The organism is Escherichia sp. Marseille-Q3837 (assembly GCF_916618735.1).
GTDB lineage: Bacteria > Pseudomonadota > Gammaproteobacteria > Enterobacterales > Enterobacteriaceae > Escherichia > Escherichia ruysiae.
The window spans coordinates 2,703,515-2,816,063 of sequence record NZ_CAKAKC010000001.1 but is presented as its reverse complement, the minus strand read 5'-3'; the positions used below and the strand labels follow the sequence as shown (position 1 = coordinate 2,816,063).

Annotated in this window: 135 protein-coding genes, 5 tRNA genes, 1 pseudogene, 1 riboswitch and 1 other annotated feature (2 of these 143 cut by a window edge); of the genes and pseudogenes, 56 read left to right on the top strand and 85 right to left on the bottom strand. The window is 47.1% G+C overall.

Going from position 1 to position 112,549, the window contains the following annotated elements; all coding sequences use genetic code 11:
• Positions 1-730, top strand: the 3' portion of a protein-coding gene (gene amn, locus LG381_RS13370; protein WP_001060211.1) for an AMP nucleosidase. The gene continues 725 nt to the left of window position 1, outside the view; 730 of the gene's 1,455 nt are visible here — the last part of the coding sequence; its start codon lies beyond the left edge, outside the window; it ends in the stop codon at positions 728-730.
• A gap of 91 nt (positions 731-821) precedes the next feature.
• On the opposite strand, the gene LG381_RS13365 is transcribed toward amn, so the two are convergent.
• Positions 822-897 (bottom strand) — tRNA-Asn (locus LG381_RS13365).
• Between the two features lie 100 nt (positions 898-997).
• Positions 998-2,485 (bottom strand): toxic metabolite efflux MATE transporter YeeO, encoded by a 1,488-nt coding sequence (gene yeeO / locus LG381_RS13360; protein ID WP_300980030.1) that lies wholly within the window; start codon positions 2,483-2,485, stop codon positions 998-1,000.
• A gap of 160 nt (positions 2,486-2,645) precedes the next feature.
• On the opposite strand from yeeO, the gene LG381_RS13355 reads away from it, so the two are divergent.
• Positions 2,646-2,721, top strand: a tRNA-Asn gene (locus LG381_RS13355).
• 36 nt (positions 2,722-2,757) lie between these two features.
• Here the strand turns inward: LG381_RS13355 and cbl are convergent.
• Both cbl and nac read right to left on the bottom strand, forming a co-directional pair.
• Positions 2,758-3,708 (bottom strand): HTH-type transcriptional regulator Cbl, encoded by a 951-nt coding sequence (gene cbl / locus LG381_RS13350; protein WP_225762529.1) that lies wholly within the window; start codon positions 3,706-3,708, stop codon positions 2,758-2,760.
• A 100-nt stretch (positions 3,709-3,808) separates the two neighbouring features.
• The gene (gene nac, locus LG381_RS13345) at positions 3,809-4,726 is read right to left on the bottom strand and encodes a nitrogen assimilation transcriptional regulator NAC (RefSeq protein WP_024165186.1); all 918 of its coding nucleotides are present in this window, start codon (positions 4,724-4,726) and stop codon (positions 3,809-3,811) included.
• Positions 4,727-5,052: 326 nt separating this feature from the next.
• On the opposite strand from nac, the gene LG381_RS13340 reads away from it, so the two are divergent.
• Positions 5,053-5,128, top strand: a tRNA-Asn gene (locus LG381_RS13340).
• A 55-nt stretch (positions 5,129-5,183) separates the two neighbouring features.
• Here the strand turns inward: LG381_RS13340 and ldtA are convergent.
• The 7 genes from ldtA to pduF all read right to left on the bottom strand — a co-directional run bounded on the left by ldtA (position 5,184) and on the right by pduF (position 11,523).
• Entirely contained in the window at positions 5,184-6,119 is a 936-nt protein-coding gene (gene ldtA, locus LG381_RS13335) for a L,D-transpeptidase (protein WP_000986313.1), read from the bottom strand.
• Positions 6,120-6,180: 61 nt separating this feature from the next.
• Positions 6,181-7,260, bottom strand: a complete 1,080-nt coding sequence (gene cobT / locus LG381_RS13330; protein WP_001193769.1) for a nicotinate-nucleotide--dimethylbenzimidazole phosphoribosyltransferase — start codon at positions 7,258-7,260, stop codon at positions 6,181-6,183.
• 11 nt (positions 7,261-7,271) lie between these two features.
• Positions 7,272-8,015: an adenosylcobinamide-GDP ribazoletransferase gene (gene cobS / locus LG381_RS13325; protein ID WP_225762528.1), complete on the bottom strand. Its 744-nt coding sequence runs from the start codon at positions 8,013-8,015 to the stop codon at positions 7,272-7,274.
• Positions 8,012-8,557, bottom strand: a complete 546-nt coding sequence (gene cobU / locus LG381_RS13320; RefSeq protein ID WP_000973181.1) for a bifunctional adenosylcobinamide kinase/adenosylcobinamide-phosphate guanylyltransferase — start codon at positions 8,555-8,557, stop codon at positions 8,012-8,014. Before cobU ends, cobS begins: the two co-directional genes overlap by 4 nt.
• A gap of 123 nt (positions 8,558-8,680) precedes the next feature.
• A complete protein-coding gene (locus tag LG381_RS13315; RefSeq protein WP_032225592.1) occupies positions 8,681-9,115 on the bottom strand; it encodes a hypothetical protein in 435 nt (144 codons plus the stop codon).
• Between the two features lie 217 nt (positions 9,116-9,332).
• Positions 9,333-9,508: riboswitch (cobalamin riboswitch) on the bottom strand.
• An 88-nt stretch (positions 9,509-9,596) separates the two neighbouring features.
• Positions 9,597-10,511: a regulatory protein PocR gene (gene pocR, locus LG381_RS13310; protein ID WP_000622042.1), complete on the bottom strand. Its 915-nt coding sequence runs from the start codon at positions 10,509-10,511 to the stop codon at positions 9,597-9,599.
• Between the two features lie 202 nt (positions 10,512-10,713).
• The gene (gene pduF / locus LG381_RS13305; RefSeq protein WP_225762527.1) at positions 10,714-11,523 is read right to left on the bottom strand and encodes a propanediol diffusion facilitator PduF; all 810 of its coding nucleotides are present in this window, start codon (positions 11,521-11,523) and stop codon (positions 10,714-10,716) included.
• Between the two features lie 510 nt (positions 11,524-12,033).
• Here pduF and pduA point away from each other — a divergent pair.
• Genes pduA through LG381_RS13210 form a run of 19 tightly spaced genes read left to right on the top strand, consistent with a single transcriptional unit; the run spans position 12,034 to position 26,553 of the window.
• The gene (gene pduA, locus LG381_RS13300; RefSeq protein ID WP_113441948.1) at positions 12,034-12,318 is read left to right on the top strand and encodes a propanediol utilization microcompartment protein PduA; all 285 of its coding nucleotides are present in this window, start codon (positions 12,034-12,036) and stop codon (positions 12,316-12,318) included.
• Positions 12,315-13,127 (top strand): propanediol utilization microcompartment protein PduB, encoded by an 813-nt coding sequence (gene pduB, locus LG381_RS13295; RefSeq protein WP_000098932.1) that lies wholly within the window; start codon positions 12,315-12,317, stop codon positions 13,125-13,127. The genes pduA and pduB overlap by 4 nt, the downstream gene beginning before the upstream one ends.
• A gap of 18 nt (positions 13,128-13,145) precedes the next feature.
• Entirely contained in the window at positions 13,146-14,810 is a 1,665-nt protein-coding gene (pduC, locus tag LG381_RS13290) for a propanediol dehydratase large subunit PduC (protein WP_001256909.1), read from the top strand.
• A gap of 9 nt (positions 14,811-14,819) precedes the next feature.
• Positions 14,820-15,476 carry a propanediol/glycerol family dehydratase medium subunit gene (locus LG381_RS13285; RefSeq protein ID WP_225762526.1) on the top strand — a complete coding sequence of 219 codons (657 nt, stop codon included), beginning with the start codon at positions 14,820-14,822 and terminating at the stop codon, positions 15,474-15,476.
• Between the two features lie 14 nt (positions 15,477-15,490).
• A complete protein-coding gene (gene pduE / locus LG381_RS13280; protein WP_001090588.1) occupies positions 15,491-16,009 on the top strand; it encodes a propanediol dehydratase small subunit PduE in 519 nt (172 codons plus the stop codon).
• A 9-nt stretch (positions 16,010-16,018) separates the two neighbouring features.
• The gene (locus tag LG381_RS13275; RefSeq protein WP_225762525.1) at positions 16,019-17,851 is read left to right on the top strand and encodes a diol dehydratase reactivase subunit alpha; all 1,833 of its coding nucleotides are present in this window, start codon (positions 16,019-16,021) and stop codon (positions 17,849-17,851) included.
• Positions 17,841-18,191: a glycerol dehydratase reactivase beta/small subunit family protein gene (locus LG381_RS13270; RefSeq protein WP_105290014.1), complete on the top strand. Its 351-nt coding sequence runs from the start codon at positions 17,841-17,843 to the stop codon at positions 18,189-18,191. The genes LG381_RS13275 and LG381_RS13270 overlap by 11 nt, the downstream gene beginning before the upstream one ends.
• A 19-nt stretch (positions 18,192-18,210) precedes the next feature.
• Positions 18,211-18,486, top strand: a complete 276-nt coding sequence (gene pduJ / locus LG381_RS13265) for a propanediol utilization microcompartment protein PduJ (protein WP_001057752.1) — start codon at positions 18,211-18,213, stop codon at positions 18,484-18,486.
• A gap of 23 nt (positions 18,487-18,509) precedes the next feature.
• Positions 18,510-18,932: a BMC domain-containing protein gene (locus tag LG381_RS13260; RefSeq protein WP_000814172.1), complete on the top strand. Its 423-nt coding sequence runs from the start codon at positions 18,510-18,512 to the stop codon at positions 18,930-18,932.
• A gap of 2 nt (positions 18,933-18,934) precedes the next feature.
• Positions 18,935-19,567, top strand: a complete 633-nt coding sequence (locus LG381_RS13255) for a phosphate propanoyltransferase (RefSeq protein ID WP_000361049.1) — start codon at positions 18,935-18,937, stop codon at positions 19,565-19,567.
• On the top strand, positions 19,564-20,055 hold the full coding sequence (gene pduM, locus LG381_RS13250; RefSeq protein ID WP_001017044.1) for a microcompartment protein PduM: 492 nt from the start codon (positions 19,564-19,566) through the stop codon (positions 20,053-20,055). The genes LG381_RS13255 and pduM overlap by 4 nt, the downstream gene beginning before the upstream one ends.
• 3 nt (positions 20,056-20,058) lie before the next feature.
• Entirely contained in the window at positions 20,059-20,334 is a 276-nt protein-coding gene (pduN, locus tag LG381_RS13245) for a propanediol utilization microcompartment protein PduN (RefSeq protein ID WP_000549827.1), read from the top strand.
• An 11-nt stretch (positions 20,335-20,345) separates the two neighbouring features.
• The gene (gene pduO, locus LG381_RS13240) at positions 20,346-21,353 is read left to right on the top strand and encodes a two-domain cob(I)yrinic acid a,c-diamide adenosyltransferase PduO (RefSeq protein WP_001029520.1); all 1,008 of its coding nucleotides are present in this window, start codon (positions 20,346-20,348) and stop codon (positions 21,351-21,353) included.
• Positions 21,350-22,735, top strand: coding sequence for a CoA-acylating propionaldehyde dehydrogenase PduP (gene pduP / locus LG381_RS13235; protein WP_225762524.1), 1,386 nt, complete (start codon positions 21,350-21,352; stop codon positions 22,733-22,735). The genes pduO and pduP overlap by 4 nt, the downstream gene beginning before the upstream one ends.
• A 10-nt stretch (positions 22,736-22,745) precedes the next feature.
• Positions 22,746-23,858 carry a 1-propanol dehydrogenase PduQ gene (locus tag LG381_RS13230; protein WP_001091430.1) on the top strand — a complete coding sequence of 371 codons (1,113 nt, stop codon included), beginning with the start codon at positions 22,746-22,748 and terminating at the stop codon, positions 23,856-23,858.
• Complete coding sequence (locus LG381_RS13225; RefSeq protein WP_225762523.1) at positions 23,855-25,198, top strand: 4Fe-4S dicluster domain-containing protein; 1,344 nt, start codon at positions 23,855-23,857, stop codon at positions 25,196-25,198. The genes LG381_RS13230 and LG381_RS13225 overlap by 4 nt, the downstream gene beginning before the upstream one ends.
• A 2-nt stretch (positions 25,199-25,200) precedes the next feature.
• Complete coding sequence (gene pduT / locus LG381_RS13220; protein WP_000030732.1) at positions 25,201-25,755, top strand: propanediol utilization microcompartment protein PduT; 555 nt, start codon at positions 25,201-25,203, stop codon at positions 25,753-25,755.
• The gene (gene pduU, locus LG381_RS13215) at positions 25,755-26,105 is read left to right on the top strand and encodes a propanediol utilization microcompartment protein PduU (RefSeq protein WP_032225599.1); all 351 of its coding nucleotides are present in this window, start codon (positions 25,755-25,757) and stop codon (positions 26,103-26,105) included. Before pduT ends, pduU begins: the two co-directional genes overlap by 1 nt.
• Before the next feature lie 4 nt (positions 26,106-26,109).
• Positions 26,110-26,553, top strand: coding sequence for a EutP/PduV family microcompartment system protein (locus tag LG381_RS13210; RefSeq protein WP_225762522.1), 444 nt, complete (start codon positions 26,110-26,112; stop codon positions 26,551-26,553).
• A 101-nt stretch (positions 26,554-26,654) separates the two neighbouring features.
• On the opposite strand, the gene LG381_RS13205 is transcribed toward LG381_RS13210, so the two are convergent.
• The 6 genes from LG381_RS13205 to LG381_RS13180 all read right to left on the bottom strand — a co-directional run bounded on the left by LG381_RS13205 (position 26,655) and on the right by LG381_RS13180 (position 33,516).
• Positions 26,655-26,984 (bottom strand): DUF496 family protein, encoded by a 330-nt coding sequence (locus LG381_RS13205; RefSeq protein WP_000450409.1) that lies wholly within the window; start codon positions 26,982-26,984, stop codon positions 26,655-26,657.
• A 172-nt stretch (positions 26,985-27,156) separates the two neighbouring features.
• Positions 27,157-28,215, bottom strand: coding sequence for an FUSC family protein (locus LG381_RS13200; RefSeq protein WP_001200875.1), 1,059 nt, complete (start codon positions 28,213-28,215; stop codon positions 27,157-27,159).
• 207 nt (positions 28,216-28,422) lie between these two features.
• Positions 28,423-28,896: a DNA gyrase inhibitor SbmC gene (gene sbmC / locus LG381_RS13195; RefSeq protein ID WP_001105402.1), complete on the bottom strand. Its 474-nt coding sequence runs from the start codon at positions 28,894-28,896 to the stop codon at positions 28,423-28,425.
• A gap of 119 nt (positions 28,897-29,015) precedes the next feature.
• The gene (dacD, locus tag LG381_RS13190; RefSeq protein WP_010347049.1) at positions 29,016-30,182 is read right to left on the bottom strand and encodes a serine-type D-Ala-D-Ala carboxypeptidase DacD; all 1,167 of its coding nucleotides are present in this window, start codon (positions 30,180-30,182) and stop codon (positions 29,016-29,018) included.
• A gap of 828 nt (positions 30,183-31,010) precedes the next feature.
• Complete coding sequence (locus LG381_RS13185) at positions 31,011-31,610, bottom strand: hypothetical protein (RefSeq protein WP_225762521.1); 600 nt, start codon at positions 31,608-31,610, stop codon at positions 31,011-31,013.
• Positions 31,611-31,710: 100 nt separating this feature from the next.
• Positions 31,711-33,516 (bottom strand): phage tailspike protein, encoded by a 1,806-nt coding sequence (locus LG381_RS13180; protein WP_021572783.1) that lies wholly within the window; start codon positions 33,514-33,516, stop codon positions 31,711-31,713.
• A 145-nt stretch (positions 33,517-33,661) separates the two neighbouring features.
• Between LG381_RS13180 and LG381_RS13175 the strand changes: the two genes are divergently transcribed.
• Positions 33,662-33,913, top strand: coding sequence for an Arc family DNA-binding protein (locus LG381_RS13175; protein ID WP_059332727.1), 252 nt, complete (start codon positions 33,662-33,664; stop codon positions 33,911-33,913).
• A gap of 99 nt (positions 33,914-34,012) precedes the next feature.
• Positions 34,013-34,192 carry a hypothetical protein gene (locus LG381_RS13170; RefSeq protein ID WP_001085430.1) on the top strand — a complete coding sequence of 60 codons (180 nt, stop codon included), beginning with the start codon at positions 34,013-34,015 and terminating at the stop codon, positions 34,190-34,192.
• A gap of 13 nt (positions 34,193-34,205) precedes the next feature.
• On the opposite strand, the gene LG381_RS13165 is transcribed toward LG381_RS13170, so the two are convergent.
• Positions 34,206-34,571 (bottom strand): hypothetical protein, encoded by a 366-nt coding sequence (locus LG381_RS13165; protein ID WP_000757526.1) that lies wholly within the window; start codon positions 34,569-34,571, stop codon positions 34,206-34,208.
• A 30-nt stretch (positions 34,572-34,601) separates the two neighbouring features.
• On the opposite strand from LG381_RS13165, the gene LG381_RS13160 reads away from it, so the two are divergent.
• Entirely contained in the window at positions 34,602-34,931 is a 330-nt protein-coding gene (locus tag LG381_RS13160) for a hypothetical protein (protein ID WP_001555387.1), read from the top strand.
• On the opposite strand, the gene LG381_RS13155 is transcribed toward LG381_RS13160, so the two are convergent.
• From LG381_RS13155 to LG381_RS12985, 35 genes are all read right to left on the bottom strand, one after another.
• Positions 34,932-37,100, bottom strand: a complete 2,169-nt coding sequence (locus LG381_RS13155; RefSeq protein ID WP_225762520.1) for a DNA transfer protein — start codon at positions 37,098-37,100, stop codon at positions 34,932-34,934.
• Positions 37,100-38,449 (bottom strand): DNA transfer protein, encoded by a 1,350-nt coding sequence (locus LG381_RS13150; protein ID WP_033803101.1) that lies wholly within the window; start codon positions 38,447-38,449, stop codon positions 37,100-37,102. The genes LG381_RS13155 and LG381_RS13150 overlap by 1 nt, the downstream gene beginning before the upstream one ends.
• A gap of 10 nt (positions 38,450-38,459) precedes the next feature.
• A complete protein-coding gene (locus tag LG381_RS13145) occupies positions 38,460-39,152 on the bottom strand; it encodes a DNA transfer protein (protein WP_137544060.1) in 693 nt (230 codons plus the stop codon).
• Between the two features lie 2 nt (positions 39,153-39,154).
• Positions 39,155-39,610, bottom strand: coding sequence for a DUF2824 family protein (locus LG381_RS13140; protein ID WP_021560239.1), 456 nt, complete (start codon positions 39,608-39,610; stop codon positions 39,155-39,157).
• Complete coding sequence (locus LG381_RS13135) at positions 39,610-40,563, bottom strand: tail needle knob protein (RefSeq protein ID WP_225762519.1); 954 nt, start codon at positions 40,561-40,563, stop codon at positions 39,610-39,612. The genes LG381_RS13140 and LG381_RS13135 overlap by 1 nt, the downstream gene beginning before the upstream one ends.
• A complete protein-coding gene (locus tag LG381_RS13130) occupies positions 40,563-41,981 on the bottom strand; it encodes a packaged DNA stabilization protein gp10 (RefSeq protein WP_001122388.1) in 1,419 nt (472 codons plus the stop codon). The genes LG381_RS13135 and LG381_RS13130 overlap by 1 nt, the downstream gene beginning before the upstream one ends.
• Positions 41,982-42,482 carry a packaged DNA stabilization gp4 family protein gene (locus LG381_RS13125; RefSeq protein ID WP_225762518.1) on the bottom strand — a complete coding sequence of 167 codons (501 nt, stop codon included), beginning with the start codon at positions 42,480-42,482 and terminating at the stop codon, positions 41,982-41,984.
• The gene (locus LG381_RS13120) at positions 42,460-42,690 is read right to left on the bottom strand and encodes a hypothetical protein (protein WP_021560243.1); all 231 of its coding nucleotides are present in this window, start codon (positions 42,688-42,690) and stop codon (positions 42,460-42,462) included. Before LG381_RS13120 ends, LG381_RS13125 begins: the two co-directional genes overlap by 23 nt.
• Positions 42,691-42,733: 43 nt before the next feature.
• On the bottom strand, positions 42,734-44,029 hold the full coding sequence (locus tag LG381_RS13115; protein WP_225762517.1) for a P22 phage major capsid protein family protein: 1,296 nt from the start codon (positions 44,027-44,029) through the stop codon (positions 42,734-42,736).
• Entirely contained in the window at positions 44,029-44,940 is a 912-nt protein-coding gene (locus tag LG381_RS13110; RefSeq protein ID WP_021560245.1) for a scaffolding protein, read from the bottom strand. Before LG381_RS13110 ends, LG381_RS13115 begins: the two co-directional genes overlap by 1 nt.
• A 13-nt stretch (positions 44,941-44,953) precedes the next feature.
• The gene (locus LG381_RS13105; protein WP_021560246.1) at positions 44,954-47,119 is read right to left on the bottom strand and encodes a portal protein; all 2,166 of its coding nucleotides are present in this window, start codon (positions 47,117-47,119) and stop codon (positions 44,954-44,956) included.
• A complete protein-coding gene (locus LG381_RS13100; protein ID WP_021560247.1) occupies positions 47,120-48,619 on the bottom strand; it encodes a terminase family protein in 1,500 nt (499 codons plus the stop codon).
• Positions 48,597-49,085 (bottom strand): DNA-packaging protein, encoded by a 489-nt coding sequence (locus tag LG381_RS13095; protein WP_000729922.1) that lies wholly within the window; start codon positions 49,083-49,085, stop codon positions 48,597-48,599. The genes LG381_RS13100 and LG381_RS13095 overlap by 23 nt, the downstream gene beginning before the upstream one ends.
• Before the next feature lie 23 nt (positions 49,086-49,108).
• Entirely contained in the window at positions 49,109-49,288 is a 180-nt protein-coding gene (locus LG381_RS13090) for a hypothetical protein (RefSeq protein WP_015966864.1), read from the bottom strand.
• 1 nt (position 49,289) lies between these two features.
• The gene (locus tag LG381_RS13085; RefSeq protein ID WP_016242494.1) at positions 49,290-49,532 is read right to left on the bottom strand and encodes a DUF2560 family protein; all 243 of its coding nucleotides are present in this window, start codon (positions 49,530-49,532) and stop codon (positions 49,290-49,292) included.
• 227 nt (positions 49,533-49,759) lie between these two features.
• Entirely contained in the window at positions 49,760-50,302 is a 543-nt protein-coding gene (locus LG381_RS13080) for a Rha family transcriptional regulator (protein WP_001531189.1), read from the bottom strand.
• A 202-nt stretch (positions 50,303-50,504) separates the two neighbouring features.
• Complete coding sequence (locus tag LG381_RS13075; protein ID WP_192521137.1) at positions 50,505-50,942, bottom strand: lysis protein; 438 nt, start codon at positions 50,940-50,942, stop codon at positions 50,505-50,507.
• Positions 50,939-51,436, bottom strand: a complete 498-nt coding sequence (gene rrrD, locus LG381_RS13070; RefSeq protein ID WP_021572769.1) for a lysozyme RrrD — start codon at positions 51,434-51,436, stop codon at positions 50,939-50,941. The genes LG381_RS13075 and rrrD overlap by 4 nt, the downstream gene beginning before the upstream one ends.
• Positions 51,436-51,651 carry a class II holin family protein gene (locus tag LG381_RS13065; protein WP_000839574.1) on the bottom strand — a complete coding sequence of 72 codons (216 nt, stop codon included), beginning with the start codon at positions 51,649-51,651 and terminating at the stop codon, positions 51,436-51,438. Before LG381_RS13065 ends, rrrD begins: the two co-directional genes overlap by 1 nt.
• A gap of 118 nt (positions 51,652-51,769) precedes the next feature.
• Positions 51,770-51,845 (bottom strand) — tRNA-Thr (locus LG381_RS13060).
• A 5-nt stretch (positions 51,846-51,850) separates the two neighbouring features.
• Positions 51,851-51,925 (bottom strand) — tRNA-Asn (locus LG381_RS13055).
• A 91-nt stretch (positions 51,926-52,016) separates the two neighbouring features.
• Entirely contained in the window at positions 52,017-52,505 is a 489-nt protein-coding gene (locus LG381_RS13050; RefSeq protein ID WP_000512806.1) for an antiterminator Q family protein, read from the bottom strand.
• The gene (locus LG381_RS13045) at positions 52,496-53,167 is read right to left on the bottom strand and encodes a serine/threonine protein phosphatase (protein WP_096216536.1); all 672 of its coding nucleotides are present in this window, start codon (positions 53,165-53,167) and stop codon (positions 52,496-52,498) included. The genes LG381_RS13050 and LG381_RS13045 overlap by 10 nt, the downstream gene beginning before the upstream one ends.
• Positions 53,164-53,775 (bottom strand): recombination protein NinG, encoded by a 612-nt coding sequence (locus LG381_RS13040; RefSeq protein ID WP_021552626.1) that lies wholly within the window; start codon positions 53,773-53,775, stop codon positions 53,164-53,166. Before LG381_RS13040 ends, LG381_RS13045 begins: the two co-directional genes overlap by 4 nt.
• Positions 53,768-53,938, bottom strand: coding sequence for a protein NinF (locus LG381_RS13035; protein WP_000567007.1), 171 nt, complete (start codon positions 53,936-53,938; stop codon positions 53,768-53,770). Before LG381_RS13035 ends, LG381_RS13040 begins: the two co-directional genes overlap by 8 nt.
• The gene (locus LG381_RS13030; RefSeq protein ID WP_016063117.1) at positions 53,935-54,117 is read right to left on the bottom strand and encodes a NinE family protein; all 183 of its coding nucleotides are present in this window, start codon (positions 54,115-54,117) and stop codon (positions 53,935-53,937) included. Before LG381_RS13030 ends, LG381_RS13035 begins: the two co-directional genes overlap by 4 nt.
• On the bottom strand, positions 54,114-54,641 hold the full coding sequence (locus tag LG381_RS13025) for a phage N-6-adenine-methyltransferase (protein ID WP_000153280.1): 528 nt from the start codon (positions 54,639-54,641) through the stop codon (positions 54,114-54,116). Before LG381_RS13025 ends, LG381_RS13030 begins: the two co-directional genes overlap by 4 nt.
• A complete protein-coding gene (locus LG381_RS13020; RefSeq protein WP_111981937.1) occupies positions 54,638-55,084 on the bottom strand; it encodes a recombination protein NinB in 447 nt (148 codons plus the stop codon). The genes LG381_RS13025 and LG381_RS13020 overlap by 4 nt, the downstream gene beginning before the upstream one ends.
• A 33-nt stretch (positions 55,085-55,117) precedes the next feature.
• Positions 55,118-55,273: a hypothetical protein gene (locus tag LG381_RS13015; RefSeq protein WP_165370864.1), complete on the bottom strand. Its 156-nt coding sequence runs from the start codon at positions 55,271-55,273 to the stop codon at positions 55,118-55,120.
• 10 nt (positions 55,274-55,283) lie between these two features.
• A complete protein-coding gene (locus tag LG381_RS13010) occupies positions 55,284-55,499 on the bottom strand; it encodes a hypothetical protein (RefSeq protein ID WP_063091162.1) in 216 nt (71 codons plus the stop codon).
• An 85-nt stretch (positions 55,500-55,584) separates the two neighbouring features.
• Entirely contained in the window at positions 55,585-55,875 is a 291-nt protein-coding gene (locus LG381_RS13005) for a hypothetical protein (RefSeq protein WP_000145937.1), read from the bottom strand.
• A complete protein-coding gene (locus tag LG381_RS13000) occupies positions 55,872-56,573 on the bottom strand; it encodes a replication protein P (protein ID WP_000788877.1) in 702 nt (233 codons plus the stop codon). Before LG381_RS13000 ends, LG381_RS13005 begins: the two co-directional genes overlap by 4 nt.
• Positions 56,570-57,469, bottom strand: a complete 900-nt coding sequence (locus LG381_RS12995; RefSeq protein WP_225762516.1) for a replication protein — start codon at positions 57,467-57,469, stop codon at positions 56,570-56,572. Before LG381_RS12995 ends, LG381_RS13000 begins: the two co-directional genes overlap by 4 nt.
• Before the next feature lie 32 nt (positions 57,470-57,501).
• Positions 57,502-57,801 carry a CII family transcriptional regulator gene (locus LG381_RS12990; protein ID WP_000035951.1) on the bottom strand — a complete coding sequence of 100 codons (300 nt, stop codon included), beginning with the start codon at positions 57,799-57,801 and terminating at the stop codon, positions 57,502-57,504.
• A 117-nt stretch (positions 57,802-57,918) separates the two neighbouring features.
• The gene (locus tag LG381_RS12985; protein WP_001033078.1) at positions 57,919-58,137 is read right to left on the bottom strand and encodes a helix-turn-helix transcriptional regulator; all 219 of its coding nucleotides are present in this window, start codon (positions 58,135-58,137) and stop codon (positions 57,919-57,921) included.
• 108 nt (positions 58,138-58,245) lie between these two features.
• On the opposite strand from LG381_RS12985, the gene LG381_RS12980 reads away from it, so the two are divergent.
• The 4 genes from LG381_RS12980 to LG381_RS12965 all read left to right on the top strand — a co-directional run bounded on the left by LG381_RS12980 (position 58,246) and on the right by LG381_RS12965 (position 60,639).
• A complete protein-coding gene (locus LG381_RS12980; protein WP_001299796.1) occupies positions 58,246-58,893 on the top strand; it encodes a LexA family transcriptional regulator in 648 nt (215 codons plus the stop codon).
• Positions 58,894-59,015: 122 nt separating this feature from the next.
• Positions 59,016-59,297 carry a hypothetical protein gene (locus LG381_RS12975; protein ID WP_025760149.1) on the top strand — a complete coding sequence of 94 codons (282 nt, stop codon included), beginning with the start codon at positions 59,016-59,018 and terminating at the stop codon, positions 59,295-59,297.
• 6 nt (positions 59,298-59,303) lie between these two features.
• Positions 59,304-59,855: a hypothetical protein gene (locus LG381_RS12970; RefSeq protein WP_000990548.1), complete on the top strand. Its 552-nt coding sequence runs from the start codon at positions 59,304-59,306 to the stop codon at positions 59,853-59,855.
• Positions 59,856-60,366: 511 nt separating this feature from the next.
• Positions 60,367-60,639, top strand: coding sequence for a hypothetical protein (locus LG381_RS12965; protein ID WP_225762515.1), 273 nt, complete (start codon positions 60,367-60,369; stop codon positions 60,637-60,639).
• A gap of 21 nt (positions 60,640-60,660) precedes the next feature.
• On the opposite strand, the gene LG381_RS12960 is transcribed toward LG381_RS12965, so the two are convergent.
• The gene (locus LG381_RS12960; protein ID WP_000073666.1) at positions 60,661-61,200 is read right to left on the bottom strand and encodes a super-infection exclusion protein B; all 540 of its coding nucleotides are present in this window, start codon (positions 61,198-61,200) and stop codon (positions 60,661-60,663) included.
• A gap of 209 nt (positions 61,201-61,409) precedes the next feature.
• On the opposite strand from LG381_RS12960, the gene LG381_RS12955 reads away from it, so the two are divergent.
• The 17 genes and pseudogenes from LG381_RS12955 to LG381_RS12875 all read left to right on the top strand — a co-directional run bounded on the left by LG381_RS12955 (position 61,410) and on the right by LG381_RS12875 (position 68,632).
• Positions 61,410-62,033 (top strand): Nmad5 family putative nucleotide modification protein, encoded by a 624-nt coding sequence (locus LG381_RS12955; protein ID WP_021572760.1) that lies wholly within the window; start codon positions 61,410-61,412, stop codon positions 62,031-62,033.
• A gap of 224 nt (positions 62,034-62,257) precedes the next feature.
• Positions 62,258-62,428, top strand: a complete 171-nt coding sequence (locus tag LG381_RS12950) for a hypothetical protein (protein ID WP_001183771.1) — start codon at positions 62,258-62,260, stop codon at positions 62,426-62,428.
• A 75-nt stretch (positions 62,429-62,503) separates the two neighbouring features.
• Positions 62,504-62,674: a hypothetical protein gene (locus LG381_RS12945; protein WP_000050554.1), complete on the top strand. Its 171-nt coding sequence runs from the start codon at positions 62,504-62,506 to the stop codon at positions 62,672-62,674.
• Positions 62,675-62,682: 8 nt separating this feature from the next.
• Positions 62,683-63,390, top strand: a complete 708-nt coding sequence (locus LG381_RS12940; RefSeq protein ID WP_053880671.1) for a Rad52/Rad22 family DNA repair protein — start codon at positions 62,683-62,685, stop codon at positions 63,388-63,390.
• Positions 63,391-63,858 (top strand): HNH endonuclease, encoded by a 468-nt coding sequence (locus tag LG381_RS12935; RefSeq protein WP_225762514.1) that lies wholly within the window; start codon positions 63,391-63,393, stop codon positions 63,856-63,858.
• Positions 63,855-64,361, top strand: coding sequence for a single-stranded DNA-binding protein (ssb, locus tag LG381_RS12930; protein ID WP_000098523.1), 507 nt, complete (start codon positions 63,855-63,857; stop codon positions 64,359-64,361). The genes LG381_RS12935 and ssb overlap by 4 nt, the downstream gene beginning before the upstream one ends.
• Before the next feature lie 8 nt (positions 64,362-64,369).
• Positions 64,370-64,918, top strand: coding sequence for a 3'-5' exonuclease (locus LG381_RS12925; RefSeq protein ID WP_016248935.1), 549 nt, complete (start codon positions 64,370-64,372; stop codon positions 64,916-64,918).
• 16 nt (positions 64,919-64,934) lie between these two features.
• Complete coding sequence (locus tag LG381_RS12920; protein ID WP_033802350.1) at positions 64,935-65,228, top strand: phage anti-RecBCD protein; 294 nt, start codon at positions 64,935-64,937, stop codon at positions 65,226-65,228.
• 10 nt (positions 65,229-65,238) lie between these two features.
• Complete coding sequence (locus LG381_RS12915) at positions 65,239-65,403, top strand: DUF2737 family protein (protein WP_001214446.1); 165 nt, start codon at positions 65,239-65,241, stop codon at positions 65,401-65,403.
• A complete protein-coding gene (locus tag LG381_RS12910) occupies positions 65,400-65,816 on the top strand; it encodes a hypothetical protein (protein WP_225762513.1) in 417 nt (138 codons plus the stop codon). Before LG381_RS12915 ends, LG381_RS12910 begins: the two co-directional genes overlap by 4 nt.
• A complete protein-coding gene (locus LG381_RS12905; RefSeq protein WP_225762512.1) occupies positions 65,813-66,298 on the top strand; it encodes an ead/Ea22-like family protein in 486 nt (161 codons plus the stop codon). Before LG381_RS12910 ends, LG381_RS12905 begins: the two co-directional genes overlap by 4 nt.
• 1 nt (position 66,299) lies before the next feature.
• Positions 66,300-66,434, top strand: a pseudogene (locus LG381_RS12900) (DUF551 domain-containing protein); the annotation flags it as partial.
• Between the two features lie 286 nt (positions 66,435-66,720).
• Positions 66,721-66,930, top strand: a complete 210-nt coding sequence (locus LG381_RS12895) for a hypothetical protein (protein ID WP_000951710.1) — start codon at positions 66,721-66,723, stop codon at positions 66,928-66,930.
• Between the two features lie 104 nt (positions 66,931-67,034).
• Positions 67,035-67,640 (top strand): dATP/dGTP pyrophosphohydrolase domain-containing protein, encoded by a 606-nt coding sequence (locus LG381_RS12890; RefSeq protein ID WP_225762983.1) that lies wholly within the window; start codon positions 67,035-67,037, stop codon positions 67,638-67,640.
• A 96-nt stretch (positions 67,641-67,736) separates the two neighbouring features.
• Entirely contained in the window at positions 67,737-67,916 is a 180-nt protein-coding gene (locus LG381_RS12885) for an Eag protein (protein ID WP_001277763.1), read from the top strand.
• 100 nt (positions 67,917-68,016) lie between these two features.
• Entirely contained in the window at positions 68,017-68,361 is a 345-nt protein-coding gene (locus LG381_RS12880) for a hypothetical protein (protein WP_032255648.1), read from the top strand.
• A gap of 79 nt (positions 68,362-68,440) precedes the next feature.
• Positions 68,441-68,632: an AlpA family transcriptional regulator gene (locus LG381_RS12875; protein WP_000132739.1), complete on the top strand. Its 192-nt coding sequence runs from the start codon at positions 68,441-68,443 to the stop codon at positions 68,630-68,632.
• Here LG381_RS12875 and LG381_RS12870 read toward each other — a convergent pair.
• Entirely contained in the window at positions 68,613-69,791 is a 1,179-nt protein-coding gene (locus LG381_RS12870; protein WP_001007954.1) for a site-specific integrase, read from the bottom strand. The two genes, LG381_RS12875 and LG381_RS12870, sit on opposite strands and share 20 nt — an antisense overlap.
• A gap of 181 nt (positions 69,792-69,972) precedes the next feature.
• Here LG381_RS12870 and sbcB point away from each other — a divergent pair, with 181 nt between their 5' ends.
• Complete coding sequence (sbcB, locus tag LG381_RS12865) at positions 69,973-71,397, top strand: exodeoxyribonuclease I (RefSeq protein WP_222686727.1); 1,425 nt, start codon at positions 69,973-69,975, stop codon at positions 71,395-71,397.
• Positions 71,398-71,470: 73 nt separating this feature from the next.
• Here the strand turns inward: sbcB and plaP are convergent, their stop codons facing one another.
• From plaP to LG381_RS12845, 4 genes are all read right to left on the bottom strand, one after another.
• Positions 71,471-72,829 carry a putrescine/proton symporter PlaP gene (gene plaP / locus LG381_RS12860; RefSeq protein ID WP_000019197.1) on the bottom strand — a complete coding sequence of 453 codons (1,359 nt, stop codon included), beginning with the start codon at positions 72,827-72,829 and terminating at the stop codon, positions 71,471-71,473.
• The gene (gene yoeI / locus LG381_RS12855; protein ID WP_105279388.1) at positions 72,819-72,881 is read right to left on the bottom strand and encodes a membrane protein YoeI; all 63 of its coding nucleotides are present in this window, start codon (positions 72,879-72,881) and stop codon (positions 72,819-72,821) included. Before yoeI ends, plaP begins: the two co-directional genes overlap by 11 nt.
• Before the next feature lie 214 nt (positions 72,882-73,095).
• The gene (locus LG381_RS12850) at positions 73,096-74,025 is read right to left on the bottom strand and encodes a LysR substrate-binding domain-containing protein (protein ID WP_000803376.1); all 930 of its coding nucleotides are present in this window, start codon (positions 74,023-74,025) and stop codon (positions 73,096-73,098) included.
• A gap of 45 nt (positions 74,026-74,070) precedes the next feature.
• Complete coding sequence (locus LG381_RS12845) at positions 74,071-74,895, bottom strand: SDR family oxidoreductase (protein ID WP_000754742.1); 825 nt, start codon at positions 74,893-74,895, stop codon at positions 74,071-74,073.
• 426 nt (positions 74,896-75,321) lie between these two features.
• Here LG381_RS12845 and hisL point away from each other — a divergent pair, with 426 nt between their 5' ends.
• The 9 genes from hisL to hisIE all read left to right on the top strand — a co-directional run bounded on the left by hisL (position 75,322) and on the right by hisIE (position 82,551).
• Complete coding sequence (hisL, locus tag LG381_RS12840) at positions 75,322-75,372, top strand: his operon leader peptide (RefSeq protein ID WP_225762982.1); 51 nt, start codon at positions 75,322-75,324, stop codon at positions 75,370-75,372.
• Positions 75,348-75,471, top strand: a sequence feature (His leader region). Its footprint overlaps the gene before it by 25 nt.
• A 46-nt stretch (positions 75,472-75,517) precedes the next feature.
• Positions 75,518-76,417, top strand: a complete 900-nt coding sequence (hisG, locus tag LG381_RS12835; RefSeq protein WP_000131781.1) for an ATP phosphoribosyltransferase — start codon at positions 75,518-75,520, stop codon at positions 76,415-76,417.
• Positions 76,418-76,422: 5 nt separating this feature from the next.
• Entirely contained in the window at positions 76,423-77,727 is a 1,305-nt protein-coding gene (gene hisD, locus LG381_RS12830; RefSeq protein WP_225762511.1) for a histidinol dehydrogenase, read from the top strand.
• Positions 77,724-78,794, top strand: coding sequence for a histidinol-phosphate transaminase (hisC, locus tag LG381_RS12825; RefSeq protein ID WP_225762510.1), 1,071 nt, complete (start codon positions 77,724-77,726; stop codon positions 78,792-78,794). Before hisD ends, hisC begins: the two co-directional genes overlap by 4 nt.
• Positions 78,794-79,861: a bifunctional histidinol-phosphatase/imidazoleglycerol-phosphate dehydratase HisB gene (hisB, locus tag LG381_RS12820; RefSeq protein ID WP_225762509.1), complete on the top strand. Its 1,068-nt coding sequence runs from the start codon at positions 78,794-78,796 to the stop codon at positions 79,859-79,861. Before hisC ends, hisB begins: the two co-directional genes overlap by 1 nt.
• On the top strand, positions 79,861-80,451 hold the full coding sequence (gene hisH / locus LG381_RS12815) for an imidazole glycerol phosphate synthase subunit HisH (protein WP_001103560.1): 591 nt from the start codon (positions 79,861-79,863) through the stop codon (positions 80,449-80,451). The genes hisB and hisH overlap by 1 nt, the downstream gene beginning before the upstream one ends.
• On the top strand, positions 80,451-81,188 hold the full coding sequence (gene hisA, locus LG381_RS12810; protein WP_105285096.1) for a 1-(5-phosphoribosyl)-5-[(5-phosphoribosylamino)methylideneamino]imidazole-4-carboxamide isomerase: 738 nt from the start codon (positions 80,451-80,453) through the stop codon (positions 81,186-81,188). Before hisH ends, hisA begins: the two co-directional genes overlap by 1 nt.
• Positions 81,170-81,946 (top strand): imidazole glycerol phosphate synthase subunit HisF, encoded by a 777-nt coding sequence (hisF, locus tag LG381_RS12805; RefSeq protein WP_032225604.1) that lies wholly within the window; start codon positions 81,170-81,172, stop codon positions 81,944-81,946. Before hisA ends, hisF begins: the two co-directional genes overlap by 19 nt.
• On the top strand, positions 81,940-82,551 hold the full coding sequence (gene hisIE, locus LG381_RS12800; RefSeq protein ID WP_225762508.1) for a bifunctional phosphoribosyl-AMP cyclohydrolase/phosphoribosyl-ATP diphosphatase HisIE: 612 nt from the start codon (positions 81,940-81,942) through the stop codon (positions 82,549-82,551). Before hisF ends, hisIE begins: the two co-directional genes overlap by 7 nt.
• 96 nt (positions 82,552-82,647) lie before the next feature.
• Here hisIE and wzzB read toward each other — a convergent pair whose 3' ends face one another.
• From wzzB to cpsG, 26 genes are all read right to left on the bottom strand, one after another.
• Positions 82,648-83,625 carry an LPS O-antigen chain length determinant protein WzzB gene (wzzB, locus tag LG381_RS12795; protein WP_001261963.1) on the bottom strand — a complete coding sequence of 326 codons (978 nt, stop codon included), beginning with the start codon at positions 83,623-83,625 and terminating at the stop codon, positions 82,648-82,650.
• Positions 83,626-83,770: 145 nt separating this feature from the next.
• Complete coding sequence (gene ugd, locus LG381_RS12790) at positions 83,771-84,937, bottom strand: UDP-glucose 6-dehydrogenase (protein WP_000704798.1); 1,167 nt, start codon at positions 84,935-84,937, stop codon at positions 83,771-83,773.
• A gap of 248 nt (positions 84,938-85,185) precedes the next feature.
• A complete protein-coding gene (gene gndA / locus LG381_RS12785) occupies positions 85,186-86,592 on the bottom strand; it encodes an NADP-dependent phosphogluconate dehydrogenase (protein WP_085460843.1) in 1,407 nt (468 codons plus the stop codon).
• A 195-nt stretch (positions 86,593-86,787) separates the two neighbouring features.
• Positions 86,788-88,212 carry a phosphomannomutase gene (locus LG381_RS12780; RefSeq protein WP_225762507.1) on the bottom strand — a complete coding sequence of 475 codons (1,425 nt, stop codon included), beginning with the start codon at positions 88,210-88,212 and terminating at the stop codon, positions 86,788-86,790.
• Positions 88,213-88,217: 5 nt separating this feature from the next.
• Positions 88,218-88,964: a glycosyltransferase family 2 protein gene (locus tag LG381_RS12775; protein WP_225762506.1), complete on the bottom strand. Its 747-nt coding sequence runs from the start codon at positions 88,962-88,964 to the stop codon at positions 88,218-88,220.
• Entirely contained in the window at positions 88,964-90,370 is a 1,407-nt protein-coding gene (locus tag LG381_RS12770; RefSeq protein ID WP_225762505.1) for a mannose-1-phosphate guanylyltransferase/mannose-6-phosphate isomerase, read from the bottom strand. Before LG381_RS12770 ends, LG381_RS12775 begins: the two co-directional genes overlap by 1 nt.
• A 5-nt stretch (positions 90,371-90,375) precedes the next feature.
• The gene (locus tag LG381_RS12765; protein ID WP_225762504.1) at positions 90,376-90,837 is read right to left on the bottom strand and encodes a GDP-mannose mannosyl hydrolase; all 462 of its coding nucleotides are present in this window, start codon (positions 90,835-90,837) and stop codon (positions 90,376-90,378) included.
• 2 nt (positions 90,838-90,839) lie between these two features.
• Positions 90,840-91,805, bottom strand: coding sequence for a GDP-L-fucose synthase (locus LG381_RS12760; protein ID WP_021562287.1), 966 nt, complete (start codon positions 91,803-91,805; stop codon positions 90,840-90,842).
• Positions 91,806-91,808: 3 nt separating this feature from the next.
• Entirely contained in the window at positions 91,809-92,930 is a 1,122-nt protein-coding gene (gmd, locus tag LG381_RS12755; RefSeq protein WP_225762503.1) for a GDP-mannose 4,6-dehydratase, read from the bottom strand.
• Positions 92,927-93,910, bottom strand: a complete 984-nt coding sequence (locus LG381_RS12750; RefSeq protein ID WP_225762502.1) for a glycosyltransferase — start codon at positions 93,908-93,910, stop codon at positions 92,927-92,929. The genes gmd and LG381_RS12750 overlap by 4 nt, the downstream gene beginning before the upstream one ends.
• The gene (locus LG381_RS12745) at positions 93,904-95,202 is read right to left on the bottom strand and encodes a hypothetical protein (RefSeq protein ID WP_225762501.1); all 1,299 of its coding nucleotides are present in this window, start codon (positions 95,200-95,202) and stop codon (positions 93,904-93,906) included. The genes LG381_RS12750 and LG381_RS12745 overlap by 7 nt, the downstream gene beginning before the upstream one ends.
• On the bottom strand, positions 95,157-96,314 hold the full coding sequence (locus LG381_RS12740) for a glycosyltransferase (protein WP_225762500.1): 1,158 nt from the start codon (positions 96,312-96,314) through the stop codon (positions 95,157-95,159). The genes LG381_RS12745 and LG381_RS12740 overlap by 46 nt, the downstream gene beginning before the upstream one ends.
• A complete protein-coding gene (locus LG381_RS12735; RefSeq protein WP_225762499.1) occupies positions 96,314-97,270 on the bottom strand; it encodes a hypothetical protein in 957 nt (318 codons plus the stop codon). The genes LG381_RS12740 and LG381_RS12735 overlap by 1 nt, the downstream gene beginning before the upstream one ends.
• A 17-nt stretch (positions 97,271-97,287) precedes the next feature.
• Positions 97,288-98,070: a hypothetical protein gene (locus LG381_RS12730; protein WP_225762498.1), complete on the bottom strand. Its 783-nt coding sequence runs from the start codon at positions 98,068-98,070 to the stop codon at positions 97,288-97,290.
• Positions 98,070-99,317, bottom strand: coding sequence for a flippase (locus tag LG381_RS12725; RefSeq protein ID WP_225762497.1), 1,248 nt, complete (start codon positions 99,315-99,317; stop codon positions 98,070-98,072). Before LG381_RS12725 ends, LG381_RS12730 begins: the two co-directional genes overlap by 1 nt.
• A gap of 3 nt (positions 99,318-99,320) precedes the next feature.
• The gene (gene rfbC / locus LG381_RS12720; RefSeq protein WP_225762496.1) at positions 99,321-99,866 is read right to left on the bottom strand and encodes a dTDP-4-dehydrorhamnose 3,5-epimerase; all 546 of its coding nucleotides are present in this window, start codon (positions 99,864-99,866) and stop codon (positions 99,321-99,323) included.
• Positions 99,867-99,870: 4 nt separating this feature from the next.
• Positions 99,871-100,749 carry a glucose-1-phosphate thymidylyltransferase RfbA gene (gene rfbA, locus LG381_RS12715; RefSeq protein WP_225762495.1) on the bottom strand — a complete coding sequence of 293 codons (879 nt, stop codon included), beginning with the start codon at positions 100,747-100,749 and terminating at the stop codon, positions 99,871-99,873.
• Positions 100,750-100,807: 58 nt separating this feature from the next.
• Complete coding sequence (rfbD, locus tag LG381_RS12710; protein WP_032225613.1) at positions 100,808-101,707, bottom strand: dTDP-4-dehydrorhamnose reductase; 900 nt, start codon at positions 101,705-101,707, stop codon at positions 100,808-100,810.
• On the bottom strand, positions 101,707-102,792 hold the full coding sequence (rfbB, locus tag LG381_RS12705) for a dTDP-glucose 4,6-dehydratase (RefSeq protein ID WP_000699455.1): 1,086 nt from the start codon (positions 102,790-102,792) through the stop codon (positions 101,707-101,709). The genes rfbD and rfbB overlap by 1 nt, the downstream gene beginning before the upstream one ends.
• Positions 102,793-103,163: 371 nt before the next feature.
• Positions 103,164-104,057 (bottom strand): UTP--glucose-1-phosphate uridylyltransferase GalF, encoded by an 894-nt coding sequence (gene galF / locus LG381_RS12700; RefSeq protein WP_000183032.1) that lies wholly within the window; start codon positions 104,055-104,057, stop codon positions 103,164-103,166.
• Between the two features lie 174 nt (positions 104,058-104,231).
• The gene (gene wcaM / locus LG381_RS12695) at positions 104,232-105,626 is read right to left on the bottom strand and encodes a colanic acid biosynthesis protein WcaM (protein ID WP_225762494.1); all 1,395 of its coding nucleotides are present in this window, start codon (positions 105,624-105,626) and stop codon (positions 104,232-104,234) included.
• A gap of 10 nt (positions 105,627-105,636) precedes the next feature.
• Entirely contained in the window at positions 105,637-106,857 is a 1,221-nt protein-coding gene (wcaL, locus tag LG381_RS12690) for a colanic acid biosynthesis glycosyltransferase WcaL (protein ID WP_225762493.1), read from the bottom strand.
• A complete protein-coding gene (gene wcaK / locus LG381_RS12685) occupies positions 106,854-108,134 on the bottom strand; it encodes a colanic acid biosynthesis pyruvyl transferase WcaK (RefSeq protein ID WP_000770831.1) in 1,281 nt (426 codons plus the stop codon). Before wcaK ends, wcaL begins: the two co-directional genes overlap by 4 nt.
• A 178-nt stretch (positions 108,135-108,312) precedes the next feature.
• Positions 108,313-109,791: a colanic acid undecaprenyl disphosphate flippase WzxC gene (gene wzxC, locus LG381_RS12680; RefSeq protein WP_000058492.1), complete on the bottom strand. Its 1,479-nt coding sequence runs from the start codon at positions 109,789-109,791 to the stop codon at positions 108,313-108,315.
• A 1-nt stretch (position 109,792) separates the two neighbouring features.
• Positions 109,793-111,187 (bottom strand): undecaprenyl-phosphate glucose phosphotransferase, encoded by a 1,395-nt coding sequence (gene wcaJ, locus LG381_RS12675; RefSeq protein WP_225762492.1) that lies wholly within the window; start codon positions 111,185-111,187, stop codon positions 109,793-109,795.
• Positions 111,188-111,314: 127 nt separating this feature from the next.
• Positions 111,315-112,549: the 3' portion of a colanic acid biosynthesis phosphomannomutase CpsG gene (cpsG, locus tag LG381_RS12670; protein ID WP_225762491.1), read on the bottom strand. The gene runs 136 nt beyond the window's last position; 1,235 of the gene's 1,371 nt are visible here — the last part of the coding sequence; the start codon falls outside the window, past its right edge; its stop codon occupies positions 111,315-111,317.

The following is a 112,549-nucleotide window of genomic DNA, read 5'->3' as shown; positions in this document are numbered from 1 at the left end:
AACAGAAGCACCTGAAGAAGCGATTTCTGATCTCGCATGGAAAAAACACCAGATGCCAGCATGGCATTTAATCACTGCCGATGGCCAGGGTATTACTCTGGTAAATATTGGTGTGGGGCCATCAAATGCTAAAACCATCTGCGATCATCTGGCGGTGCTACGCCCGGATGTCTGGCTGATGATTGGTCACTGCGGTGGATTACGTGAAAGCCAGTCCATTGGTGATTATGTACTTGCACATGCTTATTTACGCGATGACCACGTTCTTGATGCGGTTCTCCCCCCCGATATTCCTATTCCGAGCATTGCTGAAGTGCAACGCGCGCTTTATGACGCCACCAAACTCGTCAGCGGCAGGCCGGGTGAGGAAGTTAAACAGCGGCTACGTACTGGCACTGTGGTAACTACTGATGACAGGAACTGGGAATTGCGTTACTCGGCTTCTGCACTTCGTTTTAACTTAAGTCGGGCCGTAGCGATTGATATGGAAAGTGCAACCATTGCAGCACAAGGATACCGTTTCCGCGTGCCATACGGGACGCTACTGTGTGTTTCAGATAAGCCATTGCATGGTGAGATTAAACTTCCCGGCCAGGCTAACCGTTTTTATGAAGGTGCGATTTCCGAACACTTGCAGATTGGCATCCGGGCAATTGATTTACTGCGCGCGGAAGGCGATCGACTGCATTCCCGTAAACTGCGCACCTTTAATGAGCCGCCGTTCCGATAATGAGCGAAGATCCTTTGCATCAAGAAAAGATGTGAAGGATTTTATAAGTAAAAAGCAAAAAGCCCGCTATAAAAGCGGGCTTTTCATAATTTGGCTCCTCTGACTGGACTCGAACCAGTGACATACGGATTAACAGTCCGCCGTTCTACCGACTGAACTACAGAGGAATCGTGAGAACGGGGCGAATATTAACGATGCCCATCTACATTGTCAAAGCCTGTTTTTTAATTTTGAAATCGTTTGCTGAAATATTCTGCGTTTTGTCGTTTATTCCGACACAACTGCCTTTTTTTCACACTTTTCATGTTCAGGGCGAGGATATTTCCATAGCCAGCGCCCGGTCACCATCCGCCAGTAAAACAACGCAGCACGCACGGCCCAGTCAGCAAACATCCCCATCCAAACGCCAACCACGCCCCAGCCAAGCATAATTCCCAGCGCATAACCTACTACCACTCGGCATCCCCACATACTCAACATAGATACCCACATAGCGTAGCGGGCATCACGAGCACCTTTAAAACCAGCAGGTAATACCCATGAGGCCGACCAAATAGGCATAAACAAAGCATTTAGCCAAATAAGAATCACAACCACGTGTTTAACCTGGGGATCCTGGGTATAAAATGACGCCATAACCCCGGCAAAGGGAGCCGTTAACCAGGCTATCGCCGTTAACCCAAGGGTGGACAACCAGAAAACATGCCTCAACTGTATTTCTGCTTGCGCTATCTGCCCTACTCCCAGCCTTCGACCAGTAATTATTGTAGAAGCAGAACCGAGCGCACTCCCTGGTAAATTGATAAGAGCCGCAATCGAAAAAGCGATAAAATTTCCGGCAATAACGCTGGTTCCCATACCAGCAACAAACATTTGTGTTAATAACCGACCACTGGTAAACAATACTGATTCAACGCTCGCGGGAATACCAATCCCCATAACTTCCCAAATAATGCTGAAATTCAATGGCTTAAAATAGCTTTTTAACGAGATTCGTAGCGCAGGATTAAAGCCAATCGCCAGTACCCACAAAATTGCAATTGCGCCAATATAACGGGAAATAGTTAATCCTAGCCCTGCGCCAACAAACCCCAGCCCCTGCCAGGAGAAAAGCCCGTAAATCAATATACCGCTAATAATAATATTAAAAATATTCATGCTACCATTTATAAGTAGCGGTATTTTCGTATTCCCGGCGCCACGAAGTGCCCCACTGCCAATCAAGGTGATGGCAGCGGCTGGATAACTGAGCACCGTCAGTTCCAGATAAGTCAACGCCAGTGCTTTAACCTCTGTCGTGGCATCACCTGCAACAAAATCGATAATTTGTTCGCCAAAATGATGAATGAGAATTGCCAACAGCACGGCAAATAACGTCATGATCACCAATGATTGCCGCGTTGCTACTCTGGCTCGCCGTCGATCACGTTTACCGAGACTAAATGCCACAACGACAGTAGTACCAAGATCGATAGCTGCGAAAAAGGCCATAATGACCATGTTGAAGCTGTCCGCCAACCCAACGCCCGCCATTGCATCTTTTCCCAGCCAACTGACCAGAAAAGTGCTCAGCACGCCCATCAACAGGACACAGGCATTCTCCATAAAGATAGGAACAGCAAGCGGAGTTATTTCGCGCCAGAACAACACGTTGTAACTCTTACGTTTTGAGTGCCAGCGAGTGTGGCGAACAACCTGGCGTAAAGCTGAGGGGATATTCAAAGCCGACCTTAATTGCAGAAAGTGAAACCACATTTCAAATAATGAGGGAGAATCAGAAAAGCTGCAAAGATTTTCGCCGACAAATTGTCTGCAAATGCAACAAACTGTTGATAGAAACGGCAAACGGTTGATGAATTTAAAAAACAGGTTTGACAAATGATTTTTCGCCGTTAAGATGTGCCTCAACAGCGATTCCTCTGTAGTTCAGTCGGTAGAACGGCGGACTGTTAATCCGTATGTCACTGGTTCGAGTCCAGTCAGAGGAGCCAAATTTTGAAAAGCCCGCTTTAATAGCGGGCTTTTCGCTATATTTGATAATCAATTTCCTCTTCACTATTTTCCATCACCTGCCGCTTCATATCCTCAACCGACAATCCAGCATTGCACAATTCCAGAAAACGCCAGACATAGTTACGCTGAAGTTGTCCTCGCTTGAGTCCCAACCAGACAGTATTAGCATCGAAAAGATGCCGCGTATCCAGACGAATTAAATTCTCTTCCTCTTGCTCACCGCTGGATTGTTCGGCAACTAATCCTATCCCCAAACCGAGGGCGACATAGGTTTTGATGACATCAGAATCCTGCGCACTTAATACAATATCTGCCAGCAAACCTTTGCGGACAAAGGCGTCATCAATACGTGAGCGCCCCGTAATTCCCTGTCGGTAAGTGATCAACGGCCACTTCGCTATTGATTCCAGCGTCAATGGCGTAATTTGTGTTAAGGGATGATCGACAGGAACGAGCAAACTATGGTGCCAACGAAACCAGGGGAAAGCGACGAGTTGGGGATCATTGCTCAAACGCTCACTGGCTATGCCAATATCAGCTCCGCCGTTTTGTAGCAGAGTCGCAATTTCCTGCGGCGTCCCCTGGATAAGCTCGAGTCGCACTTCGGGGAAAAGTTCGCGAAAGGCTTTAATGACCCCAGGCAAGCTGTAACGAGCCTGAGTATGCGTCGTTGCAATAGTGAGTACGCCAGATGTGTCGTTGGTAAACAGGTCTGCAAGCCGTCGAACATTACTGGCTTCATTCAGAATACGTTCTGCAATGACCAGTAATGCTTTGCCCGGTTCAGTCATGCCAAGCAGCCGCTTGCCACGACGAACGAATATTTCGATACCAAGTTCATCCTCCAGCTCTCGAATATGACGGCTGACACCTGACTGTGAGGTAAAGAGCATATTCGCGACCTCTGTCAGATTGTAATCCTGACGGGCAGCTTCGCGGATTATCTTTAGTTGTTGGAAATTCACGGTAAACTCCGGGCATATCAGACATCCATTATTGTTAGAGTCTAATGCCCGGCATAACAAATAATAAAAACCCGCATCTTATTCCATCCAGGTATAACGTTTAGCTCACCAATTGCCATTGTCTTTTTTCCATGGCTGGAGAACTAATCACTGACAATAACAGCTCTTTCACTGCCTGCGCCTGTGGCGATAAAACTGATCTGGCGGGTAAGTTTAATGACAACGAGAGATTCATTGAAGGCGTGGTAATACGTGACATCCAACCGTTAACTGCGGCACATAACGAACGTGCGGCCGATTCAGGTAATACTGCAACGCCTATACCGCTGGCAATCGCAGCGGTAAGCGTAGCGATAGACTCAATTTCACCGATGACTTTCGCTGTAAGCCGGCGCAGGGAAAAAGCTTCATCAACACGAAGTCTTACTACACTGTAATCGCTGGGAAGGAAGAGGTTCATTTGCGCTATCGCATTAACATCAACGCTTTGCCCTGGGCAATCCTGAGTTCCGACAAGATACAGATCCTCTTTTAACAAAGTCTGACTGGATACACCAGACACAGGGGAATGCTCATAAACCACCGCCATATCAAGCTGGTTGTTTATAAGTTTTTCGTTAAGCACAGCACCGCTATTTTCATGGAGATAGATAACGACCTCCGGAAATTCAGTGCGTACCGCCTGTAATAAAGGCATGGTGATAGATGACGCTGCGGTTCCTGGCGCAAAGCCAATCGAGACTTGACCTGACAATGTCTGACCTACATTATGCACCGCCAGTTGGGCCTGTTCACACTGACGTAAAATTGCCCGCGCATGGGTATAGAGAATTTTTCCGGCGTCTGTCGGCGTAACGCCACGTTTTGTGCGAATCAAAAGTTGCTGATTTAGCTCACCTTCCAGCGTGGCAACCTGCTGACTGAGCGCAGGCTGTGCTATATGCAATACTTCAGCAGCCTGAGTCAGGCTACCAATATCTACAATTTTGACGAAGTATTTCAAGCGTCTAAAGTTCATGGTGCCTCCGGTTTTTTTAAGCGTCAGCCCGAGTGCCGACATTACTAACAACCAGATTGCAAGATACTTGCCAGTTTCGTTTTGGCGTTGATACGAAAGCTAATCGCCCGTCAAATAAGAGATTATGATTGTTTCGTCATTGGCTCTTTAAGCCAGGAGAAGCATTCCCTGCCCCATGAAAGGATGTCATGCACCACGATGGAACATGATTAAAAAGATTGAAAGTTCATCATTTTGTTGAAATTGGCAGCAAACGAACAAAAAAATGCATTTCCCCCTTTGACATCGTCATGTACTGCCATTAATATGCGCCCCGTTCTCACGATTCCTCTGTAGTTCAGTCGGTAGAACGGCGGACTGTTAATCCGTATGTCACTGGTTCGAGTCCAGTCAGAGGAGCCAAATTCAAAAAAGCCTGCTTTAGAGCAGGCTTTTTGCTTTTTATACAACAGCTATTTTAAAACATCTGCTTTGAGCCAGAGTTAATTTGTACCGGCATTCCCGATCGACGTTGCAACGCAGCATTCGCGCGATTCACATCAACTTCTTGCCCGTTGATAAACGCCCGCAAGGAAGGCGTCACCGGCAATGGCACTTTTCGGTCGGACTCATATTCTGCACGATTGCGCGACAGCGGCTCATGAACTTCCAGCCACTTTGAACCATCCGGCTCCGTTGTGTATTTCACTGGCTGATCAATAAGTTGCACGCGCGTCCCTACCGGAACATTATCAAACAGATATTTGATATCGTCATTGCGCAGACGAATACAACCCTGACTTACCCGTAGGCCAATCCCAAAATTGGCATTAGTACCGTGAATGGCATATAACCTGCCGATATAAATAGCGTACAACCCCATAGGATTATCGGGTCCGGCTGGGACAAATGCAGGCAGACTCTCCCCACGCTTTGCATATTCACGACGAGTGTTAGGGGTTGGCGTCCAGGTTGGTGCTTCTTGTTTACGCTCGACGGCTGTCACCCAATTACGCGGGGTTTCTCGTCCAGCCTGACCAATACCAATAGGAAACACTTCCACAGTATTACTGTCTGGTGGGTAGTAATACAGACGCATCTCGGCGACATTAACCACAATTCCTTTTCGCACAGTGGCGGGTAAAATCAGTTGCTGCGGAATGGTGAGCTGCGAACCAGACTTCGGCAAGAAAACATCAGCCCCCGGATTCGCTTCCAGCATATTACTCAGCCCTTGTCCGTACTGCGCGGCAAAAGTTTCCAGCGGCTGGGTATTGTGATCGGGAACCGTTACTGTAAGTTGCTGCCCCACTAAACGACTCCCCTCTGGGGGTAATGGATAAGTTACCGCCAGGCTATTATGACTGGCAAAAAGCAGAGCAAATGAACAAAGAATATTTACACGACGCATCATATCCCTTTCCTAAGTCGCGAAAGCCATCCGATAAGTATAGCTTTTATCAGACTTTTCGTTTTTAGCTGTTCAATTCAGAAGTTGTATTCCCCGGTAGAATAATGTTGCTGGCAGCAAGTTCGCCCATGTTGTTGTATATCGCGCAAGCAGCTTCGATGATGGGTATCGCCAGCGCCGCACCACTCCCCTCACCTAAACGCATTTCCATATTGATATACGGCTCCAGCTCCAAATGTGCCAACGCAATACGCGCCCCTTTTTCTGCCGACAAATGGGAAGGAATAAGATACGGTTTGATTGCAGGTGACATCTGGCACGCAGCAAGCGCGGCGGCATAAGAAAGAAAGCCATCCAACAACACGGGTAAACCACAGGAAGCGGCTCCTGAGATCACGCCAGCCATTCCGACCAAATCAAATCCACCAACTTTTGCCAGTACATCAACACCATCCAGCGGATTCGGTTGATTCAACGTAATTGCCCGACGAACAACATCAACTTTGTTTGCCAGTTTATCTGTCGGCAGATTTGCGCCAATACCAACCACTTCTTCGGGATCGCGTCCAGTAATTGTGCTGACTATCGCCGCAGCCGGCGTCGTGTTTGCCATTCCCAGCTCACCCACGCCAAACAACGTGACGCCATTTTTCGCCAGTTCACGCGTATAACGAATGACTTCCAGAAGCAACTCTTCAACCTGACAGCGGCTCATTGCAGGACCTGAAGCTATATTGCCGCTACCTCGAGCGACACGCATGTTGATAAGTCCGGGTATTGGCTCCGCAGTATCTATCCCTACATCAATTACATGAACTTTAGCCCCCGCCTGTGCTGCCAGAACACACACGCCGGTTGTTCCGCGTGTCATATTTTCAGCCTGAATGGCTGTCACCGCTTTCGGGGAAATAGCGACACCCTCATCCCAGACGCCGTGATCGGCACACATAACCACTACCGCTTTTTTACCCACATGAGGAACACCATTCAGCCCCGGCATTCCTGCCAGTTGTACGGCAAGCGCCTCCAGCCTTCCCAGACTACCGACGGGTTTGAGTAACCCGTCAATATGCCGTTGTGCGCGCGACATAGCAGCATGATCGATGGCCGGGATCGTATTCAGTAAATCGGCAAGTGTTTGCATGTTGCGTCTCTTTATAGCAGCGCCAGCAGAAAGACCAGCTCACCAAGCTCTATGGCAGCTCCCAGCGTATCGCCGGTTTGCCCGCCCAGAGTACGTTTGAAAAGCTGACCGAGGACGAAAATTGCCACCATCGTCACCACCATAGCAGCCACACCATGCATACCAGGCAGTAATACAGCAGCAAAAATTACGGCTAAGCCTAGTGTGACGCAGGTTTGTCGCCCATCAATTTTGCCAATGAACACATTGCCAAGCCCTTCTTCCCGAGCATAATGATGACGATACATCAATAATGCGGCAGTACCACGGCTGACAGCACATGCTGCAGCCAGCGATGCCAGGATAGGCTCACCACGCAGAGCCAGTTCGCTCAAAATCAAAATCTTTCCCAGCACAACAAAAATCAATGCCAGACCGCCGTGGGTGCCTAAACGGCTATCACGCATGATTTCCAACATACGATCTCGGCTACGTGCAGAAAATACACCATCACAGGTATCTGCCAGACCGTCCAGGTGGAATCCCCCTGTCATCAGCGCCAGAACCAGCACGCTAAATAGTGCCGCCAGTGGTACACCACACCATACCTGCAACACCATGAAGACCAGCCCACTAATCGCACCAAGCAATAACCCAATTAAGGGAAAAGTAATGATACCGCGAGAATAATGTTCGAAATCCAGCCCCTGGGACCAACGACGCGGTACAGGCAGACGCGTAATGAAAGAGAGCATCGCCCAAAATAATTTACTCATTTGATTTTTACTCCAATACCCGAAACCACCAGCCATACTTCATCTGCCGCAGCGGCCAGTTGCTGATTCACTCGCCCGGCAATATCACGAAAATGTCGCGCCAGACGATTCTCCGGCACAATACCCATTCCCACTTCATTGGTCACTAATACGACCTTTGCAGGGCAACGTTGACAGGCAGCAATCAACAACTGAATCTCGCCATTTATCGCTTGCTCCATCGCCACATAATCCCATCCTTCAGGATCTTTATCGCCGCCATAATCAAACAACAGATTAGTCACCATTGTCGTAATGCATTCCAGCAACACAGCGTTCTGCGGATTAATGTCTGCATTAATTAACTCATCAAGCTGCTGCCAGCGTTCCACCGTGTGCCAATGCGCCGGACGCCCCTGCCGATGATGCTCAATCCGTGCCGCCATCTCATCATCAAGGATTTGCGAAGTGGCGATATACAGAACCTGTGGAGTATCCCCAATAAGCGCCTCGGCGTGCCGACTCTTCCCGCTCCGTGCACCACCTGTCACCAAAATCATCATACGGACTCCTGGTTCAATTGTATGATGGTATTCATTGACCAGAACCATCGTTGCTGATCGTAATAACATTTCCGCAATTAATACTGCGCGTAATGAAAATAAAAATCCAGTGTTCTCAATCCATTACGAACGAAGGCGGTGTTGTGAAATAGTCCGATTTCCCTGTGTAAACTTCTGGCAGAATGCGTCATTGGCAATATTTTCACTGCGTTGACATATTTCATTCAGATAATGGATTAATGCTACTGCACCACCAGCCGAACCAGCCAGCAAACGGGCATTATGCCGTGTGATTACGATTACCGTCGCGCCATCAGGATGAGAGAAATTTTCTGGTATGGAGACCCTGTTTTCAGCAATCAATAACAGCACTGAATAATCGGTATACGCGTCTGATAACGATTGAACAGCCCCACCTTTAAAAGGCAAGAAACCTTGCTGCCAGTCCTCACCAACAAAACAGGTCATTGGCAACATTTCAGCCAGATATTTCGCCAGATTAATATCGCCAGAGGAGAGGCAAAAAAGGGCTATCGATTCGGGTTTTATCGTTTTCATATCCCCCGTCCTCCGCTTCGTTTCCTGTAATGACGGTCAGGCTGATATACCATGAAAAACGATTGCCGCGCATTGAGAGCAGCCCAGGTGCCTGTCGGCACTACAATGAAGGAACTAAATGATGCCGCCATACCCTGATCCTCTCAGGGTGGTAGGGGTATAAAGACGCGCCAATACTCAACCGGGCGCTTCCGGACACCCCACTTCCCACCGAAGTTGTTGGTATTGACTGACAGGCTGGTCTTCTGGCTTCGCATCATCCTTCCCCGGCCTTCCCAATCTCGCGATCAGTGGTATTTTCGGGGTTGTCAGCATTACAGCAGCGGGGGCTGCGAGGGATTCTCACCCTCTTCCCAGGCACAAATGTGCCGAACCTGTCAGCGTATGTTATGAGCTGATCTCACTTATCCCATAACACGTAAATAACGTTAATTAATATTGCCAGCGTCTATTTAATCATCCCTCATTTTCCACATTAAATTTATGCTGTTTCCGCTGCTACATTTTCACTAATTTGCTGACGATAAACCTGCGGAGTCACCTGATACGTCTGGCGAAAAACTTTGCAGAAATAACTGGTTTGTGAGAAGCCTAAATTACGCGCGATACTGGCGATACTCCAGTCACTATGGCACAGCAGCTCACGCGCGCTGGCCATTCGTTGTTGGTTTACCCACGCATTAAAACCAATCCCATGATATTTCTTAAACAACTTACTGAAATAATAAGGGCTTAGATAAACATGCGAGGCAACATCTTCCAGACGCAAATCGTCTGACAAATGTGCATCGATATAGCGCAATGCTTTTTTCATTTTATTATCATGGGGATTAGGCGCACGGGTCTGACGAACTGAACCCGAATGAGGTTTATTCTCTTTAATAACGACAAAATTGAGTTGCTTTTTGAGGCAATTTTCCACAATCAACTTCAATAAATCAGCAGAGGCCATAACTCTCGAGTAATCCATCTCAGGAACTTTGCGAAATTCATTAAGTAGTTCTGGGTCGGCTTGCCAACAATCATCGACATTCAGAATATTGATCAAATCAACATCATCATTACGCAGGCGAACTTGTCCACACAACACAAAGCCGACTAAATGCCCGGCAATCACCAGAGGAATAGAGAAATCAGTTAACCCTGCATGACAGCGGTAAATACAAGGCTGATCTGATTTAGAGGCTTCCAGACCACCACAACGATCGCTCATGCGACAGCGAGTGCTAAGCTGAGGGTGTTGGCGCATCATCTGACAAAATGGAGTGAAGTTAAACAGCTCGGAGATTTCATCACCGTGGATATTGACCACGACAACCGCAAGACTAGTCGCCTGCGCAAAATCCTGTGCGATTTTATTAATGAGTTCTGAATTAAGTGTCGCCGCAGAAATCATGATAAAACCTCCCAGTTAATTTATTGTTATGGTAAAACAATTGTTTTACATTTAATCTTCACATCATCCTTAATGATTTACTGACGAGAAGCAAAACGGACAATAACAAAAGCCTCCATGAAGCGGGAGACTTTTTAATAAGTTCGGAAAGCAGATCACAAACACTAAAAAAATAAACGTTTATAACTGCCAGGCTATTTCACTATTCGCTGTTCTCTTTAGGCGTAACACTATTGACAGGTAAATTTTGTGCAATAAGAAAGCGATAAATCGCCGCGCCAGCACAGGCTCCAATGACCGGAGCAATAATGGGTACAATGAAATAAGGAATATTACGTCCGCCAGTCATCGCAATTTCTCCCCAACCAGCAAGCCAGGTGAAAATTTTTGGTCCAAAATCACGCGCTGGATTCATGGCAAAACCGGTTAATGGTCCGGTAGAAGCACCAATAACAGCAACCAGAATACCAATAAGTAAAGGCGCAAGCGGCCCTTTGGGTACGCCATTGCCGTCATCGGTCAACGCCATAATCAACCCCATTAACATGGACGTTATGACCACTTCAACCAAGGCAGCCTGCCATACATTTATCGCTGCTGCCGGGTAAGTACTGAAGATACTGGCGAGTTGTAAACTTTCTGCACTACCACGAACCATATTGTGAGCAGATTCAAAATCGGCAAACAAATTGCTGTATAAAAAATATGCCAGAACTGCGCCACCAAAGGCTCCCGCTAATTGCGCCACACAAAATGGCAGCACTTTACGACCAGGAAAAGCGGCAAACAACCACAGAGCAATAGTAACCGCCGGGTTAAGATGGGCACCGGAAATGCCTGCCGTAAGGTAAACAGCAAGTGAAATACCTAACCCCCAAATAATACAAATTTCCCACAGTCCCAGGCTTGCACCGGCAAGTTTTAGGGCACACAAACAACCAATGCCAAAAAAGAGGAACAGTCCGGTGCCCAAAAACTCGGCAACGCATTGCGCCTTGAGTGAATCATTCATACTGACACCTTTTTCACAGAGTTTTTTCTTTATCAGCCAACAATGCGCTGATTGTTGTGTATATCGAACGCAACTATAAAAATTGCGCGGAAAAAAATATTGCCAACATGCATGTCAGATTCGTGGAAAAATAGTGTTGCTATAGCAAATTATTGTCATTGCTATAGCATTCACTACAGCAATCATCACTATTGGCGTTATATATATCGCCAATCTGATACAATAAAAAATTGCCATGCCTGCATAATAAAATTTAAACAAATATCACAGTTAATTTCAGAAAACCAAACTCGACGAAGTATTATTTCAAATTAAAACACCGTCCCCAATGCAATTAATTCACATTAAACCACGTCAAAAACAACCAATAAATGAATAACATATAATCTCTGAAAGCAATTTTATAATATTTGACCTCTATTAATTTTTCTCATTAGCGATTAAGTCAGCCATTCTTTTTCCTCGCTTTTTTTTATAGTCATATCGTCAAAAAATCCAGGCGAGGTCTTTATGCAACAAGAAGCGTTAGGAATGGTAGAAACCAAAGGATTAACTGCCGCCATAGAGGCCGCAGACGCCATGGTGAAGTCGGCAAATGTATTGCTGGTCGGCTACGAAAAAATTGGTTCCGGGCTGGTGACCGTCATCGTTCGTGGTGATGTCGGGGCGGTTAAAGCGGCAACAGATGCAGGTGCCATCGCTGCGCGTAATGTCGGCGAAGTGAAAGCCGTACACGTTATCCCCCGCCCACATACCGATGTCGAAAAAATCTTACCAAAGGGAATTAACCCATGAGCAGCAGTGAACTGGTCGAACAGATCATGGCGCAGGTCATCGCACGCGTAGCGACACCGAAGCATGAGGTTCTCCCGGAAACCAATCATCAAACACGAGAGACGGCTATGGCAGAAAAAAGCTGCACGTTAACGGAATTTGTTGGCACCGCTATTGGCGACACTGTAGGTCTGGTCATTGCAAACGTTGATAGCGCCCTATTGGACGCGATGAAACTTGAAAAACGCTATCGCTCCATTGGCATTCTGGGCGCACGTATTGGTGCAGGGCCACACATTATGGCCGCTGATGAAGCCGTAAAAGCCACCAACACCGAAGTTATTAGCATTGAACTTCCTCGCGATACTAAAGGCGGTGCCGGACACGGCTCGTTAATCCTTTTAGGTGGCAACGATGTTTCCGACGTGAAACGCGGTATTGAAGTTGCTCTAAAAGAACTCGACAGAACCTTTGGTGATGTCTATGCCAACGAAGCCGGACATCTGGAACTGCAATATACCGCCCGCGCCAGCTATGCACTGGAAAAAGCGTTTGGCGCACCACTGGGTCGCGCTTGCGGCGTTATTGTCGGCGCTCCTGCCGCTGTGGGTGTTCTGATGGCCGATACCGCCCTGAAGTCCGCCAATGTGGATGTCGTGGCATACAGCTCCCCGGCTCATGGCACCAGCTTTAGCAATGAGGTCATCCTGATTATCTCAGGAGACTCCGGCGCAGTCCGTCAGGCGGTCATCTCCGCACGCGAAATCGGTAAAACCGTACTTTCGACTCTCGGCGATACACCGAAAAACGATCGCCCTTCCTACATCTGAATTCCCTGAGGCAGATTCATGAGATCGAAAAGATTTGAAGCACTGGCAAAACGCCCGGTCAACCAGGACGGTTTCGTTAAAGAGTGGATTGAAGAAGGCTTCATTGCGATGGAAAGCCCGAACGATCCTAAACCGTCAATCAAAATTGTTAACGGCGTCGTCACCGAACTGGATGGGAAACCTGCCAGCCAGTTTGACCTGATCGACCATTTTATCGCCCGCTACGGTATCAATCTCGCGCGCGCCGAAGAAGTCATCGCAATGGATTCGGTTAAACTTGCCAATATGTTGTGCGATCCAAATGTCAAACGTAGCGATATTGTTCCCCTGACCACTGCGATGACGCCCGCCAAAATCGTCGAAGTGGTTTCACAGATGAACGTGGTAGAGATGATGATGGCGATGCAGAAAATGCGCGCTCGTCGAACACCATCGCAACAGGCTCACGTCACCAACATCAAAGACAATCCGGTACAAATTGCTGCCGACGCGGCTGAAGGCGCATGGCGCGGATTTGACGAACAGGAAACCACCGTTGCCGTTGCTCGCTATGCACCGTTCAACGCCATCGCTCTTCTGGTCGGTTCACAGGTAGGACGCCCGGGCGTGTTGACCCAGTGTTCACTGGAGGAAGCCACCGAACTGAAACTCGGTATGTTAGGCCATACCTGCTACGCCGAAACGATTTCTGTCTACGGCACGGAACCTGTTTTCACCGACGGCGACGATACACCGTGGTCAAAAGGATTTCTCGCGTCATCTTATGCTTCTCGCGGCTTAAAAATGCGCTTTACTTCCGGCTCCGGCTCTGAAGTGCAGATGGGCTATGCGGAAGGTAAATCAATGCTTTACCTTGAGGCTCGTTGCATTTACATCACCAAAGCCGCAGGTGTTCAGGGTCTACAGAACGGTTCCGTAAGCTGCATCGGCGTTCCATCGGCAGTGCCGTCAGGCATCCGCGCAGTGCTGGCGGAAAACTTAATTTGTTCATCACTGGATCTGGAATGCGCCTCCAGTAATGACCAGACCTTTACCCACTCAGATATGCGCCGTACCGCACGTTTTCTGATGCAGTTTCTGCCAGGCACCGACTTTATCTCTTCCGGTTTTTCCGCTGTGCCGAACTACGACAACATGTTTGCTGGTTCAAACGAAGATGCCGAAGACTTCGATGATTACAACGTCATTCAACGTGACCTCAAGGTTGATGGTGGCCTGCGACCAGTGCGCGAAGAAGATGTTATCGCTATCCGCAATAAAGCCGCACGCGCTTTACAGGCTGTTTTTGCCGGTATGGGATTACCCCCTATCACCGATGAAGAGGTCGAAGCGGCAACCTATGCCCACGGTTCGAAAGATATGCCAGAGCGCAACATCGTGGAAGACATCAAGTTCGCCCAGGAAATTATCAATAAAAACCGTAACAGCCTGGAAGTGGTGAAAGCCCTGGCGCAAGCCGGTTTTACCGATGTCGCCCAGGACATGCTCAACATGCAAAAAGCAAAACTGACCGGCGACTATCTCCATACCTCCGCCATTATCGTCGATGACGGACAAGTGCGCTCTGCGGTCAATGACGTCAATGATTACGCCGGACCGGCTACAGGTTATCGCCTGCAAGGGGAACGCTGGGAAGAGATCAAAAATATTCCCGGTGCACTTGATCCCAACGATATTGACTAAGGGTGAGAAATGGAAATTAACGAAAAATTACTACGTCAGATAATCGAAGACGTGCTGGCAGAAATGCAAACCAGCGATAAGTCCGTTTCATTTCGCGCACCGGTCTCTTCCGCACCGGATAGCGAAAGTTTTCTGACCGAAATTGGCGAAGCCCAACAAGGCACTCAGCAAGATGAAGTTATTATCGCTGTAGGCCCGGCGTTTGGCCTGGCGCAAACCGTCAATATCATCGGTATTCCGCATAAAAACATATTGCGCGAAGTGATTGCCGGTATCGAAGAAGAAGGTGTTAAAGCCCGTGTGATTCGCTGCTTTAAATCGTCTGATGTTGCCTTCGTGGCGGTTGAAGGCGATCGTCTTAGCGGTTCCGGCATTGCTATTGGTATTCAGTCAAAAGGCACCACAGTTATCCACCAGCTGGGGCTTCCCCCTTTGTCTAACCTGGAACTTTTCCCGCAAGCACCTTTGTTGACGCTGGAAACTTATCGCCAGATTGGCAAAAACGCCGCGCGTTATGCGAAGCGCGAGTCTCCACAACCTGTTCCGACCCTCAACGATCAAATGGCGCGGCCGAAATACCAGGCCAAGTCCGCCATCTTACATATCAAAGAGACTAAGTACGTGGTCACTGGCAAAAAACCGCAAGAACTGCGCGTGACGTTTTAACAAAGGAAACCTTCATGAATACCGATGCAATTGAGTCGATGGTCAGGGACGTGTTGAACCGAATGAACAGTCTCCAGGATACAGCTCCTGTCTCTGCGCCATCCCACTCATCAACACTGAACGCCAAAGTGAGTGATTACCCGCTGGCAAATAAACATCCAGAATGGGTCAAAACGGCGACGAATAAAACGCTCGACGATTTCACCCTGGAAAATGTACTCAGCGATAAAGTCACCGCCCAGGACATGCGCATAACCCCGGAAACGTTGCGCATTCAGGCCGCAATTGCCAGAGATGCTGGACGCGATCGCCTGGCGATGAATTTTGAACGCGCCGCCGAGCTTACCTCAGTGCCGGATGATCGCATCCTCGAAATCTACAATGCGTTACGCCCTTATCGTTCGACTAAGCAAGAACTCATTGCCATTGCCGACGATCTTGAGCGTTGTTATCAGGCCAGAATTTGTGCCGCTTTTGTCCGTGAAGCTGCGGAACTCTATGTCGAGCGTAAAAAACTGAAAGGCGACGATTAAGGGCGAACTATGCGATATATAGCAGGCATTGATATCGGCAACTCATCCACAGAGGTTGCGCTGGCAACGCTCAGTACGTCTGGCGAATTGTCGTTCGTGAGCAGCGCCCTGGCAGAAACCACCGGAATCAAAGGTACGTTGCGTAACGTACATGGCATTCAGGAGGCGCTCGCGCAGGCAACGAAAAAAGCCGGCATCAATGTCAGTGATATTTCGCTTATTCGTATCAACGAAGCAACCCCGGTTATTGGCGATGTGGCGATGGAAACCATTACGGAAACCATTATTACTGAATCAACCATGATCGGTCACAACCCGAAAACTCCAGGCGGAGTGGGGCTGGGTGTAGGACTCACCATCACTCCGCAAGAGTTGTTAACACGCCCGGCGGACACACCGTACATTCTGGTCGTGTCATCGGCTTTTGATTTTGCCGATATCGCAACCATGATAAATGCCTCCGTGCGTGCCGGATATCAGCTGACAGGCGTTATTCTGCAACGCGACGATGGCGTGCTGGTCAGTAACCGACTGGAAAACCCTTTACCCATTGTTGATGAAGTCCTCTACATCGATCGTATTCCGCTCGGCATGTTAGCTGCTATTGAAGTCGCTGTTCCCGGGAAAGTTATCGAAACCCTTTCTAACCCATATGGGATTGCCACCGTTTTCGCCCTCAATGCTGAAGAGACTAAAAATATCGTTCCTGTCGCACGGGCGCTAATCGGCAACCGTTCAGCTGTGGTCGTGAAAACGCCTTCTGGCGACGTTAAAGCCCGTTCGATACCCGCCGGAAATATCGAGTTTCTTTCTGCCGGGCGCACAACTCGGGTTGATGTTGCCGCTGGTGCCGATGCAATAATGAAAGCAGTCGGTGAATGCCCAAAACTGGAAAATGTGACGGGCGAACCGGGCACCAACATCGGCGGGATGCTGGAAAATGTTCGCCAGACCATGGCGGAGCTGACCAATAAACCCAGCAACGAAATTTTTATTCAGGATTTATTGGCGATAGATACCTCAGTTCCCGTCAGCGTTACCGGTGGTCTGGCAGGCGAATTTTCACTGGAACAGGCTGTTGGTATAGCGTCAATGGTGAAATCCGACCGTCTGCAAATGGCGATGATCGCCAGTGAAATTAAGCAAAAACTGCATGTTGATGTTCAGGTCGGAGGCGCAGAAGCAGAGGCAGCCATTCAGGGAGCGTTAACTACCCCAGGAACTACACGTCCCCTGGCAATTCTGGACTTAGGCGCAGGTTCTACCGATGCCTCCATCATCAATCAAAAAGGGGAAATGATTGCCACTCACCTTGCGGGAGCGGGCGACATGGTGACGATGATTATCGCCAGGGAACTGAGCTTAAATGATCGCTATCTGGCAGAAGAGATCAAAAAACACCCACTAGCAAAAGTAGAAAGCCTGTTCCACTTACGCCATGAAGACGGCAGCGTTCAGTTCTTCCCTACCCCACTATCCCCTCAGGTATTTGCCCGCGTTTGTGTGGTGAAACCCGACGAACTGGTGCCCATTCCCGGTGATATAACGCTGGAAAAAGTGCGAACCATTCGTCGCAGTGCAAAAGAGCGGGTCTTCGTAACGAACGCCCTGCGCGCACTACGTCAGGTGAGTCCTGGTGGAAATATTCGCAATATTCCGTTCGTCGTTCTGGTGGGCGGCTCTTCACTGGATTTCGAAGTCCCGCAGTTAGTCACCGATGCGTTGGCACATTATCGACTGGTCGCAGGGCGCGGGAATATCCGTGGTAGAGAAGGCCCGCGCAATGCGGTGGCTACCGGGCTACTCATCTCCTGGCACAAGGCGTCGGTTCATGGAAAGTAAAGAGCGAGCACCAACCATTGTCGTCACTGAAATCGGTGACTGTATCAATAAATGGAATGAGGTTCTTCTTGGCATTGAAGAGGAAGGTATTCCCTTTCGCATTCAACACATTCCATCAGGTGAAATCATCGATAGCGCCTGGCAGGCTGCTCGTCAGTCTCCCCTGTTGGTTGGCATAGCCTGTGACCAGGAAAAACTGATTGTGCATTACAAAAACTTACCGGCATCAGCGCCACTGTTTACGCTGATGCATCAACAAGATAACCATGCCCGGCGCAGCACCGGCAATAACGCAGCCCGGCTGGTCAAAGGGATTCCCTTCAAGGAATACCACTCATAATCCACAGGAGAAACACCGTATGAATAACGCACTGGGACTGGTTGAAACAAAAGGGTTAGTCGGCGCGATTGAAGCCGCAGACGCCATGGTTAAATCCGCCAACGTACAACTGGTCGGCTATGAAAAGATTGGTTCAGGTCTGATCACAGTGATGGTGCGCGGCGATGTTGGCGCAGTAAAAGCCGCCGTTGACGCGGGGAGCGCCGCCGCAAGCGCCGTTGGCGAAGTGAAATCCTGCCATGTCATCCCACGGCCGCACAGCGATGTTGAGGCCATTTTACCAAAATCTGCATAACCCAATTCGCTAAGGAGCACAGCGTGAAGCAATCACTGGGATTACTTGAAGTCAGTGGTCTGGCACTCGCCATCAGTTGCGCGGATGTTATGGCAAAAGCCGCGTCCATCACGCTGGTTGGTCTTGAGAAGACCAATGGCTCAGGCTGGACGCTCATTAAAATCACCGGTGACGTCGCCTCGGTTAATGCAGCGATCGAGACGGGTGCCAGCTTCGCCGGGCAGCGAAATGCCCTTGTCGCGCACAAAGCAATTGCCCGTCCGGGAGAGGGAATACTGTCCCGCACAACAGAAGCATTGAATGTAAGGGTTGAAGCTAGCGAAACACCAGCAGCCACAGTCACCCCGGAGAGTATCAGTTGTAATTTGTGTCTTGATCCGGCGTGTCAACGGCAAAAAGGTGAGCCACGTTCACTTTGCCTCCACTCCGATAAGCGAGAGGAGTAACAATGGACAAACAAACCTTGCAAGAAACAGTGAGCCAGGTTCTGGATGAGATGCGCGAGCGCCCTATCCCTCTGGGCGTCTCCAGTCGTCATATTCACCTTTCGACTGCGGATTATGTGCGCCTTTTTCCTGAACAACCGATCAGCGAGAAAAAACCGTTATTGCAACCAGGTCAATTCGCTGCTGAACAAGTTGTTACGCTGGTGGGACCAAAAGGCAAATTGCACAACGTTCGCTTGTTGGGACCGCTACGCAACGCAAGCCAGGTGGAAATTTCCCGGACAGATGCCAGAACGTTGGGGATCACCGCTCCGCTACGCATGTCAGGCGATCTCAGCGGCACACCGGGGATTCGGCTGATAAGTCCGTTTGCCGAACTGGAAATCGCTTCTGGCGTAATTGTCGCGCAACGGCATATCCATATGTCTCCGCTTGATGCCCTGATTTATGGCGTTACGCATGGCGATAAAGTGGCTGTCGCCATTGAAGGTGATGAGCGACGACTGATATTCGATAACGTGGCTGTTCGCGTCTCACCGGATATGCGTCTTGAAATGCATATTGATACCGACGAAGCCAACGCTGCAGGCGCTGATAATCCTGACGTTTTTGCCATGCTGGTGGCGCTGCCATGAATCATGTGCTGATGCAACGCATTGTTGACGAAGTGATTTTTCGCCTGAAACAACGTGCGGAAAAAACACTCACGCTGACCGTTTCGCAACTGCGAGAAGCCAGCGTTCACAAGATAGTTCATCAGTATGCATCGTTACAAATTCGATACGTCGATCTGCCGTTGTTGCGACAGCTTGCAGAGAACGATACGTCAGGCGGAGCAGTAACCCACCTTCACGAGGCGTTAGCATGGGGAATGCACCTTCAATTATCGTTGCAGCGTCATTTACTGAACGCCATTGAATTGAAGACTCTCGCCCGTCTACCGCTAAGCTGGTGCGACGAACAAGGACAACCAATCCACCTTCATCGTGGTCGACTTTTAAGTTATGCCGACGTAGCGCCGTTATGCGCGGGGATACTGGTACTACAGCGGAAATGTTGTGTGACCGCACTTGCGCGTGAAGCGGCAATTACCCGAAACATTCAGTTAATCAGGCAGGAGTAACCCATGCATCTGGCTCGAGTCACCGGCGCGGTGGTATCCACGCAAAAATCACCTTCTCTGATCGGGAAAAAACTGCTGTTGGTTCGCCGGGTCAGTGCCGACGGCGAATTGCCTCTTACACCGTTAACCGGCGACGAAGTTGCCGTTGATTCAGTCGGCGCAGGCGTTGGTGAACTGGTACTCCTCAGCAGCGGCTCCAGCGCCAGACATGTTTTTTCCGGCCCCAACGAAGCCATTGATCTGGCAGTGGTCGGCATTGTCGATACGCTTTCACGCTAAGGACTTTAACGATGGCAATTTATACCCGAACAGGTGATTCAGGAAGTACGTCTCTATTTACCGGACAGCGTGTCAGTAAAACTCATCGACGTGTCGAAGCCTATGGCACGCTGGATGAGCTAAACGCAACACTCAGTCTGTGTTATTGCGCCACCTCCATCGAAAGCCATCGCATCTTACTGGAAGCTATTCAGCAACAAATATTTTGGTTTAGCGCCGAGCTCGCCAGTGAAAGCGAACAGCCGTCAGCGCAGCAGCGTTACATCGGAACAGAAGAAATTGCCGCGCTGGAAAAAGCGATCGACAGCGCAATGAACGCTGTCCCTCCAGTTCACAGCTTCATACTGCCTGGTCGTTGTGAAGCCGCGAGCCGTATGCATGTCGCCCGCACGGTAGCCCGGCGGGCTGAAAGACGTCTGGTTGAACTGACAACGGAAGCCACCGTCCGCCATGTTTTGTTGCACTATATCAACCGACTTTCCGATTGCTTGTATGCCCTCGCCCGCGTGGAAGACAACGTTGTTCATCAAAACCTGATGATTCGGGAAATCACAAAACGTTATCACGAAGCCAATCACACTCCAGCATTGAAGGAACGCACGATGCCGCTCACTTTTCAGGATCTTCACCAGCTCATTCGTAGTGCGGCAATACGCGCGGATGAACTACATATTCCCGTTGTCATCAGCATTGTTGATGCCAACGGGACAGAAAGTGTTACCTGGCGGATGCCCGATGCACTGCTGGTCAGCAGTGAGCTGGCACCGAAAAAAGCCTGGACCGCCGTGGCGATGAAAACGGCAACACACAAACTTGCTGACGCCGTACAACCCGGAGCGCCACTTTACGGGCTCGAAAGCCATATGCAAGGCAAAGTCGTCACTTTTGGTGGTGGTTTTCCTCTCTGGCGAGACGGGATATTGCTTGGGGGACTTGGCATCAGCGGTGGTAGCGTTGAACAAGATATGGATATTGCACAAGCCGCAATGGCAGCAATTAATGCAGGAGCAAACCAATGAATCCGACTGAATTAGAAATGATTATCCGCAATATCCTGCGCGAAAAACTGATGCCCAGTGCCTTACAAATACAAAGAAATGGTATTTTCCAGACTGTCGATGAGGCCGTCTGCGCTGCACACCAGGCCTTTTTGCGCTTTCAACAGTGTTCGCTTAAAACCCGCAGCGCCATTATCAGCGCCATTCGCGAAGAATTAACGCCCCGCCTTACCGAACTGGCAGAAGAAAGCGCCAGCGAAACGGGGATGGGAAATAAAGAAGATAAGTATCTAAAAAACAAAGCGGCACTTGATAACACGCCAGGAATTGAAGATTTAACCACCACGGCACTAACCGGTGATGGTGGCATGGTTTTATTTGAATACTCTCCGTTTGGTGTTATTGGCTCGGTCACGCCGAGTACCAATCCTACGGAAACCGTCATTAATAACAGCATCAGCATGTTGGCAGCAGGCAATAGCATCTACTTCAGTCCTCATCCGGGAGCCAAAAACGTATCGCTGAAACTCATTGCCATAATCGAAGACATCGCGTTTCGCTGTAGTGGCATTCATAACCTGATCGTTACCGTAACTGAACCGACCTTTACAGCCACCGAACAGATGATGGCGCACCATAAAATCAGCGTTCTGGCGATTACCGGCGGTCCGGGTATCGTCGCGATGGGAATGAAAAGTGGTAAGAAAGTGATTGGTGCCGGTGCGGGTAACCCGCCGTGTATCGTCGATGAAACGGCGGATATTGTGAAAGCCGCCGAAGACATCATCAACGGCGCTTCTTTCGATTACAACCTGCCATGTATCGCTGAAAAAAGCCTGATTGTCGTAGCGTCAGTGGCAGAGTATTTAATTCAACAGATGCAAAGTTTTGGCGCATTTCTTCTTAACCATCAGCAAACTGAAAAATTGCGCGCCGTTTGTCTGCCCGACGGCGTCGCCAACAAAAAACTGGTCGGAAAAAGCCCATGCCATCTTCTGGAAGCGGCTGGAATTCCTCTACCGCAGAAAATGCCACGATTACTGATTGCCGTTGTTGACGCCGATGATAACTGGGTTACCTGTGAACAACTGATGCCGATGCTACCCATTGTAAAAGTCAACGATTTTGACAGCGCCCTCACCCTGGCGCTGAAAGTCGAAGACGGTTTGCACCACACGGCAATTATGCACTCGCAGAACGTCTCACGACTCAACCTTGCTGCGCGCGTTATGCAAACCTCAATCTTTGTCAAAAACGGCCCCTCCTGGGCGGGTATTGGCGTCGGCGGCGAAGGCTTTACGACCTTCACCATTGCTACACCGACTGGCGAAGGGACAACGTCAGCACGGACTTTTGCCCGCTCACGACGCTGCGTGTTAACCAGTGGCTTTTCCATTCGCTAGAGAAACGGAAATGAATACTTTTTCATTGCAGACGCGTTTATACAGCGGTTTGGGAAGTCTCAAAGTCCTTAGCCGTTTCACCAATAAGCACATCTGGATTATTTGCGACGCCTTCCTGGCTGGTTCGCCATTGATTGACACGTTGTGTCAGTCGTTGCCTGATAGCAACCGCATCAGTATTTTTAGCGAAATAACGCCCGATCCAACGATCCAGACTGTGGTAAAAGGCATTGCACAAATGCAGACTTTACGCCCGGATGTGGTTATCGGTTTTGGCGGAGGCTCTGCACTGGACGCCGCAAAAGCGATTGTCTGGTTTAGTCGCCAGTGTGCTATTGAGATTGAAACCTGCGTTGCTATTCCCACCACCAGCGGCACCGGTTCGGAAGTGACCAGCGCCTGTGTCATCAGCGATCCCGATAAAGGGATTAAATATCCTCTTTTCGATAATGCGCTTTATCCGGATATAGCGGTTCTCGATCCCTCGCTGGTCGTCAGTGTGCCAGCCGCGATAACTGCCAATACCGGAATGGATGTTTTAACCCATGCCCTTGAATCTTATGTTTCTCCCCATGCCAGTGACTTCACGGATGCACTGGCCGAAAAAGCCGTGCAAATTGTTTTTCACTACCTGCCCACAGCAGTGAATAAAGGCGATTGTCTTGCTACTCGCGGCAAAATGCATAATGCCTCTACGCTTGCAGGAATGGCCTTTAGTCAGGCTGGGCTTGGGTTAAATCATGCAATTGCCCATCAACTCGGCGGGCAGTTTCATCTGCCACACGGCCTGGCGAATGCGCTCCTGCTTACGACGGTTATTCGTTTTAATGCTGGCGATCCGCGTGCTGCCAAACGCTATGCCCGGCTGGCGAAAACGTGCCATTTATGCCCTGACGATGCCAATGACACCGCAAGCCTGAATGCACTCATTCAACATATTGAACAGCTAAAAAAAGCCTGTTCAATGCCGACTCTCGCCAATGCACTGAAAGATAAAAAAGCAGAATGGTCATCACGTATTCCAGATATGGTTCGGGCTGCGCTGGCGGATGCCACACTGCGTACCAATCCACGAGCGGCTGATGCCATCGCTATAGCAGAAATGCTTGAGGAGTTGGTATGAACGGCGAGTTAATGTCCTTTGACGAACAGACGATCCGCGAGCGAGTACAGGCAGCAGGCGTCGTGGGCGCTGGTGGCGCAGGCTTTCCAACACATATTAAGCTACAGGCGCGGGTTGACACTTTCCTGGTGAATGCGGCGGAATGCGAACCAATGTTGAAAGTGGATCAACAGCTAATGGCACAACAAGCCAGCCGCCTGATTCGTGGTGTTCACTATGCGATGAAAGCCACCGGAGCCAGGAGCGGAATTATCGCGCTGAAAGAGAAGTATCAACCAGCAATAAACGCACTCACATCATTGCTTCCGCCGGATATCCGCCTGCATATTTTGCCCGACGTTTACCCCGCAGGAGACGAAGTGCTAACCATCTGGATGGCAACAGGTCGCCGCGTTCCTCCCGCTGCGTTACCCGTTAGTGTCGGTGTGGTGGTCAATAATGTGCAAACCGTACTGAATATTGCCAGAGCCGTTGAACAACAGTATCCGGTGACGCGACGCACGCTTACTGTTAATGGTGCCGTGGCTAAACCAATCACAGTGACCGTTCCCATCGGGATGTCTTTACGCGAAGTACTGGCGCTGGCGGGCGGCGCAACAGTGGATAATCCTGGTTTTATCAATGGCGGTCCGATGATGGGTAGTTTGATCACATCGCTCGACACGCCAATCAGCAAAACCACTGGCGGCTTGCTGGTTTTACCCAATTCTCATTCAATCATCCAACGTCAAATGCAGGATGACCGTAGCGTACTTGCCGTCGCGAAAACCGTTTGTGAGCAATGCCGCTTATGTACCGATCTCTGCCCGCGTCATTTAATTGGTCACGAACTGTCGCCACATTTGTTAGTACGTGCGGTTAACTATCAACAGCTCGCTACACCACAACTGTTACTGACAGCTCTCACCTGTTCGGAGTGCAACGTCTGCGCCAGTGTCGCCTGTCCGGTAGGTATTTCGCCGATGCGCATAAACCGCCTGCTTAAGCAGGAATTACGCGCCAAAAATCTCCGCTACGAAGGTGCCTTAAATCCTGAGGATGTCATGGCAAATTATCGGCTGATCCCAGTAAAACGGCTGGTAACCAAACTGGGATTAACCCCGTGGTATCAGGATGCGCCATTGTCTGAACAGGTGCCTCAGCCCGAAAAAGTGACTCTATTGTTACGCCAGCATATCGGTGCCAGCGCAATTGCGTGTGTACAAAAAGGCGATCGTGTCGTTCGTGGACAATGTGTAGGCCAAATTCCACACGGCACATTAGGTGCTCCCATTCATGCCAGTATTAATGGCACGGTCAGCGATGTGACAGAAAACGCTATTACGGTTGTGAGAGGTTAACCATGTCGAAAGCGGTAGGTATTTTAGAACTTAGCAGTATCGCAAAAGGGATGGAAACCGGCGATGCCATGCTGAAAAGCGCCAATGTTGAGTTACTGGTCAGCAAAACGCTATGTCCCGGGAAATTTCTGCTGATGCTCGGTGGCGATGTCGGTGCGGTGCAACAGGCCATCAGCAGCGGCGCATCCCTTGCAGGTGAAATGCTGGTCGACAGCCTGATCCTCCCTAATATTCATCCCAGCATTCTGCCCGCAATCAGCGGACTGAACCATGTTGAACAGCGTCAGGCTATCGGTGTGGTCGAAACCTGGAGTGTCGCAGCCTGCATTGACGCAGCCGATTGCGCAGTTAAAGCTGCGAATGTCACTCTCGTTCGCGTGCATATGGCCTTCGGTATTGGCGGTAAATGCTACATGGTGGTTGCTGGCGATATTTCAGATGTTAATAATGCGGTCTCTGTCGCCAGCGAGCGCGCGGGGGAAAAAGGATTGCTGGTCTATCGCTCGGTAATTGCCCGTCCGCATGAAGCCTTGTGGCGTCAGATGGTGGAGGGATAATGACAACTCAGCACGCTACTGAACGGATGATTCAGGAATATGTCCCCGGTAAACAGGTTACGCTGGCGCATGTCATTGCTAACCCAGGGAAGGAGCTGTTTAAGAAATTAGGTTTACCAGATACCGTTTCCGCCATTGGCATTCTGACGATTACCCCCAGCGAAGCGTCTATTATCGCGTGCGATATCGCCACAAAGTCGGGAGCTGTAGAAATTGGTTTTCTTGATCGTTTTACTGGTGCCGTAGTACTGACTGGCGATGTTTCAGCTATCGAATATGCACTTAATCAGGTTACCCGCACGCTGGGTGAAATGATGCACTTTACCGCCTGCCCCATTACACGGACCTGACGTTATGCAACGTATGATGCTCATTGGCCCCAGTCAGTGCGGAAAAACATCACTCACGCAATGTCTGCGCGGAGAAGATCTTCAGTATCAGAAAACGCAGGCCATTGTCTGGTCACCAGCCACCATTGACACACCAGGCGAATACCTCGAAAACCGTAGTTTTTACAGCGCACTGCTGGTCAGTGCCTGCGAAGCGGACATTATCGCGCTTGTGCTTAATGCGGACGCACCGTGGTCACCTTTTTCGCCAGGCTTTACCTCGTCAATGAATCGCCCGGTCATTGGAGTAGTAACCAAAGCAGATTTAGCCAGCATGGAACAAATATCTTTGGTGAAATGCTGGTTACGGGAAGCTGGAGCGCGCAACGTGTTAGTGACCTGTGCGGTTAATAACATCGGAGTTGCAGAGCTTTTTGCCTTGCTGCATACAGAAGAAGGCTGTCGCTAATTTTGATAGGTTATCAGATGGGAATGATGACTTGTGATACACAGAAAAGAGTCAATGAATAATGAGGGTTGCCGGGCAACCCTCATCGAATAAAGCAGAAATTACTTCGCTTCGCCGTTTTTCATTTCGCCCATAGCTTTCAGCTTTTTGGAGATATCGCGGCGTTCTTTGGAGAGCTCGGCGTTTTTGATGATGTAATCATCAACGCGATCTTCATAGTCACCTTTCATGCTGGCAATGATGCCCTGGATTGCTTCTACGCTCATCCCAGGCTTAATGTAATCGCTCAGGTTGTCCAGCAGCAGGACACGCTTCTGGTTGTCACGGATCTTTTTCTCAACGTCCTGGATTTCACGTTGCAGTTTGTTCTTACGGCGGAACAGACGAACAAATTCCAGTACGTCCTGGAATGAAGGCTTGGTAGTTTCCATTTTTATACCCCTGATAATGTGAGAGTCGGATTCGTTTAGGCAACCGCTATTCGTTAGCGGCCAACATTACTCATAGCTGCCGCAGATGACAATGCTTTTATCCCTTTTCATTATCATACCCTTTATCCTTGCTGAATCGAAGCAGCTGCAAGATGATTCTGAAGTTCAGGAATTATTTGCGCAAGGCCCGGCAAATCAGATTCGATAGCAACTCAAGCTGATGTGCCGTTTCCATGTTCAGCCACACATAGCCATAAATCGGCGTTTCCACGACCTTCAGGTCATGGTGGCTATCGAGCAACTGACGCAACTCTTCCACAGCATCGTTCAATTTTTCCGTATTGGCAAAAACCGGCTGCGGATTACCTTCATACAGCGCATGAACAAGGCTCAGCACTATTTGCTGCATCATGTGCTGTGTATCACGCAGTTTTTGCGCGTTCAATAACACGAAATGACTGGGACGCGTGGCCCAGTAGGCATTGATTTGCAGCTCCAGCATACAAACCAGATTACGATTAATAGTCTGGATACCTTCATATATCGATTTTGGAATGCGGGTTTCTTTGCTGGCTGGTGCAATCAGCCCTCGCATTTTCACGGCATCGGTCAGGAGTTTTTGCAGATGGCTTTCCAGTCGTGGGCGTTCAAGTAAGTTCGGTGAGAATGCAGATTGATAGACCCGATTATACTCGGTCAGACTTTTCGCCAGTTGAATGCGCCAGTGGATGAACGCTCGTTGCGGCCAGATACCGGTAAACAGCATTGCCAGTAAAGAGCCGAGGATCACATCGCCACTTCGCCATAATGCCGTATCAATTTCACCTGTTGGGGAACCAACAACAATTGCCAGCGTCACACCAATCAATAAACCTTGATACGGTTTCTTGCCGAGTGCCAGCCAGCCACAAAGAAACATGGCAGCCGCGCACCAGACTAACATCAGCGGTAAAGAGATTAACTCCAGTCGCAGAGCAATAAGACCTAAAATCGAGCCAAACACCGTACCGCCAATACGTTCAAACGCACGAGGGACAACGTTACCCCAGAACGAAATTGGCCCCATGATCACCACCATAGTGACCAACGGCCAGGTGCTTTCCGGAATAGTAAACAGGCGAATGATGAGAAAGGTGAGCAAGAACGCCAGCGCAACACGAGTACCATGAACAATGCGGTAATGACGGTAGACTCGAATTTCGAACGGGCTTAAGGACTTATCGGCACGCACGCGGGCACTCCGTGAAAGAGGGAAAAAACGATCATAATGCAATCTGACAAACCAGGTGCAATAACGCTACGTAACAAATCTGTCCGGCAAACCGGGAATAGCGGACGTTCCCGGTTTGGTTGTCAGAAAACTGAAGACGGATCTTACTCTTTTACATAACGAAAAACAGCGTGGCAATCAGGTTAACCTCTGACCCGACGTCATTTATCAGCGCCGTTTTGGCTGCACCGCGACATACATTTCGATATCCCAATAACCATCTTGCGCGCCATTGTTCAGATAAACCTCAAAACAGGGTTTTGGTAACATTTCGTAAGCACTGTCCTGCAAGAGGCTGTTAAAGAACTGATACCAGGGTTTCGCAAAATCATCCCCCTCTACGCGGGCTACCGCCACCGCATACTGACCACCCGAAATTTCTGTCAGGATGACGCCCTCACTGTTTTCGGGAAGTGTGAAACTATCTGCCACCGAAACTACGGTGTCACAACGTAACTTTTCGGCAGGTGTTTCATCTGGATTATCGTAATAGACCGCCACCCACTCCTTCGGAACAATATTTTTGTTATCAACCCACATCATCAACTGCTCAAAACCTTGCTTTACCGTTTGTTCCCACGGGCCAACGAGATGGAAACCTGCAACGGTACGTTTATCTTCCTGTTTAATCTCGTAGTTCATGACGCCTCCACTTATACTGGTTTTATATACAGCATGACTTGTAATATAAAAACCACAAGGAATGAGTGTTGATTATGCGAGCAGACTCGCACTCCTGCCAGTCTGCGGCGTAAGAAAGGTCAGGCTTTATGCTCGAAATAATCACTCAGCCGGGAAAACATACCGCCTTTTCCGACAGATTCCAGGGTGACCAGCGGCCAGTGCGCCACCGGTTTATCGCGGTCATAAAGTTCAATTTCCCCAACCCGCTTATGGGCGCTAATTGGCGCGGTCAGTTCTTTACCATCAAGGGTGTATTTTGCTTTGATATTAGGAATCTCCGCTTTTGGCAGCACCATCCAGAACTCTTGTTCCGTTCCCAGAGCGATGTTTTCTTTATCGCCATACCAGATTCGTTCTGTGCCAACCTTTTTCCCCCGGTGTAAAATTTGCACCGTAGTAAAGTTCTGTTGCCCCCAACGCAACAGTTTCCTGGCTTCTTCTTCGCGACCTTTTGCGCTGTCAGCCCCCATCACCACCGCAATGAGACGACGCTGACCATCCACCGCCGACGCAATGAGATTAAACCCGGCACCGGAAGTATGCCCGGTTTTCAGGCCGTCAACATTCATGGTCTTATCCCACAATAATCCGTTACGGTTTTGCTGGGTGATACCGTTCCAGGTGAGGCTTTTTTCGCTGTACATATGATAAAACTCAGGCTCGCCGTGGATGATAGCGCGAGAAAGGACGGCTAAATCATAGGCCGAACTGTGCTGACCGGGTGCATCCAGACCATGCACTGTTTCAAAATGCGTATCCTGAAGATGTAACTTCTCAGCATAATTGTTCATCATGTCGACAAACTGCCGTTGCCCACCGGCAATATAATCAGCCAGTGCAACACAAGCGTCATTGCCAGAGTCCACAATTAAACCACGGCTTAAATCACGTACCGATACGCGATCGCCCTCTTTCAAAAACATCAGTGAAGAACCGACGAATACCGGATTATCTTTCGCCCATGCATCGCGCCCCACCGTAACAATATCGTCTGGCGTAATACGATGGCTATCGATTGCACGATCAACGACATAGCCAGTCATCAGCTTAGTCAGGCTGGCAGGATTGCGTTGTTGATGCTCATTACCCGCCGTGAGGATCTGACCGGTTGTGTAATCCATCAAGACCCATGATCCCGCATGAATTTGTGGAGGCTGGGGTGAAAAGGGAATATTTTCCGCCGCAAAACCAGACGATAAATTAAAAACGAACAAAGAAGCAGCAATAATAAGACGGCGTTTCAACAGCAAATCCTCAGGAGTTTCAAATAGCAGTTCTTTTTACGGAAATCCTGATGAACTGGCTGGAATAAAGTGCAAGAAAATGTGACATTTATCTCATTTTTAATCTGACATTATCAGTTGCTACTCCCTGTCAAATTGTCGCTCTAAAGCTGATTAGCACGGTGATATTTGATACTCTGACATACAGCAGAAATAACGGATTTAACCTAATGATGAATGACGGTAAGCAACAATCTACCTTTTTGTTTCACGATTACGCGAAACACCCCTGAGAACGGCCATGAACAAGGGTTTCATGATTTGTGATTTTAGTTTGGTACGCAATTTGGTACGCAACGCAATTTTCACTTCAGCGGGTAGTCAACAAACTCACCATAACGCGCATCGTTGATGATGTATGCGATCACCACAAATATCACATCTGGACCAGTTCCGTCTTCATGCGCAGGTATCTGTTCACACCTCCCTTTCTGCAAATCCTAAAGATGAGATTTTGGGGTTTTGGGATATCTTTTATCCTCAGTTCTCTATCCATTCTGCAAACCAGTAATGAACCATCACCGTGTGATAGTGAGGCATCCGCTACGTTAAGCGCAGAGAAATGATGCAGTGGTGGGTGGACTAGCTTAATGGGAAGATTAACCTTTAGTGAGTAATGCAACGAACAAAAAGTTCGCTATTGCGATATCAAAAAACACTTTAGTTATAACTATGAAAATAACCAAACTCATAATGTTGGGTTATCAATAGATTCCCCAACACTATATATAATATGTTTAATTATTTTTAAATAACTCCGTCACATCGCTATAATAGCGACAGAAGAAATTATAATTTTCGCTCCCACCTAACACCCTCACGGATGAGTCTCAATGGTATTCCAGCATAAGATGATGATGGTCTTGATAGTTTTTTACCAACTAATGACTTAGTGCCAATAATACACCCATATGGTATTACAGAACCTTTGTTTATTGTGACACCTTCACCAACCCACACATGGTCTGAGATAACAATATCTTTTGCGTGATTTATCCTCTCTCCACTTTCAATATCAATAATAGGATGCTCATCTGAAGTTCTAATATAAATAGAACTAGAGAACATGCAATCGTCACCAATTGTAATTGATTTACCTTCCATTGCGAAGAAATGCACACCAGCGGTGGTCGTCCCGCTTCCAATAATTAACTTTGAACTGTTTTGCCGAATATCAATACAGCCTCTTATATTGCTCTTTTTTTTAATATGTAAGGTATTATTCTCACCAATGATGTTTATTCTTAAATTTCTAAGAACTACACCTTCATCTATTGTAATTTTATGCCCGCTACCCTGCACATTAACTTTAACACTTTTGTCAATGAGTACTGATGGATGTACATATATTTCATTACCACTTTCAAATTCACTGAATATATTTTCCATAAAAATATTATCCGCACTACATAAACAGTCATAACAATCGATACAATCTATCTCTGGTAGTATAAACGACCTTCCAATTCCATGGAAGATCCATTACACGTTATAGGTTTTCGAGTTTGTTCAATCTTTGCTCTAACCCCTCTATCCTTGAAAATGCAACATCTATAGCCTTTGTAACAAACGGTATAACCTGTTCGTAGGCAATTGTTTTTACATCGCATCCATTGTTTACTAGATGATCTTGATATATACCACAGTCAATTCCAAGTCGATCAAGTAATTCTTTAACTTGCTGTGCAAGATACCCGGCATGTTCTCTTTTCCTTTTTCTACTGCCATCTTTTTCATGTTGATGAATTCTAGTTTCAAAAATCGGATTGCCATTAGAATCATCACCAATTTTTACATTGTATTCTTCTATATAATCATCACGAAAATCCCACTTATAAAAATATGGGATTATTCCACGGACGAATGATACAGCAAGTTCTCCGTCTATTATTCGTTTATCTGCTTTATCACGCTCATCAGACCGAGTTTGCACCGTACCATATACATAAACTGTCTGAGAAGAATTTCCTAACTGAATCTCATGATCTCCACCAACTCTGGCACGGCATCCTAAAGCTACACAATTTAATTTCTCTTTTGCAGGTGTCCCATCAATCAAAAACCTACCAGCTTGATGTCCAAGATATACTAATTGGGTTCCAGTAGTCTCACTATCTCCTGACGCTGCACCAACAAAAACATTATCACTTCCTGTTGTTAAATTAAAGCCGGAAGCCCTACCAATAAGAACTGAATCATTCATTTTTGTTGCTTTATATCCTGCTTGCATCCCACAAAAAACAACACCATTTAATCCATTCTGTGACCATGCAGCTTGATACCCTATAGCAACAATATTATTGGGAGATTCCCCATATGAAGACAAACCAAGAGAAGCCTCACGTCCTAGTGCAACGTTTCCAGAACCATCCACATTTCTAAATAAGGCAGAGCGACCTGCAGCAAGATTATTACCGCCAGTTCCCGTCTCAGCACCAGAGAATGCTCCTATATAGGTATTACCACCACCAGTTGAGTTATTTTGCATTGCTGCTTGACCGACAGCAACGTTATCTCTTCCTGTTGTTGTTCGTGACCCTGCATCCGTACCAACTGAAACATTTCTCTCTCCTGATGTTAATAGTTTGCCAGCGTTATAACCGACCACTACATTATAACTACCGGTTTTATAGTTGGCATAAGAAGAACTTTGAGCGTAAATAAAAATATTACAACTACCTGTAGTTAACAGTGCTCCAGCCTCATGTCCAAGTAGAACATTGCGCTGTCCTGTTGTAAGGCTTGCACCGGCTCGTCTACCAATACCAGTATTTTCCGCACCAACAGCCTCATCTGACTCGTTACCTATAATTGATGATCCTGCTCCAACTCCGAAAAAAGCATTATTTTTCGCATATTCATTAGAAGAAAATGCATCAATTCCCCATACCGTATTACTTGGGTCAGCATAACCAGGAGAATTTTCACCAGAAAAATTAGTTAATTCCTGCCTTAACTGATCTGGAGCATATTTCATTACATTTGGGAAATAGTGCTGCTGAGAGCCATACGCATCAAAAATCGCCATTGAGTGATTTTTTATAGTCGCAAACTTACCGAATTGACCATTCAATACAGGCTGCCCAGCTTGACTTATTTTTATTGGTTGAGAAACCTTAATATATTTTCCATTCTCATTCTCAAAATAAACATCCACTTGATTATCTGGATTAGTCGGATCGGTATCAGGCTTCCCGATATAAATGCTTCCATTCGATACTGATTTAAATGTTCTTGACATTGTGAACAATTGATTAGGCATGGAAACTATAATGTTAGGTATAATGTCTGTCATTTAATTTGCTCCAGATAGAAGGAATCGCCGCAGCATTGCCGCAGTGATGCATTTTTAATCAAACAAAGGATCACTGTGGTCTTATTGAGGATGCAACCAGCAGATAATAAGATGCCGATTCACTCACAAAAGCGAGGCATCAAGAATGGGAAGAGATGACCCGCAATTTAATCTGCGGCTACCTTACGAATTAAAGGAAAAACTAAAACAGCGAGCCAAATCCAATGGCCGCTCTCTTAATTCAGAATTAGTTCAGATAGTGACTGATGCTGTATCAAGGCCATCCAAAATTTCAGGCTATCGAGACGATGCGGAACGCATCGCTGATGAGCAGTCCGACCTTGTTAAGAAGATGGTGTTTGATACGCTGAAGGATTTGTACAAAAAACCCACCTGACGGTGGGTTAATTTTTGCATTTACCTGGGCCATATTGACTACTTATAAAATGAGATCAATATTTAATCGCCCAATAACGGGTGTATGTTGAGGTATATCATGGCGAAAAAACCAGGTGAAAACACAGGAAAAAACGGCGGAATATACCAAGAAGTTGGCCCGCGCGGCGGTAAGAAAGACAATTTTGCCACCGTCAAGGACAACGAAAGGCTTCCACCAACAACAAAGCCAGGTCATGGCTGGGTATTAGATAAGCGAACTCCAGACAGCAAAAAGTAATAATCAAGCCGGGTCACTCCGGCTTTTTGATATGTCGCTCGCAGAACTCAACAAGCCTGCTCATTAAGTAGCAGTAAGTCTCGTTGGCTCTTCCTGGTTCAACATCAACACCGACCCTTGAGCAGATATCGAATGCCATGTGAGCGCACTCATGGGCAATAGTAGATAGTTTGCCATTGAACACGCCTATCACATGCAAAACACCATTCTCGCTGCTCATTGTATGAGACGCTCCGTTGGCATCCGAGTCCTGCACGTCCACACCAAGTTTTTGATGCAGGCGTTGCCATTCTGGAAAGTCTCTACAAAACACAATTGTACCGCTCTCAAAGAGCGGAACGAGCATCTTTGGTACGTTTCCAATGTTAACTTTTTTCATGGTATCCTGCTCAAAACTAAGGAGGTTGGTGTGCTTGAATGGTTTCTGTTGGCTGCATTAGTCGTTTCTGGTTTGGTGTATGAGTATCGAATGCACTCTCTAACAAAAAAAATAGGAATTCTAGAAAACGAATATTGTGCTCTCAAATCCTCACTGGAACGTGATCAAGGAGACTTAAAAATCTCTCTGTCTAGCATTGAGCGTTCTATAGAGAGCCTAGAAGATAAGGTTGATCGTATAAAGAATGAGGATATTCATGATATTAAGGACGACATATCCTTCTTAAAATCTTGGTTGAAAAATGTTGGGAAAATTGCCACATCAACACGAGATAAGCTCAATCCATCCATGGATGACTAATTACTCCTGTGCCATTCCGCTTAGTGATGCCACAATTCCAGCTCTTGCTAAACGCTGGAACTCTTCGTTTCCTAGTGCCTCGCGTATTGCTTTTACGGCGGCCTTATTTGCCATAAATCTGCGTTCCGCCGACGCTAATGCACCATCACTTGCCCCAACCTTAACGGCCTTTGTTGCCTCTTGAACAGCCTTTTCAATAGCGTAACGACCGCTTCTAGTTGCGGATAATTTCGCTATCGCTCCTTTTGCCATTGCATCAATTGCTCCACCTGCAGCGCCACCCGCTATTGCTCCAATAACGCCTCCTCCAGAGAACCCTGCGATAGTGCCAGTAGTTCTAAAAGCGCCAGACAATGCGCTCTCTAAAACTGGATGAAGGCCATTCTCAAGAGTGCTAATGGCTGGCATAGATCGCCCTGTCTGTTCAACATATCGAAGTGGCTTTGTTGCTGCTCGTGCAAGTTCTCCGTATGAACTTGTAATCCTGCCAAGTTCTGGAGAATATCGACTAATTGCCTTCACGTTTTGTGGGGTAAGAATAGTCGCGATATGCTTAATTCCAGCCTCTTCAGACTTACCTCCGCGTACCCCTTGCGACATTGCATCTTGTAATATTGATGCAATTGCTGGCGCGCGTTCTGACTCAGGTAGGGCGCTTATTATTTTATGGAACTGACCTGTTCCACTTTTTGCTGAACCCTGTAACGCCTTAGAGCCATTAGTTACCAACTGATCAGTTGCAAGGTCTCTACCAAACGCTGATTCAGCCTGTTCTTGTGCTGTAAATCTTGCCTTTGACAGGTCATTAGCTTTTTGCCAGTCATCAAGAAAACCGCCATTTTGAGCCATTATGCGCATATCTTCCGTTGCTGCATCACGAAGCTCAGCCATGCGCCTTGCCGTATTTGCCTCACCAGACTTTATATACTTCTGCTCTGCGTCAGCAAGTTTACTTCGCCATGCCTTCATGGCATCAAACGTGATTCCTTTTTTACCAGTTTTAGCATAAGCAGATGCAAATTGTTTCATCTCAGGAGTTAGCGGCATACCAGCCAAAATATCACCCTGAATTGTAGCGTTCAGGTTTGACATTCTGGCCTTTGCGTCAGGCATCGTGGAGCGGACGCTATCCCATGCGGCATCTTCTGAATTTTTCATTTTATCAATACTTGCCAAAACCCTTTGTTTTATGGCTGCACTTTTTTCTGATGCAGTTCCTGCTTCAGCCCCAAACTCATCCAATGCTGAGTTAAATTTCGACTCTATTTCACTGAATGCTTTGGTGTGTGCATCCTGTGTAATTCCGGGCTTTGACGCCAGAATCCCCTCCGCCTGAGCAAGACCACGACTACCTGATCTCATGCCAGGAGTTAATGCGTTGATATCTATTCCAGCAGTATCTGCTGCTTTTGCTATTTCGTCTGACACGTTAGCTGACTGACTGGCAATAATCTCTCTTCCTGTACCAGACTTTGCCATTTTCGAAACATCAGCAGCGGAATTTATTGCCCCGCCACCAAGAACTTGAGGTGATTTAGAGGTTAAGAGCCTTCCAGCCCCAGAAAGTATCCCCTGAGCACCAATATTGATACCACCGTTAATGGCAGCATTTTGTGCAAAATCGCCCTCCTGATTTGCAGCATCAGCAAGAGAGCCTGCAATCATGTTTCCTGCGGAACCGATATCTCCAGCGAGCTTTGCTGGCGCTCCAGCAACTTTTGCCGCTGTGCCAATTGGCAGGAGATACCCACCAAATGTTTCACCGGCTTGCGCCCAAGGGTCTGTCGGTCGATCGACAGGGCGATAAACATCATCCAAAACCTTGGGTCCACCAAGCCCCTGACTGATTGCATTAATCAGACTTGCTCCGCCCTGCAATACGTCAAATGGTATGTTTACCAGACCACGACCAGCCTGTTCTGCAATTTGCCCTGCGCTTTGACCACCAGTGAGCCAGTCGCCAGCTTGTTGCATCAATGATGGTTCTTCTTTCTGCTGCTGAGGCGGAGGGTATGCTGCATAAAACTGATCTCTTGCTTCAGCCCATTTGTCACCAGCCTTAGGGGCAATAACCTCATCAAAATATTGCGCTTGAGCCTGTGCTTTCTGTTCTTCAGTTAACGCCTGATACTGTGGAGAATCGATAACATCTTTCCATGCTTTAGCCATTAATCACCCCATAAAGACGAGAAACCGGACTTATTGCTGTCGCTTCCTGATTTTCGCTCACTAACATATGTGTCATAACCTGATGAACTATATCCCATTGATTCAGCCTCCCTTGCTGCAACCTTTTGAAATACAGAATATTGCGATCGGATTTCAGATAACTGTTTTCTGACGACCTCTTCAGGCTGTGTTATATCGAGTTTCGCGATCAGGTTTTCCAGTTTTTGGCCTTCAGCATTGGAGAGGCTACCCATACCTCGCATAGTCTGCACGTTCTGGACAAACGCCCCCGACTTTAATTCTTCTATCGCATTACGGTTTGCAAGCCCTTCAGCACTTGTGAAGCCATCTATATTTCTTCCTTCGAAGCGACCAATACCTTCAAGCTCCTTCTTACCAAGCAAAGAATCAATTTTCTCTATCCCTCGCTCACCAGTAATTAACGCATTGTTGTAATTATTGTTGCCATCAAGCCATCTCTTAGCCTGAGACATTCTGGCTGACGTTGCAGCTTTACCGGTTAGCGGATCAATTCCCGTCGCTGCTATCTGTGAGTTAAGAGACAAAACATCCATATCCTGAAGTTGTCCTGCTCTTTCAAGGGCCGCCTGTGACTGCTTAAACACATACTTGTCGTGATTCAGTCTTGCCATTTGAGCCTTATAGGAAAGATCCTGCCCTCTAATAGCCCTCGCATTCGTCATGTCATTATTGCGAATGGTTTCGTTAATTCTTTGCTGCTCCTGCTGGCGACCAACCATCTTATCCTGAACAGCAAACGCCTTTTCTGGCCCAAGTGCACCGAGAGACATAGTAGTCAGCATGTGTGATAGCTGCTCTGGATTCTGGATACCTGTCTGAATCATCCAGTCAGCATTCGCCCCCACGCGATTTAACCTGTCCTTGTTATCAGTAATGAATTTACTGTAGGCTTCCGGTCCCTGAGAAAGAGCGACGTTAGCCCTCATGGCTAAATCGCCCATATCGTTGCGTTGCTGCTCATTAAGACCGGAAAACGCCTGTTGTGCCTGTGCAACAAACGCTGGATTTTCCTGGGCAAACTTAAATAGTCCCGATGGATCACCAGAAGCCCATGCATCAGCATGAACCTTATTGAACGCACTAATCGCTTTCTGTTGCTGTTCCTGATTGTAAATATCAGCAACTCCAGCCAGACCACGTAACGCGGTCAGACCAACGTTATTTGCACCTGAGCGAGCCAGTTCATTGTTTTCGCGGATCAGACCAAGCGTTGCGTTAATGTCGCTTGCCTTTGGCGCATTCTCATTTTGCGTACCGATGCCAGCCAGAAAACCACCAGAATTAATACCCTGTTGCCACGTAGCCATTGATTACCCCTTAAAACAACGAGCCAAGCAGACCAAGACCTGCACCGATACCAGCACCCCACGGAGTTGATAGCTCGAGAGCACTGGCTATGCCACCACCCAAAAGCGCACCGGATGCAGCACCACTAACCCCCTGCTGCAATGCTGACGGTCGGTTGGCGTTTGCCGCAGCCAGCGCCGCGCTTTGCTGTGAAATCTGACTCATGTTGTTGGCATATGTTTGCCCGGCGTTTGCCTGACCCTGAAGAGCGCCAAGACCGATATTTGCCAGGTTGTTGTAATTGTTCATTTGTCCAGATAGCCATTGCTGACCAAGCGTTGGTGCGATTGTTGCTAACTGATTACTGGTTGCGGTGGAACCCAATCCACCTGTTGCTTCCGCTGCCGCAAGACTCTGATAGCGAGCCTGACCTGAAAGGTCTTTATACTGCTGAGAGTTGTAATACTGGTTAAGTGCCTGACCTTGCCCCTCCAGAGACGATAAGTTCTCGAGGCTGCCGACATACTTCTCAGCCAGAGGAGTAAACGGCTTCAGGTTATTCATGATGGTGTTGAACTGCTGATTTTGCAGGTCTGCGGCATACTTCTGAGCTTCTGCTGCATACTTTGCGCTTTTATCAGAACTGCCACCTTTCCCGCCTTTTTCAGGGTAATAAGGTTCCTCGCCACGCAGTTTTCTGCCCAGCTTAAATGCATATAACATGGCTATCTCCTGTGATTCAGGAAGTCGATTAGTTCTTCGCGTGTCGCGCTGTAAAACGTCACGTCATCCACGCCTTTGAAGTATTTCTTGATGGTTCCTACACGCTTAAGGCCAATCATTGCGCAATACATCTGACCGTGGCGGAATTTGCGCGCAGCGAACGATGTGACGCACTGAACGGTGGTGTTAGTCAGAATGTATCGCCAGAACGCCAGCCCGATTTCCTTGCTGAAGCCGCGAATCTCTGGCAGGTACATGGCGTGGCAATCGAATGTCAGCGGCTGAATCTCCTGATAGTAAACAATGCCGCCGAACTGCCCGTGCACGTTCACCTCAAAGTAACGGCAATCAGGTTTGTAGTCGTATCCATCACCGTTGTTGCTCCCGGCAATAATGTCAGGGTGATTTCCTACGGCTTCTATCAGGTCGATGTTTCGCGTTGGTTTGAACTGAATCATCACTGCTCCGCGATTATCTTGATGGTTGTGGCAGTAAACGCCGCACCATTTGACTGAATGGTTAACGTGCTGCCATTTGTGGCAAGAAAGCCGTCTTTATCCACGCTGAAGAACGTAGCTAACAGGATGTTATCGGTTGTTGTCGCCGAGTTACGACTGCTTACCAACGTGTCAGGAACAGAGCCGGAAAAGGTTAGCTGCATTGACCTGTTGGCGGTTCCGCTGGGCCACGTCCCGACAATCGACAGCTTGAAGAACAGGGTTTTGTTGTCGTTGAAAACAACCATCTTGTTGTTAACGGTGTCGAAGAATGGTGCCAACGTCCCGGATGACGGCGTGAGCGTTTTCAGCAGGCTAACAAGGTTGGTCGGCGCTGTTGGAATGGTTACCGATACTCCTGAGTAAACGACCTCTGACTTCTTGCGCGTGGTGGCATACTCAAGCGCAGATATTCTTGTTGAGTGATCACCAACTGTGCTTTGTAGCGTCGAAATACTTCCCTCTGCCGCTGTGAGCCTGGTATCAAGTGCGTTGATATCGGTTGTATTCTGAGTTATTCGCGCATCATGGTTTGCTAACTCAGATTCATTGGCAGCAATTCGCGTCTCGTGATCAGCCAGCTCTGTTTCGGCAGCCGTAATCCTTGTTTCATGATCTGCAAGAGTGCTTTCCGCTGCTGCGATTCTATGTTCATGATTGACGAGAATTGCTTCAGCAGCAGCAATTCTTGATTCATGGTCTGCAAGGGTGACATCCTGCTCATCATTCTTCACCTGTGCATCATAAGCCCCCTTCCCTGCTTCGTTGGCCTTGTTAGCCACGTTACCAACATCAGCACCCTGTGCGATAACGTACAGCAGATATGACTGCGAGAAGATATTGCGTGGAAGGACTGATGTGTCGAGTCGTGTAGCCTGAATGATTACCGGCTCATTGAGATTCGAATCAGCCATTACTCGATCCTTATCTGGCAGCCTGACAGAGTGACAGGTGACTTAGTGATAACGCGCAATTTGAAGCCGACATTTTTCCTTATTCGCCCGACGCGCTTCCACAAAACGCGTTTGTCGTAAACGAACGGTTCATTCTGCTCAATCATCTGCTCACGCCCGTAATTGATGCCGTCAGTGGTTGCAGAGAGAAAAAGGCGGTCGGCGTACTGCGCAACGCCAGTTGACGATTCAACCTCAAAGTCAAACACTCTGGCGTTATCCGCTTTGAACAACGGAGTAAACAGCAGGTGTTCCTGCTGCTTGTCGTACTGGCTGCTGATATCGAACTGCAATTTCCCGGTCACCGATTCCAGCTTATCGCCGCACGTTATCTGATTTCCTTCGTAAATGAAGTCGATAGCGCGGTACACATCGTCATACAAGCCTGTTTTCAGTACACACCATTGCGGACCATTGGCGCTTGAAGATGCGTCGTACACGAGAACATGGCGAGGAAGGTGGATAATCAGCAACTCATGAGCATCAAACCGCAGCGATTCCATCACACCATCAGCCAGTTCATCAGCAGTGTAGGAGCGGAGGATTTTCTCAATGCTCGCGCTGGCAATTGGTGACACCTGACCGGAGCCGATGATATACACAGACGGCGCACCCGTTGCCGGATTGCTGATGAACGCATACGAATCAGCAAACGGCGTTTTGCAGTAAGTCCCGGCGATGCCTTTTTGCACCATCAGTGATGGCTGTGCGACATACAAAGCAGCACCAACGGTGGTTGCGCCAGTCAGGGAGAAATATTCAATAGTCGATGAACCAAAGCAGACGATGAAGTCTCGCCATGTCCCGATACCGATGATGCCGTCCGGCTGAGACTCGGCACGATATTGTGCGCTGTAACGGTCAGGATGCGATTCGTCTTCAAGGTCAGTGATAAACCATGAATCAGTGCCGTCTTTTGACCACGCATAACGCCCACGTAAGCGCGTAATATCGCGGACTGAGCCTAACTCATACTGCGTGAATCCGCTGTCTGTAGGCCAGTTTGAGACGGTTTTAACCGTGCCATCATAGCGATACTCGACCAGTTGACCATTAACACCTACCGCCTGTGATGTCCGACCATGCGCCATTGATACACGACCACTTCCGGCGACGTCACCGACTTCACTTTCGCCTTTGTACAGCTTGCCACCACACACACGATAAACAGCATTCTGCGCCATGTTGTACTCGACGCCGCGCGATACGCCGTTCACATCAGAACGTTTGGCAATGCCCGGGAATGAGCGAAGATATCCGCTGCTGTTGAGGATTTCTTTGGGTGTAGCCAGCATATTCACTGGCAAATAGTCGATATAGTCAGCGTTTCGAAAGTCTTTGCCGACACCTTTCATAAGCGGAAGTTGCTGAATCGGCATTTATTCGCTCCCGTTATCACAAGGTTCCTTTCGGTGGAAGTAATTCCAACCGTTCCACTTCGCCAACTGATTACCGCTACCAACAGGCATACGGTTTAGATAACCGGACTTACATTTAGCGGCTTTTGCTCTGTCCATTGCAGACAGTTTGACGAGTCGCTCTTTCCCGTATCTGGCAGTGGTTATAAGTTTTGCTGACGATTCCAGCGCATAATCCGGAGCAATGCGGCAGGCAAGGTTGAAAATGACGGCATTGATAGCGTTATTTGATAAACCGTGCTCATCGCCCGGATCCGGAGCGACATCTGCATCAGCAAAAATGTAGCCAACGTTGATACCAGGTGACACATCACCGCCAAGCCATTCAGCCATCATCATTTCAAGGTCGTTGACGCCGTCTTCCATAGACTGCGGTTCGACATCGGTTAACGTGGCATTTGATGCAACACCGAGCTTACGTAATGCTGCAAGGACTAAATCACCCTTCGTTGTCAGGTTCATCTGCTGCCGCCTTAGGTTTTCGACCAGGCTTTTTACGCTGTTTTTCTTCTAGCTCTGGCTCTGCAACATCCTTCAAAAGGTCATCAGGATGTGAAAACCAGCCAGCATCCAGATATTCCTGAAGCTCTTCGGCTTTCACGATTTCAAAGTCGTATCCAACGCCTTTCCATTTCTTCATGTCTCCATGACGAAAGATCATGTGTGTCATGCTTGTCTCCAGATAAAAAGGGAGCCGAAGCTCCCTCTGGTTATCACGCGGTCTGATTAGGCAGACCAACACCAATTGCCTCTGGTCGTACAGCACATGCTGAATACCACACAGCAATACGGCACTTACCAGACAGAGTGTTGATATCACCCTGCGTTGCGAAGATGCCGTTAACACCAATACCAGGAATGCTGAAGGAAGACGTTTTCATGCCAGCAAACAGTTCATGGGTTACCGGGATCGGCTGAGACAGCAGACGGATTGAGTCATCAGCCCAGAACACGTTAGCGGTGGTTGTTGCCACGTTCAGAACGTTTACCGGAGTGGTATCAGCAAGAGAGGTGTTTACGTTAGCGTAAGCCTTCTCTTCTTTTGTCAGTGACGCGTCATCCAGCGCAATCGGCTTCGGCGTGATTTCGATGTGAGTACTATCGATCACTCGGGTGATTGAGAAAGTAGCATCATCAGTCAGCACGTTCTTCGCCATCTGAGATAGGAATTTCACACCAGTGAAGCTGATTTTGTCGCCGCGCTTAAATCCGGTGGTAGATGATACGGTCACCGTTGCAACACGGTTGTCGACGTTCTCTTTGTTACCATCGGTATCAAGGGTGTATGCCTGCGGCTTAAACTTCTGCGCACCAGAAACAGTTACACCAGTAGCGGTTGACTTGGTAACTGCCGGAAGTTTCGGTGAGCGAAGAATTTCATCAAAGCCAGCAATCTGACGCTGAATAGTACCGTTACGATACGCTTCTTCAGGAACGCGCCCAAAGATGTCACCATCTACCAGGTTGCGGCCTGCTTTGCGGTAATCGTCAGGGTTCAGGAAGTAACTGATGCCCATATCGCGGTTTAGCTCACGGGAGAACATCAGGCGCTCTGCATCAGACACAAAATCCCAGCCAGACAGGCCAGTAGATGGACCAATTGCGCGGGTATCGTGAACAACAAGCGAGCCCATTTCAGTTGCCTGTTTGGCAATCGCTGACTCAATGTTATTCGCCAGTTTTTTGGCGGATGCCTGGATGCGGCGACGGTAAGAACGCTCATCACGCAGGTCATCTGCACGAAGCTCGAAAAAATCGTTATCCGGGTCGCCCATGTTGCATTTCACGGAGAGTTCCAGAATCCCGGTTGCGTTGTCAGTTAAATCCCAGCCAGTCTGGGTTGGCGCTTCCTGCTCAACAGGCATCCACACGGTGTTGCTTGAACGCTGCATGGATTCTGCCGGAGGGGTGTATTTTGTCACTTTGGACGCCATTGGCGTCAGGTTCTGGACGGTTTCGATGATTTCATCCAGAGCATACGTGACCAGTTGACCTTCATTTAATGCCATTATCGAATTCCTTTATTCAGTTGCGCCTTGAGCTTGCGGTACGTCTCTACATCCCCTTTGTTTGCTGCCGCTTCCATCTGCTTTTCAATCGCAGAGATATTTGCAGCAACAGCGTGTCCCTGAATGGGTTCATCAGGTAACGGGGCTTCTGAAACAGGCTTGGCTCGAGGCTTGAGAGTTAAACGTTCTGACAGTCGAGTGAGTTCAATCAGCGCGGATTGCCCGTCCATCGCCAGCAACTGGCGTGTTTTCTCAGGATTAGCACCAAGGTGATACATGAGAGCAGCGGATTTCTCCGGGAAGAGACGCATGATATCGGCACCGACTGCTGGCGGCACCAGTTGCATGAATGCGTCCTCTTTCTCCTGATAGTCAGGGATATTGAGCTTTTCCGCTGCGTCGTAGTGCTTACGGGCTGCCTCGACGTATTGCGCTGATTGCTGGGTGAACTCCTGAGTTTTGCGGCCCTGCTCGGCGACAGCCTGGCTTCGTGCGTCCATAGCCTTGATCTGCCATTCACTGTTTGCCTGCTGGAAGGCAGCCAGTGCGCGGCTCTGGTCATAGTCGTACTTAGCCAGTGCGTCTTCGGAAAGATAATCGTTAGGGTCTGGTTGTTTTGGTAACTCAGGGTTCACCCGCAGGTGCTCCGGCAACTCTCCACGCTTAACCGCTTCCATCTGCTGCTCAAGCTCACGCTGGCGTTTGCGTTCGATGCGGCGACGGGCAAATTCAGCATTAGTTGCCGGGTCTTGTTTTGGTTTCTCATCGTCTTTCAGGACAATCTCGAAGCCTTCTTCCTGACCTGCGATGTCGTTGGCATTATCGACAACGAAGCCATCAGCAGATGCCGCTGCATGATTGCCGGGCAGGGTTAATTCTTCAGAAGCCTGAATGTCGGTGGTTTGGTCCATGGTTAACTCTCTCTTATTGAGGTGTCTCGGCTACTCCGCCGGAGGGGATTTGAACTTGACGCATAAGATTCGCGAAATCCATGCGTTGTGAATGAGTCTGGTCTGCATCTTTAAGAAGCAGCTCAGCGTTAGCACGAGCATCTTTGCTGCGCTGTTGCTGGAATTGACCTACGAGCTTGAGGTACTCACGCAGTTCTGCCTGCTTGTCGAGGTCCATATTGTTGAAGATTTCCGCAATCTTCGCGGCGTTGAGTTGGTTTTGTGCTTCAACCTTGGCAGCTTCAACCTGAATCTGCGCCTGTTGGTTCTCTGCCTTGAGCAATTCAGCCTGACCTTGCAGAAGGATACCCTGCGCCTGAATTTGCTCTGCTGATGGCTGCTGCGGCTGCTGTTGAGCCTGCTGTACCATCTCCATCTCTTCAGGTGTTTCTGGTTTCTTCAGCCCCATCATCACCAGTTGCTTGTTCGCGTACTCTCGCATCATCTCGACGCCTTTACCGTCAAGCAGCGTGAAGTATTGCAGCATCAGCATCTGGAACTCTGGAGTACCTTGTGGAACCTTGGTGAGTAACTCCTGAATCTCTGCGCGGTTCTGTTCCTTCATACTCTGGAAGGATGGTCCAACATCTGTATAGCACTCATAGCGACCGCGAATGTCGTTGAGTGTGACCACATTACCGGACTGGTAATCTACAACTTGCGCGTAGAGTTGAACGTCTTTCTCGCTTCCGTCTTCAAGAGTCAGCGTTACATGGCGAGGAACGTCATAAATATCGTTGACCATTGAGGCATAAATCTCGCCATCACGTCGCATTGCGGTAGCCAGGTTATCCTGAAACACGTATGTCTCAAGGTCTGCCCGCATGTTCAGTTGATTGACGGTATCGAAAGCGACCTGACCATTTGCCGCCTGCGCATCAACGCCAAGACTAGCCACCTCTTTCACTGCGTTGGTGGCAGCCTCAAGCATGTAAGCGTTGGCTTGCGGCACTTCAGGGTTTTCCATGTAGGAGATTGGACCAATCGGCAGGTCGTTACCGTTTTCATCGGTCTTGTTCTGCAGATAGTACGGATAGTCATCATTTCCACCGTACATGTATTCGTAGCCTTCGATTTGCTCAGGGAAGAAGATCGGTTTCTTCTTCGGTGAACGAGCAACAATATCGGCGTTGAATGACATGATCATGTTACGAAGGCGCTGACCGTCTTTCGTCAGCCTTACCACTCCTTCGTAGCACTCCTTGTCACCAGCGAATGACCATTCGCCATACACTGGAACGATTGGAATATGCTCTCCGGCTATCTTCTCGCGGTCTTTCAGTATCTGCGTGCAAGTGATGATCGACTTATACACACGCCGACGCTTCACCTTGCGCTCTGCTACCTTAATGAATCCACGATTAGCCAGGTCGTCGATGACGTCTTTGATATCTTGCTGGTAATAGCTGACCGGCTCACCTGTCAGCGGGTCGCGGTAGATGAAGACCTTCTCTTTCTTCTCTTCGACCTCGTAATACTCAGCGACGTAGACGACATCATTCGATACCCACGGAAACAGCCATGTATCGTTCGGATTCTGGAAAGATGGCAGCGTGTCAGGATCAATACCGTAATCCTCTGCGAACTCTTTCCAGCCATTACGTGACAAAGCGTTAATCACCGTGCAGTGCTTAGCGTCGCTCTTATCCATCTGCTTGCTGTTTGCGTCCCATATGACGTGTGAGCAGGCCTCATGGATTGGCAGGCGTCGGATTACCTGATTGTTGCTTGTTGGATCGTTGTCTTCGTACTGCGTGACCAGACGCCATGCACCAACGCCGGACTCTATCTGCTCACGAACGCCAACGTTAACGGCAATTTTTGCCGTGTTATGGCGCATATCAGTACGATACATCCCCATCAGCACATCGGCAGCATCAGGATTAGCACCGTCTTTTGGTCGGAAGAGAACGTCGATAGGGTTCCGGCGCATCTCTGCGACCAACTTCCTGACAACCGGGCGGACAACATCGAATTGTCCGCGATACTGCAGGGTGGTGTAGTTTGATAGCCAGTCATCCCATTGCGACACTCGGCTAAAATACAGGTCATTTGTCGCCTCGGTTCTGGCTTCATCGCTCGCCATCCAGTCTGCGTCAAACTTACACAGAATGGAATTGAGTCTGTTTTCGTCGGCCATTTAAGTTCTCCGTGCGATGGGCCTGATTGGGGCTGGTATCTTTTTCTCTTTTGGTTTTTTGATGTCGCGCATCATTTTTGCGAAGCGGCGCATCATGTATGCATAGCGAACGGCGGATAGCACGTCGTCGTTAAGCTTGACGATCTTCCCGTTTTCATCACGGTGATAGAGGCGGAACTCCTCAAAGAATGGCTCACAGGTGTTGAATACTTTGAAGCGACCATCGAGCATCATGTCTCGCAATTCAGTGATGCCAGGCTCAACAGCATTACCGCCATCAGGCCATGTCGCATGCTCCTGCAACATCATAAATCCAGCGTCTGCATACTGCCCTTTGAGCTGCTCACCACCGCCCTTCTCATGCTGGTTTCCGTCATGAGGCCATGCGGTTGGCACTTTATGCGCCCATGATTTAACAGCTCCCCACGCCTGAACGGCTGTCTTTTCTTTCGCCTTCCACACGCGTGAAACGTATATTGTGTCTGCGTCCTTATCCCACCAAAGCTGAACCTGCGCCTGCGGGTGATCCCATCCGAAATCCATCCCGCCAATTACGTAGAAGTGATCAGGGCACTCAAACGGCTGACACTTAATCGTCTCTTCCGGTATCTGGAAGATTCGCCCGCTACCCATCGTAGGAATACCGCGAGCACGCGCCTCTCTCTCATGCTCAGGATAGGATGCGATGATTTGCTCTTTCTGCTCGTCGGTGTAGTGCTCAGCGTCATAGATGGTCATGTTGACCACTTTCTGCGACTTGCTGGGATTCTTCAGGAACTTGGTAACAACGTCAGACATCCCCATCAGCGGGGTAAACGTCAGAATTGAGAATTGCCCGTATTTGTTGGTACGGGTAAGACCTTCGCCATAAATGCTGTATGGTGGCTCTTCGTCAAACCACACGCCGTGGATTGTGTCACCCTGCCAGCGAGCACGGCCTTGCGAGTATGGCTTGAAGTAGCAGATTGAAATGCCATCTTCAACGCCATCAGCCGTGTGATGCTTAACCAGAAGATGATCAACAAGGTTCGGAAAGAAAGGAGACTTCTTCCAGCTAATGATGTCCTCTTTCGGTATTGAACCGTAGCCCGGTTCATCATTCTCTTCAATACGACCGCACAGGATGCGTTGAGTCGTTTTGGTTACCGTCTCGTTTGTCTCGCCGCCAATCCAGAAGACAACAGGCTCATAGAAACGCTTACCTTTCCACTCACCGCCATATTTACCATCAGCAGGATAGCCTTTTGTGCCCGGATAACGCCCTGTAAGGTGAAACGCGACTTCAGCAGCACCAGTAAATGACTTACCAAGCTGGTTACCAGCCATAAAACATCGCTCTGGATAGTCATGTCCGGCGTCGATGAACTCACGCTGTTTGCTGTATGGCGTAAATTCATATAGCAGGTGTGTGTTCCGGTAGTTATCTTCTTCTTCGAGTAGCTCGAGCAATTCGATTTGCTCTTCGTCGCTCAGGTTATCAAGAATCGCGTCCAGTTCCACGGTTGAATAGCTCCTTGATACGAGAGCGCCGCTTATCGCGATCTCCCTTATCAGGTGTCACGTCTTCAACTTGCGACTGCTCTTTGAGGCCCAAATCACGGGCGATGATGTTAGCGTTGAGAAGGTCAGCGGCAGCGCCAGAGAATTTCTGGTCGTAGATGACCTGTTCTGCTCGCGTAACGACTTCAGATAAATCTTCTCGCAGGCGATATGTGCGCCATGTTTCAAGCGTCACATCAATGAACAGAGTGAGGCCGGTAATGGTCATCGCTCGCATCTTGGCGATAGGCTCTTGTATCACTTCACCCTGATACGAGAACGCCTTCATCTCCCATAGCGGGTTAGCTTCCACCCACTCGAAGTATTCACAACAAGCAGCCCACAGCGCCTCAGGCGATTCGAATTTAGGGTTTCGCCCATGACTACTGCGGGCCTCCCAAAATCGGTTGCCCTTTGGTGCTGCCATATTCATCTCACTTAGTTGTCATTTCAGGTTGAGGACTCTTTCGCGCCTTCAATCAGTGACTGCTTCAGCAATTCGAGTGTGCCAATCGCCTCACATAAACTGATTTCACCATCGTAATCATGAATGACGCTTTCCAGCCGCTCATATAGCTCTTGAGTAATTGGGAATTTCTTCTCCTTACCCAAATTGATTACGCGGCTCACATCATGTTCCGGTAGTGAACAGGTCTAACGCTTCCTTCGATTTACGCACCGCTTCGATTGTGCGGGTCGTGATATCTGAATTAGCGCCGCCTGACTGGAAGTGAATTTTGAATAGCTCAAGCTTCAGCTCGTCAGTACCAATGAATTGAAATGCTTCCTCGGCTGCTGCGTTCTGGTTCATGACCAGTTTATAAATCTCTAACTGGAATTTCTGTTCTTCAGTCATGGGAATAATCTCTGCTATTGTTGGCTCCGTTTATCCGTTAAAAGGGATGTCAGTTAAGTTATCCCGTGTAGGGTATAAGCCATTGTCGAGACCACTCATTGAATGGCCTCTGCAATAACCGATGTCTTTCCATCAGTCCGCCACCACAAAGAATCTTTTTTGCCATAAGGCAGGAGGTTCATCTTTCAGTGGCTGCCAGTGTTATTTCCCCACTTACTGGCTTGGGTTGCTTCGTGGTACTGCTGTTAATTAGTGAGTCCGGGGATTACGGTTTGCCCGTGCTGTTCAAGGCGTTCAATTCTCGCCATTAGCTGAGGCTTCTTAATTTTTCCCCAGCGATTAAGCAGGCGACCTGACATGCTGGCAACATCCTTCTCTTTCATGTACTCCAGCATTACGGCATTTCTCTCTTCTTCAAATTGACGATGACCAACCTGAAGCATGGCGTACATCCAGTTGAATGCGTTGATGTAAGCAATTTTGATACGCATTGCTTCTTTTTTGGTGTAGGACATAACCAAAAGCATCAACCCATCCTTACGTAGCCGATAGAATTTTTGTGGCTTACCATTCTGTAACTCATTGTTTTTATAGCAAACCTCAAAATTGAGTTTTGTATCAAACTCTTCAGGACAAGCAGCGATAGTTCTTTCTACATCACGCACAACGTTGTCATGTCGCTTACGAAATGCTTTCGCCACCATAAATGAATCGGTGACAGGGTCATTGTTGGTAATAAAAACCAGTTCTTTGAAATCAATGCCGTCAACGATAGTTGGATAATTCATCGGTAATTACCTTTTAGTGATGAACCTTGTCACACAGGATTCCGGCCCACAGAAAGGCACCGATTACCAAACCGGCATCCTCAAGGGTCATCCTGAAAGGTTCTGTGTTCATAAGTCGCGCGTGTGAAGCGCGTTTACTGCGGACATAAAAAAGCCCCGCATCGCGAGGCTCATTAAATGGACTTTGTGATTTGCAAAAAAATTATTTCAAGCACTGAGTCCTGATGTACTCCTGCAGGTAGTTAACCTGCGCGGTTATCTTGTCGATTCCACTTCGGAGACGGTAATAATTGAGTTCAGCATCTGCTGTAAGTCTTGGGCTTTCTCCATCGCCCATGCTGCTGGCTCCGGTCGTTGACTTTGCACAGGTGGCGGCGACTTGCAGGCGCTTACGACCAGCAGAAACATCAGCACGGAGACTTTCGATAGTCGCGTTAGCATCAGCAAGCTCCTTTGTGTATCTGGCGTCAAGTTCTGCTACATCACGTTGACGCTTCTGCATGTCAGCGATTGTGGATGCGGCCTTATCGCGCTGCTCTTTGTAGGCGATGGCGTTATCACGGTAATGATTAACAGCCCATGACAGGCAGACGATGATGCTGATAATCAGAGCGGAGATAATCGCGGTTAACCTGCTCATTGCTGCCCCCACAAACAGACTTCACGCTCAATATCACGACGGGTCATCAGCCCTTTCCATTGCTTACCGCCAGCGTATGTCCAGCGACGTAGCTGGTCACACGCACCTTTGATATCACCCTGGTTGATTTTGCGAAGAAGCGTCGATGTTCTGAAATTGCCTGCACCCACGTTGTAAACGAACGAGTAAAGAGCGCCGCGCGTTGTTTCCGGTATATCGACTTTGATGTACGGGTTAATTTGTCTGGCGACCGTGGCAAGGTCTTTATTCAGGAGGGCTTTGCATTCTGCTTCGGTATACGTTTTACCGGGAATGATGTCTTTTCCTGTATGCCCGTAACATACAGTCCATACACCAACTATGTCTTTGTAAGGATTATGTCTCACACCTTCCAGACCATCGTTACCACTTGGGCCAGTGATTAGCACTGATGCTATAGCAATAGCCCCGCCACCAATAGCAGCTGCAACAGCTTTTCGTAATGATGGAGGCATTATTCACCTCTCGCAGCCTTTCTTCTGTCTTCTCTGATTTTGAAGTACAGATTTGTCAGATAGGTGAGAAAGCCCAACACAAGGCTTCCAAGCACTCCAATCGCAGCCCACTGTGATGGACTGACCTGATCCAACCACTGTAAAAACCAGTATCCCGCACTACCAGCGGATGTTCCGTAGGCAATGCCAGTTGAGATTTTGTCCATTGATTTCATAGCAACGCCTCCGCCAGTAACGGATTGCGTAGTTCTTATATTGGGAAGGGGAAAAAAGAAGGCCGCAGCATAACTATCACTGATGAATTCAGAATAGCCAGTGGCTACGGCTCAGTTATGGTGCTGGTTAACGGACTTGAACCGCTACCCATTCGCTTACAAGGCGACTGCTCTACCATTGGAGCTAAACCAGCATATTTGGCGGGACAGCGTGGACTCGAACCACGATAAGAAGGTTAACAGCCTTCCGTAATGACCTTTATGCGACTGACCCAAATAAAAAAAGCCACCGTTGCAACTTAAGAGTCACTAACGGCAGCTTATGCCAATAGTGTTGCTCATTTGCTCAATGATGTCAACACGTTCTATGCTACATGTTTAATTTTCTCTACACGTTTCCGATTTTTAAACGCACTATCCAGAACCGGGTAAATCATAAACAACGAGGCATTAAGGATTTCGTCAACTTCCCGTCGACAGGTTGCGAGCGATGGTTTTTGAATGCGCCCGCCGCCACGGCATAACATCTTGCGAGGTCTTGCGACGCGATGATAGTAAGATGCAATGGCGTGCTTGGAAGAGCCATGAGCGTAGTAGCTGAGGAGGATTCCAAAGGCTTTCTTGTCAATGTACATGACGGAATCGACGACCTGAGAAATCAACATTCCATCATCATCATTACACATTGGCCTTGTCATAACTCTTCCCGGCTCTACGCTCTCCATGAACTTCGCTATTACGCTGCTCATGCGCTTTTCCAGACGACCTGAATAAACCCATGCGCCCCACAGTTCAAGCCAGCCATTCAGCCACTCATGCTGTTCTTTGGTGAGGTTTAGTTCTCTTATGCCCACGCGCCTTCTCCCTGTACCTGAATCAATGTGAGATTTCCGCAGAACACTGCCCCAGTATCGATATACATCTGGTTGGCAAATTTGAGTGGTTTCACTGCTGGCGTATGACCAAAGATAAACGTGTCCGCGCCTTTAATTTCTTTCACGATCCCGTCTTGTGAGTTGCTGATTCGTTCGCGGTTCCAGATTACCTGCTGATGATCAACTGGCTTTCCAAATTTGTATTCGTCACAAGGATAATCGGCGTGGCAGATGACATATTTTTTACCTTTACTCACCAGTTCGATGATTAACGGAAGTTCTTCTGCTTTATGGGCAAGAGCTTTAGCCAGAATTTCTTTGTCGTAATCGAGATTAAAGAACCAGCCACCGCCATTAAGCAGCCAGTGATTAACGTTTCCACGCTCTGATAAGCCATCAATCATCATTTGCTCATGGTTTCCACGTACAGCTCTGAACCAGGGGAATGTGATTAATTCCAGGCATTCAACGTTCTCTGCACCACGATCAACCAAATCGCCCACCGAGATAAGCAGGTCTTTTTTGTTGTCGAATCCAATCGTATCCAGTTTGTTCATCAGGTTCGTGTAGCATCCGTGCAGATCGCCAACTACCCAAATATTTCGGTATTTGCTGCCATCAATTCTTTCGTAGATATTCATGCAGCCTCACTTCTGCTGTTTCGCAGTTTTTTAAGTTTCTGTTGATACTCCGCCTTGATGGTCCTGCACTCTTCGACAGTCCAGCGATGGCGGTTATGGTTTGATTCGATTTCGTCTACTGCTTCCTGCCCGATGCGGTTAATCAGTTCGACGCGATACGGAACGAGATTTCCGCTTTTATGTTGGTTGCACACCACGCATTGCTTGTGAATATTGCGTTCATCAAATCGGAGTTGAGGCGCCGCAGCAGTTGTCCGGTAATGCCCGGCATCCCACTGAGCAGACGTGAGCGTTCCGCACGAGATACATGGTAAGTCGCGGTCTCTTTCTCTGATGAAGGCGTTTACGGCTTGTTGGGCTTGTTTAATCCAGTAACTGCGGGGCTTTAAGGCGAGTTTTCGAATCTTAAGTTTATCTTTCTGTTTCTGCTCCTCTCGTCGTCGTTTCTTCTCTGCTGCCTTTTCCGCTTTTTCGCGTTCTTTGCTTCGTCGTTCGAGTGCTATCTTGGTTCCACACTCTGGAGAGCACCACCACTGATTGGCGAATGCAGGGTGAAACCATTCCCGACATTCATCGTTTTTACATCGTCTTCGCGCTGGTTTAGCCATCGTCTTCTTCCTCGTGCATCGAGCTATTCGGATCGCTCATCAGTTCTGCGCAGCAGTGCTCACACACGTGAACTTCCAGCACATGCAGCTTCTGACCGCAGTTAGCGCACGTTAAAGCTCGCTCGACACTTCCTTGTTCGTAACTTCGATTTTGGTCAATCACCTTGTTTTCCTCGCACGTTCTCTAAGCCACCGGATATCCCACAGGTGAGCCGTGTAGTTGAAGGTTTTTACGTCAGATTCTTTTGGGATTGGCTTGCGTTTATTTCTGGAGCGCTTCGTTGGAAGGTATTTGCAGTTTTCGCAGATGATGTCGGTGAAACTTCGTCGCTGTCGCCTCATGCCGCCCTCCTGACGCCCTGCCCGATCGCCATCAATGCCGCTTTGGATACGGTAGTAAACATCCGTCGAGGACTGATGAACGGTCGCCAAATCAGCAGCATGGAACCTTTGCTGTTTCCCTTCTTCTCCAGCCCTGTCGATGGTTCGATAAAATTAATCCGTCCATCAGTGATAATACGAACTTCGTCAACACTCTCCAGAGCCTTGCTGAACCATCCGACTGACATATCCTCTGGCACAAGCATCACTACCGTCTGTCGCTGTTGTATGCACTGCTCAGCGGCTTTTTCCACCCACGGCCTGATATTGCTGTACGGTGGGTTATTCCAGATTGCACCGTGGCTTACCCACTCAGAATTGAGCGCGTCGTCGGCCTCAGTTAGCCAGTGAGCACACAGAGCATTTTTGTCGCTCGCTGCCGAATCCAGCCAGAATCCAAACTCAATATCCAGTGCATCAAAAAGCCAAAGCGGCGTTTGCCAGCAGTCCTTGTCGTGTGCTGGCGTATTTGATTTGATAGTCATGCAGCTCTCCCTTTTCGTTGTGACCATTCATACTCTCGCCGGGAGTCATCACTCCACCGCACGTTGCGCTCTGAGCCGAACCAGAACATGATTTCGATAAGCTCAGTCATGCTGGCCTTTCGCATTTTGCTGGTACGCACGCCAAGCATGACAACGCCACCGTCGATACCAGGCGCACTTCTTTGCTCCATTTTTTTGGTCTTAAGCCACAGGGCAGTGAACAGGTCTTTCCAGTCCTCCGGCGCAAGTCTCTCTCCATGCCAAAGCACCTGACGCGATACGTCCTGCAATAACGCCCACATAAGGCGGTTTTGAGGATTGCTCCGCTTTGGTTCTCTAACGTGGACTTCGTGGGGTGACTTGTCGTCGATGGGTAGTGAGAGAATGACGTCTATGGCGTTATTTCTGATTGCTTCGTTGCGAAGTATGTATATTTGCTTCATTGTCACCTCAACTAACAAAACGCCACGCCATTTTTATAGGCTCCATCCATCCCGTTTTCTCTCACCAAAAATCTGCTTGCGGCATTCTTCCTGCTGTCGTCTCCATAGTTCCATCATGTCTGGCTGGTTCTTTTCTCGCATTTTTCGGATCTGCTCAAGGATGAACTCTATTTGCTGCTGATTTGTCACGCTCACTCCTTCACTTTAAATTCAGGTTCCGGATAATTCTGTTGCGCTGAAACTCATTGTTGAGTCTGAACAACCGCCGAAGAACACGGTCACGCGGATAGCGTCGTGCGGCAGGTGAATGCTCATACAACTCATCAAGCGGCAAACTTGACGATGAACGATACCGATACCAACGCACCAACTCTTCACGAAAATTAGCCCTGACAAGCTCAGCTATCGTACTCATTTCTTAAAGCCTCCAATTACTCTCCCCCAAATAAAAAGGCCTGCGATTACCAGCAGGCCTGTTATTAGCTCAGTGATGTAGATGGTCATCTTTTAACTCCATATACCGCCAATACCCGTTTCATCGCGGCACTCTGGCGACACTCCTTAAAAATCAGGTTCGTGCTCATCTTTCTTTCCCGTTCTTCCCTGGTAGCAAACCGGTAATACACCGTTCGCCAGACCTTACCTTCGATAACCAGAAGACCTGCCCGTGCCATTTTAGCCGCGGCCTGATTTATGCTGGTTACTGTTGCGCCTGTTAGCGCGGCAACGTCCGGCGCACAGAAGCTATTATGCGTCCCCAGGTAATGAATAATTGCCTCTTTGCCCGTCATACACTTGCTCCTTTCAGTCCGAACTTAGCTTTGATTTCTGCGATCTTCGCCAGAGCCTGTGCACGATTTAGAGGTCTACCGCCCATGACAGGAAGTTGTTTTACTGGTTCAGGGATCGCCTCACCACGGTTAATTCTCGCAGTCATATGGACAAGCTCATCTGCGGCCTTACGGCGTAATTCCGCATCAGTAAGCGCATTGGCCCGCATGTTCTGATACAGGTTGGTAACCAGCCAGTAGTGCGCGTTTGATTTCCACGGATAAGACTCCGCATCCGGATACAGGCCTCGCTTCCGGCAATACTCGTAAACCATATCAACCAGCTCGCTGACGTTTGGCAGTCCGGCGATAACGGATGCTTCTTCCCGGCACCATGCAACAAACTGCCCGGGTGATGGCAGAAATGGTCGATTCTGCCGACGGGCTACGCGCATTCCTGCGTTAACCTGTTCCATTGTGGTGATCCCGTTTTCCCGGAAAGCCAGAACCCACTGGCGGCGGATTTCGTTCAGTTCGTTCTGGTCACGGTTAGCCAGACTCGCCGGGAAAGTTGCCAGTAACTGGCTGAACACACCGTTGATGATCTGCGCTACCTGCTGTACCTGCGGCTTTTCGTCGTACTGTTCCGGCATGTTGTTGGCGATCCGACGCATCTGCTCACGGTCAAAGTTAACCATCTGTGCGGCGATGTTTTTCATAAATCCACCCCGTAAATCCAGTCAGTGTTTGTCAGGTCGAGTTTTGGTTTGCTGGCTGTCACGCCTGCCTGTTGCTTGTTACGGTTGATTTCGAGCTGGGTCCACTTGTCGCGGAGTTTGGCCGGGCTAAGCACGTTACCGGACCAGAAGTTGTCCTGGCATGCCCAGCGGAACAGCACGCACATGTCGCGGTGGTTACGTCCGTCACGTTCACGCATCAGGCGGATATCGTTAGCCCACCCTGCAAAATTCGGTTTTCTGGCTGATGGCGCGATGGTCTTCACCATGTCAAACATCCACTCTGCGGCGGTCAGGTCTTCTGCTGTCCCCCACTTGCTGCCGCTCTGAATTGCAGCATCCGGTTTAACCACAGAAAGATCGTTTTCTGGCTGGTCAGAGGATTCGCCAGAATTCTCGGACGAATAATCTTTTCTTTTTTCTTTTGTAATAGTGTCTTTTGTGTCCCCCTGTTTTGAGGGATAGTAATCCCCCAATTTGAGGGATGTTTTATCCCTCGTTTTAGGGGATTTTCCCTCGTTTTGAGGGATACACCATTCTGAGATGTTTTTATTTGGTCCAAACATGCCGCCTTGCTGCTTGATAATATTCATTCTGACGAGTTCTAACTTGGCTTCATTGCACCGTTTGACAGGTAACTTTGTAATCTCGCTAAGTTGAGAATCGGTGATTCTGTCCATTGGTTTATTCCACCCATAGGTTTTACGCAGAATGGCAAGCAGCACTTTAAACTGTCGCTTGGTCAGATCTGCGCCTGAATAAGCCTCAAGCAGCATATTTGATAGTCTGGCGTAACCATCATCGAGATCTGCCACATTACGCTCCTGTCCGGCAAAGTTACCTCTGCCGAAGTTGAGTATTTTTGCTGTATTTGTCATAATGACTCCTGTTGATAGATCCAGTAATGACCTCAGAATTCCATCTGGATTTGATTAGAACGCTCGGTCTTGCACACCGGGCGTTTTTTATTGGTGATTTCATCAAGCGCATACTTAAAAGCTCTGCTAATCGGACTGATGTCTGATGCCATGCCAAAAGCACACAAGACCGAAGCTATAAACCTCCAGTCCGTTCTGCTTATCTTCGATTCATGACAGCCAATCATCTTTGCCAGACCGCGCTGGGTAAGCGTTGACAGGTTGATGAGTAAATCAGTTTCAGCGCGATCAATTTCTCGCTGTGTTGGCTTGCTGTAGCTTGCTTGTGCCATTTGTTAATTTTCCTATATTGATATTGAGTTATAGCGGCAGACCCAATGGATTTGCCGCTGATGTTTGCTCACCCGGTTAGAGGTGAAAGGCCATGACTGTTAAAGAGCGGGTACTGCTTAGGCGGCTTTGTTACTGGATGGAGGGAAAACATCATCCAAAGAACATTGGCACCCTAACTTCCTGAGGCCTTCTACGATCATTCGGCAATCGTTAAGGCCAGGAGTACGGATATTCAGCTCATAGTTGGCGATGCGGGATTGCCCCCAACCAATTGCCGAAGCTAGTACAGCTTGCGAAACTCCGATTTTTTTTCGCTGCTGGGCAATTTTGTTCATTGCGGTCTCCCTAGCATTAATCACACACCCATTACACACAATTTGTGATTAACAGTCAACCTCAATTCGTGTACAGAGTTCAATCACGTTGCGTGTTACATTTAAGGGATGAAAACGATGCATGAAATTATCGGGGAAAGGATCAAGTCCCTTAGAGAAGCTAAAGGACTTAGCCAGGCTCAATTGGCCAAGCTTTGCGGCTGGGCTGCGCCTTCACGCCTGGGGAACTACGAGTTAGGAACAAGAAAGGTTAGCGCGGATGACGCGCTGGTTCTTGGGGCGGCACTCGGCGTATCTCCGGCAAAAATAATGTTTGGCGAGGATTCAGACGCCGTATTTCGCCAATATGAATACCCGTTATTTTCTTCAGTGCAGGCCGGGCCATTTTCGGAGGTGGGAAGCTACACAGCCAGCGATGCAAAGGCATGGGTCCCAACGACCACAAAAGCCAGCGAAAAAGCTTTCTGGCTTGAGGTGAAGGGGCATTCAATGACGGCGCCTCAGGGGGTTCGTCCAAGTTTTCCGGAAGGCATGCTGATACTCGTTGATCCGGCTGAGCCGGTAGAGTCTGGGGATTTCTGCGTGGCTTCTGCAAATGGTGATTCAGAGGCAACGTTCAAGAAGTATGAGAAGGATGCAGGGGTTAGTTACCTGGTACCTTTAAACCCGGCATATAGAACCCTGGATTGCGACCATAGCTGCCGCATCATAGGCAAGGTAGTTAAGGCGCAGTGGCCTGAAGAGACGTTTGGCTGATCGGCAAGGTGTTCTGGTCGGCGCATAGCTGGTAATCCAACTTTTCCCTGTTCTTTTTATGCAAATTAATCTAATGAAATTGAAAAGATTTTTACCTATTTTGTTGGTTCAGGAGAACATAAGTGAGCGATAAACAAGAAGTTGCCTTAGCACATATCAATGATGTGCTGGAGTCCAAAAATTATATTGAAACTAATGCTGATGGGGTTGTAACCATCGGAACGGATAACAATGGCTACGAAGTTTTTAACTTCGTTTTTCTCAATAGCACCCCTGTCATCGGCCATATGAATGGCGAAATCGCAGTGGCAGGAATGCAGCGCACTAAGGTTGCGTCCGTGACTTTAAGTAAACAGAAGGCCTTCGATTTCTATCAGTCCTTGAAAAGCATGTTCGAGGAATAAAAGCTGATGAATGCAGCTCAATCATCTTTGGATGAGGGAAAGCTAGTAATTGCTTACTCTGATAAGAATGGCTCTACAGTAGGGCTGGAATTTTCTTCTGTAGCATCAAGCCAAGCAACGCTCTTGATGAAAGCTTGTTCTGTTGCTGCTTCAGATAAAGAAAAACGGATTGTCACATCGGTTGTGATGGATGATACTGAGATCATTCAAACAACAAGTGATGATGGAGGCGACGACATGGATAAGCGATTAGCAGTTCTTGAAGCTGAAGTTGCGCACATCAAGAGCAGCATGGCAGGAATTAAAGAGGATACCCGGAAAATATCTTCTGATTCTACTGACGCCAAAAGAGACACCGCTGTACTTTTACAGAAGAGCCTGGATTTTGATGCTTCATTATCTAAGAAACCATCGGTTGACTACTTTGAAGCTAAATTTTCCGCTTTGGAAACCAAGATAGCAGATGTAAAAGTATGGATGCTCGGGGTTCTCCTGGCCTCGCTTGCTATGCCAACTATATTTTTCCTAATAAACTTGTACCTTAAGAAAGGTCAGTAATTTAGCAAATCCGGCCACCGAGCCGGGTTTTTTATTGCCCGCCGATCACTATCAGGACAGCACCTGCCCGCCGGTCCAAACTATTGATTAAATTACTATAATTCTTAATACAACTCCCATATCCCGCCATCTCGCCACCACCCCATTCGCTCGTTTTTCGAACTTTTCAGCACCCATCCTGCTGTTGCCACCGACTTAAGTAAGCAAAACCATCGCGGGTAAAACTATTTACACAAAAAAATCATACACATAACGTGTCACACCTTTATTTTACACATTTTGTGATTGACCATTAAATCACAATGTGTGACTATCATTTCCATCAGCAGGACGCTGGAAGCCAAACGGAACAGATTGGCAGGCTCTTTAACATCGACGGACTCTCAACCTAACCGTTGAGACCAGAACTTGAGTGGTTTTGGGGATGGCGCGAATTGCAGCTGCAAGACAGCGATCGAGAAGATAAGCACCTCGACGCGTCATGCGCCAAAGCCACTTAAAGGAGACCATCATGGTAACCATTGTCTGGAAAGAATCCAAAGGTACGGCAAAAAGCCGCTACAAAGCTCGCAGAGCAGAACTTATTGCCGAGCGACGCAGTAATGAAGCACTGGCGCGAAAAATTGCGCTAAAGCTCTCTGGTTGCGTCAGAGCAGACAAAGCAGCATCACTCGGAAGCCTTCGCTGCAAGAAGGTAGATGAATGCAGTGGAAGTATTTGCCTGCCAAACGTAGCTCTTTACGCGGCAGGCTACCGGAAATCAAAACAACTGACAGCGAGGTGACGATCCCCCGCCGTCGAGGAACTAAATTAGCTCATCAGCTTTACCAGCAAAGCGCATATAACACTCATGGAACCAGACGTCAGGTATAACAAATTTCTCTTTACCTGACGCGCTGTAAGTCACACCTGAGCGATGGAGAAGACCTTTTCTCATAAGAGATAAAGCGACCGGATCGCCGTGCTTAAGTACGATTTTGTTATTTGCCATAACAGCAAATGCTAAAACCTCTTTTTCCTGAATACTCAGAGAATTGAACAGGCGCTCAGTCTCCACAATTACTTTAGCCTCATCTCTCTTACTGAGATATTTTTTATATCTGTCTGAAGATGCCAGAAATATAAACTCCATCACCCTGTTCAGAACATAACTGATACACAAAAGCATTGCGTAATACATCCAGTGATCTGGAAGTATTTCGGGGTTCCTTATATCTACCCACTCTTTAATTGATGCTGGGGTGATTATTATCAAGGCAATTAAAATAATAAGCATATGAATTAACTGTTGTAGCGTAAGACCACGCAGGAAGAAACGTAATAGTTCCTGCCACCAGTTACTCATCGGTGAATCTCCATCATTCTCTCTGTAGGGGTGAATAGAGTTTATCCGATTTCTCGCTGTAGGGGTACACGAGAACCACCGAGCCTGATGTGGTTAAAAGACAGGCACAATCTTTACTACCGCAAGCCACGCAGTGAAATGGGGGTGACTTGTGTTGGTCGCCAGAAAATGAAATTAGGCAGCAAACCACTTATTTGAGAGGAATTAATATGTCATCAATCCGCTTAACTACGAGAATGAAAGAGGAAATCGCTCGTAACGCTTTAATTAAGTCTGGGGTTTTCACTGAACTTGAAGAAGTAACAAAGTTAAAGAACCAGCTTGCACTTGACGCCAGAGTTATTGCGTTTGGCGGTAAAAAGAAAACTGAGGAAGTGGATCATTTATATTCCAAGTTAGTAGCTATAAGTGAAGAACTTGAAAAACTGGGATGTTCATTTTACTCATACGATGTTCGTTCTACTTCAATTTATCTGACTGTATCTGGCAGAAGGGTTGGATGGCATTCATATGGGAAAGACGGCAACGGCGAAGATATATTGCTCCCTACTCCGACCAAAGATAAATGCATGTTTGACGCAGAGCACGAAATAACAAAAAGGTTTGATGAAATCTGCGCATTGCAACAAAAACTTGAAGCCAAGAAAAAGGATATCGAATCAAATGTATGGGCTGCTTTGAACTCAGTCACAACAGTTAAGCGACTTATTGAAGTTTGGCCTGAAAGCAAAGAATTGCTACCAAAAGAAGCAGATAAAGCAAGTACAGCACTTCCTGCTTTACGGGTAGAAGATTTGAATAAGATGATTGGACTTCCTTCCGAGGCCGCATAGTCGGCCTTTATTTTTAGCATAAACAACAGAATAAACACTGCACTGTGTATTCATTCCAACGAGTGAATACACGGAGCAATGTCGCTCGTAACTAAACAGGAGCCGACTTGTTCTGATTATTGGAAATCTTCTTTGCCCTCCGATGTGAGGGCTTTTTTATATTCATACCAATAACGCTTCACTTGAGGCGTTTTCGTTATGCAATCAAACAGAAGGAGCATCCTATGCAACAGTTCGCTATTGCAGGGGCGGCATCGGTTCGCCCTTTCAACCCGATTTTATCGGTGCAGCATTCACGAAAAAATATTTTAACCGGAGCAGACTTTAAACAACCAAGAATGAAAAGCTTGCTCGAAAAGCTTTGGGATATTTTGAAACAACAAGGCCGTCCATGAGTTTTGCAGATAACTGGTCAGACGAAGAATTCATTCGTCAGATGAAAGAATTAATCGGTAATGAAGGAGATATTCATGTCACTTGCAACCACAGTGAAGGAGAGCAAGTTACAGAGACGCATGTACACGCAGCAGGCGTTAATGTATCGCCAGAAGGGAGATCGTGAAGGTGTTCGCGTATTTTTAAATGCGGCAAAGACTGAAGTATTAAATCAGCGTTATTTCCTTGGGCCATGTCCATTCTGAGGTGAATTATGGATTTGAATAAATTCGATGAGCCATTCAGCCCTGAAGATATCGAATGGCGAATACAGCAAAGCGGTAAAACACGCGATGGCAAGGTGTGGGCTATGGTGCTGGCTTATGTCACGAACCGGGCAATCATGAAACGCCTGGACGATGTTTGCGGCAAAGCAGGATGGCGCAATGAATACCGCGATATTCCCAACAACGGCGGCGTTGAATGCGGCATATCAATAAAGATTGATTCCGAATGGGTAACCAAATGGGATGCTGCTGAAAACACGCAGGTAGAAGCCGTCAAAGGTGGTCGTTCCGGTGCAATGAAGCGCGCTGCCGTTCAGTGGGGAATCGGTCGGTATCTGTATAACCTTGAGGAAGGTTTCGCACAAACATCTCTCGATAAAAAGCAGGGGTGGCACAGGGCAAAACTGAAGGATGGAACAGGATTTTACTGGCTCCCTCCATCGCTGCCGGGATGGGCAATCCCAGCATCAGATAACAAACCATCACCAGAAAATACCAACCAGAAATCTCCATCGGTTGACTGCGAACAAATCCTGAAAGACTTCAGCGATTATGCATCAACAGAAACTGACAAGAAAAAACTCATAGAACGTTATCAGCATGACTGGCAATTAATGGCTGGCAATGAGGATGCGCAGGCTAAATGCGTTCAGGTAATGAACATCAGAGTTAACGAACTAAAACAGGCGGCATAAATGTCTCACTTGGACGGAATTATTAAAAGATTCGAGTCCAGCTACAAAGTTAATGAAACAACAGGTTGCTGGGAGTCTACCTATTCAAAAAACAAAGGAGGATACACAAAATTTGTAGCCTTTGGCGTAACAATGCTTTCTCATCGGGTTGCTTTTGAGCTTTATCACTCCCCCATTCCATCTGGGAAGATGGTTTGCCACAAATGCGATAACCCATGCTGCGTTAATCCTGAACATCTCTTTTTAGGTAGCGCGCAAGAAAACATGGACGACAAGATAGCAAAAGGAAGGCATCGTGGAGCCAAGAAAGGTCATGCTCATCATGGTGCAAAATTAACAGAGTGGCAGGTTATAGAAATTAGGAAAAGACTCTCTGAAAAAGAGAGTCAGTACAAGATAGCAAAAGACATGGGTGTATCTCAATCAATTATAAGCAACATAAAAACTGGCAAGAGGTGGAGAAAATGAGTTCTCGCGGGATAAATAAGGTGATTATCCTTGGTCGGGTAGGACAAGACCCGGAAGTTCGATACTCACCATCAGGAACAGCGTTCGCTAACCTGACAATAGCCACGTCAGAACAATGGCGAGATAAAAATACTGGCGAGCAAAAGGAATTGACTGAATGGCATCGTGTTGCTGTATCCGGGAAACTGGCTGAGGTCGTGGGGCAGTATGTGAAAAAAGGTGATCAGATTTATTTCGAGGGAATGCTGAGAACCAGAAAGTGGAAAGACCAGTCAGGACAAGACCGTTACACAACCGAGGTTCATGTCGGAATTAATGGCGTGATGCAAATGCTTGGCGGCATTGGCGACAGCAAACAACAAGCAGCCAGCAGGCAATCACAGAAGCCACAGCAGCAATCATCACCAGCACAACACAACGAACCACCTATGGATTTTGACGACGATATACCCTTTGCACCAGTAACTCTCCCCTTCCCTCGTCACGCTATTCACGCAATTTAAGGACTTACATGAATCACTTGATGGTTGACCTTGAAACAATGGGCAACGGGCCATATGCGCCAGTTATTTCTATTGGGGCGGTGTTCTTTGACCCGAATACCGGAGAAACAGGAGAAGAGTTCTCGGTAAATATCTCGCTTGAGTCATCAATGCGATATCGGGCGCGTCCTGACGCTTCAACCATTTTATGGTGGATGGAACAGAGTGAAGAAGCCAGAAAATCGCTAACCAGCAACACTCAAGAGCTTTCAACGGCTCTTTCATGGTTATCTGAATTCATCATAAAGAACGCCAACCACAAACTCGTTCAGGTTTGGGGGAATGGAGCATCATTTGACTGCGTTATTCTCCGCAACAGTTATTCGCTGACAGGGCAGCCAGTTCCGTGGCAGTGGTGGAATGACCGCGACGTAAGAACAATCGTCGAGCTTGGAAAGGTAATAGGATTCGACCCTAAGCGAGATATGCCATTCAAAGGAACTCGCCACAACGCGCTTGATGATGCCATCCACCAAGCCAAATACGTTTCAGCAATCTGGAAAAAATTAGCTAAATAATCAACAGGAGAAAAATATGCCAGCGCCTCTGTATGGTGCGGATGACCCGCGCCGCTGTTCCGGCAATTCCGTATCGGAGGTGCTGGATAAATTCAGAAAAAACTACGACCTGATAATGTCGCTACCGCAGGAAACGAAAGAGGAAAAGGAATTTCGCCATTGTATATGGCTTGCAGAGAAAGAAGAACGAGAGCGAATTTACCAGACATCAATCCGACCATTCCGCAAAGCCACATATACCCACTTCCATGAAATTGACCCGCGCCTGCGTAATTATCGCTCACGCTATGGCGCTATCAGTAATGACTGAGGAATTTACCATGAGAGGACTTGCATACAATCCCGGCATTCTTCCGGCAGAAATGATTATTCGCCAACGCGTAAAGCCAATGCCATCGAGAGAGGAATTACTTAAGAGAAATAGTTTCGGTTCTGTTAACGACAACAAATATCTGAATGCGATGTGGCGGAGTGGAAAAAAATGAAACAAATGACACTAATTGAGATGGATGGTTTTCTGAAAGGTAAATGCATCCCACGAGATTTAAAGGTTAACGAAACAAACGCTGAATATCTGGTGCGTAAATTTGCTGAAGCGGAGGCCAAGTGCGCGGCGCTGGCGGCGGAGAATGCGGCAATGCATGAAACTATTGCAGCCGTTCGCAGTGTTGCGGATAACTCCAGTGGAATTTCCGGATGGCATTTGAATGGCGATATCGCCACATGGGAAGAGATTCTTCCTGAAATTAACGATATCGAAACCCCAGCCACCGACGCTCTCCTGGCTGAAGTGCGGGCGCAGGGGGTGGAGATGTTTGCGGAGTGTGCATACACACTTGAACATCATGATCACGCAGTAGCTTTTGCGGCCGAGCTACGTAAAGGAGATAGACAGTGAGCGAAATTAATTACCAGGCACTGCGTGAGGCGGCGGAACGTGCAATTCCAGCAATGGAACGCCTGTTAATGTTGCCAGTTGATGATGATTTGTTAAGTGAACAGGAACTTAAAGATTACGGTGTGGATATTGATGCGCTCAACGCCTTCAAATTTCTGACCGGGCCAGAAACCGTGCTGGCACTACTGGATGAACGGGAAAGGAACCAGCAATACATCAAATCCCGCGACCAGGAGAACGAGGAAATTGCGCTAACGGTAGGGAAGCTGCGCGTTGAGCTTGAAGCAGAAAAACAGCGGGCAAAAGTTCTATTTATGGAAAATGCTCGGCTTAAGTCAGGCATAGCCGGTCTGATACACCTCGGTATTCGATATGCAGATGTTGAGGTCATGAAAATTGCTGGAGATGCCCAGCTTTCTACCCCATGCACTGACAGCATCATAAACAGCATTGCAACAGGCATTCGCATCAAAGGAGAGTGATATGACCACTATGACCAAAGAGCGACTACTGACAATCAAGCAGTGGCGCGAAACATACGGACCTGGTAGCAACGTTGTACTGCCAGCAGAAGAAGCGGAAGAACTGGCACGAATTGCTCTGGCATCGCTGGAAGCAGAGCCTATTGGTGAGGTTTCAGAGAAGCGACTCGGCCTTGTTATGGATGGAACGGTAGACCTTGGCGGGAAATCAACTTATCGCATCATTAAGGGAGAAAAAGCGATGAAGTTGTTGCCGCTGGGGACGAAGTTTTATACCGCCCCTCCAGTGCCAGTAGTACCGGAAGAAAAACCAATGCCTAATCCTCTTAGCATGTACACGGTTGATGCTGTTGCCGCTATTGCAGAGGTGAGAGGCTGGAACGCCTGCCGCGCTGCAATGCTTCAGGGTAAAGGGGAGTGATATGGCTATTGCCGCAAGTTACACCATGCATCTCTATTGTGACTGCCGCCAGTGTACGGAAGGTGTATATCCAGTGCCAGACTTCGGTGAATATATCGGTACGTCATGGGCTGGCTGTGCAAAAGAGGCGCGCAAGGATGGCTGGCGAATAAGCAAAGACAAAACGCGTGCTTTTGCGCCCGGGCATAAAGTTTTGAGGATTAACAAATGACCACTATTACCAGAGAACAAGCTCTGAAAATTATTGAGGCAGCCGATGAGGTTATTAGTGCGCTTGCCGGAACTAACGAGGATGTTCACCCTGGTAGCGATAACATGCTACGCCTGTGGGATGACCTGAATGACCGTTACGCGCCGCCGGAAGTTGTGCGTGAGCTGGCACGGATTGCACTGGCATCACTGGAACGCGAACAGATTCGCCACGAGCATGCCAAATGGTCTGACTCCACATTTGGCTGCGTTGGCCCCATTGGTCCACTGAAACACCTCTCAAAAGAGGCACTGGAAGCCGCAGCCGAACCTGACGATCTCAGCGAGTGGGCTGATATGCAGTTCCTGTTGTGGGATGCACAGCGCCGTGCTGGTATCAGTGATGCTGAAATTACCGCTGCTATGGAAAATAAATTGAAGATCAACATGGAACGCCAGTGGCCTGAACCAAAAGATGGTGAGCCTCGCTTGCACATTAAAGAACCCGGCAACTATCCGGTAACTCCGGATGGTTGGATAAGCTGTAGTGAGCGAATGCCGGAAGACACCAAAATGTTACTGGCATTTAGTCAAGGTGAAATCGTGGCCGCATATTGGAACTGGGTTGTAAATCCAATTGATTACAAAAAATATAGAGCTTTCACGTATTTATCAGGAAATATCTTGGATGACGTAACTCACTGGATGCCGCTACCAGAGCCTCCACTTTGAAAGCGAAGCTTATACATATCTTTTACATCAGCAATCTATTGTTAATCTCCATTCAATGTTACGTTGTCATCTCACTCATGCTTTGGAGGTAGTGATATGTCTTGTCCAAAATGCGGTTCTGGAAATATTGCAAAAGAAAAAACAATGCGTGGATGGTCTGATGATTATGTGTGCTGCGATTGCGGATACAACGACTCTAAAGACGCATTTGGAGAGCGTGGTAAAAACGAGTTTGTCAAAATTAATAAAGAACGCGAAGGCAACGAAAAAAGCTAATTTATTTATTCATATATGAAAACAATGTAACCAATATTCGAATTGAAGAACTGAAAGAACACCAAACCGCCTGATGGCGGTTTTTTATTGGAGACAAGAAATGTCAGATTTGGCTATGAAGATTTTGAAATGGCAATCGACTGGCGATGTCGGCATCAGTAGCGCAACTCTTGCCTCAATCGCATGTGGACTGAAAAAGAATATCTATGGTCATCACTTCGGCGCTCCACATGACGCAGCCGATTTCCGACGATGCGTTGCACTTGTTGAGCAGATTCCAGAAATCAGAGATTCATTCGACAAGGTTGCAAAGCGCGTTCCGGCATTCAAAGGAATCCTCAACGAATGGGATTCCCTCGTTGCTCTGTTGAAGTCTGAAATGAAGATACACGGAAACAAAGCACCAGAGACTTACAGAAGAATCAGCGAGCTACGCAAGGACTAACCCGCCTCACACTCGATGAGGCCTGTTCATATCTGATAGAGCCGCTATATGGCGGTTTATTTTTGCCTGGAGAATTAAGATGACCGATACCAGCCTGATTCCTGAGAAAGAAGTGATGAACAAGCTCGGTGTTTCATCACGTCAGACAATCTGGAACTATACCAAACGGCACGGATTTCCGAAGCCAGTCAGAACCCACCCCAAATCATACCTTCGTGAAGCTGTTGAAGGGTGGATTCTTAACGGTGGCGTTAATCAGAAATGCTCCTGATGTGCCAGAACAATTTATCAGCGTGAAGCTCATACGCTTTGCGCTGAGCCTCTATCCAGTCGTGTTTATTGTATACGGACATTATCCCGCCAAGTTCATGACCGAGCATTCGCTCAGTAACATGAGGCTCGACATTCATCTCGGACAGCCGTGTAACAAGCGTTCTTCTGAAATCGTGTGTTCGCCAGTAACCTAGATCCATCCCTCCCCTTATTCTATTTACGAATCGGTTGGCTGCAGCGATGCTGATCGGTTTGTTTATGTCTTCTCCAGGGAAAAGAACATCATTGTACGTTGTCATGGCCTTTTCGAGAAAAGGCTTAATTTGTTCGAAGATTGGACGGCGGATAACATTACCCATCTTGCTATGCTCTTTCGGTACGGTCCATACGTTGTCCAGCAGGTCAAATTCTGTCTTTGTTGCCAGCCTAAGCTCTGAGAGCCTCGCCCCCCACAGCATAAGCATCTGATGAAGCAGCTTATTTGACGTAGAAGCACGGCTTCTTTCAATAGCAAGCCAAATCTTAGCCAGTTCGTGATACGACAGTACCCGATCCCCTACCTCAGCGCGTGAGCCGAAGTCCCTTGGCTGGATGCTCATAATTGCGCAACTATCTATCAACTGACGCCGCATGCACCAACTTATTGCTGATCTTAGTTGACTTAGCACCTGCCTTGCTCGGCGTGGATTATCTCTTTCTTCTTCGGTAAGCAGGTCAACCCATTGCTTAACCGTGATAGAAGATGCCGGACGATTAGGAAAGGCGTCATGCATGCGCTTCATAACCGTTGATCGGTAAAGTGCCTGGGTCTTTTCTCTGAGAGTTGTAGAGACGTAATTGTCGAACCAGTAGTCGAGACACTGGGCGACCGTCATGGAGTTCTCCACCTTCTCTTCAAAATAGGTGCGTGGATCCGTTCCTGAGAAATAGAGCTTTCGCAAGTCAGCAGTGATCTGTCTGGCATCCTTCAAAGACAGGGATGGGTATCGACCAAGCCCAAGTCGATTAGGCTTGCCATGCCAGCGATAGCGGTACTGGAACTGGATGACCCCCTTCGGTGAAATTCGTACGCTGAGGCCATCGGCATCAGCCACTTCTTGTGGGCCCGAATATGGTTTACCATAAATAGTACGCAGTTTTGTGTCGCTTATAGCCATAAATAATATTTGGTACGCTCAGAAATAATGGTTTGGTACACATCTGGTACACAATATCACATGGACAACAGCGCACAGTAAACAACTATATTTGACGTTCGTAGACATACTCAGGTGAAAAAATGGTTGTTTTTCGAGTTATAACAGACAGTTAATTAACTACAGTGGACAATGCTAGACAATGACAGACACAGATAAACAACCTACCTTCCTCTTTCACGATTATGAAACCTTTGGCACGCACCCTGCGTTAGATCGCCCTGCGCAGTTCGCTGCCATTCGCACCGATAGCGAATTCAATATCATCGGCGAACCAGAGGTTTTTTATTGCAAGCCTGCAGATGATTATTTACCCCAACCAGGAGCAGTTTTAATCACGGGTATTACCCCGCAGGAAGCGCGGGCGAAAGGAGAAAACGAAGCTGCGTTTGCCGCTCGCATTCATTCGCTTTTTACCGTACCGAAGACCTGTATTCTGGGCTACAACAATGTACGTTTCGATGACGAAGTCACACGCAACATTTTTTATCGTAATTTCTACGATCCCTATGCCTGGAGTTGGCAGCATGATAACTCTCGCTGGGATCTGCTGGACGTCATGCGCGCCTGTTATGCGCTGCGTCCGGAGGGGATCAATTGGCCTGAAAATGATGACGGTCTACCGAGTTTTCGCCTTGAACATTTAACCAAAGCGAATGGTATTGAACATAGCAATGCCCACGATGCGATGGCCGATGTGTACGCCACTATTGCGATGGCGAAACTGGTGAAAACGCGTCAGCCACGCCTGTTTGATTATCTCTACAGCCATCGCAACAAGCACAAATTGATGGCGTTGATTGATGTGCCACAGATGAAACCCCTGGTTCACGTTTCCGGTATGTTTGGTGCATGGCGCGGCAATACCAGTTGGGTTGCGCCGCTGGCATGGCATCCTGAAAATCGCAATGCCGTGATTATGGTGGATTTAGCGGGAGATATTTCGCCATTACTGGAACTGGATAGCGACACGCTGCGCGAGCGCCTGTATACCGCGAAAGCCGATCTGGGCGATAACGCCGCCGTTCCGGTTAAGCTGGTGCATATTAATAAATGTCCGGTATTAGCACAGGCGAATACGCTTCGCCCGGAAGATGCCGATCGGCTGGGCATTAATCGCCAGCATTGTCTCGATAACCTGAAAATTCTGCGTGAAAATCCGCAAGTGCGTGAAAAAGTGGTGGCGATATTCGCTGAAGCCGAACCATTTACGCCTTCAGATAACGTGGATGCCCAACTTTATAACGGCTTTTTCAGCGACGCCGATCGCGCGGCAATGAAAATTGTACTGGAAACCGAGCCGCGTAATTTACCGGCACTGGATATCACCTTTGTCGATAAACGCATTGAGAAGCTGTTGTTCAATTATCGTGCGCGTAACTTCCCAGGAACGCTGGACTACGCCGAACAGCAACGCTGGCTGGAGCACCGTCGTCAGGTCTTCACGCCAGAGTTTTTGCAAGATTATGCTGATGAATTGCAAATGCTGGCACAACAATATGCCGATGATAAAGAGAAAGTGGCGCTGTTAAAGGCGCTTTGGCAGTACGCAGAAGAGATCGTCTGAAAAGAAAAAACCGGAGCGATAAACTCCGGTTTTTAGTGACTTACCGGATGGTTATACCATCCGGCTTGTAAGATTATGCAACGTCTTCGTATTGCGGAACCGGATTGCGGAAGCTCTTCGTCACGCAAGCCAGATAAATCAGACCGATTGCCGCCCAGATCAGACCCAGAACCATTGAGCTTTCTTCCAGGTTCACCCACAGCGCACCTACAGTCAGAGCACCACACATCGGCAGGAACAGATACTGGAAGTGATCTTTCAGCGTTTTGTTACGCTTCTCACGGATCCAGAACTGCGAAATGACCGACAGGTTAACGAAGGTAAATGCTACCAGCGCACCAAAGTTAATCAGCGCCGTTGCCATCACCAGGTCAAAGTTGATTGCCAGCAGAGCAATCGCGCCAACCAGGATAATGTTCATTGCCGGGGTACGCCATTTCGGGTGTACATAACCGAAGAAGCTTTTCGGGAACACGCCGTCACGACCCATTACGTACATCAGACGCGCTACGCCTGCGTGCGCCGCCATACCGGACGCCAGTACGGTAATGGTGGAGAAGATCAGCGCGCCGACCTGGAACGCTTTACCCGCAACGTACAGCATGATTTCAGGCTGTGACGCATCCGGATCTTTAAAGCGAGAGATATCCGGGAAGTACAGCTGCAGGAAGTAAGTTGCAAAGATGAAGATCATGCCGCCGATCAGCGCGGTCAGGAAAATCGCACGCGGGATCACGCGCTCTGCATCTTTGGTTTCTTCCGACAGGTTGCTGATGCCGTCAAAACCGGTAAAGGAGAAGCACAGGATCGTCGCACCGGTAATCATCGGGATAACATGCGCATCACCAGACCAGAACGGACGGGTGCTCGCCAGCGTACCAGCGCCTTCACCTTCAAATACGCCGTAAACTACCATGCCCAAAATTACCGCTATCAGCACAACCTGCAACACTACGATTACCGTGTTGAAGTTCGCTACGGATTTCAGACTACGCAGGTTAAAGGCGGTCATAAAGGCCACCAGCGCCACCACAAACATCCACGATGGGATGGAAGGCACCAGAGCTTCAAAATAGATTTTCGCCAGCAGGATGTTGATCATCGGCGCGAACAGATAGTCGAGCAGGGAAGACCAACCCACCATAAAGCCAACGGTCGGGCTAATGGATTTCTGGGCGTAAGTGTATGCAGAGCCAGCAGAAGGATAGCGGCGAACCAACTTCCCGTAGCTCAAAGCCGTAAACAGGATCGCAATTAATGCGAACGCATAGGCTGTCGGCACATGACCATCCGTGAGGCCTGAAACGATACCAAAAGTATCAAACAGCGTCATCGGCTGCATATAGGCAAGACCCATCATTACAACCGGAACTAACGTAAGCGTTTTACGCAATTCCACGCGAGAGGTGTTTGGAGTAACGTTATGCGACATGGTCATTCTCCTTTACGGTGAAAACCGTCGCGTAAGCAAAAAATTGCCCCATTTTTTTGGATTCCTCAGCGACAACAACTGTCGATTTTTAGTAAATATCTATCCGGTACGAAGCCCGGCCTCTTGGTATGAATGATTGGTTTGAAGCAAAAAATAACCGACGCGGATAAAACGTCGGTTTTTAGTCATTTTTTGACAGCGGCGCATTGTGCCTAAATGGGGGGTAAATGACAAGAGAATGAGAGGCTTGTCATAAAATTTTTTATTTAAATGGCTGATTTTCCGTCATCAGATTTTGCATAAACTCCAGCAATCGCACTATTTGCTAAAATCTCATCCCGCCACCATGCGCTGGCAAGCCCTGCGGTCTGTTCGTTCCAGCCAATCCAGACCGGTTCAAAAAGAGTTTGGGCGACCACTTTCTTCTCAATTAACGCGCCACTATCGAGAAAACGTTGCGCCAGATAGCGGGGTAAATAGCCACAACCAAGACCGCTTATTTGTAGCTCCAGTTTGGTTTTAAAATCGAATACGGTTATGGCTTCTTGTTCATCGAGAAGTTGCGAGGCCGTAGAAGCGCCTGCCTGCGCAGTATCACCCACCACAATCGCCCGATACCGCTTAATGATACGACGGTTTAACGGTTCTTCTTCCTGGGCTAGCGGATGATGAGGCGCTACCGCAAAAACTTGTTCCAGATCGCCCAACCGCGAGAAACCAAACTCACTGGAAGACGGTGGCTCATGCATCGCGCCAACAATAATATCCGCTCGCCCCTGAGTCAGGGCATCCCAGGAACCACCGAGTACACCATTGACAAACTTCAGGCGCGTCACGCTATGATGTTGATAAAAGGCTTCAATGAGTGGCGCAAGCAGGGAAAAAGGAAACGTATCATCTACCCCAATCACCAACTCGTTTTCCCAGCCTTCATGAAGTTTGATAGCCTGCTTTTCCAGTTCTCGCACGGTATGGAGAACTTCCCGCCCTTTCTCTAATAACATTTTTCCGGTACGGGTGAATTTAGCGCGGTGACCGCTGCGATCGAGTAATTGAATATTAAGGTCGCTTTCCAGCTTATGAACGGTATAACTCAGAGCGGACGGCGTCTTGTAGAGTTTGGCCGACGCCGCCGCAAAACTGCCTTCTTTTTCTAAGGCATCGAGGATCATCAACACATCCAGCAGTGGTTTCATACACGCCCCCTTGCAGTGTATGCGGCGTCCTGCTGGCGTGATCGTTTACTCCAGCGGCATTACCAGCGGATCGGGATACTGGTATTCAAATCCCAGTTCATTGCAAATCCGACTGCCATCAATAATTTTACCCTTACCGCTGTCCAGACTGTTTCTGAACTGCGGGGGTTCCAGCCCCAGTAAACGAGCCATCTGTGGGTAGAAAACATTGCGCGCAGGGTGAGCTGGCGCACATATATTATAGATGTGTCCACCTTTAGGTGCCTGTAACAACAGGGTGATAGCGCCAATAACATCTTCCTGGTGGACTAAATTAACACCGTGTTCACCGTCAGGCGCGGTTTTTCCGGCAAAGAAGCGTCCGGGATGGCGCCCTGGTCCGACCAGCCCCGCAAGACGCAGAATATCGACCGAAGTACCGGGTAAATTGTGCAGCCAGTCTTCGAGTTCTTCTAATACTCGTCCACTGTTGGTCACCGGATTACGCGGGGTAGTTTCTTTCACAGTGCCTTGTGCATCGCCATAGACAGACGTTGAGCTGGTAAAAATAATGCGAGGAATACGATGAGCCAGCGCGCTATCCACCAGCTCTTGCACAGCTTGTAAATAGAACTCATCGCCGGGGCCACTGCGACGTGCAGGAAGCGTAATGACCAGCGCATCGGCATCCATCAGGGCATCCAGATCGTCAGAATCACAAACTAACTCAGGCTCCATGCGAAGCAGATAGCTATCAATCCCGCTCATTCGGGCCGCTTCGACGCCATCTTGTGTGGTTTTACTCCCGGTGACCTGCCAGCCTCGCGCTGAAAGTGACATCGCCAGCGGCATACCTAACCACCCTAACCCGACAATTGCGACCTTTTTCATCCGTTTTCTCCTGATACACCTTAGATCTATAAGGCTACGCTAGCGTATCAAAACTGACAATTCATTCTATGAATGAAATCGAAACTGTTAGCAAATATACAATTGCCTGATGCGCTCCGCTTATCAGTCCTACAAAAACATCAATATATTGAATTTAGGCAACATTTGTAGACCAGATAAGGCATTCACGCCGCATCCGGCAGGAACAAAGCCCACTTTAGTTACAGAACACAATGTTCTTGAGGGTTTTAAAGACATATTTTCACGATTACTTTTTTAACGTAGCCACTCCTGGCCCCCTCCTTTCCCCGCTCATTCATTAAGCAAATCCATCGCCATAAAATATATAAAAAAGCCCTTGCTTTCTAACGTGAAAGTGGTTTAGGTTAAAAGGCATCAGTTGAATAAACATTCACAGAGAATTTTATGGTACGCGTTCAATTTAAACACCACCATCATCACCATCATCCTGACTAGTCTTTCAGGCGATGTGTGCTGGAAGACATTCAGATCTTCCAGTGGTGCATGAACGCATGAGAAAGCCCCCGGAAGATCACCTTCCGGGGGCTTTTTTATTGCGCGGTTGATAACGGTTCAGACAGGTTTAAAGAGGAATAACAAAATGACAGACAACACTCGTTTACGCATAGCTATGCAGAAATCCGGCCGTTTAAGTGATGACTCACGCGAATTACTGGCGCGCTGTGGCATTAAAATCAATCTTCACACCCAGCGCCTGATCGCGATGGCAGAAAACATGCCGATTGATATTCTGCGCGTGCGTGACGACGACATTCCCGGTCTGGTAATGGACGGCGTGGTTGACCTTGGGATTATCGGCGAAAACGTGCTGGAAGAAGAACTGCTTAACCGCCGCGCCCAGGGTGAAGATCCGCGCTACTTTACCCTGCGTCGTCTGGATTTCGGCGGCTGCCGCCTTTCGCTGGCAACGCCGGTTGATGAAGCCTGGGACGGCCCGCTCTCCTTAAACGGTAAACGTATTGCCACCTCTTATCCTCACCTGCTCAAACGTTATCTCGACCAGAAAGGTATCTCTTTTAAATCCTGCTTACTGAACGGTTCTGTCGAAGTGGCTCCGCGCGCCGGACTGGCGGATGCGATTTGCGATCTGGTTTCCACCGGCGCCACGCTGGAAGCCAACGGCCTGCGCGAAGTCGAAGTTATCTACCGCTCGAAAGCCTGCCTGATCCAGCGCGATGGCGAAATGGAAGAATCCAAACAGCAACTGATCGACAAACTGCTAACCCGTATTCAGGGCGTGATCCAGGCGCGCGAATCGAAATACATCATGATGCACGCACCGACCGAACGTCTGGATGACGTCATCGCCCTGCTACCTGGCGCAGAACGCCCGACTATTCTGCCGCTGGCGGGTGACCAACAGCGCGTAGCAATGCACATGGTCAGTAGCGAAACCCTGTTCTGGGAAACCATGGAAAAACTGAAGGAACTGGGCGCCAGCTCGATTCTGGTTCTGCCAATTGAGAAGATGATGGAGTAATAGCCATGAGCTTTAACACAATCATTGACTGGAATAGCTGTACTGCGGAGCAAAAACGCCAACTGTTAATGCGCCCGGCGATCTCCGCCTCTGAAAGCATCACCCGTACCGTCCGTGAAATTTTAGATAACGTGAAAACTCGCGGCGATGACGCCTTACGGGAATACAGCGCGAAGTTTGATAAAACCACGGTTACCGCGCTGAAAGTAACTACTGAGGAAATTGCCGCAGCCTGCGAACGCCTGAGCGACGACCTGAAACAGGCGATGGCTGTGGCAGTAAAGAATATTGAAACCTTCCACACTGCGCAAAAACTGCCTGCGGTAGATGTCGAAACTCAACCAGGTGTGCGTTGCCAGCAGGTCACGCGCCCGGTGGCTTCGGTTGGTTTATATATTCCTGGCGGCTCCGCCCCGCTTTTCTCAACCGTATTAATGCTGGCGACTCCGGCGCGTATTGCGGGTTGCAATAAAGTCGTGCTGTGCTCACCGCCGCCGATTGCCGATGAGATCCTCTACGCAGCGCAGCTGTGCGGCGTACAAGAAGTGTTTAACGTCGGTGGCGCGCAGGCCATTGCCGCACTGGCGTTTGGTACTGAATCCGTGCCAAAAGTGGACAAAATCTTCGGGCCGGGTAACGCCTTTGTCACCGAAGCAAAACGTCAGGTTAGCCAGCGTCTGGACGGTGCGGCGATCGATATGCCCGCAGGCCCGTCGGAAGTGCTGGTCATTGCCGACAGCGGCGCAACACCGGATTTTGTCGCTTCTGATTTACTCTCCCAGGCAGAACACGGCCCGGATTCACAGGTGATTTTGCTGACGCCCGATGCTGGTATGGCGCGTCGCGTTGCCGAAGCCGTCGAACGCCAGTTGGCAGAACTGCCGCGTGCCGAAACCGCACGTCAGGCACTGAGCGCCAGTCGCCTGATCGTGACCAACGATTTAGCGCAGTGCATAGAGATCTCCAACCAGTACGGCCCGGAGCATCTGATCATTCAGACCCGCAACGCCCGTGAACTGGTCGATAGTATCACCAGTGCCGGTTCGGTATTTCTTGGTGACTGGTCACCGGAATCGGCGGGCGACTACGCCTCCGGCACCAATCACGTGCTGCCGACTTACGGTTATACCGCCACCTGTTCCAGCCTCGGCCTGGCGGATTTCCAGAAGCGCATGACCGTGCAAGAACTGTCAAAAGAAGGGTTTTCCGCGCTAGCTTCGACCATTGAAACGCTGGCCGCCGCCGAGCGCCTGACCGCCCACAAAAATGCCGTTACTTTGCGTGTTAACGCCCTTAAGGAGCAAGCATGAGCACCGTGACTATTACCGATTTAGCGCGTGAAAACGTTCGCAACCTGACGCCGTATCAGTCGGCGCGTCGTCTGGGTGGTAACGGCGATGTCTGGCTGAACGCCAACGAATATCCCACAGCCGTCGAGTTTCAGCTAACACAGCAAACGCTCAACCGCTACCCGGAATGTCAGCCGAAAGCGGTCATTGAAAATTATGCGCAGTATGCAGGCGTGAAACCGGAACAGGTGCTGGTCAGCCGTGGCGCGGACGAAGGTATTGAACTGCTGATTCGCGCTTTTTGCGAACCAGGCAAAGACGCCATCCTCTACTGCCCGCCAACGTACGGCATGTACAGCGTTAGCGCCGAAACCATTGGCGTCGAGTGCCGCACGGTGCCGACGCTGGAAAACTGGCAACTGGACTTGCAGGGGATTTCCGACAAGCTGGACGGCGTGAAAGTGGTCTACGTTTGCAGCCCCAACAACCCAACCGGGCAACTGATCAACCCGCAGGATTTTCGCACGTTGCTGGAGTTAACTCGCGGTAAAGCCATTGTGGTCGCCGATGAAGCTTATATTGAATTTTGCCCACAGGCATCGCTGGCGGGCTGGCTGGCGGAATATCCGCACCTGGCTATTTTGCGCACCCTTTCGAAAGCCTTCGCTCTGGCGGGTCTTCGTTGCGGGTTTACGCTGGCAAATGAAGAAGTCATCAACCTGTTAATGAAAGTGATCGCCCCCTACCCGCTCTCGACGCCGGTTGCCGACATTGCCACACAGGCGTTAAGCCAGAAGGGAATCATCGCCATGCGTGAGCGGGTGGTGCAAATTATTGCAGAACGCGAATACCTGATTGCCGCACTGAAAGAAATCCCCTGCGTGGAGCAGGTTTTCGACTCCGAAACCAACTACATTCTGGCGCGCTTTAAAGCCTCCAGCGCGGTGTTTAAATCTTTGTGGGATCAGGGCATTATCTTACGTGATCAGAATAAACAACCCTCTTTAAGCGGCTGCCTGCGAATTACCGTCGGAACCCGTGAAGAAAGCCAGCGCGTCATTGACGCCTTACGTGCGGAGCAAGTTTGATGAGTCAGAAGTATCTTTTTATCGATCGCGATGGAACCCTGATTAGCGAGCCGCCGAGTGATTTTCAGGTGGACCGTTTTGACAAACTCGCCTTTGAACCAGTCGTGATCCCGGAACTGCTGAAGCTGCAAAAAGCGGGCTATAAACTGGTGATGATCACCAACCAGGATGGTCTGGGGACGCAAAGTTTCCCGCAGGCGGATTTCGATGGCCCGCACAACCTGATGATGCAGATCTTCACCTCACAAGGCGTTCAGTTTGATGAAGTGCTGATTTGTCCACACCTGCCCGCAGATGAGTGCGACTGCCGTAAACCGAAAGTAAAACTGGTGGAGCGTTACCTGGCTGAACAAGCAATGGATCGTGCCAACAGTTATGTGATTGGCGATCGCGCGACCGATATTCAACTCGCAGAAAACATGGGCATTAATGGTTTACGCTACAACCGCGAAACCCTGAACTGGCCGATGATTGGCGAGCAACTCACCAAACGTGATCGTTACGCTCACGTGGTACGCAACACCAAAGAGACGCAGATTGACGTTCAGGTGTGGCTGGATCGCGAAGGCGGCAGCAAAATTAACACCGGCGTTGGCTTCTTTGATCACATGCTGGATCAGATCGCCACCCACGGCGGCTTCCGTATGGAAATCAACGTCAAAGGCGACCTCTATATTGACGATCACCACACCGTCGAAGATACCGGCCTGGCGCTGGGCGAAGCGTTAAAAATCGCCCTCGGCGACAAACGCGGTATTTGCCGCTTCGGTTTTGTGCTGCCGATGGACGAATGCCTTGCCCGCTGCGCGCTGGATATCTCTGGTCGCCCGCACCTGGAATATAAAGCCGAATTTACCTACCAGCGCGTGGGCGATCTCAGCACTGAAATGATCGAGCACTTCTTCCGTTCGCTCTCTTACACCATGGGCGTGACCCTGCACCTGAAAACCAAAGGTAAAAACGATCATCACCGTGTAGAGAGCCTGTTCAAAGCCTTTGGTCGCACCCTGCGCCAGGCCATCCGCGTGGAAGGCGACACCTTACCCTCGTCGAAAGGAGTGTTGTAATGAACGTGGTGATCCTTGATACCGGCTGCGCCAACCTGAACTCGGTGAAGTCTGCTATTGCGCGTCACGGCTATGAACCGAAAGTCAGCCGTGACCCGGACGTAGTGTTGCTGGCCGATAAACTGTTTTTACCCGGCGTCGGCACAGCACAAGCGGCGATGGATCAGGTGCGTGAGCGCGAACTGTTTGATCTCATCAAAGCCTGTACTCAACCGGTGCTGGGCATCTGCTTAGGGATGCAACTGCTGGGACGACGCAGCGAAGAGAGCAACGGCGTCGATTTGCTGGGCATCATCGACGAGGATGTGCCGAAAATGACCGACTTTGGTCTGCCGCTGCCGCATATGGGCTGGAATCGCGTTTACCCGCAGGCAGGCAACCGTCTTTTTCAGGGAATTGAAGACGGCGCGTACTTTTACTTTGTTCACAGCTACGCAATGCCGGTCAATCCGTGGACCATCGCCCAGTGTAATTACGGCGAACCGTTCACCGCTGCGGTGCAAAAAGATAACTTCTACGGCGTGCAGTTCCACCCGGAGCGTTCTGGTGCCGCTGGCGCTAAGTTGCTGAAAAACTTCCTGGAGATGTAATGATTATTCCGGCATTAGATTTAATCGACGGCACCGTGGTGCGTCTCCATCAGGGCGATTACGGCAAGCAGCGTGATTACGGTAACGACCCGCTGCCACGCTTACAGGATTACGCCGCGCAGGGTGCCGAAGTGCTGCATCTGGTGGATCTGACCGGGGCAAAAGATCCGGCAAAACGTCAAATCCCGCTGATTAAAACGCTGGTGGCGGGCGTTAACGTTCCGGTGCAGGTTGGCGGCGGCGTGCGTAGCGAAGAAGACGTGGCAGCATTACTGGACGCAGGCGTTGCCCGCGTGGTCGTCGGCTCCACTGCGGTAAAATCACCTGACGTGGTGAAAGGATGGTTTGAACGCTTCGGTGCCGATGCGCTGGTGCTGGCGCTGGATGTACGCATTGACGAGCAAGGCAACAAACAGGTGGCAGTGAGCGGCTGGCAAGAAAACTCGGGCGTTTCACTGGAACAACTGGTGGAAACCTATCTGCCCGTCGGCCTGAAACATGTGCTGTGTACCGATATTTCACGCGACGGTACGCTGGCAGGTTCTAACGTCTCTTTATATGAAGAAGTGTGCGCCAGATATCCGCAAGTGGCATTTCAGTCTTCCGGCGGCATTGGTGACATTGATGATGTCGCTGCCCTGCGTGGTACTGGTGTGCGCGGCGTAATAGTTGGTCGGGCATTACTGGAAGGTAAATTTACCGTGAAGGAGGCCATCGCATGTTGGCAAAACGCATAATTCCGTGTCTCGACGTTCGTGATGGTCAGGTGGTGAAAGGCGTACAGTTTCGCAACCATGAAATCATTGGCGATATTGTACCGCTGGCAAAACGCTACGCCGAAGAAGGCGCTGACGAACTGGTGTTCTATGATATCACCGCTTCCAGCGATGGACGGGTGGTAGATAAAAGCTGGGTATCTCGCGTGGCGGAAGTGATCGATATTCCGTTCTGCGTGGCGGGTGGGATTAAGTCTCTGGATGACGCCGCGAAAATTCTTTCTTTTGGCGCGGATAAAATCTCCATCAACTCCCCTGCGCTGGCAGATCCAACATTGATCACCCGTCTGGCAGATCGTTTTGGCGTGCAGTGTATTGTGGTAGGCATTGACACCTGGTACGACGCCGAAACCGGTAAATATCATGTGAATCAATATACCGGCGATGAAAGCCGCACCCGCGTCACTCAGTGGGAAACACTCGACTGGGTACAGGAAGTGCAAAAACGCGGTGCCGGAGAAATCGTCCTCAACATGATGAATCAGGATGGCGTGCGTAACGGTTACGATCTCGAGCAGCTGAAAAAAGTACGTGAAGTCTGTCACGTACCGCTGATTGCCTCCGGTGGCGCGGGCACTATGGAACATTTCCTCGAAGCCTTCCGCGATGCCGACGTTGACGGCGCGCTGGCTGCTTCCGTATTCCACAAACAAATAATCAATATTGGTGAATTAAAAGCGTACCTGGCAATACAGGGCGTGGAGATCAGGATATGTTAACAGAACAACAACGTCGCGAACTGGACTGGGAAAAAACCGACGGACTGATGCCGGTGATTGTGCAACACGCGGTATCCGGCGAAGTGTTAATGCTGGGCTACATGAACCCGGAAGCCCTGGATAAAACCATAGAGAGCGGCAAAGTTACCTTCTTCTCGCGCACTAAACAGCGACTGTGGATCAAAGGCGAAACATCGGGCAATTTCCTCAACGTAGTGAGCATTGCGCCGGACTGCGACAACGACACACTACTGGTGCTGGCGAATCCCATCGGCCCAACCTGCCACAAAGGCACCAACAGCTGCTTCGGCGACACCGCTCACCAGTGGCTGTTCCTGTATCAACTGGAACAACTGCTCGCCGAGCGCAAATCTGCCGATCCGGAAACCTCCTACACTGCTAAACTGTATGCCAGTGGCACCAAGCGTATCGCACAGAAAGTGGGCGAAGAAGGCGTGGAAACTGCGCTGGCCGCGACGGTACATGACCGCTTTGAACTGACCAACGAAGCATCTGATTTGATGTATCACCTGCTGGTGCTGTTGCAGGATCAGGATCTGGATTTAACGACGGTGATTGAGAACTTACGCAAACGACATCAGTGAGTTGCAGGCTGACTGGATGTGATGTTGTTGTCACATCGGCAACAAAAAACGGGCACGGTGTCACCACCCTGCCCGTATTCTTTAAAGCTAAAAAGATTATTTCGCGTTGTAATTACGCAGCGCGTTACGCCCCAGCACAATCCCCGCTCCAACCATACCGCCCAGCAGCACAGCCAGAATCAGTGTGATGGCCTTTTTCGGGCTATCGCGACGTACTGGCAGTGTGGGTTTCATAACGTAACGGTAGGCATTTATATTAAGATCATCAACCTTCAGGCTTTCGATATCCAAAAGGTTTTGACGAGTCTGGTAGTAGCCAGGAGAGAAAACCAGCGGACGGGTCGCTTCATGCTTGATCATCGACTCCAGTGCATCACTCCCCAGAAGGAACAACGTATCCTGCGTTACGTCTTCGGTCTGTTGAATCTGTGGCTTTGCCAACTGTGCCTGATTCGCATATTGCAACGCTTCCTGAATCTGGCGGATACGCAGATCTTTTTGCTCCTGCGCCACCACTTCCTGCGTTTTCAATGAGTCTTTCAGGGTTTTCATACCCAAGGCAATATTATCTTTCAGGTCCTTTTCCAGCTCTTCATTCACCTGGTCATCAACCTGTTGAATATATTCAGCCAGCTTCTTCTGTGCGTCCGCCGCAGTTTGCCCGACATAAGAAACAGCTAACGGCAACGGCTGGTTTTTAACAGAAGGCTCAATGGTCAGTTTTTCTGGTTCTTCCTGATTATCCAGCGTTTCAGCTAATGCAGAGAAGGCAGAACTGAAGCGACCAATTAACGCCTCCTGTAAATCCGACACTTTCGGTGCAGCCGGACCATAGATAACATTCATGGCATTGTTATAGCCAGCAATTTGCCCCACATCTGGCTGAGTAACAATGGCTGTCGACGTCCATTTCTCTTTCGCGACCGCCAGATATCCGATAGCCAGAGCGATTGCCACAATAACAGTGATGAAGATTGTCACCTTCCCACGCCACAACTGCATCAGTAAATCAATTAAATCAATCTGTTCCGGGTCATGGTTATGCCCAGGAATATTATTATTTTCAACTCTCATCATTACCCTAACAGACGGAAAATTTCAGGTCGCCATAGTTTAGCGATAATCTGTATGAATGCTATAGGATGAATGATAAAAATAATGAATTGTTATACGAGTTACAAAAGACAATCAGGGCGAAAATAGCCCTGATTACAGAGGGTTAGTCGCTGCCAAAGAGATCGCGTGTATAGACCTTGTCTGCCACATCCTTAAGCTCTTCTGCCATACGGTTGGAAATAATGACGTCGGCTTGTTGTTTGAAGGTGGCGAGATCACGTTCCAGGCGAGAGTTGAAGAATGAGTCTTCTTTCATCACCGGTTCGTAAATGATTACTTCAACGCCTTTCGCTTTGATACGTTTCATAATCCCCTGAATGGAAGACGCGCGGAAGTTATCTGAACCGCTCTTCATAATCAGACGATAAATACCCACCACTTGTGGCTTGCGTGACAAAATGGCATCGGCAATAAAGTCTTTACGCGTGCGGTTAGCATCGACAATTGCCGAAATCAGGTTATTCGGCACAGACTGGTAGTTCGCCAGTAACTGCTTGGTATCTTTCGGCAGACAATAACCACCGTAACCAAACGAAGGATTGTTGTAATGGTTGCCAATACGCGGATCGAGACAAACGCCTTCGATAATCTGGCGAGTATTCAGACCTAAACTTTCTGCATAGCTATCCAGTTCATTAAAGTATGCTACGCGCATCGCCAGATAGGTATTAGCGAAAAGTTTAATCGCTTCGGCTTCAGTGGAGTCGGTAAACAGTGTAGGGATATTTTGCTTAATCGCGCCTTCCTGTAACAACGCAGCAAAACGTTCTGCACGTTCTGAACGCTCACCGATGACAATACGTGAAGGATGAAGATTATCGTAAAGAGCTTTACCTTCGCGGAGGAATTCCGGAGAGAAAATAAGGTTATCGATACCCAGACGTTCTTTAATTGATTTGGTGAAACCTACCGGAATTGTAGATTTAATCACCATTACCGCGTTGGGATTAATTTCTGTCACATCGCGAATGACCGCTTCCACGCTTGAGGTATTAAAATAATTTGTTTTCGGGTCATAATCCGTAGGCGTGGCAATAATAACGTAATCGGCATTTTTATACGCGTCATACTTATCTGTCGTAGCGCGGAAATTGAGATCTTTAGTCGCCAGATACTCTTCAATCTCCTTATCAACAATCGGTGACTGCTTCTTGTTAAGCATGTCCACTTTGGCCTGAACGATATCCAGTGCAACCACTTCGTGGTTTTGCGCAATCAGAATACCATTTGAAAGACCAACATAACCTGTTCCTGAAATTGTTATTTTCATTAGCTCTGACTTCTTCCGGTTAAACATTTAGAGTGGTCATTAATCCACCACCACAGCTTCATCTACTGCGGGATTTTTAACGCTGATGTAGATGAACTGTCAAGGCAGCGATCCTGCTGTGCGACTCTGTATTATATCGCTTTTTTAACCATTAATTATAAAAAAAGGCCATAACCTGCCGCTTTGTATAATAAAAAAGCCCGAAGGGTTTCTCCGGGCCTTGCATTGATTAGTTGATTTAAATCAGATTAATCCAGCCATTCGGTATGGAACACACCTTCTTTATCAATGCGCTTATAAGTATGTGCACCGAAATAGTCACGCTGTGCCTGGATCAGGTTCGCAGGAAGAACAGCGGCGCGGTAGCTGTCATAATAGGCAACCGCAGCGGCGAAGGTCGGAACCGGGATACCGTTCTGTACCGCATAGGCTACTACATCACGCAGAGCTTGCTGATAATCGTCGGCGATTTTCTTGAAGTACGGTGCTAACAGCAAGTTAGCGATCTTCGGATTTTCAGCGTAAGCATCAGTGATTTTCTGCAGGAACTGAGCGCGGATGATACAGCCAGCACGGAAGATCTTCGCGATTTCACCATAGTTCAGATCCCAGTTGTACTCTTCAGACGCGGCACGTAGCTGTGAGAAGCCCTGAGCGTAAGAAACAATCTTACCCAGATAAAGCGCACGACGAACTTTCTCAATGAATTCAGCTTTGTCGCCTGCAGGTTGTGCTTGCGGACCGGACAGTACTTTAGACGCCGCAACACGCTGCTCTTTGAGAGAAGAGATGTAACGTGCAAACACTGATTCAGTGATCAGTGACAGAGGCTCACCGAGATCCAGTGCGCTCTGGCTGGTCCACTTACCAGTACCTTTGTTAGCTGCCTCATCCAGAATCACATCGACCAGGTAGTTACCGTCTTCATCTTTTTTAGTGAAGATATCTTTAGTGATGTCGATCAGGTAGCTGCTCAGCTCACCGTTATTCCACTCGGTGAAAGTCTGAGCCAGTTCTTCGTTGGAAAGGTTCAGGCCACCTTTAAGCAGAGAATAGGCTTCCGCAATCAGCTGCATATCGCCGTATTCAATACCGTTGTGAACCATTTTTACGTAGTGACCTGCACCATCGGCACCAATATAGGTAACACACGGTTCGCCATCTTCAGCTACGGCAGCAATTTTGGTGAGGATTGGCGCAACCAGTTCATAGGCTTCTTTCTGACCACCAGGCATGATGGAAGGCCCTTTCAGCGCGCCCTCTTCACCGCCGGAAACACCAGTACCGATGAAATTAAAACCTTCTGCGGAAAGCTCACGGTTGCGACGAATGGTGTCCTGGAAGAAAGTATTACCACCATCAATGATGATGTCGCCTTTATCGAGGTATGGTTTCAGGGAATCAATAGCAGCATCCGTGCCTGCACCTGCTTTCACCATTAGCAGGATGCGACGAGGCGTTTCAAGAGATTCAACAAACTCTTTCACCGTATAGTAAGGAACCAGTTTTTTGCCTGGATTTTCAGCAATCACTTCTTCCGTCTTCTCACGGGAACGGTTGAAAATAGAGACGGTATAACCACGGCTTTCGATGTTGAGCGCAAGGTTGCGCCCCATCACTGCCATACCGACGACGCCGATCTGTTGCTTTGACATTGTTTACTCCTGTCAGGGGGTGTTCACCGCGATGTATGCGCGACTTGAATATGATTGAGATGTTATCTCAAGTTGCACGAATGTGTGTAGTGCTGAATTTCATTAATGTAACGAATACTGTTCTTCATCCTGCATACCAGCATTCACTTGTAATCAAACCTAAGCACACATATAAGCGTAGATAAACCTATAACATCAAGAAATCAAAGAGGTAATATTTCCCAGCACATTCGTAACATATTGCTTAGCCTGATTTTCATCACTGGCCTCAGCATAACAACGGAGTTCTGGAGCATTACCGGAAGGACGGAGATGTATAATATCACCATTATTTAAAGTAAATCTTGCACCATCCGTTTCATCAATAGCGGAACAGGATAATGATTCATAACCTAAGCTATTAAAGAAATTATTGGGTGATGATATGGCATTTTTTATAATTTGTTGACTTGACTCTGAAGGGAAATTTTTAACTCTATCTGACCAAGTGAATCGCTGAGGAAGATTATTAATCAGTTGAGAAATAGTACTATTGCGAGAAGCTATTAAGAGCATTAATGCTGGTAACACAGCATCTCGTGTAGGTAACGATTTTAATTCCTTATCATTAATTTGTAAATCGGAGGCAAGGAGAAAACCACCATTAGCTTCAAAACCAGCGACTGAATTAAAGTGCTTAGCAAGATCTGCAAACGCTGCAATTACATAAGGAGAACCTATTTTCGTTCGTTGTATACTTGCAAAGTTATTAGACTGTTCAATTGCTGTATTACAACTCACTGGAATAGCCAACGCCTTGATATTAAGTTCAATAGCAGTAAGTAATCCCAGAATATCGCCTCTTAGCCATTCACCATTTTCATCGGCAACTAAAGGACGATCACCATCGCCATCCGTTGAGAAAATAACATCAAGATTATATTTTTTAGACCACTCTCTTGCAAGTATACGATCTTCATCACTTACTGCTTCCGTATCAATCGGAACGAACTCATCACTTCTACCTAGAGAAATGACCTCTGCACCCAATTGATTAAAAAGAGGAGCATATAAATCGCGTCCCGCACTAGAATGTTCATATACCCCTATTCTTTTCCCCTTTAAAATCTCGGGATTAAAAAGAGAAACATAACGCTCAATGTAGTAGTCTGCACCTTGAGTACTTGTTTCAAGATGAGGTAATACACCTACAGGCGAAAATGTATACTCACTCTTTATAATTGCGAGCTCATCCTCTTTTGTGATTTCACCATCTGGTCTGTAGAATTTTAAGCCATTACGATCAAAAGGGATATGACTCCCTGTGACCATTATGCAGGGAATGTGTTTCTGCATCGAATAATGAGCTAATGCGGGAGTCGGAATTACACCATGATATTCAACAGTGAACCCATGTTGTTTGATAGCGAAGGCGCATGCCTGAGCAATTTCGTAACTGCTTGGGCGGTTGTCGATGGCTAAGGCAACTTTATTAAAATTGTATTTGTCACCAATAACAGAAAGAAACGCATGAGTGAACGCAGCACAAACATCATGGGAAAAATCGATCACTAAACCGCGAGCACCACTAGTTCCGAACGCAATATTGCTTTCTTTAATAATTTTTCTAGCATTTAACATGATAGTTACTTTTTAATGAATTGAGGAAGTTTAGATAGATTTTTATACGCTAAAGCTATTGGCCAGATAATGCCATTCTGTTTCATAACACGAATGTCTTCCATTGACTTGTTGATCATGGAAGATACTGAACGATTGCTAATTCCACCAACACGCATTTTTACTAAAACTTTTGGCAAATACGCTATTGAAATACGTTGTTTTAAAATATAACGTAACAATGAGTCATAATCAGCAGAAATTCGATAATCTAAAGAAAAACAACCAAACTGACTATAACATTCGCGTTTCATATAAAATGATGGGTGTGGCGGCATCCAACCCACTTTCATCTTGAAACGACTAAATGAACCACTTTTCCATAATCTAATACGTTTAGTCGTATCATTTTGTGCAACATACTCCAAATCGCCATAAATAGCATCACACCCTGTACTTTCAAATATTTTTGCTATATCTGCAATAGCATCATCATAAGCAAGTAAGTCATCAGAATGTAAAAAACCAATAACATCACCCGAGGCTGCATGGATACCTTTATTCAGAGCATCATAAATGCCCTTATCGGGTTCGCAAATGATTTTTGTAACTCGTGTACAATTACTCTTGATCAACTTAATTGTATTATCTTTCGATGCACCATCTACAACTATATATTCGATATCTGGATGCGTTTGCTTTTCTAGAGAAAGTAATGTATCAAGGAGAGTTTTTTCACTATTATAAGTAGCTGTGATAATAGAAATTCGCATTAGTATCCTACTCCAGAAGAAGAAACTCTTATAACATCATCCTCTTCAAGGTAGACTCCTGATCTAACCTCAATTATTTCGAGCGGGATCTTGCCAGGATTTTCAATGGCATGTGGAACACCAACAGGTATATATGTTGATTCATTTTCAGAAACAAGGTAAGTCTTATCTTCAAAATGAACTTTAGCTGTCCCCGAGACAACAATCCAATGCTCAGTACGATGGTAATGAATCTGCTTAGCGGTAATGTGACCAGGTAATACAATCACATGTTTCACTTGAAAGCGCGGCCCTTCAGCTATAGTATCATGACTGCCCCAAGGCCGAAAAATTTCCCGATGTTGTAAATATTCTATTCGATTATTCTTTTTAAGTTGAGCGACGATGTTTTTAACTTGCTGAACTTTATCTTTATGAGCAACTAATACTGCATCTTTCGTTTCAACAACAACCAAATCTTTTACGCCCACGGCACCAATAAGTCTATGCTGCGAATAAAAATAACTATCTGTAGCATCTTCAACCAATACATCACCACGAATGGCATTGCCGCTTTGGTCTTTTGAACTTATTTCCCACAATGCAGACCATGACCCAACATCACTCCATTGCGCATTTAATGGAACGACGACAGCTTCGGCTGTTTTTTCCATAACGGCATAGTCAATAGACTCTTCAGGACAGCAAGAAAATGAAGAGTTATCCAGACGGATAAAATCTAAATCTTGTATCGAAGAGGACAGGGAGCGTTGGCAACTGGCTAAAATATCTGGTCGGAATTTTTTCAGTTCATCGATAAATACAGATGCTCTGAACATAAACATCCCACTATTCCAAAGATAACCGCCATCTGATATGTACCGCTGAGCGACGTGAAGATCTGGTTTTTCAACAAAAGCCGCAACTTTATAACCTTGTCCATCCAGAGATTCACCTGACTTAATGTAACCATAGCCAGTCTCTGGGGATGTTGGAACAATACCAAACGTAACAAGCTTACCCTGCTCTGCAAAATTCTTGGCAGCTAAAACTGCAGCAATGAAATTATCCTCATCCTGGATTTCATGATCAGCAGCAAGAACCAGCAGAATAGGATCATCTCCAGTTACCATAGCCTGAAGTGCTGCGAGTGCTACAGCAGGCGCAGTATTACGACCAACAGGCTCAAGCAAAATACCGCTATGCTTTAAACCCTCTTTACGCAATTGTTCAGCAACAATAAAGCGATGTGATTCGTTACAAATGACCAAAGCGGGTTTATGTTCGACCTTGTCAAGCCGCCGCAATGTCTCTTGCAACATGGTTAAACGACTATTTAAAGACAGAAATTGTTTCGGATAAAGTGTACGTGAAAGAGGCCATAATCTGGTACCAGAACCACCGGCCATGACAACGGGAAGTAGCATATTTATTACCTTGGTATAAAATAATTTTTGGTATATTGATGAACTATAGTGCTATTAAGCAACGTTACTACATCAAACCACTTGTAGGAATTATGCTGGACCGTTGGTAGGTGAAGTTGCTGAGGATTAAGTTGGATTTCATATCCATGCACTACATAGTGTGTAGAAAATTCTGCTTCAGAAAAATTATCATTGTAAAAATGTTCATACACCCCAAGAAATAAGGCATCATTAAGACTAATTTGAACGCCTAACTCTTCAAATGCTATCCGCCTAAATGCAACCTCGAATGACTCATCCTTATAAATTCGCCCTCCTGGCACAAACCAATAATTTTGTGCTGGGCGATTCAGGCGCTGCCCCAGCAGCGCCTCTCCTTTATCGTTTCTAATTATGAGATCAATCGAGATTAGAGGAGTATGCTCAACTATTGTTTTAAATAGCTCACGTTCCAATCTCTTGTTCATAACTATCCCCGAAAAGAATTAATATTCTCAATAAACCATTTATATGTTAATGATAAGCCTTCATGTAAATTATAGCGATATTGCCAGCCCAAGTTTTTGAGCCGGGTAACGTCCATAAGTTTACGCGGAGTGCCATCAGGTTTAGTAACATCAAAAACAATTTTACCTTGATAGCCCACCACTGAGGCCATTGTTTCAGCCATTTCACGTATAGAACAATCCACACCCGTACCAACATTAATATGGGATAACATAGGCTGTGTATTTTGTTGATAAATTGCTTCGTCAAGTTCCATTACATGGACAGATGCGGCAGCCATATCATCAACATATAAAAACTCACGCATCGGTGTTCCGGTTCCCCAGACAATAACCTCTGGCGCACCACTCTCTTTTGCTTCATGGAATCTACGCATGAGTGCCGGAATAACATGAGAGTTTTCAGGATGGAAATTATCATTTATGCCATAAAGATTAGTAGGCATTACACTGCGATAATCTCGGCCATATTGACGGTTATAAGATTCACATAATTTTATGCCCGCAATTTTAGCAATTGCGTATGGTTCATTAGTTGGCTCAAGTATGCCAGTTAAAAGTGCAGACTCGTTCATAGGCTGCTCTGCAAATTTAGGATAAATGCAGCTTGAGCCTAAAAAAAGTAATTTTTGAATTCCGGCCTTGTGAGCTGAATGAATAATATTACTCTCAATCATGAGATTCTGATAGATGAATTCTGCCGGAAATGTATTATTGGCATAAATGCCACCAACTTTAGCCGCAGCAAGATAAACCTGATCAATTTTCTCTTGCTCAAAAAATGCATCAACATCCTTCTGTACGGTTAGATCGAGTTCTTTGTGTGTTTTGACCACTAATTCGATATCATCCCGCAGTGATAATTGACGGCAAATAGCAGAGCCAACCATACCTCGGTGACCAGCAACGTAGATACGTTTCTTTGTCATACCTTACCGCTCCAGAGAAACTGCAACATCGTAACCATGGCTTTTCAGAAGTGCATGCTGTTTTGCTTTCGCCAGATCACTGGCAACCATTTCTGCACACATCTCTTCAACTGTAATCTCTGGTTCCCAACCCAATACTTTTTTCGCTTTTGCAGGATCACCAAGAAGAGTTTCAACTTCTGCAGGGCGGAAATAACGTGGATCAACACGAACGATCACGTCCCCAATACCAACACCAATAGCACAGTCAGATGTTTTATTCACAACAGTTGCTATTTCATCAACACCTTGTCCGAAGAATTCTAACTCCAGACCGACTTCTTTAGCTGACATACGTACAAATTCACGTACGGAAATTTGTTTGCCTGTTGCAATTACAAAATCTTCTGGGTGATCTTGCTGCAACATCATCCACTGCATACGTACGTAATCTTTCGCATGTCCCCAGTCACGCAGCGAATCCATATTGCCAAGATAGAGACATTTTTCGATTCCCTGCGAAATATTTGCAATAGCACGAGTGATTTTACGTGTTACGAATGTTTCACCACGACGCGGGGATTCATGGTTGAAGAGAATACCGTTACAGGCGTACATTCCATAGGATTCACGATAATTTACAGTAATCCAGTATGCATACATCTTCGCAACAGCATAAGGCGAACGAGGGTAGAATGGTGTTGTTTCTCGCTGCGGGATTTCCTGAACTAAGCCGAAGAGTTCAGAAGTTGATGCCTGATAGAAACGTGTTTTTTTCTCTAGCCCACAAATACGAATCGCTTCCAGCAGACGTAAAGTCCCCATCGCATCCACGTCAGCAGTATATTCAGGTGATTCGAATGAAACCGCTACATGAGATTGAGCGCCAAGGTTATAAACTTCGTCTGGTTGGATTTCTTTAATTAGACGAATCAAGTTTGATGAATCTGTTAAATCACCATAATGCAGGAGAAAATTTGGATTATCAATGTGGCGATCTTGATATATATGGTCTACGCGATCGGTGTTAAAAGAAGATGCTCGACGTTTTATACCATGAACCTCATATCCTTTTTCGAGAAGAAATTCAGCAAGGTAAGAACCATCTTGACCAGTAATACCTGTAATTAATGCTTTTTTCTTCATTTATTAAACTCTCTTTTAATATTATCCATAAGCTTCATTTGCAATCCATAAACTTCAACTGGATTGCGTTCAGAACCACTAATTTTATATGTTTTTGCAAACGGGCTATATTCATATTGTATGCTCATCAAATATAGTATTTTTTTTATCAGGAAGTTAAATTTAAAAATAAATTTTAAACTTCGTTGGCTAAAAATCCCGTGTTTTAAGTATAATCTATATAGGTTAGTATAATATGCAACAAAAGAAAACTCACTTATAATACCACCACCACCACCATAATGAATTATTTCATCATTAAGCAATTTTTTATCTAACTTTTTATTAAATTTTTGCTCTAGCCTGATGAATAAATCGCATTCCTCATGATAGAAATAAAACTCCTCATCAAATCCATTTAACTGCAGGAATACATTTTTAGAAATAAGTAATGCGCAACCACTAAAATAACTTGAGTCATAATTTTCTTTGAAAGTTGAAAACCTCATCTTTTTTAAAAGAAAATGCAACTTGTTTTTCAGCAGCACCATTTCAACCAAAAATTTACTACGTGTAGGATACCTAAATACATTATTCTGTCTAGTACCATCTGAATTGAGAGTTTTAAATGCCCATACAGAATTATCTTTAAAATCTCCCGCTCTAATTAGTCCAATAAACTCACTTGCATCCAATGACATAGTGTCATTGTTTAAAAAATATAAAATTTCTCGCTTAGCTATTTTAGATAAGATATTGCAGCCTTTAGCAAACCCATGATTTACTTTTGATTTTATAAATGTAGTCTCTACAAAAGGAAGCCCACCCAACACGTCGTGAATAACATCAACGGAGTTATCAGTAGATGCATTATCTAGTATTAATAATTCAAAATCATCGAAACCATTATGTCTAAATATATTAACACAACTAGATATTGTGTTTTTAAGATACTGGGCTCCATTATAATTAACTATAATAATTGATATTGAATTCAGCATGTCTCCACCATTTTTCCGCTCCCCCCATTACTTTCTCCATCGTGCAAAATCATCATCGTTAAAATAATAATCATATAGTCATATGAAGTGACGAAGAACAAACAAAGAAATATATATAAAAAAGTAAAACGATATTTACGAATACTAACTTTTTTTACGACTTGATATGCAATAATAAAAAATAAAATTAGTCCTATAAAACCAAAATAGTAGCATAATGTAGATAACAGATCTTTTGGAAAAAACTCTGCCAGCGATTCATAACTATACGAAGACATTTCATAGCAATTACCGCCCAACTGAAGTAAAGCATTACAATAATTAGATATAGTATATTCTCCATCTAATAGAATAAATCTATAACCATCAAATATACCTATGCCAATTGGAAAATATGGTAAATTCATTATTGCTATAATTGGAAATCCAAATCGTGTTTCATATGTATTTAATGACTCATAACTAACAAAATGATATAGCAATTGGAATAAATCATTATAATTTAGCAATATTAATAGAAACAATATTATAAAAGAAACAATAATTAAAGTTCGACTTAAAAGGGAAAAACTTTTCAAAATAAGAGATAACAAAATGCAAAGAGGCACGAAAATTATCGCGAATTTAGACATAGATAAACATAGATAAAATAAAGACACTAAGGACATAAATCTTTGATGTTTATCCATATAAAAAAAGAATGCTATACCTGAAAAAACAGCTAATTTGCTAGGTTCAGAAAAAAAACCTGAAAAACGGAATTCCCTGTCGATAAGGACACTATTCGTCCCAATTAGAGTAGTTATGCCCGTAGATATTTGTTGGATGTAATGTGGATTTACAAAATATAAGACCGCCACTGGAAAACTAATTGTAAAAATAGGTTTGAATATTAGCTTTGATATATCAAAACTATTCCTAGAAAGGACAAAATATGAAAAAAAGACAAATAATATTAGTATATGCGTGTTATTAACCTTTACATCTATATTAAAACCATAGATTAAAGGAACAATGTAAGAATAAAGTAATACAAAAAGTATTATAAACAATATATAAAAAAATCGCCTTCCTTTGTTTTTTATCACCCATGGTAAATTTATAATGAAAAGGGCGGACATGACCAATATTGATACTTTATTGAAAACCCATGCATCATTAAAGTAATACTGACTAAAAACATTAAAAATAGGCAACGTAAAGTAAAAACTTAATGCTATTAGCCATGATTGTATTTGTACATTTCTCATGGTAAAACAGTCATTAATAATTTTTGCATTTGCTTTTCCCATGAAAAATTCTCCTTAGCAAATTGATTAATTTCATCTTTCCTTTTTTTAAAGTTAGATACATAATACCAATTTAAAATATCATCAATTTCAATATGAGACTCATCGCTTGGGACATTGATAAAATACTCACAAGAATCAATCGAATGATCTCGATGAGATTTCACTATTGGAAGACCGAATGTTAAGTATTCTTTTGATTTAAGTGAATTATTTTCAAAGTTATTTACTCTATGTCTGGCTAAGGAATCAACACCTATATCAGCTTTAAGTAAAAGTTCATCCAATTTTTCCCCTGTGCAATGGCCATGGAAAGTCACATAAGGTTCAACCCCTAATTTATCGACTAACCTTACAAGATTGTTAACTTCTCTTCCTTCACCTACAATATGAAGATGTATATTTTTTGATGGTTCTCTTTTTATATATTCATAGATGCCTGAAATAAATCGATCATAGCCATGCCATTTTTCTAAGCTAGACACAGCAATAAAATCAACATCCGTATTAACTGCTCTATAAGTGCTTTTCAATTTAGATGATATATAATTCATCCTTTCAATACCGATTCCATTAGAAATGGTAAAAGCAGGTATTCCAAATATAGAATCATTCTTTGTAAAACAGACAGCCAGCTTAGTATATTCCGCCATTTTCAATCTAAAACACTTATCTATAAGCAATTTAATATTTGATTTAAATGGAAGTGTTTTATATTCCTCATCATAAGGGAATGTTGGAAATTCCATTATAATATTAATTCCAAATTTCTGTAATCGCCTCAAGAATCTGATAAATGCTGGTGAAGAAAAATGAGTATATCGAATATATACAACGTTGATTTTGTTAGCAATAATTTTTTCTTCAATGCCACTAAAATCATATCGCAATAAATATGGTATTTTAGATAACAACTTATTACCAGAAACAATCTCTCCTGAGAACAAACGTTTACGATTATCTACTGATAAATTACAAACAAATACAGAATCACAAATATTATCAAATGCCTCTATCTGACTTTTTATTTTTTTTGTAACGCCTGTATTTGCTATTAAAGGGTCATTTATAAAAAAAAGCAAATTAACAGAATTGTTACATATTTTGTTGTTCATTAATTAAAAACCTTTGCCCACTCGTTGCTAATTTTTTTGTCGGAATTTTTTTCCTCAACAAAATTTCTTATATACGCATGATTGGTTTTTTCTGCGTCTAATAATACAGATTGTAAATTGTCATCATTATAAATCTTTATAAATGGATATTCTTTCTTACACCATAATGCGAATTCACTTTCTTTAATAATAACATTAGCACCGAGTGATAATGCATGGTAAAAAGCGCCTGATACTATCATGGATTTGTCAACGTGTGGAATGATTACATAATCACTATTAATTATATTCTCCTCCAGTTCTTTAGAATCTAAAAAGTCATTAGTCCAACTAATATTATTTTTTATAGATAAAGAACGTATTAATTCTTCTTTAAGACTTTCATCAAAACATTTCCCATACAAGTTTAGTTCTATATCTTTTGGCCATTTGTTAACTAACTCTGGAATTCCCTTATAATCTTTAACGACCCCAAAATATATAAAATTAAGCCTGTCCTTAACTAAAGAATTCTCATCTCTGCGTAGAGATACTTTATAAAGCGGGTGAGTTATCACCTCATCTATACTCAAATTTTCAACATTCCTATGTGCAACTTTTTTATCTACTAGTCTATTTAATAAGTTAATAATAACTTCATATTTCCAACTTGTACTTTTATCATGTGGTTTGTAATTATGTCGTACCCATATAATCTTTCTATTGAATAATTTCATTAGCAGTAGGGTTAATATAGCGAAACCAAACTTTATATAATATGGCTTAAATAAAGGCATTTCTTCATAAAAATTTAATATAATAATATCTTTATTCCATCTAGTCGGGAGAATGAACTTAAAGAAATTTTTTTTCCAACTAAGAACTTCGTATCCCATTTCTTCCCAGATCCCAATGTTATTAATGAGATATTCATTCCCCGGTAACTTCTCTGGATATATGTATATACGTTCTCTCACATGCATGTTCTCTAAATTCAAAAGACTAGTTTTCGAAGAATTTTTCCAAATAAGTTGAAAAACCGATTGCCGTATACATTATATAAATTCATCCCTAATAAAACACTTTTTGCTGAAAATAGTTTTTCATTATATATTGCCTGAAGTTTTCCTTTCCACAATTCTTTTTCGATACTCCCTTTTTTTGCTTTATACCATCCATGTTGATTATCTTTCGGAAATAACCATCGAGATAAATGAGCATTTAAATTATCAGATGCATTTGATAAATGCACTTCTCTTTTTTCAAAGTCAATACAATTTTCTAGTTCCCTTATTTGATTATGAAACGGCAACAAGTACCTTATTTTTGAAGCTGATACACCATAAAGATAAGTAGAAATCCAACCATTAAGCTCGACTCCTTCAATTACAAAATTTTCGTTTAATTCACATAACTCCCCAACAACAATTTCATTGTTTTTCATTATTTTTTTAAATGCCTGCCCAAACAACCACTCGTCAAAGAAAGAAAAACGTCTATTAAAACAAAACGTATCATTTGCAAATATTAATACATCTTCATTTTTAATTCTGCTGCTGATATAATTATACCCTATATCCCACGAGCCAAATTCCCAACCTACATTATCTCCATTTAACTCATACTCAGCATTCGTATAAACAATAGGTATACTTGTATTATTAACTATAACCAAATAGTTATCGTCATCAACTTTATTGAGAATCTTCTTTAATCTATTAGTTGCTGTTTTTTTATTTTCACTATAATAACAGACTAAGACACCATATGTAGCCATTATTCAATCCTGCGAAAAGGGTTAATATTTAGCCTTGTGATGGCAACCATCATTAATAATGCAACTATTATTTCCGTGATCACAATTGAAATTGCAGCACCAAATTCAGAATACATCAAAACCAATGGAAAAATTATAATCAAGCTTGCCAACGCAGCTATAATAACTATTTTTGCGAAAACTTTATTATATCCATGTGTAAGTAACACTTGCGTACCTAAAATATTACTAATACCTGTCAAAAATATAGTGGGAGCCAATATTTGAAGTATAAGTATTGAGTTTGAATAACTTTCGCCATACAATTGACTAACTATAAAAGGCGCAGCAAAAATTAGTGTAACTGTGATAAATAAAGTTAACACTGCTTGAATAACAAATAATCTTTTGACGAATAAAATCGATTGGTTTTTATTGTTTTTTATTAAGTATATAATTCTTGGATAAACGGCTTGTGATATAGGGGTTATTAGCCCTTGTAATGCCATTCTTAATTTATCAGCCGCTACAAAATACCCAACCGAAATCGGTCCGGAAATTAATCCTAGAATAACAGGAACGCTGGTTGTATAGACGCTCACAGCATTAGTTGAGACGAATATGTGAAAACCTGATTTAAATTGAAATGTAATATCAGCAACTGATATTCTCCTTAACTTGACCATTTTATACTTAGCTACAAGTAACATTGCAATCAAACCAGTTAGTATCGTTGTTAAACTCGTTATAAGAGCTGCGACCCATGAATCTTCTGGTTGACTAACAAATATAAAAATAAAGGGCACCGATATTATTCTTGCGCTTATATTTGAAATAGCTATCCCCCCCATTCTTTCCAGGCCTTGGAATAACCAAATCGGAAATAATAAGCTACCAAAAACAGCTACAAACGAACACCAAATCACTATTTTATTCGTTGAAAGAAAATCATTCAAATGTATTGCAAGGCCTAAAACTGCAGCACTTATTACTAAAAGTATAAGCTTACAGTAAAATACACTCCAATACACCTTGCTGACATAATTTATATTTTTATTCGAAGCAATTTCTTTAGTTGCGCTTAGGTTGAAGCCATAATCAGTTAAACGTGTAAAATATTGAATTAGTGCAAGGGAAAATCCAAGTATTCCATATGACTCTGGCCCTAATTTATGTACTAAATATGGTAATGTGATGAGTGGTATAATATAGTTCATGCTCTGTATTCCGAACATTGAAGCTATATTTTTCAAAAGAATGTTATTCATGGTTTATAACATATTTGCTATATTAAGAGAGGGTTGTCTGGCGTCCTTTACAGAAAGCAATACCTTAGACTTAAACGGCCATACGATGCCAATCTCTTTATCATCCCAAATAATCCCTCTATCACTCTCAGGATGATAGTAATTAGTTGTTTTATAAACAAATTCTGCCGTTTCACTCAGCACTAAAAAACCATGTGCAAACCCCTCAGGGATCCACAACTGGCGCTTATTCTCAGCAGATAAATTCACACCAACCCACTTGCCAAACGTAGGTGACGATTTGCGAATATCAACCGCAACATCAAAAACTTCACCGACAACACAGCGTACCAGTTTTCCTTGGGCATAAGGTTCTAGCTGGTAATGAAGCCCGCGTAATACGCCTTTGCTGGATTTAGAATGGTTATCCTGAACAAATTCAACCTTCCGTCCTACAGCTTCTTCAAATACTTTCTGGTTAAAACTCTCAAAAAAGAAACCACGTTCATCACCAAATACTTTAGGTTCAAAAATTAGCACATCAGGAATTTCAGTTTCAATTACGTTCATTTTATTAATAACCTTTAATCATTTTCAGCAGATATTGACCATAAGCATTTTTCTTCAGCGGCTCGGCTAATACCTTTACTTGCTCAGCATCAATAAACCCTTTACGGTAAGCAATCTCTTCCGGGCAAGATACCTTTAATCCCTGACGCTCTTCAATCGTTGCAATGAAGTTACTTGCTTCAATAAGGCTTTGATGCGTCCCTGTATCCAGCCACGCATAGCCACGCCCCATCATAGCAACAGACAAACGTCCTTGTTCCATATAAATGCGGTTAATATCGGTAATTTCCAGTTCACCACGCGCAGATGGTTTAAGGTTTTTCGCCATTTCTACAACGTCATTGTCATAGAAATAAAGTCCGGTTACAGCATAATTGCTTTTTGGCTCTAATGGTTTTTCTTCAAGACTAATGGCTGTTCCGCTCTTATCAAACTCCACTACACCATAACGTTCAGGATCATTAACGTGATAAGCAAATACCGTTGCACCGCTTTCTTTGTTAACAGCAGCTTCCATTAATTTCGGCAAGTCGTGTCCATAGAAGATATTATCACCAAGCACCAGTGCACAATCATCGCCACCAATAAAATCTTCACCAATGATAAACGCTTGTGCCAGACCATCTGGACTGGGTTGTACTTTATACTGAAGATTAAGTCCCCACTGGCTACCGTTGCCAAGTAATTGCTCAAAACGTGGTGTATCCTGTGGCGTACTGATAATAAGAATATCGCGAATACCCGCTAACATAAGCGTTGAAAGCGGATAATAAATCATCGGTTTATCATAAATCGGCAGCAGTTGTTTACTTACTGCCATCGTCACAGGATAAAGACGAGTGCCGGAACCACCAGCCAGAATAATACCTTTACGCGTTTTCATTTCACCATTCCTTTTAATTCATCCCGCTCTGGCATCATGAGCGAGATGCAAAAATTTGTTAAATTGCCGTAGTCGTAAATAATTCGTTGAGCATACGTTTCACGCCCACCTGCCAGTCAGGCAAGACAAGCGCAAAGTTCTGCTGAAACTTTTCTGTATTGAGGCGAGAGTTATGGGGACGACGGGCTGGTGTGGGATAGGCCGTTGTTGGCACGGCGTTGAGTTTGTTAAGAGCAAGGTTGATCCCTGCTTTGCGCGCTTCTTCAAATACCAGAGCAGCATAATCGTGCCAGGTTGTTGTACCGCCAGCAACCAGATGGTACAAACCAGCAACTTCTGGTTTGTTTACTGCCACGCGAATGGCATGAGCGGTGCAATCAGCCAGCAATTCAGCACCTGTTGGTGCGCCAAATTGATCGTTTATCACAGCCAACTCTTCGCGTTCTTTTGCCAGGCGCAACATCGTTTTGGCAAAGTTATTTCCTTTACCAGCGTATACCCAGCTGGTACGGAAAATAAGATGCTTTGCGCAATGTTCTTGTAACGCTTTTTCCCCAGCTAGCTTGGTTTCACCGTAGACATTTAGCGGTGCTGTTGCATCAGTCTCCAGCCATGGCATGTCACCAGTTCCAGGGAAGACGTAGTCAGTTGAGTAATGAATTACCCAGGCTCCGACTTCATTAGCGGCTTTTGCAATCGCTTCGACGCTTGTCGCGTTAAGTAATTGTGCGAAATCCGGTTCTGATTCCGCTTTGTCTACTGCAGTGTGAGCAGCCGCATTAACAATAACATCAGGGCGAATTTTTTTGACAGTTTCAGCCACACCTTCGGGGTTGCTGAAATCGCCACAATAATCAGTGGAGTGAACATCAAGAGCAATCAGATTACCTAGCGGTGCCAGAGCACGTTGCAGTTCCCAACCCACCTGCCCTGTTTTGCCGAAAAGCAGGATATTCATTACTGGCGGCCCTCATAGTTTTGTTCAATCCACGACTGATAAGCACCGCTTTTCACATTCTCAACCCAATTTGTATTAGCCAGATACCATTCCACCGTTTTACGAATACCGCTCTCAAACGTTTCTTGCGGTTTCCAGCCCAATTCGCGGCTAATTTTATCGGCATCAATTGCATAACGGCGATCATGCCCTGGGCGATCGGCAACATAAGTAATTTGCTCACGATAAGATTTCTCTTTCGGTACAATCTCATCCAGCAAATCACAAATTGTGAGCACTACATCGATGTTTTTCTTTTCGTTGTGTCCACCAATGTTATACGTTTCACCCGCTTTACCTTCGGTTACGACGGTATATAACGCACGAGCATGATCCTCTACATACAACCAGTCGCGAATTTGATCCCCTTTGCCATAAATAGGTAATGCCTTACCTTCCAGAGCATTCAGAATAACCAATGGAATAAGTTTTTCCGGGAAATGATAAGGACCATAATTGTTAGAGCAATTAGTCACAATAGTCGGTAAACCATAAGTTCGCTTCCATGCGCGTACCAAATGATCGCTGGAAGCTTTAGAAGCAGAATACGGGCTACTTGGCGCGTAGGCTGTCGTTTCCGTAAATAGCGGTAACGCTTCGTTATTATTTACTTCATCCGGATGGGGTAAATCGCCATACACTTCATCAGTAGAAATATGATGAAAGCGGAAACTTTTTTTCTTTTCATCATTCAGAGCAGACCAGTAATTGCGCGCTGCTTCTAAAAGAACATAAGTACCCACAATATTGGTTTCAATAAATGCCGCAGGGCCAGTTATTGAACGGTCAACGTGGCTCTCTGCCGCCAGGTGCATCACCGCGTCTGGCTGGTGCTGTGCGAAAATACGCGCCATAGCTACGGCATCGCAGATATCTGCATGCTCAAATGAATAACGTTCAGAATCAGAAACTTCAGCGAGCGATTCCAGGTTTCCGGCGTAAGTCAATTTATCGACATTAACAACACTGTCCTGCGTATTATTTATAATGTGACGAACTACAGCAGAGCCAATAAACCCTGCGCCACCAGTTACAAGTATCTTCACTTTTTTATTCCATATAGCTATAGAGCATGCTGTGAAATAGACTGCTCCAGAATTGATTAATAGAGGCATTAGTGCACGCTACCGCCCCTGGCTTAACAGCTACCAGAGCACTGCGTGCATGACTACGATATGACGAACCTAACTCGCTCGTGCCAAATCCAAAAAATTCAAACGCTAATTGTCTTACCAAACAGCCATAGAAACAAGGAAAATCCTGGAAAAGTTTGACGCGAAGCTGCTTGCTAACTCATTGTTATTATTGAAATTCATAAAAAACAACGGCAGGAAAATTCAATGCGCAAAACTTATGCTATGAATCTTCACTGCCGTTTTTAATTTCTTACTGACCGACACTTCCTGTCAGATTTTCGTTATTCGCTTAACAACTTCTCAATGCCTTTGCGGAACTTCGCCCCTTCTTTCAGGTTGCGCAGCCCATATTTTACAAACGCCTGCATATAGCCCATTTTCTTACCACAATCGTAACTGTCACCAGTCATCAGCATTGCGTCAACGGACTGTTTTTTCGCCAGTTCAGCAATGGCATCTGTTAGCTGAATACGTCCCCATGCACCTGGCTGAGTGCGCTCCAGTTCAGGCCAAATATCGGCAGAAAGCACATAACGACCTACGGCCATAATGTCTGAGTCCAGCGTCTGCGGCTGATCGGGTTTTTCGATAAATTCAACGATGCGGCTGACTTTACCTTCGCGATCCAGCGGCTCTTTAGTCTGGATGACGGAGTATTCAGAGAGGTCACCCGGCATACGTTTTGCCAATACCTGGCTGCGGCCAGTTTCATTGAAGCGCGCAATCATTGCTGCAAGGTTGTAACGCAACGGATCGGCGCTGGCATCATCAATAACCACATCGGGTAGTACGACGACAAATGGATTATCACCAATAGCCGGCCGGGCACACAAAATGGAGTGGCCTAAACCTAATGGTTCGCCCTGACGCACGTTCATAATGGTCACACCCGGTGGGCAGATGGACTGCACTTCTGCCAGCAGCTGTCGCTTCACGCGCAGCTCAAGGAGAGATTCTAATTCATAAGAGGTGTCGAAGTGGTTTTCGACCGCGTTTTTAGACGCATGAGTTACCAGGAGGATTTCTTTGATTCCTGCAGCCACAATCTCGTCAACAATGTACTGAATCATTGGCTTATCGACGATGGGTAGCATCTCTTTAGGAATCGCCTTAGTGGCAGGCAACATATGCATCCCAAGACCCGCTACAGGAATAACTGCTTTTAAATTCGTCATTATTTCATCCACCTGTAAAATGGTTGCTGAATTATAGCTTGTTCGATTTTTTTCGCCAGCATCAATTACCCTGAATTGATTACTGATTTCCTTCCGATGTTACGCCGCTTTGTCCAGGATTGCAGTAGCGTTATTCTTAAGTATGGTGCCATTTTTCCAGGAATGGTCGCAAATCTATCGTTCCCGTTTCGGTAGCCTGAAGTTTATCTTTTCCACATTAACGATATGGTGATTAATCCTGTCGATATCGACAGAGCTTTGTCCTTTTTCATTCACCACATGAACATTTACCAGTGACAGTAGCGTCTCGTTCTTTGCCATAAATGTCCCACGGACATCCTTACGCAAGTCAAAGTTCATGGTCAATGCCGGGCCAACCGAAGATTCTTGCATCACATTGATATTACGCATAAAAAGGTGCTGCGGTTTGTTGTGTAGCTCCAGAGAAGCACGTTTCATCTCAATATTGGTCAGTGCAACAAAGGAGACAGCGTTACCTGCTGAAATTTGTATCCCGCGCAATTTCCTGGCAAGGTCAGTATTATCAAGGTGAATATTATTCAGTCTGAAGTTTTGCGGTATGGAGAGATACCTGCCTTTAATGACGCCGTAGCCGATTAACATCCCGGCACTATTAACCATTTCTATATTGTCAATAACAAAGTTATCACATCCATATATCGCTACAGTGGCGTTATCAATACCGGCTTTCTTGCTGAAATCAGGCGTAATATTGCGCGCTTTGATATTACGGATAATGAAATGTTTACCATTTTCAACATGAATCAGCTGTCGACAATCCGATCCTGTAATATTCGCCACGACAAAGTTTTTCACCGCCTGGTCTTCTGGATAGTTATTATCGTAGGTACTTCCCGCAAGGCCTATGCCGATGCCCCAGTTGATTTTGCCATTAGTACAGTTGATACGTTCTATTACGTGGTCGGAAATTAAAATATCGCGGTCGTTGATTGCCACGTTCCATTCGATGGCGTCGCCCTGTAAGTCGCTGAACTTACAATTGGTGATGTTGGCACCGATAATCTGGTTATGAAATCCCTGGCGTAAGATGGCGTAATTAGCATGGCTCACGGTCAGGTTATCGATGGTCAGGTTGCGCATAACCCGTTTGTTTTTGCCGCCGATATAAATCTGCGTTACCGGGCCAAATCCGCTCATCGCCAGCCCTTTGATGGTGCAGTCAGAACCGCGCACATCCAGGGTGATGTTATGCATACTGCCGCCCTTCGCCCCTGTCACCTGGCTGCCGTCCTGTAAGATAAATCGCCCTCTGCCGTTGCCGCGCAGGCTACCGAGAATGTGTAAGGTTTTGCCAGGAGGGATGAAGATGCCGGTGTTGATGTTGTCGCAAACAAATCCGGCAGGCACGATGACCGTTTGCCCTTCGCTAAAGGCTTGTTTAAATGAGGCGATCCAGTCGTGCGGATTGTAGTCGTTGATATTTACGCTTTGTCGGGCGGGAAGTGCATGGGCGAAAGGGGTATGGAGGCAGGCAAGCGCGGAGCTTGCCGTCAGGAAGGTGCGTCGGGAGATTGTTTTAAATGACATGCGTTCTCCTCTATAAAGCTTGCAGCAAGCTGGCTAACTCTCGATTGATCACCTGCTGGTTAAAATCATGTTCGACTTTTTCGCGAGCGCGTTTGACAACCGGAGCCAGTTCGTCGGTATCCAGTTGGCTAAACGCCGCCAGCCGTTGCGCCAGTGCGCGAGCATCGTTCTCAGGCACCAGCCAACCCGATTTATCGGCCTCCACCAGTTCCGGAATGCCGCTATGCAGAGTAGAAACGACCGGAATGCCGACCGCCATCGCTTCCATCAATGCCACGGGTATCCCTTCCATATCGCCATCCGCGCCCGTGACTGAAGGCAGCAGAAAGACATCCGCGTCGTCGAGCATCGCCTTAACTTCGTGGCTCGGTTTAAAGCCTGGCATCTCCACCACATCTTCCAGTTGATACTGTTCGATGAGCGTGCGTAAACGCCGCTCCCACGGGCCGATGCCGAGAATGCGATAGCGAAATGCCACGCCCTGCTCTTTCAACTGCCGGCAGGCTTCAATCGCCACATGCAGGCCTTTTTTCTCGGTTAAACGTGCGACGGAGATGATTTCCAGCGGCGTTGAGGACGCTTTCACCGGACGCGGGCTAAAACGCGTCATGTCCACGCCCATGCGCGATACGGCAATTTTTTCCTTAGGGCAGCCCATTTTTTGCAGCCTTCCGGCCCACAGATCGCTTATTGGTAACATCAGGTCGCCACGGCGAAACAGTTGTTGATATTCGGGAGTGTAGTGGTTGAGCACTTCCCGACTGGAGATATCAATACCGTGAAAGATAGTGGCAATTTTGCCGCGAATGACACCCAGTTCGCGTAGTTTTGCTGCTGTTACCCCCGCAGGGCCAAAATGAGCGATAAAGACATCGGCATAAAATGGTGTTGCGACCTGGCCGCAAATGGCAGACAAAATCAGGTTCCGCGACTCGGCACCATAGCGTTTGAGGTTAAGCGCCTGCCAGGTATTTTTACGATGAATGCCGCGTAAGGTCTGGCTGGCACGGTGGCGCAGTTTCGCTACTTTGCCTTGTGGTTCGTCCTGCAACCAGCGGGTTCTGGCGGCAAGGTTATATTTCGTCCATGCCGCGTGGGTATTCTGGGTGTCACCTTTTTGTAGCGCGACAATCTCCACCTCAAAGCCCATATCAATAAACGCGGTAATTTGATTGAGGACGAAGGTTTCCGACGACAGCGGAAATTTCAGTAAAAAGAAGCCGACCTTCATTTCACCTCCCCGATGCGTTCCAGCACTGACTGCACCATCTGCATTCCCGTCTGACGTTCGCGACTGACGGCTTCGTTAAGTCGTGCGTTCAGCGCCGGAAGCTGGCCTAAGGTATCCGCAACCATCGCTTGCAGGCTGCCGTCTAATAAATGACGGATATCAATTGCCATCTCTGGCAGTCCCAACTGCTGCATAATCCCGGCGGATTTATGTTCGTAGTTGATGGCAATTGCCGGAGTGGCAAAGTTCATCGAGATAATGGCAGAGTGCAGGCGCGTACCGACGGTGAGTTCACAGGCTCCCAGAATTTTGCCCATTTCCAGATCATTAAGTTCATCCATCACTACGTGGTAACGGGCAGGATCGCTGATGTGCTGGCGCAGATTGAGCGCCACCATACGGTCGTCTTTGTTATAGCTGTCGATACCCGTACAGGTGGAGAGCGCAATCACCTGATAGCCTTCGTCGAGAATGCGATTGACCACCCCGGCAAAGGCTTTTTCATACGCTTGTTGAGTGGTGCCGAGACGTTTGTCGAACGGTGCCAGTTCGCGCAGGGTAATTGCCACCGCTTTCTGTTGTGCGGCAACGTCCAGCCAGTGTTGGACGGCATAGCTGGCGGTGAAATCTTCGGTGTGGTGATCGACCAGCCACGCGGTATCAACGCCATGTTCCACTTTTACGGTAGTGATATTACTGCGTTTCATCAAATCAAGGCTGACCGATTCGCGCAGGATCAGCGCGTCGCAGTGACCAAAAACGTAGTTCGCCAGTTGGTTAAATTGCTCATTCTGGAAGGGGCCAACACTGTGACCAATCATAAACAGCGGCTTTTTCGCCATAAATGTGCAAAGCGCGTGCTCAAACTGCGGCACGCCATAGAGATCGACAAAAAACGATCCGCCGACCTGAATAATGGCGTCGTAACCTGACAGCAGGCGCACGAAGTCAGTGAATCCCTGGGCGATGGCGATATTACGCAACTTGCCGGTGTCGGTGACGCGTGAAAGCAATACCTGATGCTGGTAGCGGCGACGGAGGACTTTTTTAACGCGCCCGACAACGCCCGCTGCGCTGTTGTGTTGTTTCATTTGCAGGAACAGCGGATCGCCCATCACCGGGCGATTAAGCAGCCAGGAAGAACTGACCGGATAACGACTCATCACGTCCACTTCGGCGTGTGGATTGAGGATGTTGATGGCATCAAGTAAGCCGCGCAGGATGGCGCTGTCGCCGCGATTGCCGCAAGTATGGTTGCCAAGAATAAGTAATTTCATTTTTTCCTCATAAATTTGATGCCAGGTGAGGCTGTATTTGTTGTTTTCATTACTGCTTTTTGCCTGATGCGACGCTAACGCGTCTTATCAGGCCTACAAAACCGAGTTCCTGAACCGTAGGCCGGATAAGGCGTTCACGCCGCATCCGGCAACCATTGCCGGAACCGAAAACAACACTTCACCCCGCCCGTAGAAGCATTTTCATTTTTTCGCTGCGACAAAACTGGCGTTTCACTTCCACCACCAGCGGATGGCGCGACAGCACAATCATCACCACAAACGCCAGCACGCCTGCGGCTATTTGCACCGCCAGCAGCATCCCCAGCGCCAGTTGCCCTTTCAGTACAATGCCCAGTGCATAACTGACCACCAGCGTCGGCAGCGAGAGATAAAACGGTAGCCACAAACTCAGGATGTACTGGCGATAACTGGAACCGAGCACCGGTTTAATCATCACGAAGTAGCTCAGAATGGTGTTGATAATCTGCACCAGCAGGAAGCCGAGCGTGACGCCGATCGCGCCCGCCATCTGCCCACCGATAACAATCGCCGGAATAAACAGAAAAGTTTTGAATACGTTGAATTTAAAGCTAATATCGACCCGCGCTTTCGCCATCAGCAGCGAGCCAATCGGGTTACCCACCGAACGCAGCAGCCCCACCACACACAGCAATTGCAGCACCGGAATAATGCTGTTCCACTTCTCGCCAAAGACCAGCGGCACAAAATTATTCGACACTACCATCAGCCCCAGCAGCGCCGGGAAGTTGATAATCCCCACCACCGACAGCAGCTTGTAGAAGTTCACACGCAGCTTTTCGGTATCGTCCTGAATTTTGGCAAACGCTGGAAACAACACGCGGGTGATGATTGGGTTCAGCTTCATCGGCGGCACAACTGCCACGTTGTACGCCAGGTTGTATCCCCCTGCCACGCCCGCGCCGAGAATACGCGCCAGCACCAGCGTTGAAAGGTTGGTGTTGAGATAGTTGATGATGCTGTCCGCCGTCAGCCAGGCACCAAAGCGTAAGTTCGGTGCCACCGACGCCAGCGAGAAATGCAGACCGGGGCGATAAATTTTTCGACCAAAGTAGCCAAACAGCAGCGTTCTTACTGCACTATTGACCAGATAACCGAGGATCGCGGTCATCGCCAGCGGCCAGAAATGGGCGCTAACCACCGTAAAAGTAAAGCCCGCCAGCACCGCGCTGGTTTCGATCATGCCGATTTTGTTGAACTCCAGCTCCTTCTGCATCAACGCGCGGAACTGTTGCCCGTGGGGGATCACCACAAAAGCCAGCGACAATGTTTTAATCAACGGTGCCAGGTCCGGGTTATTCAGCACGTCGCCGATGAGATCACTCAACAAAAACACCGCCACACACACCACAAGCCCCAGCCCAACGTTCAGCCAGTACAGCGTGGTGAGTTCCAGGTGGCTGATTTCTTTTCGCTGAATAATCGAGTTAGCGATACCGAAGTCAGAAAGCGTATCTGCCAGCGCGATGATCACCAGCGACACGGTAAGCAAACCGAACTGGTGGTTGTCAATAATCCGCGCCAGCACGGTCATCTGTACCAGCCCGAGGCCGATGATGATCACCGTAGCAATCGCCGACCACTTCGCGCCGCTGATGGTTTTTTCACGTAAGCTCATATCAATATGCCGCTTTGTTAACGAAACCTTTGAATACCGTCAGGAAAACGATTTTGATATCGAACCAGACGCTCCATTCGCGGATGTACTCAAGGTCGAACTCGACGCGTTTTTCCATTTTCTCCAGCGTGTCGGTTTCGCCACGCCAGCCGTTAATCTGCGCCCAGCCGGTAATGCCCGGTTTCACCTTATGGCGCAGCATGTAGCCTTCAATGAGCTGTCGATACTGTTCGTTATGCGCCACCGCGTGCGGACGTGGACCGACAATCGACATCCCCCCAGTCAGCACATTGATAAACTGCGGCAGTTCATCCAGCGAGGTGCGGCGCAGAAAGTTCCCCACTTTGGTGACGCGCGGATCGTTCTGCGTCGCCTGGGTCACCACTCTGTCGTTCTCCATCACTTTCATCGAACGGAACTTCCACACTTTGATCGGTTTGCCATCCATGCCATAGCGAGTCTGGCGGAAAATAACCGGCCCTGGTGAACTGAGTTTCACCGCCAGCGCAATACAGCACAGCACCGGGGAGATCAGCAGCAGAATAAGCGTCGCCAGCACAATATCTTCCGCACGTTTGAGCAGGCGGTTTACCCCGGAAAGCGGCGTATCGTACAGCGGCACCACCGGTACGCCGTTCATCTCTTCGATACGGGAATGGAGAATGTTGAAGGTAAAAACATCGGGGATCAGCAGCACCGAACAGGTAGTGTCCGCCAGTTGATGAACCAGTTTTTTCACTCGCGCGCCGTCGCACATCTGCATCGCGATATAGACGTTATGAATCTTGCCCGCTTTCGCATCCTCGACCAGCTGTTGCAGGTTACCCGCCCAGTCGTTAGAAACGCCGCCCGGTTTCGGGTCGTGGTAAACGCCCACCACTTCAAACCCTAACCACGGCTGATTACGGAAACTCTCCATCAACATTTGTCCGGCAGCTAAATCCCCCGCCACTGCGACCATCCGCTTGTTATAGCCATGATTACGCAACCAGCCCGCACCAATACGAATGCACGAACGGCAAACCACCAGTCCGATGCTGGTCAGCGTATACCACGCTAGCCAGATTCTCAGTTGCGTGTCGAAATCATTGTTGAACGCCACAAGTCCGGCGCTGAAAATCACGCTTAAGGTCCAGTTTTGTAGCAACAGGGCAAATTCTGTCGCTGCCCGAACACCGCGCCATGAGCGATAAAAATCGGTGATGCCACCCAGCATCTGGAACACCACCAGCGTAATCAGCGCCACCAACAGGTGCATGTAGAGGAATGACAGGCCGCTCACTTCGCAAACCAGCCATAGTCCGGCAAACATGATGGTGATATCTGAAAAGCGTTGCACCATAGAGATTAACGATGCATTGGTTTTCGCTCGCTCGCGCTTTTTTAGATTTGTCATCGTTGTTCCTGTTCTATTGTCGCCTCACCCCGGCCCTCTCCCCAAAGGGGCGAGGGGAGAAGAAAGTTCCGTGCTCTCTTCTCTCCGCAGGCAGTAGAGCGTCAGGGGGAGGGGGAAAGTAATGACATTACTCGTTCAGCAACGTCAGCAGAGTTCGCGTTCGCGCTTCCATCAGCGGCACATCACCGCGCGATTCCACATTCAACCGCACCACCGGTTCGGTGTTGGAGGAGCGCAGGTTGAAGCGCCAGTCGGCAAAGGTCATGCTGATGCCATCGGTGCGATCCACCGCCAGCGCCTCGCGGCTAAAATGCTGTTCGACGCGATTAATCGCCTCAACGGGTTGCGCCAGTTTGCTGTTGATTTCACCGCTTGCCGGGAATGCCGCCATCCGGTCGCGCACCAGTTCGCCCAGCGTTTTTCCTTTCAGACACACCAGTTCGGCGACCAGCAGCCACGGGATCATGCCGCTGTCACAGTAAGCGAAATCACGGAAGTAATGGTGCGCGCTCATTTCGCCGCCGTAGATGGCGTCTTCCTTGCGCATACGTTCTTTAATAAAGGCGTGTCCAGTTTTCGACATCACCGGTGTGCCGCCTGCGGCAGTCACCACATCAACGGTGTTCCAGGATAGACGTGGATCGTGGATGATCTTCGCGCCGGGATTTTTTTCGAGGAACGCTTCTGCCAGCATGCCGACAATGTAGTAGCCCTCAATAAACTGCCCTTTTTCGTCAAACAGGAAACAGCGGTCAAAATCGCCATCAAAGGCAATGCCCATATCCGCGCCGTGTTTGATGACCGCATTGCGGGTGTCGTCGCGGCATTCCGGCAGCAAAGGATTAGGAATACCGTTGGGGAAATTGCCGTCCGGCGTGTTGTGCACTTTGATCAATTCCACCGGTGCGCCGAGGGCTTTAAAGCGGGCTTCGATAGCGTCCACCACCGGACCCGCTGCGCCGTTCCCGGAGTTGATCACCAGCTTGAGCGGCGTGAGGTTTTTGACATTGATATAACCGAACAGGTGATCAACGTAAGCGTCACGCAGGGTAATTTGCTGATAGCGACCACGTTTTGTTTCATCGACGGGGGGGAAGTCGTTGGCTTCTGCCAGACGCTGGACGTCGCGCAGTCCGGTATCACCGCTGATCGGGCGAGCCCCTTCGCGCACCAGTTTCATGCCGTTGTAATCCATCGGGTTATGGCTGGCGGTAACTTCGATGCCGCCATCCACGCCGAGATGGAACGTGGCGAAATAGATCTCTTCAGTGCCGGACATGCCAATATCCAGCACATCGACGCCCGCATCCTGTAAACCTTTTGCCAGCGCCAGTTTTAAGGTTTCGCTGGTGAGGCGGACAT

Excerpts from the sequence above, each read along its gene's own strand:
- yeeO (WP_300980030.1), bottom strand. The coding sequence starts at position 2,485 with ATGTGGTTTCACTTTCTGCAATTAAGGTCGGCTTTGAATATCCCCTCA.
- nac (WP_024165186.1), bottom strand. The coding sequence starts at position 4,726 with ATGAACTTTAGACGCTTGAAATACTTCGTCAAAATTGTAGATATTGGT.
- ldtA (WP_000986313.1), bottom strand. The coding sequence starts at position 6,119 with ATGATGCGTCGTGTAAATATTCTTTGTTCATTTGCTCTGCTTTTTGCC.
- cobT (WP_001193769.1), bottom strand. The coding sequence starts at position 7,260 with ATGCAAACACTTGCCGATTTACTGAATACGATCCCGGCCATCGATCAT.
- cobS (WP_225762528.1), bottom strand. The coding sequence starts at position 8,015 with ATGAGTAAATTATTTTGGGCGATGCTCTCTTTCATTACGCGTCTGCCT.
- cobU (WP_000973181.1), bottom strand. The coding sequence starts at position 8,557 with ATGATGATTTTGGTGACAGGTGGTGCACGGAGCGGGAAGAGTCGGCAC.
- LG381_RS13315 (WP_032225592.1), bottom strand. The coding sequence starts at position 9,115 with ATGAAAACGATAAAACCCGAATCGATAGCCCTTTTTTGCCTCTCCTCT.
- pocR (WP_000622042.1), bottom strand. The coding sequence starts at position 10,511 with ATGATTTCTGCGGCGACACTTAATTCAGAACTCATTAATAAAATCGCA.
- pduF (WP_225762527.1), bottom strand. The coding sequence starts at position 11,523 with ATGAATGATTCACTCAAGGCGCAATGCGTTGCCGAGTTTTTGGGCACC.
- pduA (WP_113441948.1), top strand. The coding sequence starts at position 12,034 with ATGCAACAAGAAGCGTTAGGAATGGTAGAAACCAAAGGATTAACTGCC.
- pduB (WP_000098932.1), top strand. The coding sequence starts at position 12,315 with ATGAGCAGCAGTGAACTGGTCGAACAGATCATGGCGCAGGTCATCGCA.
- pduC (WP_001256909.1), top strand. The coding sequence starts at position 13,146 with ATGAGATCGAAAAGATTTGAAGCACTGGCAAAACGCCCGGTCAACCAG.
- LG381_RS13285 (WP_225762526.1), top strand. The coding sequence starts at position 14,820 with ATGGAAATTAACGAAAAATTACTACGTCAGATAATCGAAGACGTGCTG.
- pduE (WP_001090588.1), top strand. The coding sequence starts at position 15,491 with ATGAATACCGATGCAATTGAGTCGATGGTCAGGGACGTGTTGAACCGA.
- LG381_RS13275 (WP_225762525.1), top strand. The coding sequence starts at position 16,019 with ATGCGATATATAGCAGGCATTGATATCGGCAACTCATCCACAGAGGTT.
- LG381_RS13270 (WP_105290014.1), top strand. The coding sequence starts at position 17,841 with ATGGAAAGTAAAGAGCGAGCACCAACCATTGTCGTCACTGAAATCGGT.
- pduJ (WP_001057752.1), top strand. The coding sequence starts at position 18,211 with ATGAATAACGCACTGGGACTGGTTGAAACAAAAGGGTTAGTCGGCGCG.
- LG381_RS13255 (WP_000361049.1), top strand. The coding sequence starts at position 18,935 with ATGGACAAACAAACCTTGCAAGAAACAGTGAGCCAGGTTCTGGATGAG.
- pduM (WP_001017044.1), top strand. The coding sequence starts at position 19,564 with ATGAATCATGTGCTGATGCAACGCATTGTTGACGAAGTGATTTTTCGC.
- pduN (WP_000549827.1), top strand. The coding sequence starts at position 20,059 with ATGCATCTGGCTCGAGTCACCGGCGCGGTGGTATCCACGCAAAAATCA.
- pduO (WP_001029520.1), top strand. The coding sequence starts at position 20,346 with ATGGCAATTTATACCCGAACAGGTGATTCAGGAAGTACGTCTCTATTT.
- pduP (WP_225762524.1), top strand. The coding sequence starts at position 21,350 with ATGAATCCGACTGAATTAGAAATGATTATCCGCAATATCCTGCGCGAA.
- LG381_RS13230 (WP_001091430.1), top strand. The coding sequence starts at position 22,746 with ATGAATACTTTTTCATTGCAGACGCGTTTATACAGCGGTTTGGGAAGT.
- LG381_RS13225 (WP_225762523.1), top strand. The coding sequence starts at position 23,855 with ATGAACGGCGAGTTAATGTCCTTTGACGAACAGACGATCCGCGAGCGA.
- pduT (WP_000030732.1), top strand. The coding sequence starts at position 25,201 with ATGTCGAAAGCGGTAGGTATTTTAGAACTTAGCAGTATCGCAAAAGGG.
- pduU (WP_032225599.1), top strand. The coding sequence starts at position 25,755 with ATGACAACTCAGCACGCTACTGAACGGATGATTCAGGAATATGTCCCC.
- LG381_RS13210 (WP_225762522.1), top strand. The coding sequence starts at position 26,110 with ATGCAACGTATGATGCTCATTGGCCCCAGTCAGTGCGGAAAAACATCA.
- LG381_RS13205 (WP_000450409.1), bottom strand. The coding sequence starts at position 26,984 with ATGGAAACTACCAAGCCTTCATTCCAGGACGTACTGGAATTTGTTCGT.
- sbmC (WP_001105402.1), bottom strand. The coding sequence starts at position 28,896 with ATGAACTACGAGATTAAACAGGAAGATAAACGTACCGTTGCAGGTTTC.
- LG381_RS13185 (WP_225762521.1), bottom strand. The coding sequence starts at position 31,610 with ATGGAAAATATATTCAGTGAATTTGAAAGTGGTAATGAAATATATGTA.
- LG381_RS13180 (WP_021572783.1), bottom strand. The coding sequence starts at position 33,516 with ATGACAGACATTATACCTAACATTATAGTTTCCATGCCTAATCAATTG.
- LG381_RS13175 (WP_059332727.1), top strand. The coding sequence starts at position 33,662 with ATGGGAAGAGATGACCCGCAATTTAATCTGCGGCTACCTTACGAATTA.
- LG381_RS13170 (WP_001085430.1), top strand. The coding sequence starts at position 34,013 with ATGGCGAAAAAACCAGGTGAAAACACAGGAAAAAACGGCGGAATATAC.
- LG381_RS13165 (WP_000757526.1), bottom strand. The coding sequence starts at position 34,571 with ATGAAAAAAGTTAACATTGGAAACGTACCAAAGATGCTCGTTCCGCTC.
- LG381_RS13155 (WP_225762520.1), bottom strand. The coding sequence starts at position 37,100 with ATGGCTAAAGCATGGAAAGATGTTATCGATTCTCCACAGTATCAGGCG.
- LG381_RS13150 (WP_033803101.1), bottom strand. The coding sequence starts at position 38,449 with ATGGCTACGTGGCAACAGGGTATTAATTCTGGTGGTTTTCTGGCTGGC.
- LG381_RS13145 (WP_137544060.1), bottom strand. The coding sequence starts at position 39,152 with ATGTTATATGCATTTAAGCTGGGCAGAAAACTGCGTGGCGAGGAACCT.
- LG381_RS13140 (WP_021560239.1), bottom strand. The coding sequence starts at position 39,610 with ATGATTCAGTTCAAACCAACGCGAAACATCGACCTGATAGAAGCCGTA.
- LG381_RS13135 (WP_225762519.1), bottom strand. The coding sequence starts at position 40,563 with ATGGCTGATTCGAATCTCAATGAGCCGGTAATCATTCAGGCTACACGA.
- LG381_RS13130 (WP_001122388.1), bottom strand. The coding sequence starts at position 41,981 with ATGCCGATTCAGCAACTTCCGCTTATGAAAGGTGTCGGCAAAGACTTT.
- LG381_RS13125 (WP_225762518.1), bottom strand. The coding sequence starts at position 42,482 with ATGAACCTGACAACGAAGGGTGATTTAGTCCTTGCAGCATTACGTAAG.
- LG381_RS13120 (WP_021560243.1), bottom strand. The coding sequence starts at position 42,690 with ATGACACACATGATCTTTCGTCATGGAGACATGAAGAAATGGAAAGGC.
- LG381_RS13115 (WP_225762517.1), bottom strand. The coding sequence starts at position 44,029 with ATGGCATTAAATGAAGGTCAACTGGTCACGTATGCTCTGGATGAAATC.
- LG381_RS13110 (WP_021560245.1), bottom strand. The coding sequence starts at position 44,940 with ATGGACCAAACCACCGACATTCAGGCTTCTGAAGAATTAACCCTGCCC.
- LG381_RS13105 (WP_021560246.1), bottom strand. The coding sequence starts at position 47,119 with ATGGCCGACGAAAACAGACTCAATTCCATTCTGTGTAAGTTTGACGCA.
- LG381_RS13095 (WP_000729922.1), bottom strand. The coding sequence starts at position 49,085 with ATGGCAGCACCAAAGGGCAACCGATTTTGGGAGGCCCGCAGTAGTCAT.
- LG381_RS13080 (WP_001531189.1), bottom strand. The coding sequence starts at position 50,302 with ATGAATTATCCAACTATCGTTGACGGCATTGATTTCAAAGAACTGGTT.
- LG381_RS13075 (WP_192521137.1), bottom strand. The coding sequence starts at position 50,942 with ATGAGCAGGTTAACCGCGATTATCTCCGCTCTGATTATCAGCATCATC.
- rrrD (WP_021572769.1), bottom strand. The coding sequence starts at position 51,436 with ATGCCTCCATCATTACGAAAAGCTGTTGCAGCTGCTATTGGTGGCGGG.
- LG381_RS13065 (WP_000839574.1), bottom strand. The coding sequence starts at position 51,651 with ATGAAATCAATGGACAAAATCTCAACTGGCATTGCCTACGGAACATCC.
- LG381_RS13045 (WP_096216536.1), bottom strand. The coding sequence starts at position 53,167 with ATGAATATCTACGAAAGAATTGATGGCAGCAAATACCGAAATATTTGG.
- LG381_RS13040 (WP_021552626.1), bottom strand. The coding sequence starts at position 53,775 with ATGGCTAAACCAGCGCGAAGACGATGTAAAAACGATGAATGTCGGGAA.
- LG381_RS13030 (WP_016063117.1), bottom strand. The coding sequence starts at position 54,117 with ATGAGGCGACAGCGACGAAGTTTCACCGACATCATCTGCGAAAACTGC.
- LG381_RS13025 (WP_000153280.1), bottom strand. The coding sequence starts at position 54,641 with ATGACTATCAAATCAAATACGCCAGCACACGACAAGGACTGCTGGCAA.
- LG381_RS13020 (WP_111981937.1), bottom strand. The coding sequence starts at position 55,084 with ATGAAGCAAATATACATACTTCGCAACGAAGCAATCAGAAATAACGCC.
- LG381_RS13010 (WP_063091162.1), bottom strand. The coding sequence starts at position 55,499 with ATGAGTACGATAGCTGAGCTTGTCAGGGCTAATTTTCGTGAAGAGTTG.
- LG381_RS13005 (WP_000145937.1), bottom strand. The coding sequence starts at position 55,875 with ATGACGGGCAAAGAGGCAATTATTCATTACCTGGGGACGCATAATAGC.
- LG381_RS13000 (WP_000788877.1), bottom strand. The coding sequence starts at position 56,573 with ATGAAAAACATCGCCGCACAGATGGTTAACTTTGACCGTGAGCAGATG.
- LG381_RS12995 (WP_225762516.1), bottom strand. The coding sequence starts at position 57,469 with ATGACAAATACAGCAAAAATACTCAACTTCGGCAGAGGTAACTTTGCC.
- LG381_RS12990 (WP_000035951.1), bottom strand. The coding sequence starts at position 57,801 with ATGGCACAAGCAAGCTACAGCAAGCCAACACAGCGAGAAATTGATCGC.
- LG381_RS12985 (WP_001033078.1), bottom strand. The coding sequence starts at position 58,137 with ATGAACAAAATTGCCCAGCAGCGAAAAAAAATCGGAGTTTCGCAAGCT.
- LG381_RS12980 (WP_001299796.1), top strand. The coding sequence starts at position 58,246 with ATGAAAACGATGCATGAAATTATCGGGGAAAGGATCAAGTCCCTTAGA.
- LG381_RS12970 (WP_000990548.1), top strand. The coding sequence starts at position 59,304 with ATGAATGCAGCTCAATCATCTTTGGATGAGGGAAAGCTAGTAATTGCT.
- LG381_RS12965 (WP_225762515.1), top strand. The coding sequence starts at position 60,367 with ATGGTAACCATTGTCTGGAAAGAATCCAAAGGTACGGCAAAAAGCCGC.
- LG381_RS12960 (WP_000073666.1), bottom strand. The coding sequence starts at position 61,200 with ATGAGTAACTGGTGGCAGGAACTATTACGTTTCTTCCTGCGTGGTCTT.
- LG381_RS12955 (WP_021572760.1), top strand. The coding sequence starts at position 61,410 with ATGTCATCAATCCGCTTAACTACGAGAATGAAAGAGGAAATCGCTCGT.
- LG381_RS12950 (WP_001183771.1), top strand. The coding sequence starts at position 62,258 with ATGCAACAGTTCGCTATTGCAGGGGCGGCATCGGTTCGCCCTTTCAAC.
- LG381_RS12945 (WP_000050554.1), top strand. The coding sequence starts at position 62,504 with ATGTCACTTGCAACCACAGTGAAGGAGAGCAAGTTACAGAGACGCATG.
- LG381_RS12940 (WP_053880671.1), top strand. The coding sequence starts at position 62,683 with ATGGATTTGAATAAATTCGATGAGCCATTCAGCCCTGAAGATATCGAA.
- LG381_RS12935 (WP_225762514.1), top strand. The coding sequence starts at position 63,391 with ATGTCTCACTTGGACGGAATTATTAAAAGATTCGAGTCCAGCTACAAA.
- ssb (WP_000098523.1), top strand. The coding sequence starts at position 63,855 with ATGAGTTCTCGCGGGATAAATAAGGTGATTATCCTTGGTCGGGTAGGA.
- LG381_RS12925 (WP_016248935.1), top strand. The coding sequence starts at position 64,370 with ATGAATCACTTGATGGTTGACCTTGAAACAATGGGCAACGGGCCATAT.
- LG381_RS12920 (WP_033802350.1), top strand. The coding sequence starts at position 64,935 with ATGCCAGCGCCTCTGTATGGTGCGGATGACCCGCGCCGCTGTTCCGGC.
- LG381_RS12915 (WP_001214446.1), top strand. The coding sequence starts at position 65,239 with ATGAGAGGACTTGCATACAATCCCGGCATTCTTCCGGCAGAAATGATT.
- LG381_RS12910 (WP_225762513.1), top strand. The coding sequence starts at position 65,400 with ATGAAACAAATGACACTAATTGAGATGGATGGTTTTCTGAAAGGTAAA.
- LG381_RS12895 (WP_000951710.1), top strand. The coding sequence starts at position 66,721 with ATGGCTATTGCCGCAAGTTACACCATGCATCTCTATTGTGACTGCCGC.
- LG381_RS12890 (WP_225762983.1), top strand. The coding sequence starts at position 67,035 with ATGCTACGCCTGTGGGATGACCTGAATGACCGTTACGCGCCGCCGGAA.
- LG381_RS12885 (WP_001277763.1), top strand. The coding sequence starts at position 67,737 with ATGTCTTGTCCAAAATGCGGTTCTGGAAATATTGCAAAAGAAAAAACA.
- LG381_RS12880 (WP_032255648.1), top strand. The coding sequence starts at position 68,017 with ATGTCAGATTTGGCTATGAAGATTTTGAAATGGCAATCGACTGGCGAT.
- LG381_RS12875 (WP_000132739.1), top strand. The coding sequence starts at position 68,441 with ATGACCGATACCAGCCTGATTCCTGAGAAAGAAGTGATGAACAAGCTC.
- LG381_RS12870 (WP_001007954.1), bottom strand. The coding sequence starts at position 69,791 with ATGGCTATAAGCGACACAAAACTGCGTACTATTTATGGTAAACCATAT.
- sbcB (WP_222686727.1), top strand. The coding sequence starts at position 69,973 with ATGACAGACACAGATAAACAACCTACCTTCCTCTTTCACGATTATGAA.
- plaP (WP_000019197.1), bottom strand. The coding sequence starts at position 72,829 with ATGTCGCATAACGTTACTCCAAACACCTCTCGCGTGGAATTGCGTAAA.
- LG381_RS12850 (WP_000803376.1), bottom strand. The coding sequence starts at position 74,025 with ATGAAACCACTGCTGGATGTGTTGATGATCCTCGATGCCTTAGAAAAA.
- LG381_RS12845 (WP_000754742.1), bottom strand. The coding sequence starts at position 74,895 with ATGAAAAAGGTCGCAATTGTCGGGTTAGGGTGGTTAGGTATGCCGCTG.
- hisG (WP_000131781.1), top strand. The coding sequence starts at position 75,518 with ATGACAGACAACACTCGTTTACGCATAGCTATGCAGAAATCCGGCCGT.
- hisD (WP_225762511.1), top strand. The coding sequence starts at position 76,423 with ATGAGCTTTAACACAATCATTGACTGGAATAGCTGTACTGCGGAGCAA.
- hisC (WP_225762510.1), top strand. The coding sequence starts at position 77,724 with ATGAGCACCGTGACTATTACCGATTTAGCGCGTGAAAACGTTCGCAAC.
- hisB (WP_225762509.1), top strand. The coding sequence starts at position 78,794 with ATGAGTCAGAAGTATCTTTTTATCGATCGCGATGGAACCCTGATTAGC.
- hisH (WP_001103560.1), top strand. The coding sequence starts at position 79,861 with ATGAACGTGGTGATCCTTGATACCGGCTGCGCCAACCTGAACTCGGTG.
- hisA (WP_105285096.1), top strand. The coding sequence starts at position 80,451 with ATGATTATTCCGGCATTAGATTTAATCGACGGCACCGTGGTGCGTCTC.
- hisF (WP_032225604.1), top strand. The coding sequence starts at position 81,170 with ATGTTGGCAAAACGCATAATTCCGTGTCTCGACGTTCGTGATGGTCAG.
- hisIE (WP_225762508.1), top strand. The coding sequence starts at position 81,940 with ATGTTAACAGAACAACAACGTCGCGAACTGGACTGGGAAAAAACCGAC.
- wzzB (WP_001261963.1), bottom strand. The coding sequence starts at position 83,625 with ATGAGAGTTGAAAATAATAATATTCCTGGGCATAACCATGACCCGGAA.
- ugd (WP_000704798.1), bottom strand. The coding sequence starts at position 84,937 with ATGAAAATAACAATTTCAGGAACAGGTTATGTTGGTCTTTCAAATGGT.
- gndA (WP_085460843.1), bottom strand. The coding sequence starts at position 86,592 with ATGTCAAAGCAACAGATCGGCGTCGTCGGTATGGCAGTGATGGGGCGC.
- LG381_RS12780 (WP_225762507.1), bottom strand. The coding sequence starts at position 88,212 with ATGTTAAATGCTAGAAAAATTATTAAAGAAAGCAATATTGCGTTCGGA.
- LG381_RS12775 (WP_225762506.1), bottom strand. The coding sequence starts at position 88,964 with ATGCGAATTTCTATTATCACAGCTACTTATAATAGTGAAAAAACTCTC.
- LG381_RS12770 (WP_225762505.1), bottom strand. The coding sequence starts at position 90,370 with ATGCTACTTCCCGTTGTCATGGCCGGTGGTTCTGGTACCAGATTATGG.
- LG381_RS12765 (WP_225762504.1), bottom strand. The coding sequence starts at position 90,837 with ATGAACAAGAGATTGGAACGTGAGCTATTTAAAACAATAGTTGAGCAT.
- LG381_RS12760 (WP_021562287.1), bottom strand. The coding sequence starts at position 91,805 with ATGACAAAGAAACGTATCTACGTTGCTGGTCACCGAGGTATGGTTGGC.
- gmd (WP_225762503.1), bottom strand. The coding sequence starts at position 92,930 with ATGAAGAAAAAAGCATTAATTACAGGTATTACTGGTCAAGATGGTTCT.
- LG381_RS12750 (WP_225762502.1), bottom strand. The coding sequence starts at position 93,910 with ATGCTGAATTCAATATCAATTATTATAGTTAATTATAATGGAGCCCAG.
- LG381_RS12745 (WP_225762501.1), bottom strand. The coding sequence starts at position 95,202 with ATGGGAAAAGCAAATGCAAAAATTATTAATGACTGTTTTACCATGAGA.
- LG381_RS12740 (WP_225762500.1), bottom strand. The coding sequence starts at position 96,314 with ATGAACAACAAAATATGTAACAATTCTGTTAATTTGCTTTTTTTTATA.
- LG381_RS12730 (WP_225762498.1), bottom strand. The coding sequence starts at position 98,070 with ATGGCTACATATGGTGTCTTAGTCTGTTATTATAGTGAAAATAAAAAA.
- LG381_RS12725 (WP_225762497.1), bottom strand. The coding sequence starts at position 99,317 with ATGAATAACATTCTTTTGAAAAATATAGCTTCAATGTTCGGAATACAG.
- rfbC (WP_225762496.1), bottom strand. The coding sequence starts at position 99,866 with ATGAACGTAATTGAAACTGAAATTCCTGATGTGCTAATTTTTGAACCT.
- rfbA (WP_225762495.1), bottom strand. The coding sequence starts at position 100,749 with ATGAAAACGCGTAAAGGTATTATTCTGGCTGGTGGTTCCGGCACTCGT.
- rfbD (WP_032225613.1), bottom strand. The coding sequence starts at position 101,707 with ATGAATATCCTGCTTTTCGGCAAAACAGGGCAGGTGGGTTGGGAACTG.
- galF (WP_000183032.1), bottom strand. The coding sequence starts at position 104,057 with ATGACGAATTTAAAAGCAGTTATTCCTGTAGCGGGTCTTGGGATGCAT.
- wcaM (WP_225762494.1), bottom strand. The coding sequence starts at position 105,626 with ATGTCATTTAAAACAATCTCCCGACGCACCTTCCTGACGGCAAGCTCC.
- wcaL (WP_225762493.1), bottom strand. The coding sequence starts at position 106,857 with ATGAAGGTCGGCTTCTTTTTACTGAAATTTCCGCTGTCGTCGGAAACC.
- wcaK (WP_000770831.1), bottom strand. The coding sequence starts at position 108,134 with ATGAAATTACTTATTCTTGGCAACCATACTTGCGGCAATCGCGGCGAC.
- wzxC (WP_000058492.1), bottom strand. The coding sequence starts at position 109,791 with ATGAGCTTACGTGAAAAAACCATCAGCGGCGCGAAGTGGTCGGCGATT.
- wcaJ (WP_225762492.1), bottom strand. The coding sequence starts at position 111,187 with ATGACAAATCTAAAAAAGCGCGAGCGAGCGAAAACCAATGCATCGTTA.